Here is a 111,626-nt window from a genome sequence, read left to right as displayed (position 1 = left end):
GTTCAGCAATGGCGGCTATGCCGGGACCACGATCCAGCCGCTGAAATCAGCCGACGTCGCCCATGATGGCCAGATCATCGCCGTCGTCATCGCCGAAAGTTACGAGGCGGCGCGCGAGGCCGCCAATCGCGTCAAGGTCAGCTACACGGCCGTGGCGCCGAGTGCGAGCTTTGAGTCGCCGGGGACCACCACGGCGGCGGCAAAGGGACAGAACGCACAGTTCAAGGAAGACCCGGAGGTCGGCGATTTCGCCAAGGCGTTCGACGCAGCCGAGGTCAAACTCACCGCCTCCTATGACACGCCGACCCAGCACCACAATCCAATGGAGCTGTTTACGACGAGCTGCGCCTGGATGGGCGACAACCTCGTCATCTACGAGGGCAGCCAGTATGTCTACGGCCTGAAGAACGGCGTCGCCGAGCAGCTCGGCATCGACGCCGACAAGGTCCGTGTCGTCAATCCCTATGTCGGCGGGGGCTTTGGTTCGCGCGGCTCGATGACGCCCCGCACCGCCATCATCGCCGGCATTGCCAAACGCCTGAACCGGCCGATCAAGCTGGTGCCGACCCGCGACCAGGGTTTCACCATCGCCACCTACCGGGCCGAGACGCGCCACGAGATCAGGCTTGGTGCGGGCCGGGACGGCAAGCTGGTGGCTTTGAGGCACGACGGCGCGGAGGTTTCGTCGCGTCCGGATGCCTATTGCGTCGGCGGCACGAAGACGACGACGCGGCTCTATGCCTGCCCGAACGTCGCAAGTCTGGTGTCGATCGTGCGCGCTGACCGCAATACGCCCGGCTTCATGCGCTCTCCGCCGGAGGTGCCGTATCTCTTCGCGCTTGAGAGCGCGATGGACGAGCTTGCGGTGAAACTGAACATGGACCCTGTCGAGCTCCGCCGCATCAACGACACCACCGTGGAGCCGATCGGCGGCAAGCCTTATACGTCGCGGTCCTTGATGGCGTGCTTCGACGAGGCCGCCAGGGCGTTCGGCTGGTCGCAGCGTTCGCCGCAGCCGAAATCGATGTCGGACGGCGACTGGCTGATAGGCTATGGCTGTGCCGCCACCTGCTATCCGACGCAGATGGCGCCCTCTGCCGCGCGCGTCCGCCTCCAGCGCGACGGCCGTACCCGGGTCGAGATCGCCGGTCACGAGATCGGCACCGGCGCGTATACCGTCATCGCCCAGACCGCGGCCGAGCGGCTCGGCGTGCCGCTGGAGAAGGTCGCGGTGTTCCTGGGCGACAGCGATCTGCCGCCGGCGCCTGTTGCCGGCGGTTCGAACTCGACTGCCAGCACCTGCTCGGCGGTGATGATGGTGTGCGACCGAATTCGTCAAAGGCTGTTCAAGGCCGTGATGCCGAGCGACAGCCTAGCCGACAAGGCCAAAGAGACCGTCGGCATCAGCCAGGCGCCGAGCACGCAGGCGGCGCAGAGCGATCGTCCACTCGATATCGAAAAGGCCTTCGACGCACTCGGTGTCGGTATCGTCGAGGAATACGGCGAGTGGAAGCCCGAAGGCGCGCCGCTGGATTCATTCACGGCGATGCACAGCGGGCACGCGCGGCTCGTCGGTGGCCATCAGATGAAGGACAAGATCGCGTACGCCTTCGGTGCCGAGTTCGTCGAGATCCGCGTCAACCGCTTTACCCATGAAATCCGCTGCCCCCGGCTGGTCGGAGCGTTCGCGGCGGGCCGCATCATGAATCCGCGCACGGCGCGCAGCCAGCTCATGGGCGGCCTGATCTGGGGCATGTCCTCGGCACTGCTGGAGGCCACCGAGATCGACGAGCGCAATGCGCGTTACGTCAACGACAATCTAGCCGACTATCTCGTGCCAGTGAATGCCGACGTCCCCGGTGTCGAGGTGATCCTGCTTTCCGAGCAGGACGATCACATCAACCCGGCCGGCGTGAAGGGCCTCGGCGAGCTCGCCAATGTCGGCACCAATGCGGCGATCTGCAATGCGATCTATCACGCCACAGGCCAGCGCATCCGCAAGCTGCCCGTGCGGCTGGAAAATATCGAGGCCTGAGGGGGTGGCAACGGCGTCGGCGTTGCGCTAGACCCCTTCCGCCTCAAACGTAAGGTGTCTTATGCAGCGTTTACAGCGCGTGCTCCTCGCCATCATGTCGGCACTCGCGATCACCGTGATCGCCGGCGTGTCCGATTTCGTCTCCACCACGGCCTCGGCCCAGACCGCAGGGAAGACCATGACCACAGCTTCAGGTTTGCAGATTACCGACAGCGTCGTCGGCACCGGCGCTTCGCCGAAGCCCGGCCAGATCTGCGTAATGCACTACACCGGCTGGCTCTACGAGAACGGCCAGAAGGGCAAGAAATTCGACTCGTCGGTCGACCGCAACGAGCCGTTCGAATTCCCGATCGGCAAGGGCCGGGTCATCGCCGGCTGGGACGAGGGTGTTGCCTCCATGAAGGTCGGCGGCAAGCGCACGCTGATCATTCCGCCGCAGCTCGGCTATGGTGCCCGTGGCGCAGGCGGCGTGATCCCGCCGAACGCAACGCTGATGTTCGACGTGGAATTGCTCGGGGTGAAGTAAGCCCGCAAACAAAAAGACCGGCCTCTCGGCCGGTCTTTCACTTTGAGTGCGATGCTCGTTATTCCGTCGCGCGCTTGGCCGAAGCCGCAGCGCGATCGACCGCGTCTTTCGCGGCATCCTTGGCATCGCCCATGGCCTGCTGGCCCTTGCCCTTCACTTCCTGGACCGCACCTTCGCCCTTCATGCGCTCGGAACCGGTGGCTTCACCGATGCCCTGTTTGGCCTTTCCCATTGCCTCGTTTGCGGTGCCCTTGATCTTGTCGGTCGTGCTACCCATGAAATCCTCCTTGCGGTTTGCTCGTCAGGACAACGTTCGACGGTTATGAGGGTTCCGATTTTGGTATGGCTCGATGTCGCGGCTTTGGGTTAGTTTGCCGCGCACGGAACCAACAGAAAGCAAGTCTCATGACCGGTCATGACCATTCGCATTCCCACCATGACCACGATCACGACGATCGCTGGAAACATGACGGCGTGCGCGTCATTCCCGGCAACCAGCTCGATACCAACGTGCCGTCGACGGCGGGCATGGACCGCGCGGCCGCGATCAATTTCGCGCGCGTCGGTGCGCAGAAATTGTGGGCGGGCACGGTCAGCATCAAGCCCGACGCCAAGACCGGCGCGCATCACCATGGCCATCTCGAAAGCGTCATCTACGTCGTGAAAGGCAAGGCGCGGATGCGCTGGGGCGAGAGCCTCCAATTCACCGCAGAGGCCGGCCCCGGCGACTTCATTTTCGTCCCGCCCTACGTGCCCCATCAGGAGATCAACGCCAGCCGGGACGAGGTGCTGGAATGTGTGCTGGTGCGCAGCGACGGCGAGGCGGTGGCGATCAACCTCGACATCGAGCCGGTCGAGAAGCCCGAGACCGTGCTGTGGGTCGATCCCATTCACCGCGATCCGAACGAGAAGAAGTGAGGAACACCTGAAAGCCAGCGGGTTCTGTGCGACAGAACCTCGCAGGCAGGGGTCCAAAAAAGGTCCGGAAGCCGTGTCGGATCGCCGCTTGGCCATCCGTCCTTGGGCAGAACCCCGCCCAAGGAGCTCCGATGCCCAGGATGATTTTCCTCAATCTGCCCGTGACCGACCTCAAGCGCGCCACTGCCTTTTACGAGGCGGTCGGTGCGACCAGGAACCCGCAATTCAGCGACGAAACAGCGAGCTGCATGGTCTTTTCCGAGACTATCTATGCGATGCTGACGACCCACGAGAAATTCCGGCAGTTCACGCCGAAGCCGATCTCGGATGCAAAGACCTCAAACCAGGCGCTGTTCTGCCTGTCCGCCGATAGCCGGACCGAGGTCGACGATATCGTCAGCAGGGCCGCGGCTGCAGGCGGGGTGGCCGATCCCAGCCCGAAGGACGAATACAGCTTCATGTACGGCCGCAGCTTCGAGGATCCGGACGGCCACATGTGGGGCGTGAACTGGATGGACATGGCAGCCTTCCCGGCGCAGTCCGACATGGCGAACGTCTGATCTAGCGCGCGAACATCACAACTGAAGAGGAGCATTCACGATGTCGAAGGTCGTTCCCTGCATGTGGTTCAATGGCGATGCCGAGGAAGCCGCGAAGTTCTACGTCTCGCTCGTGCCGAATTCGGCGATCACGCATGTTCAGCGCAACGTTTCAGATGGCCCGTCCGGCAAGGAAGGCTCCGTGCTCGTCGTCGAATTCTCGGTGGCGGGACAGCCTTTGGTCGCGCTCAACGGCGGCATGAAAATGGAATACACCCATGCGATCTCGCTGATGATCCATTGCGACGATCAGGCCCAGGTCGACAGCGTCTGGAATGCGTTCCTGGCCCATGGCGGCAAGGAAGAGCAGTGCGGCTGGCTCAGGGATCGCTGGGGCGTGGCCTGGCAGGTCGTGCCGAAGGTGATATTCGAACTCCTCTCGAGCCCCGACAAGGCGGCTGCCGCACGCGCGATGCAGGCCATGATGAAGATGGTGAAGCTGGACGTGGAGACCTTGCGCCGCGCGTTCGAGGGCAAGTCGGCAGCGTGATGTGGAAGCCACAGTATCGTAGGGTGGGCAAAGGCGCGGTTGCGCCGTGCCCACCATTTTTTCTCGGCGAGAGAAAGTGGTGGGCACGCTCCGCTTTGCCCACCCTACGAGATTGAGCCCGCCGCTAATAATTGATCCGCAGCCCCACGCCGCCATGGATGGTGTTACCCACTGGCTGCGGGCCGAGCGTGCCGTTGGCGAACAGGTCCACGATCCAGCCCTTCTGCATGCGGAAGCCGAGCCGGCCGCCATATTCGAACCAGCCCTGGTTGCCCATGGTCGGCACCACCACGCCGTCGCCGGTCACGGTGGCGACGATGCCGCTATGGCCAGCGAACGACTGCACCCAGCCGCCATTGATGTTGGCCTCGATATTGCTGCCGTAGAGATGCGTCCACTGGCCGCCGATCTTGACCAGGCTGGTGCGGTCGGTGCCGGTCGCGATGCTGGCATCGAACGGATTGAACGCCACTGCGCTGTCGGTGTAGCCCGAGACGCGCTGCCAGAGCTGCCAGACCTCGATCGAGGCGGCGACCTCGTCGCGGGGCGACACGCGGCTCATCCAGCCGGCGCGGCCGTAGACGGCGTAGTTCGCGGCGTTGGTCGAACTCGTGACGCTCACCGGGCCGAGGCTGGTGTTGTAGCTGCGGGTGTAGCGCGCCTTCTCCCACGGCGTCAGGATCGTGCCGACGTCGAAGAACGGACGCGACGAGCCCCAGTCGGTGAAGTCATAGCGTAGCGCGAATGCGCCGATCGGCGCGCTGGTGATGTTGTAGCCGCCTTCGCTGTATTGCGTGTAGGCGATGCCGGCGAGCAGCGACAGATTGTTGGTCAGCTCCTTGCGGCCGTGGATGCCGGCCGAGAACGAGCCGGCGGAGCCGAACGCGCTGACGCAGTTGCTGCAATTGACCTGCTCGTTGACGCCGAGCAGCACCGTGCCGAGCACTCGGTTGGTGATCATCTGGTTGAAGCGCTGGTTGGCGAGGTCGCCGATCGAGCCGCCGCTGGAATCCGCGCCGGTCGGCGTCGGTGTCGGCGTCGGGCTCGGCGAAGAGGACGGATAAGGGCTCGGCGACGATGACGGGTAGGGGCTGGGCGCGGGCGAGGGGCTGTAGGTTGTCGTTGGAGAGGGTGAATATGTCGGCGAAGGGGAGGGCGTCGGCTCTCCGCACCCGGATTCGCACGTCGCCCCCTGGGCTGCCGCCGGACGGGCATCCAACGCGACAAACGCAAACACGGCGGTCAGCACGCTCGCGACGATGAAGCGCCTGACGTTGAATACCGCCATCTTCAGCGTCCGCACAGCATGCCGTCGTCGTGGACGGCAGGCGTGATGGTCGGCGAGGCGTCCGCATATTGGTTGACCGCGCACAGTCCCGCGCTCGCGGCGCAGGTCGCGGCAAAGGTCCAGGGCGGCGTATTGGTCTTACTGATGGAGACCTTGCCGCCGGTCGAGCTGATGATTGCGGTGTCGCCGGGCTGGGTGAGCTGCACGCACTGTTGGCTCGTCGTGCAGACACTGGCGGCGCCGTCCTGCAGCACGACGACCGAGCGGCCGCGCTGGGACAGGATATCGAGTGTAGTACCGCGCACGCCGATCGTCGCAAGCGGGGTCGTGATCTTGTAGGCGGTCTTCTCGGAATGTCCGGTGACGAAACGGAATGCGCCGGTCGTCATGCGGATCGCAACGTCACGATAGCTGTGCTCGTCGTTGAAGACGGTGCGGTCGAGCTTGAGCGTGGCGCTCGGACCGAGCGACAGATTGGTGCTGTCGGCCATCACGAAGCGCGCTGCGCTGCCGGCGCCGGTACGCACGGTCTCGTCCCGCAGCATGCTGTCGCCAATGCTGATCGGTGTCGTGGTCGCGGCCACGCGAACGACCTCATTCTGGATCACGACGGCTTCCCCGACGCGCGTCTGCGCCTGCGCGCAAGGGGCCACGCACAAGGCGATCGACAACAGCGTGGAGAAAAGCCAGAAACGCAAATTCATTTCGCAACCGATCGATGTGTCCCTGATCGTACCGGATCGCGCGCGCTTGCGATGTGGCGGAATTATCACAAGCAGCGCGAGACCTGCGCTATGCTTAGTGACAGTCGCGGCAGAATGCGTTCAATGAAAACTGCGATGTCTATTATTCTCGGCGGTGACGCAAATTTGCCACGCAAAACATCCCCACAAATGCCGCTCGACTTGCCCGCGGTTCCGAAGGTGTCGCGGAGCGCAGTGATTGCTGTCGCGATTTTCCTGGCCGCGCATCTCGCCCTGCTGATCGGCTTGACGACGCCGGAGAAGTTCGTCTTCGACGAAGTGCACTACGTGCCGGCGGCGCGGCAGATGCTGGCACCGACGATGTCGCAACCGATGCTCAACCCGATGCATCCGCCTTTGGCGAAAGAGCTGATCGCGCTATCGATAGCGACCTTCGGCGACACCGCGCTGGGCTGGCGCTATCCCGCGACATTGTTCGGCGCGCTCGCGATCGTCGCGATCTATCTGTGCGGCCTCGCACTATTCGCCGCGCAAGGGCCTGCGATCGCCGCTGCGCTGATCGCCGGCTGCAATCAGATGCTGTACGTGCAGGCGCGCGTCGCGATGCTCGACATTTTTGCGCTCGGCTTCGGCCTGCTCGCAATTGCCGCCTTCATGCACGGTTTTCGAAAGGATCGTCCTCATGCGTTGTTCGCGGCTGCCGGCAGCCTGTTCGGCTGTGCTGCCGCCTGCAAATGGAGCGGCCTATTTCCACTCGGAATCTGCATCGTCATCGTCGCGGTGATTCGCCTGATGCAGGGCTGGCACACCCTGTTTGCCGACGCGAAGCCGGGGGATTGGTACCGGCCCGACCTCTGGCCCGACTTCAGATTACATCACGTCGTGCTCTGCTTCACCGTCCTGCCCGCGATGACATATCTTGCGGCCTTCGTCCCGCTGTACGGCGTGTCGCTGCCGGATCTGGTCGAGGCGCAACGCCGGATCTTCGCCGACAACACCACCACTGCCATCGCCGGCCACACTTATATGAGCGCGTGGCCGTCATGGCCGCTGCTCGCGCGCCCGGTATGGTTCCTGTTCGACAAGACCGCGGACGGCAATGTCTCCGCGATCGCCTTCCTCGGTAATCCCCTGGTGCTGTGGCCGGCGCTGCTCGCGCTCGCCGTCGTGCTGCGCGACTTCGTCGTTGCGCGCCGCCGGGATGCGTTCCTGATCGCGGTCTTCTATTTCGGGTGCTGGCTCGCCTGGGCGTTGCTGCCGCGCACGCTCGCCTTCATCTATTACTATCTGCCGGCTGCGACCCTGGCGTCGCTCGCGCTGGTCTATGTGCTGCGCCGGGACGGACTGCCACGCTGGCTGCTGTGGGCCTATGTCGGGGTCGCCGCGATCGGCTTTGCCGCCATGCTGCCGATCTCGGCGGCCTTCATCGGCACGTCGATGCAGACTTTCAACCGGCTGATGCTCTTCCAGAGCTGGATATGATATCGCCGCCTGCCGGGGAACGACAGGCGGCGCCTTTATGGGCGATGACCTGGGAATTACTTTGACGCGGTCTGGGTGTCCATGTTCACGACCTGGACGCGGCGGTTGATCGGGTCGGCGCCGTTGGCGGCATCCTTCAGCTTGGTCTTGCCGTAGCCGACGGTGACGAGATCGGTGCCGGTGAGTCCGTAGTTCTGCACCAAATACTTCTTGATGGTGTCAGCCCGCCGCTCGGAGAGCCCCTGATTGTACCCCTCGGTGCCGACCGCATCGGTGTGGCCGGCGACCACGAAAGTCGAGCCCTTCAGCGAGGGATCGGACAGCGCCTTGCCGAGCGCCTGCACCGACGGCACCGACGTCTTGGCAATGTCGGCCGAGTTGTAGTCGAACTGGATCTCCAGATCGATCTTCGGCTTGGTCGCGGCGAGCTCGGCAATCTGCTCGCGCTCGCCCGTCGACAGCGACCGCGTCGAGCGGTTGCGCACCGTGTTCAGAAACGTCGATTCCTTGGCCTGCGCCGCCGGATCGACCTGCGGACCTGCGGACAGCCCGCGGGTCGCCGCCTTCGGCTTCAATGCATCCAGGATCTGGTTGGTCGAGACATTGCCGTCGCCGGCCATAGCCAAGCCGGCCGTCATCGAGAGAAGTGCCGAGAGGGTCATCGCCTTCAGTGCAAAAGACTTATTGAAACTAGTCATTGTCGTATCCTCGTTGTGACGCCTGATGGCTATTTGATGCTGCAAGCATAGGGCAGGTTCAAAACCCCTGGTGTGATCTTGGTCACGGTGGAAACGGGGCCCTCCAGGGCCATGGCAGCGAATTTCAAGCGGTTTCGGGTTCATGGAGGGCCGACCCGCGGTCCACTCCGAGGACCGACGCTGACGCGTGAAGAGAGTGGTCGCACGCTGCCCCGCGAGCGTTCGAGCCGTCGCAGTCCTGTCGTGATCCGCATCACTGAGGACCGCCGCGCCCAAGTGCCACTCGGGGCCCCGGTTCACTCAGGGAAACCTCTGCTGACCGATTGTCGCAAAGCCGTCGCGTGATGGCCTGTCTGCGGACAATTTTTCGGCCAGATGGACGCCTAGGGCGGAGCCTCCGACAAGCGCAACGAAGGGAGCCGAGTTCCAGCCAGTGCCGAGGCCAAGTGATTATCAGTTCTATCGCAGTGGCCCGCCAGATCGGACCGTGTCCCTGAATTCCATGCCCATTTACATCGGGGCCGCGATGATCGCGGTGGCGATCCTGCTGTCGACGCTGATCACGGGGCTGACCTCCCGCTATGTCGGGCTTCAAGCGCCGACCGACGAGAACATGTGGCTGGTCGATCGCCTCACCGGCAACGTCTATCGCTGCCAGGCGGAGGAGCGCGGCAAGGCCTCGTGCGAACCCGATGTCGCCACAGGCAGCGTTGGCGACCGGTCCAAAGCCCCGAAAGCCGGGCGCTGAGCGCTCCGCCTTCGCACCGCAGCAAGAAGATTTTCTTCTCCCCGAAACGTCTTCGCCGGAGAATACGTAATGGGAAGGCCGGTATGACGCCGGTTTCGTTTTACGGAGGAGACCTTTCGATGAAAATATTGCTCACAGCCGCAGCTTTGGTCGCGTTCGCCGTTTCCCCTGCATCCGCCGCGATGATGGCGTGCACCAGCGATAATATGATGAAGTCCGCCGCCATGATGGGCGGCACGGCGGATACGCCAGCCAAGACGGCCATGAACAAGGAAATGGCCATGGCCAACACCGACATGAGCAACGGCAAGATGAAAAGCGCCTGCATGCATTACATGAAGGCGCAGAAGGCCATGTCGATGAAGTAGGCGCGGGTAGCGCACCTTCCGACCGCGCTGTCAGCAGATGGCAGGGCGGTTTTTCCTTGTCCGCTCCTTGATCGGCTTCTTGCCTGGATGCGAATCCCGCTACACTGCATTCCGCAATGTCCCGCGCGCCCAAACCGATTCCACTCACCACGACACAGGCCCGGCAAATCTGGCTTCATGCCCAGCGGCTGGACGAGCGCGCGCCGTTCGGTGACGGCGCGCAAGCCGTCTCCGACGCGGTCGCCCATCTCGGCTATGTGCAGATCGATACCATCAACGTGATCGAGCGCTGCCATCATCACATCCTGTTCAGCCGCATCCCGTCCTACCGCCGCGCCGATCTGCGCCACGCCCAGAGCGTCGACAAGAGCGTGTTTGAATATTGGACGCATGCGCTCTCTTACGTGCCGGCCGGCGACTTCCGCTTCTTCCTGCCGGCGATGCGCGAGCACCGCCGTGAGGGGCACAAATGGTTCGCCTCGGTGAAGCCTGCCGACATGCGCAAGGTGATGCGGCTGGTGCGCGCCGGCCCGCTGACGATCCGCGACATCGAGGACGACGTGCTCACCGAGAAGGAGCATCTGTGGCAAAGCCGAAAACCCTCGAAGCGGGCGTTGCAACTCGCCTTCTATACGGGCGCCGTGACCGTCAGCGAGCGCCAGGGCATGCTCAAGACCTATGAGCTGATGACGCGCCATTTCGGCTGGGACAAGCTGCCGAAGCCGGCGTCGGCAAAGGACATTACGGCCTATCTGCTCGATCGCGCGCTGCGATCGCAAGGTGTCGTGAGCCTCGATTCGGTCTGCCATCTCGACGCGCCGCGCAAGACGGCGGTGGCTGCCCTGATCGCCTCGCGCGTCCGCCGTGGCGAGCTCGTGCCTGTCGCCATCGACGATGCCGGCAAGCAGCAGCACTGGGCACTGCCGGCTGCGCTCGAGCCGGGCGAGCGCGCGCCACCTGATCTCGTTCACATCCTATCGCCGTTCGATCCGCTGATCATCCAGCGCAAGCGCACCAATCTCATCTTCGGCTACAACCATTTGTTCGAGGCCTATGTGCCGAAGGCCAAACGCAAGCTCGGCTATTTCGCGCTGCCCGTGCTGGTCGGCGACGAGATCGTCGCCGCGCTCGATCTGAAGACCGACCGGCAGGCAAAGAAGCTTCTGATGCAGAAATGGACCTGGGTCGGCAAGGGAAAGAAGACCGCGGGGCGCAAGGAGCTCAAGCAAAAGATCGAGGAGGAGCTCGATCGGTTTGAGAAGTTTCAATTGGCGGAGTGAAATGCGCCCTCGTCGGTCTGTAGGGTGGATTAGCGAAGCGTAATCCACCTCTTTCACTTCCGCGGAGACAAACAGTGGTGGGTTACGCTGCGCTAACCCACCGTCCGCACCCTGGCGAGCCGATCAATCCAAACGCCGAACGCAATCCCAACCGCATACGCCAGCAAATTCCATGGCGAGAAGATGCGCCCGAGCAGCAGCGCCCCGGCCGTGGTCAGCCGGAACGCGTCGAGCCAGGGCATGTGCACCAGCCGGGAGAATTCGACCACGACCGCTATCGCGATTGCGATGGCTGCGATCTGCGCCCGTGGCAGCCGCGGCAGCAAAACGCCGACCAGCAGAAACACCATCGTTGCCCATAGCAGCGAGCCGCCGTACTTCACCACGAAGGCCGGCAGGCCGATCGGAAAGCCGTACCAGCGCAGCGAGAGTCCGCAGGCAATAACCGCCAGCGCCAGACCGGCGCGGATCAGCGATGTCCGAAGCGGTGCAATGGGTTTGACCGGTTGTGCCTCGTGCATTGCTTGCTCCATTGACTCTTTCGCGGCGATGCTCAAAACCCCGGATCAGCCCATAAAAGCAACAACCCGGGGGAAGCCATGAGCCAGACCACGACCTATGCCGGTTCGACCGGCGCAGCCAAGTCGGAAATCGAGACCTCGACGATCCGCGCCATTTCCTGGCGACTGATCCCGTTCCTGGTGCTGGCCTACTTCTTCTCCTATCTCGATCGCGTCAATCTCGGTTTCGCCGCGCTGACCATGAATGCCGAGCTGAAATTCACGCCGCTGATCTTCTCCTGGGGCGCAGGCATCTTCTTCATCGGCTATTTCATCTTCGAGGTGCCGAGCAATCTGGCGCTGGAGAAGTTCGGCGCCAGCCGCTGGATCGCCCGCATCATGGTGACCTGGGGCATCATCTCGGCGCTGATGGCGCTCACGAGCGGCGTCACGAGCTTCTACGTGCTGCGCTTCCTGCTCGGCGTCGCCGAGGCCGGCTTCTTCCCCGGCATCATCCTCTATCTCACCTATTGGTATCCGGCCGAATATCGCGCCCGCTTCCTTGCGGCCTTCGCCATCGCCGTGCCGGTCTCTACCTTGATCGGCGCGCCGGTCTCCGGCCTGCTGCTCGGGCTCGACGGCGCGATGGGCCTGAAGGGCTGGCAGTGGCTGTTCATCATCGAGGGCATTCCCTCGGTGGTGCTCGGCATCGTCACCTGGTTCTATCTCACCGACAGGCCGGAGAAGGCGGACTGGCTCTCGGCCGAGCAGAAGGCCTGGCTCAAGACCAAGCTGGATTCCGAGATCGCGGCCAAGCAGGCGGTGAAGCATTTGTCGCTCAGTGAGGCGCTGACCTCACCGAAGGTGATCATGCTCGCCCTGGTCTATTTCGGCTTCGTTGGCGCGCTGTATGGCATGCAGTTCTGGTTGCCGCAGATCGTCAAGGCGTTCGGCCTCACCAACGCCCAGACCGGCTTCGTCACCGCCATCCCGTATCTGTTCGGCACCATCGCGATGATCCTGTGGGCACGGCATTCCGATGCCACGCGCGAGCGCGTGATGCATGTCGGCGCGCCGTTGCTGCTCACCGCCGTCGCTCTCGGCGTCTCCTCCTATCTCACCGACCCCACCCTGACGATGATGGTGCTGACGGTGGCCGCGATCGGCGTGTTCTGCTGCTTCGGGGTGTTCTGGACCTTGCCCACCGCCTGGCTCTCCGGCACGGCGGCGGCCGGTGCCATCGCCTTGATCAACTCGATCGGGAATCTCGCCGGCTTCGGTGGGCCCTATCTGATCGGCTGGGTCAAGGAAGCCACCGGCCAGACCTCGACCGGACTGCTCGTGCTCGCGGTGCTGCCGCTGATCGCCGGCATCCTGGTCTTCATCGGCGGTCACGAAAGCAAGCACGAGTTCGCGGAGCAGGGGCGGCGATAGCCTCGAAATGTCGCCTCCGCGAAAGCCAGGGCCTATTTCCACGCGGCCCTCTGGGGGACCTGCGGCGCGACGCTTTCTTCGAACAGTCCAGGCTTCCGCCAGGGGCAGCCCGCGGAGGTTACCACCTCTTAACGATCACAGATTCCTGATGACTGACGATTATTGACTTTTATCAGTGATTAGTCGACATTCCTCTCATTGCAGCCGAGGGAGTGTCCTCCGATGTTCGTCCGATCCGTTTTGTCCAGCTATTCGAGGCTCTTGGCCGGTGTTTCGCTGGCGCTGATGGCTGCCGCCCTCGCTGGGTGCAATGACACCGTCGCTGAAAAGCCCGAGCCGCCGCGGCCGGTTCTTGTCGCCACCGCCCATTATGATGCCGAAAAGCCCGAGCGCAGCTTCGTTGGCACCATTAGGCCGCGGATCGAGAGCGATCTGGGCTTTCGGGTCGCCGGCAAGGTCGCCAAGCGTCTGGTCGAAGTCGGCCAGACCGTCGAAATCGGCCAGCCGCTCGCGGTCCTCGATGAGGTCGATCTGAAGCTCCAGGCCGAGCAAGCCGTCGCCGAGCAGACCGCTGCGACCGGCGTGCTGGCCCAGGCCGCCGCCGCCGAGCAGCGCGCCAAGGATTTGAAGGCCAAGGGCTGGACCACCGACGCGCAGCTGGATTCGAGCCGCGCCGCCGCCGACGAGGCGCGTGCCCGCCTGAACCGGGCCGAGCGCTCGGTCGAACTGACCAACAATTCCCTTTCCTACGCGACGCTCAACGCCGACGCCCGCGGCGTCGTCACCGCAACGCTGATCGAGCCCGGCCAGGTGGTCGCCGCGGGCCAGGCTTCGATCCGTGTCGCCCGCTTTGCCGAGAAGGAAGCGGTCGTCGCGATCCCTGAGACGCTGGTCGGACGTGCCAAATCGGGCGCCGCCAGCGTCACTCTTTGGTCGGAGCCGGGCAAGAAATATACGGCCAAGCTGCGCGAGATCGCGCCCACCGCGGATCCTGCGACGCGCACCTATCTGGCAAAGTTCTCGCTGCCCGAGGCCGACGACAAGGTCTCGCTCGGCATGACTGCGACGCTGACGCTGTCGGACGCTGCGACCGAGCGCGTTGCGCGGCTGCCGCTGTCGGCACTGTTCAACGAAGGCGGCAAACCGTCCTTCTACGTCGTCGACGACAACGGCGGGGTCACGCTGAAGCCGGTGACGGTGAAGTCCTACGAGAGCAACGACGTCGTCATCACCGGCGGTGTCGACGAGGGCGCCAAGATCGTTGCTCTGGGTGTGCAGAAGCTCGATCCGGGCCAGCGGGTGCGGATCGTGTCGTCACTGTCCTTTTAAGTCTCGTTTACGAGTTGCGTCGTGTGAGGTGAGTTTCGGCCCGAGCGCAAATGCTTTGGCTGAAGCGGCGAAGCGATCCAGAACCTGCCCAGCCCCCTGGATTGCTTCGCTGCCTCGCGACGACGGTTCGAACAGAGTGGCTGTCGTTTTTTGCAACCGGATCATCTTTGGAGAGTGCGATGAAGCGCTTCAATCTTTCGGCCTGGGCCGTCAGCCATCCGACGCTGATCCTGTTCCTGATGCTCATTCTCGGCGTCGCCGGGTTCTTCTCCTATCAGAAGCTCGGCCGCGCCGAGGATCCGTTCTTCACGGTGAAGGTGGTCAACGTCTCCGTGCTGTGGCCGGGCGCGACCGCGCAGGAGATGCAGGCGCAGGTCGCCGATCCCATCGAGAAGAAAATCCAGGAGCTGCCTTACTTCGAGAAGGTGCAGACCTATTCCAAGCCCGGCTTCACTGCGCTCCAGGTCACCTTCCGCGACTCCACGCCGCCGAAGGACGTTCCGTATCTCTTCTATCTGCTGCGCAAGAAGCTGGCCGACGTGCAGGGCCAGTTGCCCGCAGGGATTCTCGGACCCGTGGTCAACGACGAGTTCTCCGACGTCGATTCCATCCTCTACATGATGACCGGCGACGGCGCCGACTACGCCCAGCTCAAGAAGGTCTCGGAGGGTTTCCGTCAGCGCCTCCTGAAGGTGCCGGGCGTGACCAAGGTCGACGTCTACGGCAACCAGGATGAGCGCATCTTCGTCGAATTCAGCCATGCCAAGCTCGCCACCCTCGGCATCACGCCGCAGGCGCTGTTCGATTCGCTCGCCAAGCAGAACAACGTGACGCCGGCCGGCACGGTCGAGACCTCGTCGCAGCGCGTGCCGCTGCGCGTCACCGGTGCGCTCGACGGCGCCAAGGCCGTCGCGGAGACTCCGGTCGAGAGCAACGGCCGCGTGTTCCGTCTCGGCGACATCGCCACCGTCACCCATGGTTACGTCGACCCGCCGAGCTTCATCGTGCGCCAGGAAGGCAAGGCCGCGATCGGCATCGGCGTCGTCACCGCCAAGGGCGCCAACATCCTCGATCTCGGCAAGGAGGTCGAGAAGGCGACGGCTGAATTCATGAAGGCGGTGCCGCAGGGCGTCGACATCAAGCTGATCGCCGACCAGCCCAAGGTGGTCGAGCACGCCGTCAGCGAATTCGTGCACTCCTTCATGGAAGCCCTCGTCATCGTGCTGTTCGTGTCGTTCCTGGCACTCGGCTGGCGCACCGGCATCGTGGTCGCGTTGTCGGTGCCGCTGGTGCTCGGCATCGTCTTCGTCGTCATGAACACCATGTCGCTCGACCTGCACCGCATCACGCTCGGTGCGCTGATCATCGCGCTGGGCCTGTTGGTGGATGACGCCATCATCGCCGTCGAGATGATGGTGGTGAAGATGGAGCAGGGCTGGGACCGCATGCGTGCGGCGTCCTTTGCCTGGGAATCCACTGCGTTTCCGATGCTCACGGGAACGCTGGTCACGGCCGCTGGCTTCCTCCCCATCGGCTTTGCCAATTCCGCGGTCGGCGAATATGCCGGCAGCATCTTCTGGATCGTGGCGATCGCGCTGGTCGCGTCCTGGTTCGTGGCGGTGATCTTCACGCCCTATATCGGCGTCATGCTGCTGCCCAACATCAAGGTGCACCACAATCACGATCCGCACGCGGTCTACGAGACCCGCATGTATCGCGGCCTGCGCGCCATCGTGCAGTGGTGCGTCAACCACCGCATCACGGTGGTGGCCGCGACCGTCGGCGTCTTCATCGCCTCGATCGTCGGCTTCGGCCACGTCCAGCAGCAGTTCTTCCCGCTGTCCGAGCGCCCCGAGCTGTTCCTCCAGCTTCGCCTGCCCGAGGGCACCGCCTTCAACGTCACGGAAAAGGCGGTGAAGAAGGCCGAGACCATGCTCAAGGACGACAAGGACATCGAGACCTACACGGCGTATGTCGGGCAGGGCTCGCCGCGCTTCTGGCTCGGCCTCAATCCGCAGCTTCCGAACGAGGCTTTTGCCGAAATCGTCATCGTCGCAAAGGGCGTCGAGGCGCGCGAGCGCATCAAGGCCAAGCTTGAAAACGCCGTTGCCGACGGCGCGCTCAACGAGGCCCGCGTGCGCGTCGACCGCTTCAATTTCGGTCCCCCCGTTGGCTTCCCCGTGCAGTTTCGCGTCATCGGCCCCGATGCCAACAAGGTGCGCGAGATCGCCTACCAGGTCCGCGACGTCATGCGGCAGAACAAGAGTGTCAAGGATGTCCAGCTCGACTGGAACGAGCAGTCCCCTTACCTCAAGCTCGTCGTCGACCAGGATCGCGCCCGCGCCATGGGGCTGACCCCGCAGGACGTGTCGCAGGCGCTGTCGATGCTGATCTCGGGCTCACAGGTGACGACCGTGCGCGACGGCATCGAGAAGGTCGGCGTGGTCGCGCGCGCCGTCTCGTCCGAACGGCTCGACCTCGGCGCTGTCGGCGATCTCACCATCACCTCGCGTAACGGCGTGGCCGTGCCGCTGCAGCAGATCGCCAAGATCGAGTATGCCCACGAGGAGCCGATCATGTGGCGGCGTAACCGCGACATGGCGATCACCGTGCGTTCCGACGTCGTCGACGGCGTGCAGGCGCCCGACGTCACCGGCCAGATCGCGCCGAAGCTGAAGGCAATCAAGGACAACCTCGAGCCGGCCTACCGCATCGAGGCGGGCGGCGCGTTCGAGGAATCCGCCAAGGGCAACGCCTCGATCTTCATTCTCTTCCCGCTGATGGTCATGGTGATGCTGACGCTGCTGATGTTCCAGCTGCAGAGCTTCTCGCGCCTGATCCTGGTGTTCCTGACCGCACCGCTCGGCATTGTCGGCGCCTCCTTCGGGCTCAACCTCGCCAACGCCCCGTTCGGCTTCGTGGCGCTGCTCGGCCTGATCGCGCTTGCCGGCATGATCATGCGTAACGCGGTCATCCTCGTGGATCAGATCGAGACCGACGTTTCGCATGGCCTGACCCGCCGTGAGGCGATCGTGGAGGCGACTGTCCGCCGGGCCCGTCCGGTGGTGCTGACGGCGCTTGCCGCCATCCTCGCCATGATCCCGCTGTCGCGCTCGGCGTTCTGGGGGCCGATGGCGATCACCATCATGGGCGGATTGTTCGTTGCGACCTTCCTCACGCTGCTGTACCTGCCGGGCCTCTACGCCCTCTGGTTCCGCAAGAGCCTGGACGAGGCGGGCACCCCCGAGCAACCTGCCGCGCCGCAGCATGGGAGCGATGACCAGAACGCAATTCCGCTTGCTGAGGCGGCTGAATAAGTGAAGATGAACTGCTGATTGATGAGTCCTGACAGATGACACTGGTTTCGGAACATATCGAAGGCGACACCCGGGATCGTATTCTCGAGGTGGCCGAGCGGCTGTTCCGCCAGATCGGCTATCTCAAGACCACGGTCGGGGACATCGCCAAGGAGCTCAAGATGAGCCCCGCCAACGTCTATCGCTTCTTCGAATCGAAGAAGGCGATTCATCAGGCGGTGGCCCGCTCACTGATGGGCGAGGTCGAGCTGGAAGCGCAGCGGATCGTGGCGAGGCCCGGTCCGGTAACGCCGCGCTTCCGCGAGCTGCTCACCACCATCAATCGCATGAACACCGAACGCTATGTCGGCGACAATAAGCTGCACGAGATGGTCGAGATCGCGATGCAGGAGGACTGGGACGTCTGCGTCAACCACATGGAGTGTATTGCCGGGGTCATCGGCCAGATGATCGCGCAAGGCGTGGCGTCCGGCGAGTTCGAGGCGCCGGACCTGCAACTGGCCGCGCTCTGCGCCTGCACCGCGATGATGCGTTTTTTCCACCCCCAGATGATCGCCCAGTGCGCCACGAAGCCGGGCCCGACGATCGACCAGATGATCGATTTCGTCATCGCGGGATTGTCCCCGCGCCACTGACGCGGCGACGGATTTCCTCCTATAAGCAGGCCGACGTAGCCCGGATGGAGCAAAGCGCAATCCGGGATGGTTCAGCGTTGTGCTGCGGCCCCGGATTACGCTTCGCTCCATCCGGGCTACAAGGACCAGGAAAACAGCGCGTGACCGACAAAGACCTGCACTTCTACGAGCCCGCCAAGGGCCACGGCCTCAAGCACGATCCCTTCAACGCCATCGTCGCGCCGCGGCCGATCGGCTGGATTTCGTCGCGCGACACCAAGGGCCACGTCAACCTCGCGCCCTACAGCTTCTTCAACGCATTCTGCTATGTGCCTCCGATCATCGGCTTCTCCTCCACCAACTGGAAGGACACGGTCGAGAATATCCAGCAGACCGGCGAGTTCGTCTGGAATCTGGCCACCATGGACCTGGCCAGGCACATGAACGCGACTGCCGCGCACGTCGGCCCTGAGGTCGACGAGTTCGAGGTTGCCGGCCTCACCGCTGTGCCCGGCAGGCTCGTCAACGTGCCGCGCGTCGGCGAGAGTCCCGTCGCCTTCGAGTGCAAGGTGTCCGACATCGTCCGGCTCAAGGGCGCCAACGGCAAGGAAGCCAATGCCTGGCTGACGCTCGGCGAGGTCGTTGCCGTCCACATCGACAAGGCCATGATCAAGGACGGCGTCTACCAGACCGCCGCCGCCCGCCCGATCGTCCGGGCCGGCCGCAGCGGGGATTATTTCGAGATCAAGCCGGAAAACATGTTCGAGATGGTGCGGCCGGATTAGGCGCCTCTCTCTCCATCCCGTCATTCCGGAGCGCGCCGTTAGGCGCGAACCTGGAATCCATTCATGGACCAGCGCTGCCGCACCATGGATTCCGGGCTCGCGCTTCGCGCGCCCGGGAATGACATCCCTCCCGGAACTGCCACCACGCCTCGGCCGTTATGGCCCTTGGGCGGCTGCCCGGCCGCGTCAATTCGCGTCTTTTCGCAGGTGAAGTGTTCACCTCCGCCGGCCACTTTCCGCTAAAATGCCCATCACCGCGCCGATGCATGAGGTCCGCCATGAGCTTCCGCCGCGACACCCTGACCAAGCCGATCTTCTCCTGGGCGCGCGGCGTGCTGCCGGCGATGTCGGACACCGAGCGCGAGGCGCTGGAGGCCGGCGACGTCTGGTGGGACGCCGATCTCTTCACCGGCAACCCTGATTGGTCGAAGCTGCTGAAGATTCCGCAGGCAACGCTGACCGAAGAGGAGCAGGCCTTCCTCAACGGCCCGGTCGATGAGCTCTGCGCCTTGCTCGACGAGTGGAAGATCTTTTGGGAATGGCGCGACCTGCCGCCCGACGTGTGGCACTTCATCAAGCGCGAGAAATTCCTCGGCATGATCATTCCGAAGGAGTTCGGCGGCCTCGGCTTCTCGCCATATGCGCATTCGGAAGTGGTGCGCAAGATCTCGACCCGCTCGATTGCCGCCGCGGTGACGGTGATGGTGCCGAACTCGCTCGGCCCCGGCGAACTCCTGATGCACTTCGGCACCAAGGAGCAGCAGCAGCGCTGGCTGCCGCGTCTTGCCGACGGCCGCGACATTCCCTGCTTCGGCCTCACCAGCCCGGAGGCCGGCTCCGACGCCGCCTCGATGGTCGACACCGGCATCATCTGCAAGGGCACCTTCGAGGGCCAGGAGGTGCTGGGCCTGAAGCTCAACTGGCACAAGCGCTACATCACGCTCGGTCCCGTCGCGACGCTGCTTGGCCTCGCCTTCAAGGCCTATGACCCCGATCATCTCGTCGGCGATCAGGAAGAGCTCGGCATCAGCGTGGCGCTGATCCCGACCAACCTTCCCGGCGTGGAAATCGGCAAACGCCATCTGCCGTCGATGCAGGTGTTCCAGAACGGCCCGAATTGGGGCCGCGACGTTTTCATTCCGCTCGATTACGTCATCGGGGGCCAGGCGCGGCTGGGGCAGGGCTGGAAGATGCTGATGACGGCGCTCGCCGCCGGCCGCGGCATCTCGTTGCCGTCGCTCTCCGCCGCCGGCGCCGCCTATGCCGCGCGCACCACCGGCGCCTATGCCCGCATCCGCGAGCAGTTCGGCATTTCCATCTCCAAGTTCGAGGGCGTCGAGGAGCCGCTCGCGCGCATCGTCGCGACCGCCTATCAGCTCGACGCGGCGCGACGGTTGACCTGCGCCGCGCTGAATGCCGGCATCCATCCCGCCGTCATCTCGGGCATCATGAAGCTGCACGCAACCGAGCGGATGCGCACCGCGGTCGACGACGCCATGGACATCCATGGCGGCAAGGCCGTGATCGACGGTCCGCAAAACTATCTCGGCAATCTCCACCGTGCCGTCCCCGTCGGCATCACCGTCGAGGGCGCCAATATCCTCACCCGTAATCTCATCGTGTTCGGACAGGGCGCCATCCGCGCCCATCCCTATTTGCTCGACGAGATGAATGCGCTTGCCGATGCCGATCGCGAGCGCGGGCTCACCGCCTTCGACAAGGTGTTCTGGAAGCATGTCGGCCACAGCTTCGAGACACTCTTGCGCGCGTTCGGCCGGAGCTGGAGCTTTGGTGTCTTCGCGCTTGCACCCGATGCGGGTGACGCCAGGCCCTTCTATCGTCAGCTCTCGCGCTACTCGGCGGCCTTTGCCCTCTGCGCCGATATGGCGCTGCTGACGCTCGGCGGCGCGCTCAAGCGCAAGGAGATGCTGTCGGCACGCTTCGGCGACATCCTGTCCGAGCTGTATCTGCTCTCTGCCGCGCTCAAACGCTGGCAGGACGAGGGCCGGCAGAAGGAGGATTTTGCCGCGCTCGAATGGTGCATGGCGACGGGCTTTCGGACCATCGAAAACCGGCTTGCTGAGATTCTCGCCAATCTGCCGAACCGCTTCGTCGCAGGCATCCTCAAGTTCGTGGTCCAGCCCTTCGGCGCTCGCGTGCTGGGTCCCTCCGACCGGGTCGTGCATCAATGCGCGAGCCTCGTGCTGGAGCCGTCGGCAGCGCGCGACCGCCTCACGCCCGATCTCGCTTATGTCGATGACGATGGCGGCTTCGCCCGGCTGGAGCGCGCGTTCAACCTGGTCGCGGCCACGGACGCCATCGCCAGGCGCATGCGCGCGGCGCATCTGAGCGACTGGAAGGATGCGGTCGCCAAGGGTGTGATCACGCAGGCCGAGGGCGAGCAGCTGGCCGCGGCCCGCGAAGCGGTGACAAAGGTGATAGAGGTCGACGATTTTGCGCCGGAGGCGCTGTCGCCGATTTACAAGAAAACCGGCGACGTGCATCAGTTCTTCCAAGAACTCGGTGAACAGAGGGCGGCGAGCTGATGGCACGACCGGTTTTCATCGTCGACGGCAGCCGCACGCCGTTTCTGAAGGCGCGCTCGGGGCCGGGGCCGTTCACGCCGGTCGATCTCGCCGTGCAATGCGGCCGGCCGCTGCTGGCGCGCCAGCCGTTTTCGCCTGATACCTTCGACCAGGTCATCCTCGGCTGCGTCAACGTGATCGCTGACGAAATGAACCCGGCCCGCGTCGCAGCACTCCGGCTCGGCATGGGCGAGGACATGGTCGCCTTTACCGTGCAGATCAATTGCGGCTCCGGCATGCAGTCGATCGACACCGCCTATCGCTACATCCGCGAGGGCCATGCCGACATGATCCTCGCCGGCGGCACCGAGGCCCTGAGCCACGCGCCGCTGGTGTGGCCGAATTCCGGCGTGCGCTGGTTTGCCGGGCTCGCCACCGCCAAGGGCGTCGCCGCGAAGCTTGCCGCGGCCTTCAAGCTGCGGCCGCGCTATCTCAAGCCGATCATCGGCCTTGAGCGCGGGCTGACCGATCCCATTACCGACCTGAACATGGGCCAGACCGCCGAAGTCGTCGGCCATCTCTTCGACATCACCCGCGCGCAGTCCGATGCCTATGCCGCCGAGAGCCATCGCCGGCTCGCGCATGCGCAGGCGGAAGGTTTTCTCAAGGGCGAAGTCGAAACCGCGTTCTCCCGCGACGGAAAATTCTTCGACCATGATGATGGCGTGCGTCCGGACTCGACAGCCGAGACGCTCGCGAAACTGAGGCCGGTGTTCGAGCGTCCCTGGGGCCAGGTCACTGCCGGCAATTCCTCGCAGATCACCGACGGCGCGTCCTGGGTGATCCTGGCTTCCGACGACGCGGTCGCCAAGTACAAGCTGACGCCGAAGGCTGTCATCGTCGACAGCAACTGGGCCGCACTTGATCCTGCTATCATGGGTCTTGGTCCTGTGATGTCGGTGACGCCGCTACTGAAGCGCAACGATCTCACCATCCAGGACATCCAGACCTGGGAGCTCAACGAGGCCTTCGCCACCCAAGTGCTCGGCTGTCTCGCCGCCTGGAATGACGACAAATTCTGCCGCGAGATTTTGGGGCTGGACGGCGCCGCCGGCGAGATCGACCGCGAAAAACTCAATGTCGACGGCGGCGCTATCTCGCTTGGGCATCCCGTCGGCACCTCCGGCAATCGCATCGTGCTGCATCTCGTCAACACGATGAAGCGGCTCGGCACGCGGCGTGGCGTTGCCACCGAATGCATCGGCGGCGGGCTCGGCGGTGCCATGCTGATCGAGGCGGTGTGACCATGGATTCCAGGATCATGACTGCGCTCGGCGATCGCATGCTCTCGCTCGGGCCCCAGCCGGCGTCAGACAGTCCCTACAAGAACTTCAAGCTGACGCGCGATGCCGACGGCGTCGCCTGGCTGCTGTTCGACCGTGCCGATGCCAGCGCCAATACGCTGTCCGCCGACGTGATGGAGGAGTTCGACGCCGTGCTCGCGGCGATCGAGACTGAGCGTCCGGCGGGCCTCGTGATGCGCTCCGCAAAGCCGTCCGGCTTCATTGCCGGCGCCGATGTCAACGAATTCCGTGGCGCCGGCGATGCCGGGATGGTGGAGACGCGGATCCGCGCCGCCCATGCGGTGGTCGATCATCTGGAAGCGCTGAAGCTGCCGACGGTTGCGGTCATCCACGGCTTCTGCCTCGGCGGCGGGCTCGAGGTAGCGCTCGCCTGTCAATCGCGCATCGCCGTCGACGGCGCGCGCTTCGGCTTCCCCGAGATGATGCTGGGCTTGCATCCCGGTCTCGGCGGTACCGCGCGTTTCACCGCGCTGGTCAATCCGACCCAGTCGATGGCCTTGATGCTGACCGGCCGCACCATCGATGCCCGCCGCGCCAGATCGCTCGGCCTCGTCGACACGGTGACGCAAGAGCGCCACGTTCGCAATGCGGTCAGGGACGCACTGTTCGGCCGGCTCAAGCGGGCGCGGCCAGGCCTTCTAACGCGTGCGGCGAATTTCGGTCCGGTGCGCGGGCTGCTGGCCAGGCGGATGCGATCGGAGGCGGCGAAGGCCGCGTCCCGCGAACATTATCCTGCGCCTTACGCGCTGATCGATCTCTGGGAGACCCATGGCGGCAGCAAGGCCGCGATGCTCAGGGCAGAGCAGGCCTCGTTCGCCAAGCTGATGGTGACGCCGACCGCGCAGAATTTGATCCGCGTGTTCTTCCTGCGCGAGCAGATGAAGAAAGCGGCCGGGAGCGGCAACACGATCAAGCATGTCCACGTCATCGGCGCTGGCGCCATGGGCGGCGACATCGCGGCCTGGTGCGCCGGGCAGGGGCTGCGCGTCTCGCTCGCCGACATGAAGGCAGAGCCGATTGCGGGCGCGGTCAAGCGCGCCGCCGAACTTTACGGCAAGATCATCCGCAAGCCGACCGAGGTGCGCGAGGCGCTCGATCGCCTGATCCCCGACATGGACGGGGAGGGCGTCCGCAACGCCGATCTCATCATCGAGGCTGTCCCGGAGAAGCTCGAACTCAAGCAGAAGGTCTATGCCGGCCTCGAGCCGCGAATGAAGCAGGGCGCGATTCTCGCGACCAACACCTCGAGCATTCCGCTCCAGGATTTGCGCACCATGCTGGCGCGGCCGGAGCGGCTGGTGGGCCTTCACTTCTTCAATCCGGTGTCGCGGTTGCAACTGGTCGAAGTCGTCAGCCATGACGGTAACGATACGCAGGTGCTGAAGGAGGCACTCGCTTTCGTCGGCGCGATCGATCGGCTGCCGTTATCGGTGAAGAGCTCGCCGGGCTTCCTCGTCAACCGCGCGCTGACGCCCTACATGCTGGAAGCGATGGTGATGCTGGACGAGAAGATCGACCAGCGCCTGATCGACGCCGCCGCGGAGCAGTTCGGCATGCCGATGGGACCGATCGAACTGGCCGACCAGGTCGGGCTCGACATTTGTCTCGACGTCGGCGACATGCTGCGTAGCAAGTTCGGCGATCTGCTGCCGCCGACGCCGGCCTGGCTGCGGGAGAAGGTCGCCAAGGGCGAACTCGGCCGCAAGACCGGCAAGGGTTTTTACGTCTGGCGCGACGGCAAGGCCGAGAAGGCGCCGTTGCCCGAGACCGGTCCGCGCGTCACCGACCAGATGATCGACCGCCTGGTGCTGCCGATGTCCAATGTCTGCGTTGCGGCGCTTCGCGAGGGTATCGTCGATGACGCCGACATGGTCGACGGCGCCATGATCTTCGGCACCGGTTATGCACCGTTCCGTGGCGGTCCGCTGAATTATGCGCGCACGCGTGGCGTCGATCATGTCGTATCCACCTTGCGCGCGCTGGCCGGGAGATTCGGCGAGCGCTTTGCGCCGGATCCGGGCTGGGATAATTTCAAGTGAGCAATCTTCAAGTGAGCAATCTTCAAGTGAGAGCGGCATGAACGAACAAGCCAATGCCGGGCCGGGCGGCGATCTCTGCATCCGTACGCTGGCGATGCCGGCCGACACCAACGCAAACGGCGACATCTTCGGCGGCTGGTTGCTCAGCCAAATGGACGTCGGCGGCGGCGTGTTTGCGTCAAAGGTCGCGAAGTCGCGCACGGTGACCGTCGCCATCGAGGCGATGAATTTCCGCAAGGCGGTCTATGTCGGCGATCTCGTTTCGGTCTATGCCAATCTCGTCCGCGTGGGCCGCACCTCGATGACCGTGCATCTCGAAGCCTGGGCGCTACGGCGCAGGGAGCTCCAGCCGATCCTGGTGACCGACGGCAATTTCACTTACGTCTCGATCGACGAGGACGGCCGTCCGCAAACGATCCAGAGAAACGATCCACCAATCGCGACGTAATCGCGCGCGACTTTGCGTCCCATCTCAAGTGCGGCGCCGCCAAACGCGGCGCGACTGAGTCACGGCGCCGCGGCTTTGCCAAGAACCAGTCATAAAACGGATGAGGTCCCGGCGTACTCGATTCCGTGTCGATCCGGGGTGGAAACGGCGTCAAAATGCCCAGGAACCTTTGGGCAGAACTGCCGTTATTTGCCCGCACTGAGGAATCCACGGACCATGCCGGACAGCTACATCATCGAAGTCGATTCGCAGACCGCAGGTATCGTCGTTCGTTCCCAGGGAGGCTATTGCTTTTTCGCCTCATCCAACCGCTTTAACCGTCTCGAAGGCCAGCTCTTCCGCAACGCCCGCGAAGCCGAGCGCGCCGCGCGCAAGCTGGTTAACGGTGACGTGAAGGAAGCGGCGTAAGCGCAGCTGTCATTCCGGGGCAGGCGTAGCGTGAGCCCGGAATCCATTTTGCCGCAGAGAACGTCGACGAATGGATTCCGGGTCCGCGCCTTTCGGCGCGTCCCGGAATGACACCTTCAATCACAACTTCGTCGCCGCCCGCGAGAGCAGCTTCCAGTCGTCGCCCTGCTTCTGCCAGTTCATCAGGATGTGAAGGTTGGTCGGCACTTTTTTCCCATCGGCCGCCATCTCCTGTTCCGCCACCCAGTGGAAGCGCACGATCGCAGCCGGGCCGACGACCTTGATGGTCGGGTCCTTGTACTCGATCGACAGGAATTTGGACTTGCCGTCGGTGGCGTTGGCGATGAAGGTCGCCTTGTCCTCGACCTTGCCGCTGGAATGGCTGTAGCTCACTTCGTCGGCGCAGAGCGCGCCGAGCGCCTTGGGATCGGCCGCGATCTGGGCGAGACGGAAGGCCTCGACCTTCTTCGCCACGGCTTCCTCGTCCGCCGTGGCCGCCAGCACCGGTGTTGTGAGCGCTGAAACTGCAAGAGTGGAGACGGCAAGAGCTGGGACTGCAAGAGTCGAGAGAGCCAGATCGCGTCGGTTGATTGTCATCGTTTCCTCCTTTTTGATCTTGCATGGAGTGTTGCAGCCGCGCGCGACTTTGTCGAGTGTCGCGTGGTGGTCATGCACGTGCGTCATTGCGCGATTGGCGCTGTATTGATACGGCTTTCGTATTGATGCGTCATATATCGGGAAAGTACGGACATGATCGAGGCTATCGGCAGGGCGTTGCTGTTCGACATCGACGGTACGCTCGCCAACACCGATCCGCTGCACCTGAAGGCCTTCAACCAGGTGCTCGGCCCTCGCGGCCATGTCTTCGATCACGCGCGCTTCTCCAGGGAGCTGCAAGGCTTCGCGAATATAGCGATCGGCGAGCGCTTTCTGCCCGACGAGGCGCCGGAACGGCGTGCCTTGATCCTCGATGAGAAGGAGGAAGTCTTCCGCGAACTCGTCGCCGGGCAGATCGAACCGCTGCCGGGCCTGATGGCGCTGCTCGACAGGGCGGATGCGGCCGGTATTCCCATGGTTGCCGTGACCAACGCCCCGCGACTCAATGCGGAGCTGCTGCTGTCCGGCCTCGGCATCACGCACCGTTTCAAGGCGCTCGTGATCGGCGCCGAGCTGTTGCACGGAAAGCCGCATCCGCTGCCTTATCAGGAAGGGTTGCGCTTTACCGGCGCCAGCGCGATGGCCTCGATCGCGTTCGAGGACTCCCGCACCGGCGTGCAATCGGCCGCGGCGGCCGGCATTCCGACCATCGGCATCCGGACCAGCCTCAGCCATACTGATCTCGTCGCCGCCGGGGCCATCGCTTCCGCCAGCGCCTTCGACGACCCGGACCTGCTCGCGCGCCTCGCCGCTGCGATGGCGTGGTGAAGACCTCGTCCGTTAACCGTGATCGGCGCGCGCATTGACCGAACGCGCGAACCGCCGCACCATGCAGCTTCCTGACTTGAGGCCATCGCCGTGACCGGACTGACCCATCGCCAAGCCGAAATCCTCAACATCGCGCGCGCCTCGGGCCGCGTCATGGTCGAGGAGCTGGCGCGCCGGTTCGAGGTCTCGGCGCAGACCATCCGCAAGGATCTCAACGATCTCTGCGAGCGCCGCTCGCTGACCCGCATCCATGGCGGCGCCATCATCGCCTCCGGCGTGGAAAACCTCGCTTATGAGGCGCGGCGCTTCGTCGCCGCCGACGAGAAGAAGGCGATTGGAGCCGCGGCCGCCTCGCTGATCCCGAACGGCTGCTCGCTCTTCATCAACATCGGCACCACGACCGAGGAGGTGGCGAGCGCGCTGACCTCGCACGAGGACCTCCTCGTCATCACCAACAATCTGAACGTCGCCATGCTGCTCTACCGCCATCCTCGCATTGAGGTGGTGGTCGCCGGCGGCACGGTACGACGCGCCGACGGTGCGGTGGTCGGCTCGACCGCGACGCAGCTGATCGGCCAGTTCAAGGTCGACTACGCCATCATCGGCGCGTCCGCGATCGACGAGGAGGGCGCGCTGCTCGACTTCGACTATCGCGAGGTGCAGGTGGCGCAGGCCATCATCGCCAATGCCCGCAGCGTCATGCTGGTCGCCGATTCAACCAAACTCCGCCGCAGCGCGCCGGTGCGCATCGCCCATATCAGCCAGATCCAGACCTTCGTCACCGACCAGGAATTGCCTGAGCGCCTCGCCACCATCTGCCACGGCAAGGGCATCGAGGTGATGGCGGCGATGCCGAAGGGGGCGGATGTCGATGAGGCTCAGGCCGATGTGCAGGATGCAGCACCTGAATCGGCGCCGGTGGTGCGGCTGAGGTAGGACTATGGGTCGTCCCACGGGTTCAGCAGCCGCACGCCGAATACCGCGAAATCCTTCACTTTGCGTGTGACGAGCATGAGGTTGTTCGCGAGCGCGGTCGCGGCAAAGAAGCCGTCCATGACAGACAATGCGACGCCGCTTCTGCGGCTCTGAGCCATGAGGTCACCCCAGCGTTCCGCCACCGCGTGGTCGATCGGCAGGGTGCGCCCGGCAAAACGCTCCGGCAGATCGTGGGCAAGCCAGGCGGCCAATGCTGCGCGCCGACGGCCGTCCTCCAGCAATGCGATGCCGCGGCGAAGCTCGGCGATCGATGCCACGCTGATGAACGCACGATCCTCGTCGATCGTATCAAGCCATGACAAGACTTTCGGCGAAGGGGCCGGCCTCTGGACCTCCGACAACACGTTGGTGTCGAGCAGTAGATTCACGGCGTCTCGTCGTGCACGCGTTCAAGCTCGAGGTCGGCGCTGCGCAGCGGCGAAGCCAGCAGGAATTCGGCCAAGGTTCCTTTGCGCGCCGTCTTGCGCGCCCATTCCTCGGCGGAAACGATCACCGCATTGGGCTTGCCGTGTCGGGTGATGATTTGCGGGCCGGCTTGGGCACGGTCGATCACCTCGGAGAGCCGGGCCTTGGCGTTGGCAAGCGTCCACGAGTCAGTCGCCGGTGAGTCTGGTGCAGTGCTGTGTTCTGTCATGCAGATAAAGACCAATATGACTATCGTAACTAATAATGGTCGTCGACGACTATTCAAGAGCAATAATGCTGCGCGAATCCCGTCCCGAACTGCCCATTTCCACACCCATATGCCCACTCGAAAGTTCCGCTTTCACTTCCTTTCTCCCCTCTTTCATCTTGCTTTCGTTTTCTGGTGTGATCTAATCAAAAGCGAAAGTAACCGCTCGATTGAACGGGCGGTCGCCGGGGGATGCGTCTGTTGGAGCGGATTTTCGACCTCGCCATTATTGGAGGCGGTGTTAACGGCTGCGGCATCGCGCGCGACGCGGTGGGCCGCGGCAACACGGTTTTCCTGTGCGAAATGAACGATCTGGCGAGCGGGACCTCGTCCTGGTCGACCAAGCTGGTGCATGGCGGCCTGCGCTATCTCGAATATTACGAGTTCCGGCTGGTCCGCGAGGCGCTGATCGAGCGCGAGATTCTCTGGGGGATCGCGCCTCACATCATTCGCCCCCTGCGTTTCGTTTTGCCGCACCATGCGGGCTTAAGGCCAGCCTGGCTGCTGCGCCTCGGCCTCTTCCTCTATGACCACATCGGCGGCCGTCATCTGCTGCCGGCGACGCGCTCGGTCGACCTTGGGCGCGACGAGGTCGGCCGCCCGCTGATCCCGAACCGCTACCGCCGCGCGTTCGAATATTCCGACTGCTTCGTCGACGACGCCCGTCTCGTCGTACTCAACGCGCGCGATGCCGCCGACAAGGGCGCCGAGATCCGTACCCGGACCCGCGCAACCGATATTAAACAGACCGACGGCATCTGGACCGTCAGCATGATCGACACGCTGACCGGCGCGCGCTCGTCGATCCGGGCCCGTGCGCTGGTCAATGCCGGCGGGCCCTGGGTCGAGGATGTGCTCGGCCGCGGCGCCGGCGTCAACGCGAAAGCCAAGGTGCGCCTGGTGCAGGGCTCGCACATCGTCGTAAAGAAACTCTACGACCATGACCGTGCCTACATGTTCCAGAATGCCGACGGCCGCATCATCTTCGTCATTCCCTATCAGGACGATTTCACGCTGATCGGCACCACCGACCGCGACTATGACGGCGATCCCGCCAAGGTGAAGGCGACGGCCGAGGAGATCCAGTATCTCTGCACGGCGGCAAGCGAATATCTGGCCAAGCCTGTCACGCCCGATGACGTGGTCTGGACCTATTCCGGCGTGCGTCCGCTCTATGATGACGGCGCCAGCGAAGCCAAGGCCGCGACGCGCGACTATGTGTTCGAGCTCGACACGCCCGGCGGCGTGCCGCTGCTGTCGATCTATGGCGGCAAGATCACGACCTACCGCCGCCTCGCCGAGGAGGCGCTGGAGCGGCTCGCGCCCTATCTTCGCAGTGCGAAAGCGCGCGAAGGCTGGACCGGCAAATGGCCGCTGCCCGGCGGCGACATGGGCGTGTCCGATGTCGACGGCCTGATCGCCGAGCTTCAGCGCGGCTATCCTTTCCTCAGCCACGAGCATGCGCGGCGCCTCGCACGCGCCTATGGCACGAGGGCGATCAAGCTGCTTGGCGATGCGAAATCGGCGGCCGATCTCGGCCAGGCCTTCGGTGCGACGCTGAGCGAGCGCGAAGTCCGCTATCTCATGGCCAACGAATGGGCCGTCACCGCCGACGACGTCGTCTGGCGCCGTTCCAAGCTCGGCCTGCGACTAAGTGCCGAGGAGATCGCGGCGCTTGATGACTGGATCAGGACCCACGCCGTGCAGCAAAGTCCCCTGCTGGAAGCGGGAGGACGCTCATGACAGTGGCACTCGATCACGTAACCCGGACTGTCGACGGTATCGAGCACATTCGCGACGTCTCGCTGACGCTCGAGAGCGGCACGCTCAACGTGCTGCTCGGGCCGACGCTGTCGGGCAAGACCTCGATCATGCGGCTGCTCGCTGGCCTGGACAAGCCGACATCGGGCAAGCTGCTGGTCAACGGCAAGGACGTCACCGGCGTCGACGTGCGCCAGCGCTCGGTCGCCATGGTCTATCAGCAGTTCATCAACTACCCCTCGCTGTCGGTCTACGAGAACATCGCTTCGCCCTTGCGCGTGCAGGGCAAGCCGCGCGCCGAGATCGAGGCGCGGGTCGCGGAAGCCGCCCGGCTGCTCAGGCTCGAGCCGTTCCTGAAGCGCACGCCGCTCCAGCTTTCCGGCGGCCAGCAGCAGCGAACCGCGATGGCGCGCGCGCTGGTGAAGGGCGCCGACCTCGTGCTGCTCGACGAGCCGCTCGCCAATCTCGACTACAAGCTGCGCGAGGAGCTGCGCACCGAGCTGCCGCGCATCTTCGAGGCGTCCGGTGCGATCTTCGTTTATGCCACCACGGAGCCGACCGAGGCGCTGCTGCTCGGCGGCAACACGGTGTGCATGTGGGAGGGGAAGGCGCTCCAGATCGGCGAGACGCCAAACGTCTACCGGCGGCCGCAGACCTTGCGCGTCGCGCAGGTGTTCTCCGATCCGCCGCTCAATCTCGTCGGCATCGAGAAAAAGAACGGCTCGGTGCAATATGCGGGCGGCATTGCCGCGCCGGCGTCCGGTCTCTATTCCTCGCTCGCGGACGGCGCCTATCGCGTCGGATTTCGTGCCCATCAGCTCGCGCTTGCCAATGGCGAGACCGACCGCCACGCCTTCCATGCCACGGTAACGGTGACCGAGATCACCGGTTCGGAGAGTTTCGTGCATCTGACCCGCGACGGATCGAACTGGGTGGCGGTGTTGCACGGCGTGCACGAGTTCGAGCCCGGGCAGACCATCGATGCCGTGCTTGATCCCAACGACGTTTTCGTGTTCGACGCTGGCGACCGCCTGGTCGCAGCGCCCGGTCCCATAGCGTTTTCAAGCGAAGTGCCGAGCGGTTCGCGTGAAGAAAACGCGTCAAAGAAACAAGCTTGAGGGGGATGCGACATGGCCCGCATTGACCTCGTCGATCTCGCGCACTCCTACGGTGGCAATGATGCGCCGCAGGACAGCTTTGCTCTCAAGCCTGTCACGATGACCTGGCGACAGGGCGGCGCCTACGCGCTGCTCGGGCCGTCCGGCTGCGGCAAGACCACGCTGCTCAACGTCATCTCGGGCATCATCACCCCGTCGCGCGGGAAAATCCTGTTCGACGGCGAGGACATCACACCGCTGTCAACCCAGAAGCGCAACATCGCCCAGGTGTTCCAGTTTCCGGTGATCTACGACACAATGACGGTGGGGCAGAATTTGGCGTTCCCTCTGAAGAACCGCGGTGTACCGAAGGCCGAGATCGACAAGCGCGTCGCCGAGATCGGCCGCCTGCTCGACCTCGATCCCTATCTGAACCGCAAGGCGACGCGGCTCACGGCTGACGCCAAGCAGAAGATCTCGCTCGGTCGCGGCCTGGTCCGCTCGGACGTCGCCGCGGTGCTGTTCGACGAGCCGCTCACCGTGATCGACCCCGAGCTGAAATGGCAGCTCCGCTCCAAGCTGAAGGCGCTGCATCGCGAGCTCGACCTGACGATGATCTACGTCACCCACGACCAGACCGAAGCGCTGACCTTCGCCGACACCGTGGTGGTCATGCATGACGGCCGCGTGGTGCAGAGCGGCACGCCGGCCGAGTTGTTCGACAAGCCGGCGCACACCTTCGTCGGCTATTTCATTGGCTCGCCCGGCATGAACATTTTGCCGGCCGAGGTAAGGGGCCGCGAGGCCAGGATCGGCGGTCACGTCATCGCGCTCAATCGCAGCTACGACAGCCTTCCGCCAAGCGCGAAGATCGAGATCGGCGTCCGTCCGGAATTCGTCGAGGCTGTCGCGCCTGCGCCTGGCCTGCTCAGTGCAAAGATCGAACGCGTCGACGACCTCGGGCGCATCCGTTTCGCGCGTGCGAGGCTCGGCGACGCAAAACTCGCGGCCCGCGCGCCGGCCGGCTTCACCAGCCCGGATGGCACGGCCGGCCTGAAATTCGACCCGTCGCACGTCCACGTCTATGCCGACAGCCTTCTGGTGGAGGGAGCCGCCTGATGGACAAGACCGTCAACCAAAAAGCCTGGTTCCTGGTGCTGCCGGTGTTCCTGGTCGTCGCCTTCTCGGCGGTGCTGCCGTTGATGACGGTGGTGAACTATTCGATGCAGGACACCTTCGGCAACAACCAGTTCTTCTGGAACGGTGTCGGCTGGTTCAAGGAATTGCTCGATCCCTCGACCGATCTCGGCGGCCGCTTCCTGGCTTCGCTCGGGCGCAATCTGTTCTTCTCGCTGGTGATCCTCGCGATCGAGGTGCCGCTCGGCATCGTCGTCGCGCTGTCGATGCCGCGACAGGGGTGGACGGTTGCGGCCTGCCTCGTCATCCTGGCGCTGCCGCTGCTGATCCCGTGGAACGTGGTCGGCACGATCTGGCAGATCTTCGGCCGCCCCGACATCGGCCTGCTCGGTTATGTCCTCAATGCCATTGGCATCGATTATAATTACGTCTCCAACGATATCGACGCCTGGGTCACCGTCATCGTGATGGATGTCTGGCACTGGACCAGCCTGGTCGCGCTGCTGTGCTACGCCGGCCTGAAGTCGATCCCCGAAGCCTATTATCAGGCGGCGCAGATCGATGGCGCCTCCCGCTGGGCGGTGTTCAAGGCGATCCAGCTGCCGAAGATGAATCGTGTGCTGCTGATCGCGGTGCTGCTGCGCTTCATGGACAGTTTCATGATCTACACCGAACCGTTCGTGGTGACGGGTGGTGGGCCCGGCAACTCGACGACCTTCGTGTCGATCGAGCTGGTCAAGATCGCGCTCGGCCAGTTCGATCTCGGCAAGGCCGCCGCGCTGTCGCTGGTCTACAACCTCATCATCCTGATCGTCTGCTGGATCTTCTACACCGTCATGACCAATGCCGGCGCCGACCGGAAATCGCATGAAGGAGCCGTGTGATGCATTCGATCCCCGGCCGTCGTCTCATCATGGCGCTGTTTTTGATCTTCCTGCTGTTGCCGATCTACTGGCTCGTCAACATGAGCTTCAAGACCAACGCCGAGATCGTCTCGACGATGACGCTGTGGCCACACGCGCCGACGCTCCAGCACTACAAGCGCATCTTCACCGACGAGAGCTGGTATTCCGGCTATATCAACTCGCTGGAATATGTCGTCCTCAACACCATCATCTCGATCTCGGTGGCGCTGCCGGCAGCCTACGCGTTTTCGCGCTACCGCTTCCTCGGCGACAAGCATCTGTTCTTCTGGCTGCTGTCGAACCGCATGGCGCCGGCCGCGGTCTATGCGCTGCCGTTCTTCAATCTCTATTCGGCGATCGGCCTGTTCGATACGCCCTGGGCGGTCGCGCTGGCGCACTGCATCTTCAACGTCCCGCTGGCGGTGTGGATCCTGGAAGGCTTCGTCTCCGGCGTGCCGCGCGAGATCGACGAGACCGCCTTCCTCGACGGCTATTCCTTCCCGCGCTTCTTCATCAAGATTCTGGCGCCGTTGATTGCGAGCGGCATCGGCGTTGCCGCCTTCTTCTGCTTCATGTTCTCCTGGGTCGAGCTGCTGCTCGCGCGCACGCTGACCTCGGTGCAGGCCAAGCCGATCGCGGCGATCATGACGCGCACGGTGTCGGCCGCGGGCATGGACTGGGGCCTGCTGGCTGCGGCCGGCGTGCTGACGATCATCCCGGGCGCGCTCGTGATCTGGTTCGTTCGGAACTACATCGCGAGCGGTTTCGCGCTCGGTCGGGTTTAGGGAGGCATCAATGGAAGCTATTGCATGGATGGCCTGGACGCCGCCGACGGCGATCTTCTTTGTGGCGCTCGCCTGTACGCTGGCCGTGATGACCTGGCTCGGGGTGGCCTATCCCGAAGCCGAACGCGTCGGCGTGCTGCGCATCCCGACCACGCGGGGCGACCGTCTGTTCATCTCCCTCATCACGGCAGCGGTCATCCACTTGCTGTGGATCGCCTTCGCCGGCACCGACGCCCTCGCCACGCTGCCGATCGGCGAGGACGGAGTTGAAATTTCGCGCCTTTGGATCGCATCAGGAATTTCGCTGGCCACGGCCGTACTCATTTTCCGCACGGTCTAGCCCGCGAAGGAACGGCCAGATCCGGGACCAACCCGGGCCTGTAAAAAGTTTGTCGCTGCAACGGAGGAATAACATGCGGCAGTTTAGGAGAAGGGAACGTCCATTGACCAAGAATAGCTTTCTGACGATGTCCAGCGTCGCCGCCATGGTCGCGGTGTCGTTGGCCGTCTCGGCGCCGGTGCGCGCCGCCGACGACGCCGCGATCCAGAAGTGGATCGCGGAATTCCAGCCCTCGACGCTGTCGAAAGACGAGCAGAAGAAGGAGCTGGAGTGGTTCGCCAAGGCCGCCGAGCCCTTCAAGGGCATGGAGATCAACGTGGTCTCCGAGACCATCACGACCCACGAATACGAGTCGCAGACGCTGGCCAAGGCGTTCTCCGAGCTCACCGGCATCAAGCTCAAGCACGACATCATCCAGGAAGGTGACGTGGTCGAGAAGCTGCAGACCCAGATGCAGTCCGGCAAGAACGTGTACGACGGCTGGATCAACGATTCGGACCTGATCGGCACGCACTTCCGCTACGGCCAGACCATCGCGCTGTCGGATTACATGACCGGCGAGGGCAAGGACGTCACCGATCCCATGCTCGACGTCAACGACTTCATCGGCAAGTCGTTCGGCACGGCGCCGGACGGCAAGCTCTATCAGCTGCCCGACCAGCAGTTCGCGAACCTCTACTGGTTCCGCTACGACTGGTTCACCAACCCCGACTACAAGGCCAAGTTCAAGGCCAAGTACGGCTACGAGCTCGGCGTGCCGGTGAACTGGTCGGCCTATGAAGACATCGCCGAGTTCTTCACCAACGACATAAAGGAGATCAACGGCGTCAAGGTCTACGGCCATATGGACTATGGCAAGAAGGACCCGTCGCTCGGATGGCGTTTCACCGACGCCTGGCTGTCGATGGCCGGTAACGGCGACAAGGGCATCCCGAACGGTCTGCCCGTCGACGAATGGGGCATCCGCATGGAAGGCTGCCGTCCGGTCGGCTCCTCGGTGGAGCGTGGTGGCGACACCAACGGTCCGGCCGCGGTCTACTCGATCACCAAGTACCTCGAGTGGATGAAGAAGTATGCTCCGCCGCAGGCCCAGGGCATGACCTTCTCCGAATCCGGTCCGGTGCCGGCGCAGGGCAATATCGCCCAGCAGATGTTCTGGTACACCGCCTTCACCGCCGACATGGTGAAGCCGGGCATCGCCGTGATGAACGCGGACGGTACGCCGAAATGGCGTATGGCTCCGTCGCCGCACGGTTCGTACTGGAAGGAAGGCATGAAGCTCGGCTACCAGGACGCGGGCTCGGCGACGCTGCTGAAGTCGACTCCCGCTGACCGCCGCAAGGCGGCCTGGCTCTATCTTCAGTTCATCGTCTCCAAGACGGTCAGCTTGAAGAAGAGCCATGTCGGTCTCACGTTCATTCGTGAATCCGACATCTGGGACAAGTCGTTCACCGAGCGTGCGCCGAAGCTCGGCGGCCTGATCGAGTTCTACCGCTCGCCCGCGCGCGTGCAGTGGACCCCGACCGGCAACAACGTGCCCGACTATCCGAAGCTGGCGCAGCTGTGGTGGCAGAATATCGGCGATGCGTCGTCCGGTACGAAGACGCCGCAAGCCGCGATGGACTCCCTTGCCGCCGCCCAGGACTCCGTCATGGAGCGTCTGGAGAAGTCCGGCGTGCAGGGCGCCTGCGGTCCGAAGCTGCACAAGAAGGAGACGGCCGAGTACTGGTTCGCCAAGGCCCAGAAGGACGGCACGATCGCCCCGCAGCGCAAGCTCGCCAACGAGAAGCCGAAGGGCGAGACGGTCGACTACGACACCCTGATCAAGTCGTGGCCGGCACAGCCCCCGAAGCGCGCTTCGCTGCAGTAAGGCACTTCAACATAACGACGAAAGGCCGGGAGCAATCCCGGCCTCTTTCTTTTTATTGTCGTGGATTTTGCTTCCACAACGTCATTGCGAGCGAAGCGAAGCAATCCAGAGTCTTCCCACGGAGGTAGTCTGGATTGCTTCGTCGCTTCGCTCCTCGCAATGACGGAGGGTGGAGCGACGACGACGCCTTACTCAGCCGGCTCAGCCGCCAGCGTCGGGTAATCCGTGTAGCCCTTGGCGCCGCCGCCGTAGAACGTGTTCTTGTCCCAATCGTTCAGCGTCGCGCCCGCCTTCAGGCGCTCGACCAGATCGGGGTTGGAGATGAAAGGCTTGCCGAAGGCGATGAGATCAGCCGCGTTCGCGTCCAGCACCTTGGCGGCGAGATCGAAATCATAGCCGTTGTTGGCGATGTAGGCGCCGGGGAAGCGCTTGCGCACGCCCGCATAGTCGAACGGCGCGATGTCGCGCGGACCGCCGGTGGCGCCCTCGACGACATGGAGATAGACGAGCTTCAGCGCCGCGAGACCATCGACGATATGGTCGTACAGGGCTTGCGGGTTCGAATCCGAGATGTCGTTGGCAGGCGTCACCGGCGAGATGCGGATGCCGGTACGATCGGCTCCGGCCTCCGCCACGACGGCCCTGGAGACTTCCAGCATCAGTCGCGCGCGGTTCTCGATCGAGCCGCCATAGGCGTCAGTACGCTTGTTGGTGCCGTCCTTGGCGAACTGCTCGAGCAGATAGCCGTTGGCGCCGTGGATCTCGACGCCGTCGAAGCCGGCTTCGAGCGCATTCTTCGTGGCGCGCTTGAAATCGTCGATGATCCCTGGAATTTCGGAGAGTTCGAGCGCACGGGGCTCAGAGACGTCAGCGAAGCCGCCGTTGACGAAGGTCTTGCCCTTGGCGCGGATCGCGCTCGGTGCCACCGGGGCTGCGCCATTGGCCTGAAGGTCGACATGCGAAATGCGGCCGACATGCCAGAGCTGGATGAAGATCTTGCCGCCCCGCTGGTGCACCTGATCGGTGACCTTGCGCCAGCCGGCAACCTGCTCCTTGGAATAGATGCCGGGGGTGTCCTGGTAGCCTTGGCCCTGCTGCGAGACCTGGCTCGCTTCGGTGATCAGAAGCCCCGCAGAAGCACGCTGGGCGTAATAGTCGGCGGCGAGCGCGCCCGGTACGAAGGTGCCGGGAAAGGCGCGGTTGCGCGTCAGCGGCGCCATCACGAAACGGTTCGCCAGCGTGATCGGGCCGAGCTTGTAGGTCTCAAACAATTTGGTCGAACGGCTCATGAGAATGCTTCCAGGCGGTGAGAGATCCGGAACACTTGTGCATCGCGGCAATCAGCGCAAGGGAGGAGCCATACGGAAACTGCAGGCGAGATGCGCAGCGGGGCTACGCAGCATAAAGCATGTGCAATTTCAGCCGCGGCAGCAGATTCGATCTCCCGCCGCGGCCGCCTGAATCATCGGGTATTAGTTCGCGCCGAGGAAATCGCGTTTGCCGACCTCGACGCCGGCGTGGCGCAGAAGGCCGTGGGCGGTGGCGGCGTGGAAATAGAAGTTGGGCAGCGAGAACGCGCTGAGGAATTGCTGGCCCTTCATGGTGATGGATTTGTCGGGACCGGCCGGGAAGGTGACGTCCTTGGTGTCGGCGCCCTCGAACTGCTCGGGCTTGAACGATTTCACATAGTCGATGGTCTTGGCGAGCCGCTGCTTCAATTCGGCAAAGCTAGTCTCGGTGTCTGCTGTGGAGGGCACTTCGCTATGGGTCAGCCGGGCGCAGCCTTTGGCTGCAAAATCGCTGACCAGCTGGATCTGCTTCGAGAGCGGCAGCATGTCCGGAAACAGGCGGGAGCCCAGCAGGACGGCGGGATCGACCTTCTTGGCCGCGCAATGCGCCTCGGCTTTCGTGAGCAGGCCGGTCAGGCTGTTCAGCATTTGCAAATAGGCGGGAACGACGGCGTCGTGGAAGGACATGTGATGCTCGCTATTGTGGTGGGAAATCTCAGGAGAAACCTGAGCCACTCACATGGGAACCTCATGGAAAAATACAATCGCGGGAGCGGCTTGTGCAGTGCGAAAATTCTACCGAGCGGGCTTGTGGTGCTATCGGCGCCCCCGCTGTCATCGTCCGGCTTGACCGGACGATCCAGTACTCCGAGGCAGCTGTGATTGAATCGATAGGCCGCGGCGTACTGGATGCCCCGCTTTCGCGGGGCATCCAGCGATTCTAGTGCTTAGCGGATCGTCCCCGCCGGCTGCGCCTGTGCCGTGCCACCGCGCATTCGGGCCAAAAGCTCGGCGGTCGGCCAGGAATCCGCGGGCAGACCGTATTTGACCTGCATAGCCTTCACCGCGGCGCGGCTCTGCTGGCCCAGCACGCCGTCGACCTTGCCGACATTGAAGCCGGCCTGGACCAGAAGCTGCTGCAATTGCTTGAGCTCGTTGAACGGCAGCTGCGCGACCGGTGTGGACGGCTTTCGCATCGGAGCCGCGCCCGCGATGCGGGTGGCGAGATAGCCTGCGGTGGTCGAATAGATCAGCGAGTTATTCCACTCGGTGTAGGCCGCGAAATTCGGGTACGCCATGAAGGCTGGCCCGAAGCGCCCCATCGGCAGCAGCACGGAGGCCGCAAGATTGTCGTTCGGCAGCGGCCTGCCGTCGGGATAGGTCACGCCGAGCTGCGCCCATTTCGAGCGCGGCAGCTGCACCGTGAGGTCGGTCTGATCCCACGGCAGGTTTTGCGGCACCTTGATCTCTTCCAGCCACGGCTCGCCGCGCCGCCACTTCAATCCGTTGGCGATGTAGTTCGCGGTCGAGCCGATCACGTCGTCCTCGCTGCGGAGGAGATCGCGTCGTCCGTCGCCGTCATAGTCGACGGCATAGTTGACGTAATGCACGGGCAGGAACTGGGTCTGTCCGAGCTCGCCGGCCCAGGAGCCGACCATCTCGTCAGGATGCAAATCGCCGCGGTCGATGATCTTCAGCGCGGCAATGGTCTCGTTCACGAACATCTCCGAGCGGCGGCAATCATAGGCCAGCGACACCAGCGATTTCAGCGTCGGCAGATTGCCCATGTTGACGCCGAAATCGCTCTCCAGTCCCCAGAACGCTGCGATCACCGCCGGCGGCACGCCGTATTCCTTTTCCGCGCGCGCGAATGCGGCCGCATGTTGCTTGATGTGCTGCTGGCCGTTCTGCATGCGATAGGGCGCGGCCATGCGGCCGGCAAATTCGGTGAAGAGCTGGCCGAACACGCGCTGGCCGCGATCGCGATTGACGATGCCCTGGTCGTAGACGAGGTAAGGCGCGGCCGCCGCGATCGTCCGCTGCGACACGCCGGCGGCAACGGCCTGTTGTTTCACGTCGGCCAGAAACCGATCGAAGTTCGCGCCGTTATGGCACGCCGCCGCGCGCGGCGACGGCGCGGTCGCCCTGGGGGCTGCTGGTTTTGCGGGCGCTGGCGCGAACTGGGCGGAGGCGGTTGCAGACAGCGCGACAAGAGTGACGGCCGCGATCGCAAATCGGGTCTGGAGCATGAGGTTTCCGGGGGGAGGGCGCGTGGGGAATCTTGCCAAAGCTTAAGGGAATTGAGCGACTCAAACCATCCTTTCGTCATGGCCGGGCTTGTCCCGGCCATTCACGCTTTCGGCCTTGCGCCGGAGGGAGAACGTGGATGCCCGGGACAAGCCCGGGCATGACGGAAAAGCAATGTTGGTCAATAGCCGCGGCTCCGCGACGCACCTTGAAACCTTGCACGCGGACGGGGGGCATCCCTACCTCATGCTTGCCGGCCTGCAACGCCTCCAGCGGCCACGGCCGGCCTCGGGAGACGGCCATGAACTATCTTCGTACCGCAATGCTGCTTGCAGGCCTCACCGCCCTGTTCATGGGCATCGGCTATCTGATCGGCGGTGCCGGCGGCGCCATGATTGCGCTCGTCATTGCCGCGGCGACCAATCTCTTCACCTACTGGAACTCCGACCGCATGGTGCTGTCCATGTATGGCGCCCATGAGGTCGACCGCAGCAGCGCACCGGAGCTGGTCGGGCTCGTCGCCGAGCTGGCGGGCCGGGCCGGCTTGCCGATGCCGCGCGTGTTCCTGATGGACGAGCCGCAGCCCAACGCGTTTGCCACCGGGCGCAATCCCGAGAATGCCGCGGTTGCGGTCACCACCGGGTTGATGCGCCAGCTCAGCCGCGAGGAGCTCGCCGGCGTGATCGCGCACGAGCTCGCTCATATCAAGCACCACGACACGCTGCTGATGACTGTGACCGCGACCATTGCAGGCGCGATCTCGATGCTGGCGCAGTTCGGCATGTTCTTCGGAGGCAACCGCGACAACAATGGTCCGGGTATCGTCGGCTCGATCCTGATGATGATCCTCGCCCCGATCGGCGCCATGCTGGTGCAGATGGCGATCAGTCGTACGCGCGAATACGCCGCGGACAATCTCGGCGCACGCATCGCGGGTCAGCCGATGTGGCTGGCATCGGCGCTGGTGAAGATCGAAGGCGCTGCGCATCAGGTCCCGAATGTCGAGGCGGAGCGAAATCCCGCCACCGCGCACATGTTCATCATCAATCCGCTGTCGGGCCACGGCGTCGACAATCTGTTCGCCACCCATCCTTCGACGCAGAATCGCATCGCGGCACTTCAGCAGCTCGCAGCCGAGCTCGGTGCGCAGGCCTCGCCGTCGGTCGGCGCCAATGAGAACTATCCGCCGCGGAGCCCATGGGGCCGCTCTTCTTCACGCGGCCCTTGGGGCTGACGCGGAAGCAGCGCGAATTTGCTCGCTTTGTGACCTGTCGCACACAGGGCGGTCCCGGCCGGTGTTAACACCCTGCCGTGACAGTTCCTGCGAAAGGGGATGCGTGGCCGGCCCTCTGCCTGCCACCCTCGAAGATGACCAAAGCTGCAGTACCATTGTTGATTGCCCTGGGCATGCTGATTGGCCTGTCCACGCACACCGTCGTCAATTGCGGGGACGAGGACGAGCCCGACATCTGCTCGGCGGTGATCGGCTTCTCGCCGCTGCGCGGCTCGCTGATCGCTTTCGCCTATGAGGGGCGTGGACGGATCGCGTTGCGCCACGGCGACTGGCGGCGGGCGATCGCGGATTTCGACGAGGCTATCCATCTCAACCCCAACCGCGCCTCGCTCTATCGCGATCGGGCGCTGGCGCGCCGGCAGAACGGCGACCTCGAACTTGCCATCGAGGATTACGACGAGGCGATCGCGCATGACCCCAGGCATGCCGCGCCCTATCACCAGCGCGGTCTCGCGCTCGCGGCCGCCGGCGATCTCGATCGCGCGATCCTGAGCTACAACACCGCGGTCCGCCTCGACCCCTCGGATGCGCAGCCTCGGCTCGACCGCGGCCTCGCCTTCCTCGCCCGGGGCCAGGCGAATGAGGCGCGCGCCGATTTCGAGGCCGCGCTGGCGCTGCCCGCCGGCAAGGACGTCCGCACCCGCGACGCGGCACGCGCAAAGCTCGCCGAACTGGCGAGCGCCGAGCCGACCCGGCTCGTCGCTCCAGGAAAGTGAGCGTCTACTTCGCCTTCTTGGCTTTGGCCTTCTTCGCTTTCTTGGCCGGCTTTTCCTTGGGCGCCTTCTTCTCCACCTTCACGGCGACAGGCGTGCTGGCGGCGATCCGCATCGACCGTGCGTAGCTGTCGGCGACGTTGTCGGCGGACATCTGCAGGCGCTTGGCGGCGGCAATGGCCTGCTCCATGGTGGCCTTGGCCATCATCTTGAAGCGGTCGCCGGTCTCCTTGCCCTTGGCCTTGGCCGCAAGGCCGTTGAATCGGTCCCGCCGCTCCTTGGCGCGGGTCATCAGGCCCGTATGCAGCTGTCTGGCCAGTTGCCGGATCACGACATCCAGGTCGGCTTCCGCCATGTTGTTCTATCCTCTTCGAAAACGGTATCGATGCGGGCGGGACTATGCAGATCGGGCCCCACCTTGGCAATTCCCGGCCACGCGTCATCCGCAGCTTCTGTTGACCAAAACAAAAAAGCCGCGCTGCGCGCGCGGCTCTCTGGCTGGGTTTGGCGCTCTCTGCCTTACTTCAGCGAAGCGACCGGCCCACTTGGTGCTGCCGGATCGGGGTCGAAGCCGAACACGCCGACCAGATATTTATAATAGTCCGGCAACTTCTCCTTGAGCGCCTCGCGCGACTTCGGGTCGTGGAATTCGCTCTTCCCGGCCAGGAAGATGCTGGCGGTTACCGCGAAGAACTCCATGTGATTCTTCAGCGCGTAGGATTCCTTGGGCAGGAGATCCTTGGACTTGGCGTAGGCGTAATAGCCGATCACGCCCTTGTTGGCGTAGCCGTCCGGCAACAGCCGCGCGTGGTAGGCGTGCAGCAGCTCGTGCAGCAGCACGGCTTCCTTTTCGTAACGCATCATGTCCGGCCGCAGCATGATCACGCCAAGGCCGGAATCGACCGCGAGGTCGACGGCGTTCGGATTGCTCCAGCGCTGCTTGTTGGGGTCCCAGACCGTCAGTGTGCGGGGAGCGGTGCGCTGGATGTCAGGCGTGACCCGGCCGTAGCAGGCAGTCGCGGCGCCTTCGTCGAGGCAGGCGAGCTCGCTGGCGATGATCGGGACGGTGCGGAAGAAGCGCAGCACGCGCGGCGAGAGGCCGGCGGCCTCGACCACATCGATCTGGCTCTTCACATTGTCGGTGAGCTTGTCGACATCCTTGCGGTCCGAATTCTCCGACAGGTCGAACATGTAGCCGCGGTAGCTCTGGAAGCCCGGCGGTAGCGCCTGCGCTGCGCCGGCGGACGCATCCAGCGGTCCGGCATGGGACGGATCGGCAAAGAGCGCGCCGACAATGGTCGCGGTCAGCAGCAACGCAATGCGCATGATGAACCCCCTGATGTCACTTCACGCGGCAGAACAAGCCGCCGTTGTTTGCGAAAAGTGAGTGGGGCGAGACTAAGGCAGCGATGTTGAGGCGTGCTTAATCGATGGTTGCAGATCGCGGAAGGGAATTAGTGCCGGATTAACCAAGCGTGGATTGCCCGCGCGCTTCGGCGTAGCATGCGATCCGGGCACCAAGCCCCACACCAGATAGCCGGAAGGGAGGATGCCATGTATGCCGCCATCCGTCAGGCCAAGGCGAAAAGCGGGAGCGCCGAAGAGCTGGCGCGCCGTATCAAGGAAGGCGCTGTTCCGATCATCAGCGACGTCGACGGCTTCCGCGCCTATTACGTCGTCTATGCCGGCGACGACACGGTCACGGCGATATCGATCTTCGACAAGTTCGAGCAGGCGGAGGAGGCGAACAGGCGTGCGATCGCCTGGATCGAGAAGGATCTGGGCTCGCTGCTTGCCGGCGACGCCCGCGCCGCCGCGGGTCCGGTGATCGTGCATACGCTGGCGTAAGTCCTTCGTCATTGCGAGGAGCGAAGCGACGAAGCAATCCAGGCTGTCACTGCGGAGACAGTCTGGATTGCTTTGCTTCGCTCGCAATGACGAGGAGGTAGATGTGCCCCTTCACAACTCCCGCGCATTCGAGAACGCAAAACTCGACACCCGCCGCGTCGTTTCGTCCAGGATCAGCGTGCGCGTGATCGGCGGCTCGGCGCGCTGGGCGCAGTTTTCGCGCTCGCAGAGGCGGCAGTTGACGCCGATCGGCGTGCCCTCCGTTTTCTCCAGATCGATGCCGGCAGCGTAGACGAGGCGCGCGGCGTGACGGATTTCGCAGCCGAGGCCGATGGCGAAGCGCGGCTGCGGCAGCGGGTGCGGCGCGACGGGGCGGCGCACCATTTGTGCGATCGAGAAATAGCGCGTGCCGTCGGGCAGCTCGATCACCTGCTTCAGCAGGCGGTCAGGCGTGTCGAAGGTCGAGTGCACGTTCCACAACGGACAAGTGCCGCCGAATTTCGAGAACGGGAATGTGCCCGATGAAAATCGCTTCGAGACGTTGCCGGCATTGTCGACACGAAGCAGGAAGAACGGGATGCCGCGCGCGTTCGGCCGCTGCAGGGTGGTGAGCCGATGGCAGACCTGCTCGAAGCCGGAATTGAAGCGCTGTGCCAGCAGATGGATGTCGTAGTTCAATGCTTCGGCGGCAGCCAGGAAAGCCGGGTAGGGCATCATCACGGCGGCCGCAAAGTAGTTGCCGAGCGTGATCCGGAACAGGCGGCGCGGTGTGTCGTCGAGCGGGCCGGCGCGGCCGATGATGGTCTCCAGATGCTGCGCGCATTCAACCAGGCCAAGCTGAAAGGCGAGCTGGAACGCGCGGCCGGGCGGGTCGACCAGTTCGGAGATCAGGAGCTGTCGGCGGTGGCGGTCGAAGCGCCTCAGCGTCTCGCGCATCACGTCCACCGGCATGATGCGGGTCTGGATCGAATGCTTTTCGCGCAGCCGCGCCGCGAGCGCCGCATAAAGCTCTTCGGCCGGCACGTTCAGCTCGTCGCGCAAAGTCTCCGCGGCCTGCTCGAGTTCCGGAAAGTAGTTGCGGTTGGCCTCGATCAGCTCGCGGACGCGCTCGACCGGATTGGCCTCATAGCGGGTGCCGACGTCGCGGTCGGCCATTTGTGCCGCGGCCAGCGTCTCGCCCTGGCGGGCCTCGGTATAGGCGGCATAGAGCCGTTGCAGCGCATGGGTGACGCCCGGGCAGAGCTCGGCGAGGTCGCGCAGTTCCTGCTTGGGAACGTCGATCTGGCGGAACAGCGGGTCGGAGAAAATCTCGTTGAGTTCGGCGAAGAAGCGGTCCTCGTCGGCGGTCGCGAGGTCGCGCAGGTCGAGGTCGTAGGTTTCGGCCAGCCGCAGCAGGATCTGGGCGGTCACCGGACGCTGATTACGCTCGATCAGATTGACATAGCTCGGCGAGATCCCGAGCCCCTCGGCGATCTGGGTCTGCGACAGCCCCAATTGCTGCCGGATCCGCCGGAAGCGCGGGCCGACGAAGAGCTTCTTGCTGGAACCGGCGGGCATTCTCAGGTCTCCGGAGGCATCAAGGGCAGGCTTGCTGACCAATTTTATTTACAAGATTTACAAAGTGACATTTATTACAAGTACCGATGTTACATGACATCACCATTCAAATACAAGCCCACTATACGAGCTGAGCTTTCTCGCGTTTAGCTTCTGACACGCATCTCGCAAATGCATTGTCAAGAATGTCGATGGCTGGTGGCCATCGTCAGCGAAAGGATCAGGCACATGAATTACCAGCCCCGCGGCATCAGCACCCTCCAGGCCCCCGCCTCGTATCAGAGCGAGGTCGAGGCGGCCCGGTCGCTCCTGGAGACCCAGCCGACCTGGAACGGGGTGTCGGCCGAGGCCGTCGCCCGCATGCGCCTGCAGAATCGCTTCAAGACCGGCCTGGATATCGCCCGCTACACCGCGGCGCTGATGCGAGCCGACATGGCCGCCTATGACGGCGATCCCACCAAGTACACGCAGTCGCTGGGCTGCTGGCACGGCTTCATCGCCCAGCAGAAGCTGATCTCGGTCAAGAAGCACTTCGGCAAGACCGATCGCACCTATTTGTACCTGTCCGGCTGGATGATCGCGGCGCTGCGCTCCGAGTTCGGCCCGCTGCCCGACCAGTCGATGCACGAGAAGACCTCGGTGCCGGCGCTGATCGAAGAACTCTACACCTTCCTGCGTCAGGCCGACTCACGCGAGCTGAACGATATCTTCCGCAACCTCGATAAGGCCCGCAAGGAAGGCGACAAGGTCAGAGAGAAGGAGTTGATCGAGAAGATCGACAACTTCCAGACCCATGTCGTGCCCGTCATCGCCGACATCGACGCCGGCTTCGGCAATGCGGAGGCGACCTATCTGCTCGCCAAGAAGATGATCGAGGCGGGTGCCTGCGCGCTCCAGATCGAGAACCAGGTCTCGGACGAGAAGCAGTGCGGCCACCAGGACGGCAAGGTCACGGTGCCGCACGAGGTGTTCCTCGCCAAGATCCGGGCCTGCCGCCACGCGTTCCTCGAACTCGGCGTCGAAGACGGCATCGTCGTGACCCGTACCGACTCGCTCGGTGCCGGCCTGACCCAGCAGATTGCGGTCAGCCACAAGCCCGGTGACCTCGGCGACCAGTACAACAGCTTCCTGGATTGCGAGGAAGTGACGGCGGAGAACGCCCGCAATGGCGACGTCATCATCAACCGCAACGGCAAGATGATGCGTCCGAAGCGGCTGCCCTCCAATCTCTATCAGTTCCGCCCGGGCACCGGCGAAGACCGCTGCGTGCTGGACTGCATCACCTCGCTGCAGAACGGCGCCGACCTGCTCTGGATCGAGACCGAGAAGCCGCATATCGAGCAGATCGCCAAGATGGTCGACCGGATCCGCAAGGTGGTTCCGAACGCGAAGCTGGCCTACAACAACTCGCCCTCGTTCAACTGGACCCTCAACTTCCGTTGGCAGGTCTACGATGCGATGAAGGAAGCCGGCCAAGACGTCAGCAAGTACAATCGTGCCGAGCTGATGAAGGTGGAATACGACGATACGCCGCTGGCAAAGGAAGCCGACGAGCGCATCCGCACCTTCCAGGCGGATTCGGCTAAGCGTGCCGGCATCTTCCACCACCTGATCACGTTGCCGACCTACCACACGGCGGCGCTCTCGACCGACAATCTGGCGAAGGAATATTTCGGCGACCAGGGCATGCTCGGCTATGTCAAGAACGTCCAGCGCGCCGAGATCCGTCAGGGTATCGCCTGCGCCAAGCATCAGAACATGGCCGGCTCCGACATCGGCGACGACCACAAGGAATACTTCGCCGGCGAGGCTGCCCTGAAGGCGGGCGGCGCCCACAACACGATGAACCAGTTCGGCTAACGCATCACGCTAATCGACAGGAGACTGACAATGACCAACAGCAATTTCTGGGTGATCGGCGGCGAGTTCGGCTCGATGAACTTCCACAAGCTGGTGGAAGGCTCGGCCCAGGTGCAGGGTCCGTTCAAGACCCGCAAGGAGGCCGAGGACGCCTGGCGCTCGGTCTCGGAAGAGAACCGCCACAAGGCGGGCGTCCGCTTCTCGATCGTGGAAGAGCCGTCGCGGGTCTCGGCGTGAGAATCTGAACTAACATGCCAATCTGAATAAGAAGACGTCCAAGGACGGAGGGTCCCATCCGGCGCAAGCCGGGTGGGACCGTCTGTTTTTGGCACAGGTGAATAGCCTGTGGGCTCCGTAAGTAACTGGAATTGTAGGGCCTTTGCGGACACATTGGTTGCTGATAGGTTAATCCGGCCAAGTGAGGACGAGGCCGCCAATGTCAGAGCCCGAGACCAGCGGGATCCATCCCAGCCAGCCGCGCCCGGTGCGGCTGCGCGATGCACTGTTGCGGGCGCGGATCGAGGCTGCCGACCGGACCGGCGTCGTCGTCGATTTGCGCGATGCCGAGGTGGCACGGCTCGAGATCCTCAACGATTCGCTCGATCCCCTGTTCGCGCAGGTGCCTGACAAGATCGACCTGTTCGACCGCGGTATCAGCCAGGGCGATACGCCCAGGCTCTGGATCGACGTCGTCGCGCACATCGTGATGGGGCGCGACAAGCGGATGTACCGCTTCGTGCAGGACACCCGCTTCGGCCGCATCGTGCTCGCCGAATCGCACGACACCGCTGTCATCGTCGAGGCCGTGACCGATTACGTCGCGCGCCGCATGATCGAGCGCGAGCATGCGATGGTGGTCCCGCCCGAGCCGAAGCCCGAGGTAGCGCAGCCGCGGCGCCGCTCGCGCGTCTGGCCATTCGTGTTCGGATTTGTGCTCGGCGCCGCCGCGCTGTTCGGGCTTGCCGTACTCGCGGCCCTGCGGAGCTGGTGACTCACCCTCCGCCGTCATTCCGGGGCGCGCGAAGCGCGAGCCCGGAATCCATTAATCAGCACGTATTGCGGCCCGATGGATTCCGGGTTCATGCTTCGCATGCCCCGGAATGACAGCGGTCTAAATCAACTTCACATGCTTGATCTGCCCGATCTGAAATCCAGCTCCCAGGCTCCGCACCGTCTGCTCGCAACGCCAGCCGGTGTTGTCCTTCTCGATCGTGAACAGATTGTAGGCCGCAGCCGGGGTGCGCCCGTGCGCGAGCGCGGAGGCCGATGGCACGCCGATTGCGGGAATGTTGCCGTTGGGGCCTTCGAACCACATCGTCGAATGAATGTGGTCGTGCCCGTGCAGGATCAGCTCGACGCCGTGGCGTTTCAAGAGCGTCAGCAGCTCGGCCGAGTCGATCATCCGCTTGTGGCGCGCGCCGGACTTCAGTGGATGATGCACCAGCAGCACGCGAAAGACGTCCTCGGCTGCGAACCGCTCGAGCATCTCTTCGAGCGACGCGAGCTGATCGCGTCCGAGCGCGCCTGTCGCCATCAACGGCAAGGTGGGCACCGCCGTGGACAGGCTGATCAGCGCGAGCGGCCCGCGCCGGCGCAGGCTCGGAAAGCCGATACGGCCATCGTCACCCGCAAGATAGGGCGCGAACGTTTCGCCGAAGCGATGAAGAGTGGCGCGGACATAAGCGTCGTGATTGCCGGGAATCGTGGTGACGCGGTCGGGCGGACCGAGGCCGTCGAGCCAGGCGCGCGCCGGCGCGAATTCCGCCTCCAGCGCCAGATTGACGAGATCGCCTGTGACCGCGATGTGGTCGGGACTTTGCGCCTTCACGTCGGCGACGAGTGCGTCGAGCACCTCGCGGCGCTGGTACTTGTGACGGTTGCGTGTCCAGTTGACGTAGCCGAGCGCGCGCTTGCCGGCGAGCTCGATCAGCCGCGGCTTCGGCAGCGGCGGCAGATGCGGGTCCGACAGATGGGCGAGCGTGAAGGGGGCCATTGGGGCGATTGCCTCGCTATTCGCCCGCTGTAATGGCAAGGTCGCAGGCCAGGTGCAAGCGGGGATCAAGGGGGCCCGATGGCGGAACGTCTGAACAGCGTCCGACGCAGATTCGAGCCGCTGCTGCGGCGAATCTTCCACGCCTATTTCCTGCTGGTCCGCGGCATGACGCTCGGCGTCCGCGCCGTGGTGCTGGATGCCGACACCAGGGTGTTCCTGGTCAGGCACAGCTACGTCACGGGCTGGTATCTGCCCGGCGGCGGCGTCGATCTCGGCGAGACCATGGAGCAGGCGATGCGCCGCGAGCTCAAGGAGGAGGGCGATATCGATCTCACTGGCGATGCCGTGCTGCACGGCATCTTCCTCAACAGCCACGTCTCGCGCCGCGACCACGTCGCGGTCTACGTCGTCAGGCAGTTCAAGCAGGATCGCCTGCCCGCGCCCAACCACGAGATCGCCGAGTGCGGGTTCTTCGCGGTCACCGCGCTGCCCGAGGGGACCACGCCCGGCACGCGGTTGCGGATCGCGGAAGTCCTGCACGACAGGCCGCGGATTGCGACGTGGCGATGATGGCTGCCTGTGCTAGTAAATCGCCGCACCTGCGGTGTCGGCGCATGGACGAGGGATGAAGATTGTCTGAATCGACGAGGTCATGGCCATTTCGGGTCGCCGTGCTGGTGCCCTGCTACAATGAGGAAGCCGCCGTCGCGACGATCGTCGCTGATTTCCGCAAGGCCCTGCCTGCGGCCGAGGTCTACGTGTACGACAACAATTCGACCGATCGCACCGCGGCGGTCGCGCGCGAGGCGGGAGCGATCGTGCGCAGCGAACGGCGCCAGGGCAAAGGTCACGTCGTGCGCCGCATGTTCGCGGACATCGAGGCCGACATCTACGTGCTCGTCGATGGCGATGCGACCTACGACGCGCCGAGCGCGTCGCGCATGATCGACGAGCTCCTCGACGACCATCTGGATATGGTTGTCGGTCTGCGTGTCGATCAATCGCAAGCGGCCTACCGGCGCTGTCATCGCATCGGCAACCGGCTGTTCACCGGTTTCCTGGCATCGACCTTCGGCCACGCCTTCAAGGACAGCCTGTCCGGCTACCGCGTGTTCTCGCGCCGCTTCGTCAAATCCTTCCCGGTCCTGTCCGGTGGCTTCGAGATCGAGACCGAGTTCGCGGTCTATGCGCTGGAATTGTCGCTGCCGGTCGCCGAGGTCGAGACGCCCTATTACGCGCGCCCGGAAGGCTCCTTCTCCAAGCTCGACACCTGGCAGGACGGGTTGCGCATCTTCAACACGATGCTGAAGCTCAACCGGTCGGAGCGGCCGCTGCGCTTCTTTTCGGCGATCGGCATCGTGCTCGCGCTGCTGTCGATCGCTTTCGGGCTGCCCGTCGTGATCACCTTCCTCGAAACCGGCCTCGTCCCGCGCCTGCCCACCGCCGTGCTCTCCATGGGTCTGATGATCATGGCGCTGCTTTCGGCTTCGTCGGGGCTCGTGCTCGACACCGTGACGCGCGGGCGGCGGGAAATAAAGATGCTCGCCTACCTGTCCCAACCGCCGCTCGGGCGGACCTGAAATTGCCTCCCGGGGCCGGGCGCAATCGTATGGACCGCTGCCCTCCAAGGTGATATCCCGCCGACGCGATGAACGATCTCTCCCTCACCATCCGGTCGGAAGCCGCCGGCGATGCTCAGGCGATCGAGCGGCTGCACGAACGCACCTTCGGACCCGGCCGCTTCGTGCTCAGCGCGTACCGAATCCGCGAGCATGTGGATCATGTGCTCGATCTATCCTTCACCGCCCGCGTCGGTACGTTGCTGGTCGGATCCGTACGGCAATTGCCGATTTGCGTCGGCGACACGCCGGCACTGCTGCTCGGGCCCCTGACGGTCGAGCCTCCGTTCCGCAGCCGCGGCGTCGGCCGGCTGCTGCTCGAGCGCGCACTGACGGATGCGAAGGCGCAGGGCCATCGCCTGGTGCTGCTGGTCGGCGACGAGCCCTATTACAGCCGCGTCGGCTTCAAGCAGGTCCCCAAGGGACGCGTCACCATGCCGGGCCCGGTCGATTACAGCCGGCTCCTCGTCATCGAGCTGGTCGAGGGCGCGTTCGAAGGCGTATCGGGACCGGTCGGTCCGGACTGGAGCAAGACGCGCACCTGACGCCATCGCTTCGAAGCTCACATGAAGGTAGAGCAGTGCCGGTCGATCAGCAATATTACCGGGAAGTGGCGTCCGGGAGCACGGCGGAAAAGCTGCTGATCGCCGCGCGCGACCGCATCTACCAGGATTTCATCGCCCGCATGCAGCCGTCTGCCTTGGACGAGATCCTGGATGTCGGCGTATCCGACGTGATCAACGACGGCGCGAACGTGCTGGAGCGAAGCTACCCGCATCAGCACAAGATCACGGCGTGCGGGCTCGGCGAAGGAATCGGGTTCAAGGCGGCTTTTCCGCTTTGCCGTTACGTGCAGATCGAACCGAATACACGGCTGCCGTTCAACGACAATGCGTTCGATGTCGCGACGTCCAATGCCGTGCTCGAGCATGCCGGTAGCCATGAAAATCAGGTGCTCCTGGTCGAGGAGCTTTGCCGCGTCGCGCGGCGGGTGTTCATCACCGTGCCCAACAGGTTCTTTCCGGTCGAGCACCACACCGCCATCCCGCTGGCGCATTATCTCGACGGCACCTTCAGGATCGCCTGCAGGATCGCCGGCAAGTCGGAATGGACCGACGAGCAGAACCTGATCCTGATGACGCGAAAACGGCTGCTGGGGCTCGCCGCCAAGTCCTCCACCCCTAAGTCCGCGGCCGTGGGCTACACCGGTTTGTCGCTCGGCCCGCTATCGTCCAATCTCTATCTTGCATTCCGCTAAAGCAGCGCCGCCTCCGTCGCATCATGATCCCCGATGAAGAAGATCCACACCAGCAAAGCCGTCTTCGCCGTGTTGTTTCTCGCGGTGCTGATCGGCCATTTCTGGACCATGATGCGATGGAATGAGGCGCGCGGCGTCTATGACGACATCTGCTACCTCAGGCAGGCGCATCTGTTCCAGAGGTTCGGGCTGGTGGAGGGCTTCGACACCAACCTCGGCCGCGACGACGATGGCTATCAGAAAGCGAAGCTGAAGGAGATCGGCTACCCGGACTGGAACGATACGACCGCGGCGCCCTGTCACAATCTGATGCCGGCCACGGGGAAGGTCGTCATTCAATATCCGCCGGGTGTCGGCCTCGTGTTGGCGCTGTTTCCGCCAGGTCACCAGGTCGTGCCCATGTACATGCTGGCGACCATTGTCGTGCTCGGCTTTGCGCTGTTTGCGCTTTCTCTCGCGCGCAGCATGCGGTCGGTCCTGATGGCCGGGACGTTCGGCTGCCTTGCGATCTACCTGATGGTCAATCCGGTCAAGGCGAGCTATTCGATGGCCCCGACCGTCGTCGTGTGCGCGCTCGCGGGATGTCTCACGGCGCGATGGCTGGCGGGCCCGCGATCTCAACCGAGGATCTGGCCGCTGGCGCCGATCGGCTTCCTGCTCGGACTGACCGTCGATTTCCGGTTGGCCAATCTCTTCCTGGCGTCCGGCTATGGCCTGTTTCTCCTCGTCGCGTTCCTTGCGGAACGGACGTTGTCCCGGTTCTTGCAGGGGCTCGTGTTCGGCCTCGCGTTGCTGGCCGGCGTGATCCCGACCATCGTCTCTTACGCCGTCAACGCCGGCAGTCCGTTCGCGTCGACCTACGGCAACAACCCCGATGTCAGGCCGCTGGATTTTTCGTTCGCGGTGGTCCGGGACTATCTCGCCGACCCGCTCCAGACCTTGCTGATCGTCATCGGAATTGCAGGCTCGATCTGGCTGTTGCGGCAGGCGAACGGCATTCGCCGTGTCGCGCTGCTCACGTTGGCTAATCTGGCGCTCAACCTCGCCTTCTTCTTCACCTATCCGATCGCGACGCCATACTACACGATCCCCATTTCTCTCCTGACATTGTGGACCCTGCTATTTGCCGTGCTGTTTCGGGAGGTGGCCGAGGCCGCCCCCGAAGTGGCCGCCTCAGCCAGAGCGCGATGAAGTCCGGCTAGCTATCTCGCTTTCAGAACTTGAAGTTCGCAAACGCCCGCACGCCGATGCCGGGCATCAACACCTCGTCCTTGGTGTAGGACACCGAGTTACGGATGTTTTCGTTCAACAGATTGTTGCCGACGAGGCCGAGCAGCATCTCGCGCGCGCCGAATGCATTCGGGTTGAGCTTGGTCTTGTAGCTCACCTCGGCTTTCAACAAATTGTAGCCCGCCGTCGGCGTCTCCGCGATCACGGCGACGTTGTTCTGCGCGAAGGCGTGCAACAGGTTGATGCGGGCAAGCCAGTTGTCGTCGCGCCAGAACACGCCGCCGCCCAGCCGCACCGGCGGAATGCGCGGCACGTTGGTGCCGTCGCTGAAGGTGGCGCGGACCACGTCGAACTGGTTCTCGATGCCCCAGATGCCGCCCTGGAATGCGCCGATGTCGAGCTGCGACTGGAATTCGCCGCCGCGGAAGTTGGCGTCCCGCTGCGAATAGACCGCCTGGTTCACCTCGGCGCCGGGCGCGCCGCACGAGGCAAAGTCCTCGTCGCACATCACGCCAGTGAGACGGCGATAGATGAAGTTGTTGAAGTGCGTGTAGTAGACGGTCGCCTCGAACCGGAACGGCCCCGTCGCCTTGCGCAGGCCGACTTCGACGGACTTCGCGGTCTCGATGCCGAGGTTGGGGTTGCCGATGTCGAAGGTCGCGGTTGCATCATGCGCGCCGCGCGAGAACAGCTCCGCCGCCTTCGGCGCGCGCTCGACATATTGCGCGGTGATGCTGCCGACCAAGCCGCCCGGCAGATCCTGCAACAGGCCGATGCTGCCGCTCTTCGGCGTGAAGGACGGATTGCGCGAGATCGCCGCCTGCGGCGTGCCGTCGGGCAGGAAGTCCGCGGGAAAATCCGGTGTCGTGCCGTGCAGCTCGACATGCTCGATGCGGCCCGCGATCTGCGCCCGCGTCGCGTCCGTGAACTTGAACTCGTTGAAGGCGTAACCGGCAACGCGCGTGCTGTTGTTCGGGTCCCACAGGCCGTTGAACAGCGTGCCCGGATTGTCCGGGCTCGGCGCGCTCAATTCCTGATGGCCGACCTGGAAGCCCAGCGCCGTCGTCACCTCGGCGAAGCGCGCGTTGAACGGCATCAGCTGCACCTCGGTGCGGATCTCCTGCTCCTTGTTGGTGAAAGTCTGCCGCACGCCGTCGCTGTTGGGATTGGCAGGATCGGCAAGCCCGATCTCGTTGTGCCGGTAGTCGGTCGCACCAGCCCAGAAGCGAACGATGTCGATCGCCGCAGCGTCGGGATGGTACTCGCCCTTGACGTTGATCTTGGTCTGGTGACCGTCGATCCGCGTGTTGTGGTCGGCGCCGTCGATGCCGGGGATGTGGTAGAGCGCGTCGTTCTGCGTGATCGCCGCACCGATATAGCCGCCCTGGAAAAAGTAGGAGCCGCCGATCGAGGCGCCGTCCGAGCGCGTCGCCGAATTGGGCTGGCGTCCGTTGACGACGGGCCGGGTCTGGTCGGCGAGGTACGGGTAGCTCGGGATGCTGTAATCGGTGGTGTTGCGGCCGTAGACGTCGGCATGGAGCGCAAAATTGCCGCCGCCGGTGTCGAGCAGCACGCCGCTTTCAACGCCACGGTCGACCGAGCTGAACGCGCTGCGCGTCTCGGCGATGACGCAAGGCGATGTCGCGGCGCTCGCGAGCGGCGCCTTGGCCGGCATGCCGTAAGCCTGGAACGACGGAGCGCAGTTCGGCAGCGTGTCGGGAATCCGGTTGTTGGTGGCGCTGACGACTCCGCCGATCGAGGTCGAGCCGTAGCGCAGCGCAGCCGGCCCGCGCACCACCTCGACCTGGTTGGTCGCGAGCGGATCGATCGGGACGAAGTGATCCTCGCCGAGATCGGAGGCGCCGCCGGCATTGGTGCCGTTCTCGACGATGCCGACGCGGTTGACGTCGAGCCCCCGGATGATCGGCCGGCTGGAAGCGCCCGGCGCGAAGCTCGAGCCGGTGATGCCGGGTTTCGAAAACAGGAGATCGCCGAGCTGGCCGCCGCCCTCGCGGCGAATTTCCTCGTTCGGTACCACCGTGACGGTCGCGAACTGGTTGGTCACGATGGGCAGCACGCCCTGCTGAGATGCGGCGGGCGTAGAGGCTGCCGGCGTGGCGTCCGCCGTGCGTTCCTGGCTGCGCGCCCGCGCGGTTCGCGTAGGGCGGCCCGGGTTGCGGGTCGGCACCACCGCCCTGCGTACGATGGGGCTCGGAGCCGTCACGGTGACGGCGGGGATCTCGGTCGATGACTTATCCTCGGCCAGCGCCGAGGTGGCAGCGCCGAGCAGGAGCAGGCTTGCTCCGCCAAGGCGCCGCGCGCGCCGCAATTTGAATGACATGGTCCTGATTCCAGTCAGGCGCCGTCCGCATGTTGGTCTGCTGATCGGAGGCGGCCTGCCGTCGCTGCGCGACGGAATTCGACTTCAACTGCTCCCGGGCACGCGCCTGAAAGCGGCGAGCCCGAGCGTGATCAAGCGTTGTTGGAAGTCAGGACGCGGGAGGGGCGCGGGGCTGGAATGCCGTGCCGGCCGATTTCAAATGGACGAATTCGGCGTCGGTGGTGCGGTAGAGCAGGTCGATCGCCTGCGGCAGCAACAACACAGGTGGCGCCGCGAACATGACGGTGCCGGCCATCGCGACCAATGCGCAGATCGCACAATTGTCCTCGCCCGGCTGTTCCCTGTCGGGAGCCGACGGCGATTGCCTCTCGACCGCGGCACGGTCGATCGACGCAACGCCGTTGCTGTCGTCGGTCTGCTGAAGCGAGGCCTGGGCGAGGGGAGCGGCCTGGGCGAACCAATGGCTGTGGCCGAACGTCAGCGCGAACTGCACCAGCATCGCGAAGATCGCGAGCCGGGCGCCGTGTCTGATATTCGACCGGAACCACTTCATCTGGAAACGCCACCCCCACATCGCGAGGGATCATCCCCTGATCCCGCGACGTTATAATGTAACATCGCCCGATCGGTCAGCGGATGTCAACCGCAGCCGCACCGACCCGAGTGGGCCGGCTCCTCGATGTGTCGTTCGGGCAACTGAAAGATCTCGGCTGAGGACCTATCGAATGGCTTACGGGAACGGCGATTGATTGACTCAGTGCCAGCGCGAGGAGGCGGCATCAGAGCTTTTTGCTCTGGAGCCAGGTGCGGATAGCCTCGATGTGTTCTGCCTTGCGCTCCAGCGGCAGCCAATGCCCTGCGGGCATGCTCGTTACGGTCAGGTCCGGGCAGGCGGAGCGCATCGGGTCACCTTGGCGATTTCCGGTGATGCTGCAGATCTGATCAAAGTCGCCGTTAACGAACAGCACCGGCTGCGACAGGCGGCCGCCACTGGGTGCCTTGCGCGCATAGGCGATGTCGGCGTCGTCGTTCAGGTACCACGCGCAGGATGGGCGGAAGCCATGAGCCTGGAACGACTGCACCAGCACCTCGAAGTCCGCCGGCGGCCAGAGAGCCGGATCAGGCTCAGTCGGCGGGGCGCGGTGCGCGGCGCCAAAGCGCCCTCCATTGCGCGTGACCATCGCATTCGGCGAAACCTTGCCGATGCCGGCGGGGTTGCCTGGCCGAAAGATCGACGCCAGCGATGCGGCCAGATCTGCATCGAGGTCGGCGACTGCCGCCTCGAAGTGCGTGGTGTAGTAACGGTAGTAATCCCATTGGCCGTCCGGATATTGGTCAACCGGATAAATCGTTCGGTCGACCAGCGGGACGACTGTGCGCAGGGCGTGCCCGTCGGGTTGATACGCCAGCGAGGTCAGCACGACGCCGCGGCTGCGCTTGGGCTGATGCGCGACCAACTGACCAACCACAACACAGCCCCAGTCGTGGCCAACCCAGATCGCAGGCTTGCCGCCGAGGTGATCATGGAGTTCGGCCATGTCTGTCACGATTTCCTCGATGGTATAGGCGTCGTTGGCTGCGGGCGTGGAAGAGCCGCCGTAGCCGCGCAGATCGGGAGCGACGCAGTGCCAACCGTCGGCGGCAAACGCGTCCATCTGAGCGCGCCACATCAAACTGATGCTCGGCCAGCCATGGACGAAGATCATCAACGGTCCGTCGGCCGGCCCGCACTCGATGTAGCGCGTTGTCTGACGAGGCGAGCTGAACGTGCGCTGGTGAAGTGTGTCTGTCATGGTCGAGTAACTCCGCTTCTCATCGAACGCTCGCGCTGTTTGGGTGCTGCGAAGGCTCCGTCGAGAACTGCTCTTGTCCGCGGGGAGCGATGCCTGGACAGGGACACGCCTGCCCAGAGCCGAGGAAGAACCGCCCCCAGATTTCACAACGCGCTACATTCGACCGAGTTCGGGGTCGAAGGCGCTATGGAGCTTCCGGCGAAGAAGTGACGATTGGATTTATCCGACTAACGGGAAGCGAAGGGACGCGCGTAAGCCGCCTAGCGCCCTTCACGGACCCACGTCGCAGCAAACGCGCCGAGCAGCAGCAATAGGCCGATCAGGCCGGCAAAGATCGGCAGCACGCCGACGCCCTTCACGACGCTGGCGTCGCGCATCCGCACGCCCATCCAGCCGTCACCATGGAAGACGCTCGCCGAGCGGACCGGCAGGATGCGCGGCAGCTCGACGCTGGCGCCGTCGACCACGCGCACGGCGTCACCGCCGGTCGCCTGGGTCAGCGGCTTCAACGTCTCGGTGGTGGAGGTGACTTCCGAAAACTCCTTCGGATTGGTCGGGCCGACATTGATCAGCGCCTTCAGCGTGCCGTCGGTGGCTTGCCACAGGCCGAGCTCGCTCGCCGGCAGGCTGGCGCGCCATTCGCCGGGATCGCCGGCTGCAAGCGTCAGGTCGCGCGACACGCCGGACGGCGAGGTCACGCTCACCGGCTGGACGCTGTCCGCCATGGTCTGGCGCACCACCACGAGATTCTTGCCCTGCACCTGCAGGCGCAACGCTTCCTCGTCCAGATCAGGCTGCTTCATCAGCCAGTGCGACATCCGCCGCAATAGATCGAGATGCGGGCCGCCGCCTTCATAGCCGCGCGCCCACAGCCAGATGTGGTCGGAGAGCAGCAGCGCGACGCGGCCCTCGCCGAAGCGCGAGAGAAACAGCAGCGGCTTGCCGTCGACGCCCGTCATGACGGGCGGGTTGACCGCATTGCGGGTCTCGACGGTGCGGAAGAACCGGCTCCAGCGCGGCGGCTCGGAGGCCGAGCCCTCGAGGCCGCGCGTGACGGGATGGCGTTTGCCGACGTCGGACAGATGCGCGTAGAACGGCTTTTCCGTCACCCCGACGGGTTCGGCCGGCAGCACCGAATCCAGCGGCGTGCGCCAGATGCTGGTGTTGGACGCGTAATCGGGGCCGGCCGAGACCAGCACTGCGCCGCCGGAGCGCACGTAGCGTGCGATGTTGTCGAAATAAGCGATCGGCAGCACGCCCTGGCGGGCATAGCGGTCGAAGATGATCAGCTGGAATTCGTTGATCTTCTGCTGGAACAGCTCGCGGGTCGGAAACGCGATCAGCGACAATTCGTTGATCGGCGTGCCGTCCTGCTTCTCCGGCGGCCGCAGAATGGTGAAGTGGACGAGATCGACGCTGGCGTCGGACTTGAGCAGATTGCGCCAGGTGCGCTCGCCGGAATGCGGCTCACCCGAGACCAGCAGCACGCGCAGCTTGTCGCGCACACCGTCGATGGCGACCACGGCGCGGTTGTTCACCGGCGTCAATTCCCGATCGAGAGGCGAGGCCTCGATTTCGACGATGTTCGGCCCGGAATGCTTGATGTCGACCTCGACGCTTGCGGCCTGGCCGCTCGAAAGCGTGCGCTCGTTGATGACCTCGCCGTCTCTGCGGACCGTGACCTTGGCGCGCTCGCCGCTGACGCCCTGGTCGTCGAGGCGGTAGGTGATGGTCTGGGGCTGCCCGACGATGCCGAAGCGCGGCGCGGCGATGACCGCAATACGGCGGTCGCGCTCGTCCTTCTGCCCCGTGATCAGCGCGTGCACCGGCGCCTGGAAGCCGAGCCCGGCGGCGTTGGCCGGAACGTCGTGGACACGGCCGTCGGTGATCAGGAACGCACCGGCGACGCGGTCGACCGGCACGTCCGACAAGGCCGAGGCCAGCGCCCCGAACAGCTTGGTGCCGTCGGTCTCGCCGTCGGCCTGTCCGGCATCGACGACGCGGACCTCGAGCCCCTTGATCTTCTTCAGGCTGTCGACCAGCGCTTCCTGCGCCTGAGCGGCCTCGCGATTGCGATTGCCGAAATTCTGGCTCGGGCTCTTGTCGACGACGATTGCGGCAACCGAGGTGAGGGGATCGCGGTCCTCGCGCGTGAAGGAAGGATTGGCGAGCGCCAGCAGGAACAACGCCAGCGCGGCCACACGCACGGCAGCGCCGCGCGCACGCGCCAGCAGCAGCACCAGCGCGATGACGACGATCGCGGCCAGCGCGAGCCACAGGACGATCGTGGGAACCAGCGGCGTGAATGCGATGCCGTAATTCATATCGATCCTATTGCCCCAGTCGTTCGATCAACGCCGGTGCGTGCACCTGGTCGGCCTTGTAGTTGCCGGTCAGCGTGTACATCACGATGTTGGCGCCGGCGCGGTAGGCGAATTCGCGCTGGCGGGGGTCGCCGCCGGTCACCGGCAGCATGGCCTGTCCGTCGGGCCGCACGGCCCAGGCGCCGGCAAGGTCGTTCGAGGTGATGATGATCGGTGAGACGCCGTCGCCGCCGCGTGCGGGCCGTTGCGCGCTGTCGTCGTCGTCTTCCCGCGGCAAGGTCTCGACCCAGGTCTGGCCGGTGGTGAAGCGGCCGGGGAAGTCGCGCAAGAGAAAGAAGGTCTTGGTCAGCACGTGCTCGCGCGGCACCGGCTCCAGCTCGGGCACGTCGAGCGAGGACAGGATCTCGCGGAGCGTCTGCATGGCGGGGGTCTGCGCGGCGCCGTTCGCGCCGGGCGGCGCTTCGACCGCGTCGCGGGTGTCGAACAGCACGGTGCCGCCCTGCTTCATGTAGGCGTCGATTTTGTTGATGGCGTCCCGCGACGGCTTGGGCGCGCCCGGCACGATCGGCCAATAGATCAGCGGGAAGAAAGCGAGTTCGTCGCGCGCCGGGTCGATGCCGACGGGATCGCCGGCCTCAAGCGCGGTGCGCTGCGCCAGGAATAGCGTCAATCCTGACAGCCCGGCCCTGACGATGGAATCGACGTCGGCATTGCCGGTCACGACATAGGCGAGGCGGGTCTGCGACACCGCCTTCATCGCGAACTCGTCGGACGCGCTGTCCGCGTGCGACGGCGTCGGCACGAGCGAGACGAGGCCTGCGAGAACAAGTCCGAAGACGATCATCGCGGGCGCGGCGCGGCGGCGCAGCAGCGCGGCAAGGCCGCCGCCGAGCACCGCGACGATGATGGCGTCGATCAGGAACAGCGCGAGCGCCGTCGACAGCAGCCAGCCGCGCAGGTCCTGCGGCTCGGCGTTGGTGTAGGTGGCGCGCCGGGCGCGCAGGCTCGCGGTGTTCAGGGCTGCGATACGGTCGGCACTGGCAAGCGTGTTCACGGCGAGCGGTCCTTCTGCCGGACCATAGAAGCCCGGCGGATGATCGGGTGTGGCGCGGTCGCGATAATCCGCGGGCAGCGGCTTGGCGGCAGCCGGCGGCGGGCCGAAGGCGCCGAAGCCGTCGAGGATGTGCAACGGCGCCACCGTCTCGGCGGTCCCTTCAGTGGCAACGCCTGCGCCCGGCTTGGCGGTATAGCCGGACATGTCGACGACGCGGCGCAGGATTTCGACGAAGGTGCCCGACATCGGCAGATCCGACCAACGCATGTCGGCGCTGACGTGGAACAGGCTGACCACGCCCTTGCCGCGATGCTCGCCCGTCACCAGCGGCGTGCCGTCTTCCAGCGACGCCCAGCTCTTGGTGGCGAGCACGGCGTCGGGCTCGGCCAGCACCTGGCGGCTGATGGTGACGTCCTTGGGGACCACGACCCCGGCAAAAGGACCGTCGGCGGCAAAAGAGGCCAGATGTTGCGGCTTTTCCCAGGTCAGGCTGCCGCCGAGCGTCCGGCCGCCCTTGCGCAGCTTGACCGGGACGAGATCGTCCTCGGCCTGCGCCAGCCGCGGACCGGCGAACCGCACCAGCACGCCGCCCTGGTCGATCCAGGCATTGAGACGCTCGCGGATTTCAGGGGCGATGGTGCCGACATCGGCAAGGATGATCATCGGCAGCTTCTGGTCGAGGAACTGCGTGATGCCCTGCTGCGGCGAGCCCTTGTCGGCGAGCCGCACGTCGGCGAACGGCGCCAGCGCGCGTGTGAGATAGAAGGTCGGCGCCAGCAGCGGCTGCGCGGTCTCGCTGGTAGAGCCCGAGACAATGCCGATGGCGCGGCGGCGCCAGCGCTTATCGAGCAGCTGCACCGCGCCTGCGGAGCGCTCACCGGCAATTTCCAGCCGCGTGATGTCGTTGCGCAACTCGACCGGCAGATCGAACGACGCTTCGGTTTCCTTATCCTGCGGGCCGAACGAATAACGCGCTTCGCCGATCGGCGAGGCTTTCTGGTCCAGAGCGCGCACGGTGCCGATTGCGATGCCGCCGTCGGTGCGCAGCACCTTCACCGTCATTTTGGCGGCGGCGTTCTCGGCCGCGACCAGGGCCAGGGGCGACGAGGTGCCGCCTTCGAACACGGTCAGGCTGCGATCGCCGATGGTCTTGCCGAGGCCAGCCACGAATTCCTCGCCGCGACCGGTGTCGACGCTGTCGGAGAGCCAGGCGATCTCGCAGTCGCCGGTCGCTTTCAGGAAGCGATCGATTGCGGTCAGGGTCTCGACGCGCTCGATCGAGTACGGCTTTGGCGTCAGCTGCCGCAACGCGACGCGCGCGGCGCCCACCGGCATCAGGGTGATATCGCGGTTCGGCTCCGACAGCGGCACCAGCGCAATCGCGCGGCGGTCGTTCTCGGCACTGGCGATCAATTCGTCGGCGGCCCTGATCCTGATGTCCCAGTTGGACGCCGCGCTCCAGCCGTCGTCGAACATGATCATCAGCGGCGCCTTGCTGGCGGCCGCGCCTGTTTGCGGATTCCAGATCGGGCCGGCGGCGGCGAAAATGACCAGCGCCGCGGCCAGCAGCCGCAATGCGGTCAGCCACCACGGCGTCCGCGACGGGGTCTCTTCGCGCGGTGCGATGTCGAACAGCAGGCGCGTCGGCGGAAACTCGATCCGGCGCGGCCGCGGCGGCATCACCCGCAACAGCCACCACAGCACCGGCAGGCTGACGAGGCCGATCAGGAGCAGCGGTTCGGTGAAGGCGAGCGGCAGTCCCATCATGCTGCCGGCCCCGCCTTGATCGTCGTGGTGCGGGCGCCCGACTTGCTCACCTGCATGCCGGCATGCAGGAACAGCAGCAGTTCGGCGGCCGAGCGGTCGGTCGCATGCGTCGTGAACAGCCAGTCGAGCTTGTTGGTCTCGGCGCGGATCTGGTCGCGGTGCAGCGCGAGCCGCGCGGTGTAATCCTGCGCCCAGCTCTCGGCGCGGCCGGCGGTGATCACGCCGAACCCTTCTGGCTCGACGAACTCGACGCGGCCGGAATAGGGGAATGATTCCTCGGCGGGATCGACGACCTGCACGAGCGTGCCATGCGCACCGGAGCCGGACAGGCCGCCGAGCGTGGTCCTGATCTCGGAGATCGGCGACCAGAAGTCCGACAGCACGATCGTCTCGGCCAGCGCCGCGGGCACGAAGGACGGCGGCAGGCTCAAGCGGTCGGCATCGTCATGCAGCATCGCCTGCGCCATCTTGTCGATGACGCTGCGGCTCGCGGTCGGTGCCATCAGCCCGGGAATGCCGACGCGTTCGCCGCCGGAGACGAGCAACTCGGCCAGCGCGAAGGCGACGATCAGCGTCCGCTCGAGCTTGGATTCGCGCGCCTGTTTTGAAGCGAAGGCCATCGAGGGCGAGCGGTCGGGCCAGATCCAGACCGTGTGCGAGGCTTCCCATTCGAGCTCGCGGACATAGAGCAGATCGTCGCGCGCCGATCGCCGCCAGTCGACGTTCTGCGACGGCTCGCCGGAGACGAAGCGGCGGTACTGCCAGAAATTTTCGCCGGAGCCGGCGCGACGGCGGCCGTGCAGGCCGTGAATGACGTTGGCGGCGATACGGCGGGCCTCGAGCACCAGGCGCGGCAAGGAAGCTGCGAGCGTGCGGCTTTCGCCATCGGCACGTCGGATCGCGATGATTTCCTTTGCTGCGTGCCCGTTCTCCGCCGCCATCAACCGATCCGTGTCTTCAATTGCCGGATCACGTCCGGAATCGTGCGGCCTTCGGCGCGCGCCTGGAATGTCAGCGCCATGCGGTGCTTCAGCACGGGCTCGGCGAGGTCAAGCACGTCGTCGATCGAAGGCGCGAGGCGTCCGTCGATCAGCGCGCGTGCGCGCACCGCGAGCATCAGCGATTGGCTGGCGCGCGGGCCCGGGCCCCAGGCGATGAATTTGCTGGTGTCGCCGCCGTCCGGACCCGGACGGGCCGCGCGCACCAGCGACAGGATCGCCTCGACCACGGAATCGCCGACCGGCAGGCGCCGGATCAGTCGCTGCGCGGTGATGAGTGCGTCAGGTGTCATCGCGCCCTTCGCCAGCGTCTCGTCAGCGCCGGTGGTTTCGAACAGGATGCGGCGCTCGGCGTCGCGGTCGGGATAGTCGACGTCGATCTCCATCAGGAAACGGTCGAGCTGGGCTTCAGGCAGCGGATAGGTGCCTTCCTGCTCCAGCGGGTTTTGCGTGGCGAGCACGTGGAACGGCTTCGGCAGATCGTGACGCGCGCCGGCAACGGTGATGTGCTGCTCCTGCATCGCCTGCAGCAGCGCCGACTGCGTGCGCGGGCTGGCGCGGTTGATCTCGTCGGCCATCAGCAGTTGCGCGAACACGGGGCCGGAGATGAAGCGGAAGGCACGCTTGCCGGAGGTGCTCTCGTCGAGCACTTCGGCGCCGAGAATGTCCGACGGCATCAGGTCGGGCGTGAACTGGATGCGCTTGGCATCGAGGCCGAGGGTGATGCCGAGCGTCTCGACCAGCTTGGTCTTGGCGAGGCCGGGGACGCCGATCAACAGCGCATGGCCGCCGGAGAGGATCGTGACCAGCGTGTTCTCGATCACGCGATCCTGACCGAAGATGACGGAGCCGATCGCCTCTTTCGCCGCGCGAATCTGGCTCGACACCTGCTCGGCCGAACGGACGATTCCGTCTTCGAGCTTCTCGACACTCTCCGCCATCCGTTAGCTCCTTCAGCCTGCCATGCAGCTCGCTTGCGTCGTCATGTCGTCACGTCCTCAACTCAAGACGTGGGCCCTATGCTAGACTTGCAGGAAGGCCATGTATTCGTTGAATTAACCTATCCCCACCTTATCGGCTTAGGGATATGTAGGGCATCACGAAGTGGCGACCTCCACACCGGATGAATCCGGGGTGGAACCGTGCACCGGCATACAACGTAGACTTACAATTCAGACTTGCACCGATCGTGCCAAATGACAAAGTCAGGGCAAACCATGGCGAACCAAGGGCAGAGCGCCGATCGCGGTCTTGAGGGGCTGACTGCCGCTGCCAAAACTGCTGCCGATGCCGAAGGCGCCAAAAAGGGCCTGCCTCCGGTGCATTTGTGGAATCCGCCGTTCTGCGGCGATCTCGACATGCGAATCGCGTCCGATGGTACTTGGTTCTATTTGGGGACGCCAATCGGCCGTCATGCCTTGGTTCGCCTGTTCTCGACTATCCTCAAGCGCGAAGGCGACAAGCATTTCCTCGTCACTCCGGTGGAGAAGGTCGGCATTCGCGTCGACGACGCGCCGTTCATGGCGGTCGAGATGCAGAAGGACGGCGAGGCCAACCATCGCGTGCTCCGCTTCCGCACCAATGTCGACGACTGGGTCACCTGCGATGCGGCGCACCGGCTGCGCTTCGAGCAGGGCGAGGGCGGCGGACTGACGCCCTATCTGCACGTCCGCGCCGAGCTCTGGGCCAAGGTCACCCGCGCGCTCTATTACGATCTTGTTGACATGGGTGAGGAGCGGATGGTCGATGGCCAGCCGATGTTCGGTGTCGAATCGGCCGGCGAATTCTTTGCCATGGCCGATGCGGAGCAGGTGAGGGCCGCGCTTTGAACAAGCCTATCTCCAGGAACGATCCCGCCGTGATCGGTGCGGCCGATTTCTTCGCCCGCTCCTCCGCGCGGCTCGGCTTCGACGTTCCGCCCGGTCTCTACGATCCCAACATCATTCCTGCCTCGGGCGATCCCGGTACCGACAAGATGCTCGAGATCATCGCGCGCGAGCAGCCGGTGCGGCCGGCGGCGGTCCTGATCGCGGTGGTCGATCATCCCGAGCCGACCATCCTCCTGACGCAGCGGTCGGCGCATCTGAACGACCATGCCGGCCAGATCGCCTTTCCCGGCGGCAAGATCGACGCGACCGACCGCTCGCCGCTCGATGCGGCGCTGCGCGAGGCCGAGGAGGAGGTCGGGCTGTCCAGAGACTTCGTCGAGCCGATCGGCTATCTCGATCTCTACGGCACCGGCTTCGGCTTCCGCATCCTGCCGACGGTTGCCAGGGTGCGCCCAGGTTTTGAGCTGACGATCAACCATTCCGAGGTTGATGATGCGTTCGAAGTGCCGCTATCCTTCCTGATGAACCCGGCCAACCACCAGGTGCACAGCAAGGAATTCCGCGGCATGGAGCGGTCCTATTACGCGATGCCGTTTGCCGAACGCTACATCTGGGGCGCGACGGCCGGCATGCTGCGTGTGCTCTACGAGCGGATCTATTCGTCATGATCCGGCCGATCCTGACCGAGATCGGAATCTTCCTCGTTCCCTTTGCCGTCTATGCGCTGTTCCTGGCCGCCACGCGTTCCGGCCTGTTCGTGCAATCGTCCTGGCCGACCACCATCGTCGCGCGTCTCATGCTGGCGGCGCTCGTGCTGGTGATCGCGGGGCTGATCGGCTTTGCGCATTACTCCGGCGCTGCGCCGGATTCGACCTATGTCCCCGCCCATGTCGAGAACGGCAAGCTCGTGCCGGGCGTGGAAAGATAGGGCCGGCCGATGAGCGCGGTGCCCATGCTCGCCGATGCGCCCTGGCTGATTTCGGGCGGGACCGCGCGCGTCCTGCAATTGCTCAATGCGGATGGCGAGGAGGCGCGGGTTGTCGGCGGCGCCGTGCGCAACGCGCTGCTCGGCCTCGTGCCCGGCGACATCGACATCGCGACCACGGCGCTCCCGCACGAGGTGATGCGGCGCGCCAAGAGCGCCGGCATCAAGGCCGTGCCGACCGGCATCGACCACGGCACGGTCACCCTCGTCATCGACAGCCAGCCTTACGAAGTCACGACGCTGCGCGAGGATACCGAGACGTTCGGCCGCAAGGCCAAGGTTGCGTTCGGCCGCGACTGGGTGAAGGACGCCGAGCGCCGCGACTTCACGATGAACGGGCTCTCGGTCGATGCTGACGGCGTCGTCCACGATTATGTCGGAGGCATCGCGGATGCGGCCGCGCGGCGCGTGCGCTTCATCGGCGATCCCGACCAGCGCATCGCCGAGGATTTCCTGCGCATTCTGCGCTTCTTCCGCATCCACGCCGCCTTCGGTGCCGGCGATCCCGACCGCGACGGCTATCTCGCCTGCATCCGCGGCCGCGCCGGACTTGCCAGCCTCTCGGCCGAGCGGCTGCGCATGGAGACGCTGAAGCTGCTGGTCGCCGGCGGCGCCTCTGCCGCCGCGCTCGCCATGGCGGACGGCGGATTGCTGCAGGCGCTGACCGGCGGCGTCGTCTATACCGGGCCGCTCTCGGCGATGATCGCGATCGAGCGCGAGCTTGGCCTCACCGCAAGCAGCACGCGGCGGCTCGCCGCGCTGACGGTCGCGGTGACCGAAGACGCCAAGCGCGTCGCCACGCGCCTGAGACTCTCCAATGCGGAAACCAAGGCGCTGGATTCGATGGGGCATCGCTGGTGGCGCCTGGCCACCAAGGGGGAAGCCGATGCGCGGCGGCTGCTCTACCGGCTCGGTGCGGAGCGCTATCACGATCGCGTGTTGCTGGGCTGGGCGCGAGCCGGCGGTGACGTCGGCTCGTCTGGATGGCGTGCGCTCGCCGAGCTGCCGCAGCGCTGGATTGCGCCGAAATTTCCGCTTCGCGCCGCCGACTTCATCGCGCGCGGCATGGCGGAAGGACCCGCGCTCGGACATGTCTTGACGCTCGCCGAGGACGCTTGGCTCGCGGCAGATTTTCCCCTAGATGAAGCCGCACTCGCTTCCATCGCCGATCAAGCTGCGGCACGAATCAGCCGCGATGAGAGAACGTGACCATCGTCTCAGGCTTCGCCGACATCTCGATTTTTCAGCTCCTGCTGGTCGCGTTGATGGCGTTGTTTGCTTCGATCATCGGCGGTCTCGCCGGCTACGGCACCGGCGCCTTGATGCCGCTGGTGCTGGTCCCTCTCGTTGGCGCCGAGCCGGTGGTGCCGATCATCGCGATCTCCGCGATCTTCACCAATTCCAGCCGCGCGCTCGCCTATCTCCGCTATGCCGATCGCCGCCGCGCGCTGATCGTGCTGGCCTGCGCGGCACTGACGACCGCGCTCGGCGCCTACGGCTATACGCGGCTGACCAATGCGGGCGCGGCACTCGTGATCGGCTCCATGCTGATCCTGAGCGTGCCGCTGCGCCGTGTGCTCCGCCGCCGCCAGGTCAAGATCGGCGACACCGGTCTTGCGGCAGGCTCGGTCGGCTATGGCGCGCTGGTCGGCGGCACCTCCGGCTCCGGCGTGATCCTGCTGTCGCTGCTGATGGCCGCGGGCCTCGAGGGCGCCGCCGTGATCGCGACCGATGCCATGATCTCGCTCGGCACCGGCCTCATCAAGATCTCGGTGTTTGGACTGGCCGGCGCCGTGACCGCGCAGGTGCTCGCCTTTGCACTTCTGATCGGCGCCATCGCGATTCCCGGCGCGTTCTTGGCCAAGGCCTTTGTCGAGCGGATGCCGGTGCACATCCACACCGCGATCCTCGATGTCGCGGTGATCACGGGCGGGCTGGTGATGATTTCGGCAGCGGCGAGGCAGCTCATCTAACGCCGCCAGGTGTCCCGCTGCGGGTTGGGGTTACGCCGCAGGTCTAGTGTGAGGGACTGCAGTCCAGTTCCTTGATCCTGCCGGCGGCGTCAAACGCCAAAAGTGCACTCATCACACCAGCACTGGTGACGTACGAGATAATGGTGCGGTCGTTCTGCGAGGGATTGAGATCATCCAACGTGCCTGCCGGATATTTTCGGAGGCGATCGACCCAATAGGCACGAAGTGCCTCGCGGCCGGTAATGGTTTGGACACCGGCGCAGCCGCAGTGCACAACGGCATCTTCGGCATATAGCTCCAAGATCGCCTCGATATCGCCCGCGCGATAGGCATCAAGCCAGTCAACCGCAACGGCCATCGGGTCAAAGGACATATTTTTCACTCGCATGCCGTCCAAATCTGCTTCAGGCTCTGGAACTGCCGAGCCTTTTTTGATTTTAATATCCCACCCGGGCACGGCCATATGGCGAACGACATAGAGGACCGGGCCGAGGGCAAGATCGATGTTGGACGCGTCCGCCAGGCAGGGGATACTCAAGCCCATCCGGCTTGTGATCGTCGATCCACAGCCGATCGTTTTGCAGGGACTGAGGTCGGTTCTCGGGACGCAGCCGGACTTCGACGTTGTCGCATCGTCCAGCGATCGGACAAGCTGCCTCGAAGCAATTCGAAAGCTGACACCCGACGTCGCGCTTCTTGCCGACAAGGTGCCGGATCTGACGGCCCCCGAGATCCTCGCGATCGTGAAAGCTGAGAAGCTCTCCACGCGCCTGGTGTTCTTCACCGAGTCCGACACCGACCACGATCTGACGTCCGCCATCGCAGCCGGCGCCTGCAGCGCAATTTCCAAGTATGCCTCTCCCGCCACGATGCTGCGATCGCTGCGGCTGATGACGAAGAGCGGTGTGGCACTGGAGAAGTCCGATCTCTCGGCAGCCGGCAAGGAGGTGGACGGCGACGGCAAAGTCGAAAAGATGCTGGAGCTGTTGACGCAACGGGAACGTCAAATTGCACGGCTGGTGTCGGAAGGACTGTCGAACAAGGAGATCGCGCGCCAGCTCAACGTTTCCGACGGGACGGTCAAAGTCCACTTGTACAATATTTTCCAAAAGCTTGAGATCACCAACAGGACCGTGCTCGCGACCATCGCATTGCTGCAGCGCCCCTCCGGCCTGGCCGCGCTCTCCCTGGCGTTTCTGGCGTTGGCAATTGCGGACGAACTCAAGGCGTCCGAAGCGAACGACATCTTTCCGGATCAGAACGGCGTCGGCCATGCGGACGAGCACGCCGCGTACGAGCCCTGGAAAAAAGGCATTCTCCGGCACCTCATCGCCTGGGAATCCGGCGAGACGCCCACGCTCGCCCAGAGAGACTTGTTCGCCAAGGCCGCCCAAATCACCAACCCGGCGACGGCAATGGAAGCGCTGCGCGCGGCCGAGCAATCCGGAGGCGCGAAAGCCTGGACACACTACGGTCCTGCTGGATCGAGCACGCCCGATCTTTCTGGGCTCTTGCCGCGAGCAGCAAACGACATACAGGTCGGAGTTGACCCGGCCCCGGAACATCAATTCCCGCGGCTACTTTCAAATGCGATGTCGATGCAGGGCGGGTATGGCAACTTCGCTATTCTCGCCGGTGCGTTGATCTACGCACTGCAGGATCCCCATCTCGCCGCGCAGGCGCATGACCTCCGTGAAGCGTCGATCGACAGCATCCTGGCCGTTACTGAAGAGAGTGCGACCACAAAACTGGCCGCGATCACCCATGCTGCCGCCAATCATGACGACAACTCAGCCCCGGGTTTCCTGTCGCACGATGTCCGCCTGTCTTCCGCCGTTGCGACCGCTGGACACGACGACGTCGCGGAAGGCGCTCTGGGCCAAAAGGGCCCGGGCGATGCGAGTGACAACCTCCATAAACCCGTTGGCGCGGACCTTGGTCACGATGCCAGTATCGACTTGGGCGGCAACGTTGAAAAAATTGTTTATCGCTCCCCGATCGATTCCGTGTCTAACGATTCCAAGTCGACCGCTTCCGACACCGTGTTCGATTTCGCATCTGGGTCGAGCAGGATCAATCTTGCGGCTTTCGGAGCGCTTGCTTGGCTGCATATGACGGCGGCAAGCAAGTCTATACCGCCACATACACTCGCCTGGGTCTACGACTCCGCAAGCAACGAAACGATCGTCTATGTGAATGCGACCGATCGTATCCTTGATATCGGCGATCGCGGCTTGCTGGAAATTCATCTGGAGGGAATTGTAGCCGTTGCGGAGGCGGATGTCGTCTCCGAGCCAGATGGCGCGGCTGTCGCGACCACTTTGGAGCAGCTCGAAGCCGCGCTGATACCGGCGACCGCACCCGATGAGGCTGTTTCGAGCAAGGACCATGTCCAGACCAGTATCGAAGGGGGCGAGAGCACGCTCGGGACGGCCGGAGCCTGGGCCCTTCTGGCCAATAACGGCTCGGGTTTCCATTTCGGGCAGACCCGGACCGGCTTGGGAACGCCGTCGAAGTTCGAAACCTCCACGGACCCGTCCGCGGATGCAACGGAAGAGAGCGATGGTGCGTCTGCCGCGTCGGCTCACGGATCATCCATCGAGCTTGCTCATAGTGCCACAGCGCCGGCAGTCGCAAATGTCACGTCGCACAGTGGCCCGACCGACACGGGCACCGGCGTTTCGTCGATTGCACCCAACGAGATCGGCCAACCGAGCGTCGTAACTGCCGACAACGCGGGGCACGGCAACTCGCAGCACGCTTCAGAGCCAGGGTCTGCAAAGGATGCAGCTACCGAATCGACTGAAGCTGGCTCCAAACCGGGCAAGGGCGACGACAATGGCGCCGAGCATCACGCATCGGCTTCGGAAGCTCCGGGAGGGGCAACGCAGAAGGCAGAACCAGCGGGCGCGGAACACGGCAAATCCGGGCACTCAACCGCTGCAAGCCCGCCGGACGGAGCAGAGATCGATCCGGGCGTCGCAACGGCCGCCGGCGCGGGCCACGACAACTCGCAGCACGCATCGGAGCCAGGGTCTGCAAAGGCGGCAGCTACCGAATCAACTGAAGCTGGCTCCAAACAGGGCAATGATGGCGGCCATGGCGGCGATCATCATCACGCTTCGGCTTCTGACGCTGCGCAACCACCAGCGACGACGGCAGAACCAAGCGGCGCGGAACACGGAAAATCCGGGCACTCAGCCGCTGCAAGCCCGCCGGACGGAGCAGAGATCGATCCGGCCGCCGCAACGCCCGCCAGCGCGGGCCACGGCAACTCGCAACACGCTTCGGAGCCAGGATCTGCAAAGGCGGCAAGCACGGGATCGACAGAAGATGGGGGCAAACCGGGCAACGGCACCGGCGATGGCGTCGAGCATCACGCTTCGGCTTCTGAAGCCGCGCAAGCGCCAGCGACGACGGCTGAACCAGGCGGCGCGGAACACGGCAAATCCGGGCACTCAGCCGCTGCAAGCCCGCCGGACGGAGCAGAGATCGATCCGGCCGCCGCAACGCCCGCCAGCGCGGACCACGGCAACTCGCAACACGCTTCGGAGCCAGGGTCTGCAAAGGCGGCAAGCACGGGATCGACAGAAGATGGGGGCAAACCGGGCAACGGCGCCGGCGATGGCGCCGAGCATCACGCTTCGGCTTCGGATGCTGCGGGGACCATGAAGACGGCAGAACCAGCCACCGTGGACCACGGTAACTCGCAGCACGCTGCGCAATCTGCAGCAATCGCATCAGACGACGCACACCCGGCCAAGGCTGCGTTCGAAATCGGCGGCGCAGACCAAGGACCGGTGTTCCGGTTCGATAGCGGACCAACTCCTTCTCCTCTCGTCGCGATAGTTGAGGTTAAAGAGTTCAATGATCCGCTCGATGGGCACGTTCCGCCCAGTCAGGAAGAGAGCCTCGGGTTCAACGCCAAGCTCGTCCCTCATGCACTGAACGGACACGCGGACGATCACGGCAATAACGGCGCGCATCAAGCCATTGTCCCTGCGCATCATGATCTGCTGATTTGAACCGCTGCATCGTCATTGACCGAAAATGGCAACTGTCACCGCAGTACAGGTCTCAGGAACACGACGCCGGATCAGCCTCATTGAGCGGAATTGTTCAGGGTTGCAGCCGTGAGAGCAGACGTTGCCGATCCTGATCGCGACGTCGCTGCTCCATCCGCATCCGTTCGAGTTCGCCTTCCGCCTTGGCTGTGTCCTCGTTCTGGCGCTTCATTTCAATGATCAGCGCCTCCTGCTCTGCGAGCCGGCGTTCTCCTTCGACGACGTCGCGCTCGATCTGCCTCAGCTCATCGTATATCGCCGTCGTGTACATCGCGGTCCTCGCGCGGCCGTGCCGCGAAGCACGCCGCAGAGTAGCTTTCGCCTCTTCCAGAGCCTTATCCGGGCCGCGCGGTGCGGCCATGACCGCAGCGCGACGCGCATGACTTTTAACTCAGCCAGCTTCGTGAACGTTCCGGCTGATGCCATTTTTTCCCGGGCTTTGATCGGTCGCACGAGGGGCGGCGTTGTAATCATTTTGGCGGAAGCGGCTCACCTAACACGCGACTGCCTGGAACGGATCTCGTCACGGCGACAATGCGCTCAGCTCACGGCGGCGCTTCAGCCAAGTTGCAAACAAGTGGTCGGCACAATATCGTCGATCGTCCGCCCCCACGTCTTCCGCCCCCATGTCTGACGTCCAATCTCTTCGGGAGCCAACACTATGAATTTGGTCTCAGTGCCCGGCGGGATTCATCGCCCTCCGGGGAAGGTCGATATCCCGTCTGCCTGGCAGGGAGCTGAGATGAAAGCCAATCCTGATCGATGGTTGATATCGCTTGCGGCCGGCGAGATCGCCGAGCTTGAGGGCGCGGCCGAAACATATCTTGGCAGAGACAAAAAAATCGCCGAGATCACGAAGGAAAGCTTTCCGCTTCCCCACTTCGGCAGGCATCTGGAAGAGCTTAAGACAACGCTCCTGGCTGGCCTTGGCTTCGAAGTCATACGCGGCCTTCCGGTGGCAAAATATAATCAGGAGTTTGCCGCTACGATCTTTTGCGGAGTGGGCGCGCACCTTGGATCGGCGCGGTCTCAGAATGCAGCGGGTCACATTCTCGGTCACGTCCGTGACACCGGCGCCGATGCAAGGGATCCCAACACCCGAATTTATCAAACGTCGGAACGGCAGACATTCCACACGGATTCGGCCGACGTGGTTGGATTGTTATGCATTCGCGAGGCGATGGAGGGAGGGGATTCTCTCCTCGTCAGTACGACGACAATCTACAACGAGATGTTTGACAGACGTCCCGACCTTGCCGCCCTCTTGTTTGATCCGATCGCGACGGACCGGCGAGGCGAGGTGCCGGAGAACGAAAAGCCATATCTTGAAATCCCGGTGCTGAATTGGCATGTGGGGTTCCTGACCGGGTTCTATCAGCGCCAGTATATCGATAGTGCCCAACGCTTTCCCGATGCGCCGAGACTGACGCCGGCTCACGTCGAGGCGCTCGATCTCTTTGACGCGCTCGCAAATGATCCCGCGCTGCATTTCGGCATGCGGCTTCAGCCGGGCGACATGCAGTTCGTTTACAATCATGCCTTGCTGCATGACCGGACCGGATTTCGCGATTGGTCCGAGGCAGGCCAGAAGCGTCATCTATTGCGCCTCTGGCTCAGCATGGAAGGCGACCGGCCGCTGCCCGATTGTTTCAAACAGCGCTATGGCTCGATTGAGATTGGCAACCGTGGTGGCATCATCACCAAAGGTACCAGTTTGAACGCTCCGTTGGATTGACGTTCGAAGCATCCAGCGATGTCCGCTCTTATGCCGATATTGGCAGAGGAGCGGACATCGTTGCTGCGAAGCCTGGCACTAGATCGAGGCAGGCCATCTCGAGGCCACGGTCCGGCGCCATTTTCCTTTGCGCAACCGCGGCAAATGTCGCGATGGGCCAAAAGCGGAAGAATTTAGTTGGACAAAGGTCCGCCTTCTTTGGCCGGCCTCGTCGCGCAGGAGGCCGCTCTATCCGAGTGCTATTCAAGCCCGCCAGAAGGACTTTTTGATTTCCAGAGCGATGTCAGACCAGGACAATCCGACATCATGTAAGTCGTGGTCAGTCCATTGCGCCAATTCGCGGCGCTGCCGAACCCGTTCGCGCCAAATTTGCAGTGTGACAAACGCGCGCTTCACTGCGTCAGAAAGCTGCGAACCGTCGGCCCCCACGGTCTTCGACATCCGGGCACCATACGAGGTCGATCGGCCCCTCCCTTTCACCGTCAGTCCTTTGCTCGGCCAAGCCAGATCGCGACCGCACCGGCGAGCAACACAGCGGCCGAAATGAGCAGCGAGGTATGTGCGCCCGCAATGAACACGTTGTTGTCTCCGACCAGCGAGCCGAATAGGGCAACGCCAAGCACGCTGCCGGTCTGCCGCGTTGCGTTCAAAACGCCCGCGGCGATGCCGGATCGCGACTTCTCGACACTGCCGAGCAGCGTCGAGGTCAAGGACGGCACGAGCAAGCCGAGCCCGCCGCCGAGGATCACAAGCTGAGTGCCGATCGCCCCGTAGCTGGTGCCTGAGGCCATAGGCAGCAGCGCAACGCAGCCCGCGGCAGTAATCGCACAAGCCAGTGCAATGGTTTGCGGCGCGCCGAGGCGCTCGCTGACCGATGCGGCGACGAGGTTGGCGGGCAGCACCATGCCCATCATGGGAACGAAAGCGAGACCCGTTGCGAACGGCGACCAGCCATTGATTTTCTGGAAGTAGAGACTGAGCACGAAGATCAGGCCGTAGAAGGCGATGTTGAAGAGGAGCCCGACCAGAGCGGTCAGCGCAAACACGCGGTGGCGGAACAGCGAGAGTGGCAGCATCGGTTGTGGCGCGCACGCCTCGCGCCATACGAACAGGAGTCCGATCACGGCCGCTGCCACGAAGCCCATGATGACGAGCGGATGGCTCCAGCCGAGCACGCCGCCTTCGATCAGGGCGCCGGCCAGCGTGCCGAGGGTTGCAATCGCCGCGATCTGTCCCGGCAGATCGATCTCGCGCTGCGCGAGCCGCGGCGTCTCCTCGGCATAACGCCAGGCAAGCCAGAGGCCGGCGGCGCCAATCGGCAGGTTGACGAGAAAGATCGCTCGCCAGCCGACCAGCGCGATCAGCGCGCCGCCGACAAACGGCCCCGAAGTCAGTGCGACGCTCGCACCTGCGGCCCAGAAGCCGATCGCGCGGCCGCGCGCCTTCGGATCGGTATAGGCATGATTGAGCAGCGTGAGCGAGTTCGGCACCAGGATCGCTGCTGCCAGGCCCTGCACGGAGCGTGCGGCGATCAGGAATATCGCCGACGGCGCCAGCGCGCAGGCGAGCGAAGCCAACGTGAAGATCGCAAAGCCCGCGATGAATATCCGTTTGGCGCCGACGCGGTCACCGAGCGCACCGGAGGTCAAAATGAAGGCCGCGAATGCGATGGTATAGGCGGTCACCACCCATTGCAGCTCGGCCACGCTACCGCCGAGCGAAGTGCCGATGCTGCTCAGCGCAGTATTGACGATGGTGATATCGAGCTGCACCACGCCAAGGCCGAGGCTCGTGGCAGCAAGTGCCAGCGCCGTCGCGAGAGGCGAACGGGATGACGTGTTGTCGGAGTGGGCTAGTTCCGGCTGTCTTGTATTGAACGAAGTTGTTGGCATTGATCACACTCAGTTGCCTGCGAGAATTTGACGGCCCTGATCAGCCCACTTCGCGATGGTCATTCGATACCAACCGAATACTCGGAGCCGCGGGATGATCTTTCTCCTCGTCGCGGCATTTCTTCACCGGGCCTACTGGCGTCCGGGCAACCTATGTTTCGTGATCGATCCAGTCTCGCGGAAACACTACGGTCTTGACCGAAGTATCCGTGCTTGGCACTGCGTCCTTATCGGCGTACGAGAAGGGCATGGACACGGGACCCAAAATCGCCCAAGTCGCAGCGGTCATCGGCGATCCGGCGCGCGCCAACATGCTGAGCGCGCTGATGGATGGCCGAACGTTGACCGCCTCGGAGCTCGCCTATGTGTCTGGCGTGGCGCCGCAGACAGCGAGTGGCCATCTTGCGAAACTCAGCGACGCGGGATTGCTCGCGCTCGCAAAGCGGGGCCGACGGCGATATTTCCGCCTGGCCTCTCCGCACGTCGCGCGCGTGCTAGAAGGTCTCATGGTCGTGGCGCAGGACGGCCCTGCCCGGCAGCGCAATCTCTGGCGCGGTGGAGAAACGCTCCGGCACGCGCGCACGTGCTATGACCACATGGCAGGCCGCATCGCCGTCGCAATCGCCGACCGGCTGGTCCAACAGTCGTTTATTTTGCTCGACGAGGATGGCGGGCAACTCACCGACGCCGGCCGGTCATTCTTCAATGAGTTGGGCGTCGATCTTGGCCTCGCCTCTAAGCGCCGGGTGTTCTGTCGCCCCTGTCTCGACTGGAGCGAGCGCCGGCCGCATCTGGCCGGGGCAGTCGGCGCCGCCATTCTTGATCACGCTCTCGAGCACGATTGGGTCGAGCACGTCAGGGATAGCCGAGCGCTCGTCGTAACCCCGGTTGGCGTTAGAGAACTCGCCACAACGTTCGGCATTGAGGGCGTACCCCCGACGGACGGTCACGATGGGCGTGTTGGATCACTATCCGGAGGCCGGGTATCAGCTATAACGGTCGAGTCAGCGCCTCCCGGACGGAGGTAGTAGCGCGATTAGCCATTTTAGGCTGTGGTGACCGGAGCTAAGGCAGATGCGCTCCATTGTGGCCGTTCTGCGCCCTGCAGCGATGTCCGCTACCGCGCCATTGTTGGCGAAGAAGCGGACATCACGCGCGCCGGAGCTGTGCGCTCCGATCAAACTAGGACGCGGCCTTAGGCGCGCCTACTCCTCGTCATCGTCCTCGTCTTCGTCGTCGAGCTCTTCCAGTCGATCGAGGACCGCGAGCGGCAGCGTCTCGCGAAACAGATCGCCTTCCGCGCCCATCCAGAGACAGATCACGTCGTCGCCCTTCACGTCCGCGACGGTGAGCGGCTGCCCGCCGGATTTCAGTATGACGATATCGCCGGCTTTTAGTTCCATGGATGGTCCTTTCGGGTTGATTGACGGAGAAGCTAGCAAACCGGCATGACATGCCGATCACGGGCTACTCGGTCAGTGGATGTGTTGCGGTAGCGCGCATCCGCCGGCCGTGCTGCTGAAACGTCGATCAGAGAGCTTTAGGCCGGAGCGATCCCATCACGAGAGGCAATGGCGCCTGTTCGATGGATGGCGCAAGGGCTCTTCCGTCCCGTGCGTCGCGACCATGACACCATGCGCCTGTTTTGCCCGACGGAGCAACCGATTTCGTCGGATCCGCAGTTCGCGTTTTCCGCAAGTCGTTGATTTTGCTGCGGCCGTCTACTGTGCATGGGGTTGTTTTCGATGTTTTTGTTTACGCACCCTGATTGCAGTCAGCCCGGCACCAGTTCTGTCAGCGAGCGGATGATGCGGTCGGGCTTGACGATCGAGCCTTCGGGCAGGCCGTCGCCATGCACGTCGATCCAGATCGAGTAGATGCCGAGACGCTGCGGCGTCACGACTTCCCATTCCAGATTGTCGCCGATCATCCAGGTATCCTCAGCGGTGACGCCAAGCGCGTCCATCGCGTGCAGATAGGCACGCTCCTCGGGCTTGCCGAAGCCGTGTTCGCCCTCGATCTGGATGTGGTGAAAGCGATGCGCCAGCTCGAACCGCTCGACCTTGGCGCGCTGGGTGTCGGCGGCGCCGTTGGTCACCAGCGCGAGCTTGATGCCGAGCGCCTTCAATTTGTCGATCGCATCATGCGCGCCGGGGAAGACGAACATCTCCTCCTCGCGATAGGTGGTGAAGCGGTCGGCGAGACGAATGGCGAGGTCGTCCGGCAAGGCGCGGTGACCAGCGGCTGCGAGCGCGGCAAAACCGCCCTTGACCGTGAGATGGCGGGCCTCGGCGAGCTTCATCCGCCACGAAGCGTCTGCATTGGCCCAGAAATTTTTCGCAAAGGCCAGCACCGTGGCTGCAACCAGTTGCGGCGGCAGCGGCGCCAGCTCCTCGGCGAACTCCGCTGTGATCGTGTTCCAGGCGATCTCGGGCCGCGCATAGGCCGACAGGATGGTGTCGTCCATGTCGATCAGCATGGCGCGCGGCAGCGGCCTCATTGCGGGCTTCATCGTCGTCATGGCCACTTCACCTCCGGCGGCAGCGACGACAGGATCGAATCCACATTGCCGCCGGTCTTGAGCCCGAAAATGGTGCCGCGGTCGTAGAGCAGGTTGAACTCGACATAGCGGCCGCGCCGGATCAATTGCTCCTCGCGATCCTGCGCGGTCCAGCTCGTCGCGAAATTGCGCCGCACGATGTCGGGATAGATCTTCAGGAAGGCGCGGCCGACATCCTGGGTGAAGGCGAGGTCGGCGTCCCAGTCGCCGCTGTCGTGCCAGTCGTAGAAGATGCCGCCGATGCCGCGCGCCTCTTTCCGGTGCGGCAGGTGGAAATACTCGTCGCACCACTTCTTGTACTTGTCGTAATCGGCGATGCCGTTCGGCTGGGTGCAGGCCTGTTTCATTGCGGCGTGGAAGGCGATGCTGTCGGCATCGTCCTGCGTGCGGCGGCGGTCGAGCACCGGCGTGAGATCGGCGCCGCCGCCGAACCAGGCTTTCGTCGTGACGACGAAGCGCGTGTTCATGTGCACCGCCGGCACGTGCGGATTGCGCAGATGCGCAATCAGCGAGATGCCGGAGGCCCAGAACTTCGGGTCGTCCGCCGCGCCCGGAATTTGCGCGCGAAACTCTGGTGCGAATTCGCCGTGCACGGTGGAGCAATGCACGCCGACCTTCTCGAACAGGCGGCCGGACATCATCGACATCACGCCGCCGCCGCCGGCCGCGCCGGTATGATCGGTGCGCTGCCAGGGTGTGCGTTTGAAGCGGCCGGGCTCGCCCGAATAGAGGCTTTGCGGGGCATCGTCCTCCAGCCGCTCGAAGCTCGCGCAGATGTCGTCGCGCAGGGCTTCGAACCAGGCGCGTGCGCGCGTCTTGCGGTCTTCGATCGTAGAAACGTCCATATGCAAATCCCAACGAACCGGCTCGTAGGGTGGGCAAAGGCGCACTTGCGCCGTGCCCACCATTGATCACCGTTTATCTTGAATGGTGGGCACGCTACGCTTTGCCCACCCTACGAATTTCACCCTTGCGGACCGTAATAGGTGCAGCTCTCGTTGCAACTGTCGCGGTGGATGCTGACGCGGGTGAGCTTGCCGATGTGCTGGAGCCGCTCCCAGACGAAGCGCGAGAGGTTTTCCAGCGTCGGTGTGCCCAGCGCCTCGATCTTGTTGAGGTACTTATGATCCAGAATCATGCGCACGTCCTCGATGGCGCGCTGGACCAGGCCGAGATCGACCACCATGCCAGTTTTGGGATCGGGCGTGCCGCGCAGCGTCACCTCGGCGCGAAAGGAGTGGCCGTGGATCTCTTCGCTATCAGCGCCGAATGTCGTTCCCGACAATGAGTGCGCCGCCTCGAAGCGAAACGATTTCGTCAATTCCCACATCTGTTCGAAAACCAATCCTATCTGATACCGAGCGATTTATGCGTCTGCACGCTGAGCCGCCATTGCGGATGATTCAGGCAATAGTCGATTGCGCCCGCGGTGTTTTGGGCGACTTCGGGCCCGTCCATCGGCTGCAGCGAGAAGCGTTCGAAGGCGAGGCCCGCGAAGGCCTCCGGCATGGCGAGCGGCTGCGGATAGACCAGCTTCAGCTCGTGGCCGCGCCGGATCACCAGATCGCTGCCGCCCTTCGGGCTGACGCAGATCCAGTCAAGCCCCTCGGGCGGGGCGATCGTGCCGTTGGTCTCGACGCCGATCTCGAAGCCGCGGGCATGGAGCGCGTCGACCAGCGCCGTATCGACCTGGAGCAGCGGCTCGCCGCCGGTGAGCACCACATAACGGTTATCGGTGGAGGCCGTCCATTGCGCGGCGATGGTGTCTGCGAGTTCCGCGGGCGAGCCATAGCGCCCGCCGAGCGTGCCGTCGGTGCCGACGAAATCGGTGTCGCAGAATTTGCAAATGGCCGCACTGCGGTCCGCCTCGCGCCCGCTCCAGAGGTTGCAACCGGCAAAACGGCAAAACACGGACGCGCGCCCGGCATGGGCGCCTTCGCCTTGCAGCGTCAGGAAGATTTCCTTGACCGCGTAACTCAACCGTCTCTCCTCAACATATCAAACTTGCGGGTTCCGGAGCTGCCGCAGCGCTTCGCCTGCGGCCATCGCCGCGGTCATGGCGACATTGAGCGACCGCAGCCCCGGAGCGATCGGGATCACCAGCCGCGCGTCCGCCGCCTCGACCACCGCCTCGGTGACGCCGGCGCTCTCGCGCCCGAATAGCAGGATGTCCGCCGTCTGGTAACGGAAATCGCGGTAGTCGGTCGCGCCTTTGGTGGTGAACAGCAGCAGGCGGGCGCCTTGCGCCGCGCGCCACTGCTCGAATTTCGACCAGGAGTCGTGCCTGACGATGCTGACCTGATCGAGGTAGTCCATTCCCGCCCGGCGGAAATGCCGGTCGGAGACGGGGAAGCCCGCCGGTTCGATGATGTGGGCGGCCACGCCCAGACAGGCGCAGAGCCTGAGAATCGTGCCGGTGTTCTGGGGGATGTCGGGTTGGAAAAGCGCTATCTGCATGGGCTGTGCATGGGCTGTCTCGGTTCGGTGCGGGCCGGAAATGTCTCAATAAAACATCGCTGGCCGCGGAATTCGTGCATTGCACGCTCCCGCGCCGATAGCGGGCTTGCGCTCGCCCGGCAAGGGTGCCAATAGAACGATTCTGGACTGCTGTTTTCGCCTTGTTTTGGTGGGGGCACGTGAAGTTCTGCCGCCGCGGGGGGCCGCGGGCGCCGGCAGGCTGTTCTGGGGACCTTGGGGGCTCCTGGAGCGGTTCCGCCGGCTGCATAAGAAGAAAGGGTTGGAATCGTGACGACAGCGTCTTCGGCGGACCATCCGACACGCCGTGATTTCTTATTCGTTGCAACGGGGGCAGCTGCAGCAGTAGGGGGCGCAGCCGCGCTCTGGCCCTTTATCTCCCAAATGAATCCTGATGCGTCGACCATCGCCGCCGGTGCGCCGATCGAGGTCGATCTCAGCCCGGTCGCCGAGGGGCAGGACATCAAGGTGTTCTGGCGCGGCAAGCCGATCTATATCAGCCACCGCACCAAGAAGCAGATCGACGAGGCGCGCGCCGTCAACGTGGCGAGCCTGCCCGATCCGCAGTCCGACGAGGCCCGGGTCAAGTCCGGCCATGACCAGTGGCTGGTCGTGATCGGCATCTGCACCCATCTCGGCTGCATCCCGATCGCCCATGAAGGCAATTACGACGGGTTCTTCTGCCCCTGCCATGGTTCGCAGTACGATTCGTCCGGCCGCATCCGCCAGGGGCCCGCGCCCGCGAACCTGCCGGTGCCGCCGTACCAGTTCGTTTCCGACACCAAAATCCAGATCGGCTGAGCTTCGGGCCCTCGTCCGAAGCTTCGCGCCGTCTCGTCGTACTATTTCCTCAGGATCGCATCATGAGCGGACCATCCGACTACCAGCCGAGCAATCCGGCCCTGCAATGGATCGAGCGACGTCTGCCGATCCTCGGCCTCATGCACTCTTCCTTCGTGGTCTATCCCACCCCGCGCAACCTGAACTATTGGTGGACCTTCGGCGCCATCCTCTCCTTCATGCTGGGGATCCAGATCCTGACCGGCGTGATCCTGGCGATGCACTACACACCGCATGCCGACCTCGCCTTCAAGTCGGTCGAGTTGCTCGTCCGTGACGTCAATTACGGCTGGCTGCTGCGCAACATGCATGCCGTCGGCGCCTCGATGTTCTTCGTCGCCGTCTACGTCCACATGCTGCGTGGCCTTTATTACGGCTCCTACAAGGAGCCGCGCGAGGTGCTCTGGATCCTCGGCGTCATCATCTACCTTCTGATGATGGCGACCGGCTTCATGGGCTACGTGCTGCCCTGGGGCCAGATGAGCTTCTGGGGCGCAACCGTCATCACCAATCTGTTCTCGGCCATCCCCTATGTCGGCGAGAGCATCGTGACGCTCTTGTGGGGCGGCTATTCGGTCGGCAACCCGACGCTGAACCGCTTCTTCTCGCTGCACTATCTATTGCCGTTCCTGATCGCGGGCGTCGTCGTGCTCCACGTCTGGGCGCTGCATGTCTCCGGCCAGAACAACCCTGATGGCGTCGAGCCCAAGACGGAGAAGGACGCGGTTCCGTTCACGCCGCATGCGACCATCAAGGACATGTTTGGCGTGTCCTGCTTCATGCTGCTCTACGCCTGGTTCATCTTCTACATGCCGAACTATCTGGGTGACGCCGACAATTACATTCCGGCGAACCCGGGCGTGACGCCGCCGCACATCGTGCCGGAATGGTATTACCTGCCCTTCTACGCGATCCTGCGCTCGATCCCGAACAAGCTCGCGGGCGTGATCGGGATGTTCTCGGCGATCATCATCCTGTGCTTCCTGCCCTGGCTTGATGCTGCCAAGACCAAATCGTCGAAGTACCGTCCGCTGGCCAAGCAGTTCTTCTGGATCTTCGTCGCGGTCTGCATCCTGCTCGGCTATCTCGGCGCGCAGCCGCCGGAAGGCATCTATGTGATCGCCGGCCGGGTCCTGACGTTCTGCTACTTCGCCTACTTCCTGATCGTGCTGCCGCTGCTCTCGCGCATCGAGAAGCCGCGTCCGGTGCCGAACTCGATCTCGGATGCCGTCCTGGCCAAAACCGGGAGCAGGTCGACGCCGATGGTGTCGAGCGCGATCGTGCTTGCGCTGGCGGGCGCGTTGTTTGCGGGCTCAGCCGATAGCGCGCGTGCCTCCGAAGGCAGCGACAAGCCGCCGGGCAACAAATGGTCGTTCGCCGGTCCGTTCGGCAAGTACGACCGCGGCTCATTGCAGCGCGGCCTGAAGGTCTACAAGGAAGTCTGTGCCAACTGCCACGGCCTGTCCTATGTCGCCTTCCGCAACCTCGCGGAAGCCGGCGGTCCCGGCTATTCGGTCGCGCAGGCTGCAGCCTTCGCCTCCGACTACAAGGTCAAGGACGGTCCGAACGACGCCGGCGATATGTTCGAGCGCCCGGGCCGGCCGGCGGATTATTTCCCCTCGCCATTCCCGAACGAGCAGGCCGCGCGTGCGGCGAATGGTGGCGCGGCGCCGCCGGATCTGTCGCTGATCACCAAGGCGCGCTCCTACGGCCGCGGCTTCCCCTGGTTCATCGTCGACTTCTTCACCCAATATCAGGAGCAGGGTCCGGACTACGTCTCGGCGGTGCTTCAGGGGTTTGAGGACAAGGCGCCCGAAGGCGTGAGCATCCCGGAGGGGTCCTACTACAACAAGTATTTCCCGGGCCACGCCATCAAGATGCCGAAGCCGCTCAGCGACGGTCAGGTGACCTATGACGACGGCTCGCCGACCACGGTCGCGCAATACGCTAAGGACGTCACCACGTTCCTGATGTGGACCGCCGAACCGCACATGGAAGCGCGCAAGCGCCTCGGTTTCCAGGTCTTCATCTTCCTGATCATCTTCGCCGGCCTGATGTACTTCACCAAGAAGAAGGTCTGGGCCGACTCGCACTGAGCGGCCTGAGGCGAGAATGAAGAGGCCCCCGCAAGGGGGCTTTTTTGTTGGGCACGAGAGTGTGTTGTCAGGCGCGATTGCCTATCGCCCGCTCAAACGCCAAAATGCCGCCAACCGCTCCCCAAAAACTCGTCGGAGGACATCATGGGAACCGCCATCACCTTCAAGCGCCCGGACGGCAAGGACGCATCGGGCTATCTCGCCAATGCCGCGCGCGGCAACGCGCCGGGCGTGGTGGTCATCCAAGAATGGTGGGGCCTGTCGGACCAGATCAAGGGCCTGTGCGACCGCTTCGCGCTGGCCGGGTTCGATGCGCTCGCGCCCGATCTCTACAGGGGCAAGGTGGTGCCGTATCACGACACGGACGCGGCCGGCAAAGAGATGAACTCGCTCGATTTCATGGACGCCACCACGCAGACGGTGCGCGGCGCCACGCAATATCTGTCGCGCAACGGCGCCAAGGTGGGCCTGACCGGCTTCTGCCTCGGCGGCGCCGTCACCATCATCGGCGCGGTGCATGTGCCGGAGCTCGCCGCCGGCGTGGTGTTCTACGGCATCCCGCCAGAGCAGGCGGCCAAGCCCGCCGACGTCAAGATCCCGCTCCAGGCCCATTTCGCCAACAAGGACGATTGGTGCACGCCGGAACTGGTCAATGGCTTCGAAAAGGCCATGAAGGCCGCCGGCAAGTCGCTGGAGCTGTTCCGCTATGACGCCGAGCACGCCTTCGTCAACGAGCAGCGCCAGGCCGTGCACGACCGCGAAGCCGCCGAGCTGGCCTGGGGCCGGGCGACGGAGTTTTTCCGCAAGCATCTGGGGTAGGTTGGGCGCCAATCGCGCTACAATTTCGGTGTCGTCCCGGCGAAGGCCGGGACCCATAACCACAACACTTTGTGGTCGGGGCGAGCTGCCACTGCGAGTCTTCGCCAAACTCAATTTTGTGGCTATGGGTCCCGGCCTTCGCCCGGACGACGGTGGAGATTGACATCACTGCCGGGCTACGGCGCAGGGGCCTACCCTTGACGCCGTCCCCGCGCCATGATGAGTATCCGTCCATGAGCACCGCCGTCCGCCCATCCCGTCTTTGGTGGCGCACCTCCTGAGAGGTGGCCGGTGCGATTTATTCTCCCAAAATCGTCTGAGGTCGCCCACGCAGTGCGGCGGCCTGATCGTTTGTCCTGTGTGGCGTTCCCTCGACAAGTTTCGTAAGAGGACCCCATGAACAGGACCGTCTTTGCCCTTCCGGCTCGAAGCGACTATGTGACCCGCGCGGGGCTTGCGATCACGCGCGTGGCGGAACAGTTTTCCGGCGGCGCCAACCGGCTCGACGATCTCGTCAACCTGCTCGACCGCCGCCGCGGCGTGGTGCTGTCCTCGGGTACGACCGTGCCCGGCCGCTACGAAAGCTTTGACCTCGGCTTCTCCGATCCGCCGCTCAAGCTCGAGACCACTGGCGTCAATTTCAAGCTGGAAGCGCTGAACGCGCGCGGGGAGGTCCTGATCGCCTTCCTCGCCGACGTCTTGCGCGAACCCTGCGTCGTGATCTCCGAGAAGACGCCCACGCGCCTTGCCGGTCATATCATCCGCGGCGAAGCCCCGATCGACGAAGATCAGCGCACGCGGCGCGCCAGCGTGATGTCGCTGGTGCGCGATCTCGTCGCCGCTTTCTCCGCCAATGACGACGGGGTGCTGGGTCTGTTCGGCGCCTTTGCCTACGACCTCGTGTTCCAGATCGAGGACCTCGTGCAGAAGCGCGCACGCGAGGCCGACCAACGCGACATCGTGCTCTACGTCCCCGACCGGCTGCTCGCCTATGACCGCGCCACCGGCCGCGGCGTCGTGCTCACTTACGATTTCGCGTGGAAGGGCAAGTCCACCGCGGGCCTGCCCCACGAGACCGCCGAGAGCCCCTACCTCAAGACACCGCGCCAGGGTTTTGCCGATCACGCGCCCGGCGAATATCAGGCTACGGTCGAGACCGCGCGCGCTGCCTTTGCACGTGGCGATCTGTTCGAGGCGGTGCCGGGGCAACTCTTTGCCGAGCCCTGCGACCGCTCGCCGGCAGAAGTGTTCCAGCGGCTCTGCGTCATCAACCCGTCGCCTTACGGCGCGCTGATGAATCTCGGCGAGGGCGAATTTCTCGTCTCGGCCTCACCGGAAATGTTCGTGCGCTCGGACGGACGCCGGGTCGAGACCTGCCCGATCTCGGGGACGATCGCGCGCGGTACCGATGCGATCGGCGATGCCGAGCAGATCCGCCAGCTCCTGAACTCCGAGAAGGACGAGTTCGAGCTCAACATGTGCACCGACGTCGACCGCAACGACAAGGCGCGCGTCTGCGTCCCCGGCACGATCAAGGTGCTGGCACGCCGGCAGATCGAGACCTATTCAAAACTCTTCCACACGGTCGACCATGTCGAAGGCATGCTGCGTCCCGGCTTCGATGCGCTCGATGCGTTCCTCACCCATGCCTGGGCCGTCACCGTCACCGGCGCGCCAAAGCTCTGGGCGATGCAGTTCGTCGAGGATCACGAGCGCTCGCCGCGCCGCTGGTATGCCGGCGCGATCGGGGCGGTGAATTTCGACGGCAGCATCAACACCGGCCTCACCATCCGCACCATCCGGATGAAGGAAGGCCTCGCGGAAGTGCGTGTCGGTGCCACCTGTTTGTTCGACTCCGATCCCGCCGCCGAGGACCGCGAATGCCAGGTCAAGGCCGCGGCCCTGTTCCAGGCGCTGCGCGGCGATCCGCCGAAGCCGCTGTCGGCCTTCGCGCCCGATGCCACCGGAAGCGGCAAGCGGGTACTGCTGATCGACCATGACGACAGCTTTGTGCATATGCTGGCCGATTACTTCCGCCAGGTCGGCGCCGACGTCACCGTGGTCCGCCATGTGCATGCGCTCGACATGCTCAAGCAGAAGCGGTGGGATTTGCTCGTGCTGTCGCCCGGCCCCGGTAGGCCCGAGGATTTCGGGATCAAGAAGACCATCGACGCAGCGCTGGAGAACAAGCTGCCGGTGTTCGGGGTCTGCCTCGGCGTCCAGGCGATCGGCGAGTATTTCGGCGGCGAGCTCGGGCAGCTCACGCATCCCGCCCACGGCCGGCCCTCGCGGGTGCAGGTGCGCGGCGGGCGGCTGATGCGCAATCTGCCGAACGAGATCGTGATCGGCCGCTATCACTCGCTTTATGTCGAGCGTGACAGCATGCCGGAGGTGCTATCCGTCACCGCCAGCACCGAGGACGGCGTCGCCATGGCGCTCGAGCACAAGACCCTGCCGGTCGCCGGCGTGCAATTCCATCCGGAATCGCTGATGTCGCTGAGCGGCGAGGTGGGCTTACGAATTGTCGAGAACGCGTTCCGCCTGGATGCGCGCGCTGATTGAGAGGCACCATGACTTTTGACCACGATCTGAAGGCGAGCGTCCGCACCATCCCGGACTACCCGAAACCCGGGATCTTGTTCCGCGACATCACCACGCTGCTCGCGGATGCGCGTGCGTTCCGCCGCGCGGTCGACGAACTCGTCAATCCCTGGGCTGGCAACAAGATCGACAAGGTCGCCGGCATGGAAGCGCGCGGCTTCATCATAGGCGGCGCCGTGGCGCACCAGGTTTCGGCCGGCTTCGTGCCGATCCGGAAAAAAGGCAAGCTGCCGCACACCACCGTGCGGATCGCTTACTCCCTCGAATACGGCATCGACGAGATGGAGATGCATGTCGACGCGATCCAGCCCGGCGAACGCGTGATCCTGGTCGACGACCTCATCGCCACCGGCGGCACCGCGGAAGGCGCGGTGAAGCTGCTGCGTCAGATCGGCGCCAATGTGGTCGCCGCCTGCTTCATCATCGACCTGCCGGACCTCGGCGGCGCCGCCAAGCTGCGCGCGATGGACGTGCCGGTGCGCACGCTGATGACGTTCGAGGGGCACTGAGCCAGGACGCCGAGGAGTATCGCCCGGGTAAATTATCGCCTAGGACCGTTGCAGGATCAGGCTGAGCTCCAGCTCGCGGAAGGCGAGATAGTTCCGCCGGGTCCACTGGTGCAGCTCGGTCGAGGCATCCTTCTCCTGGCGCAGATAGCCGGTGAAGGAGAAGTTCAGCCGGCCGATATAGGTCTTGAGAAAGCCGGGCAGCGCAGGCAGGCGGAATACCCGTCCGGCAGCCATCGCCGCCGGCAGCTCGCCGCGTATGATGTGCTCGTTGTCCACCGTGATCAGGTTAATCCGCGGGATCTGTTCGCGCAGCATCTCGTGGGCGCGGGCCGAGACGCGGTCGGTGTCGGCGACGAACAGGATCATCGGCGCGACGTGGCGGCGCGCCGCCTCTTTCAACAGGCCGATCTCCTCGGTCATCTTGAAGAACTCGTCAAAGGCGTGGAAGCCGAGGTCGATCACCTTGGCAACCCCGTCATCGACGATGACGCGATCCATCAGCTGCATCTTGCCGTAGGTGTCGATCACGTCGGCGGTCTCCGTGATCGTTGGCAGATAGTCGAGCAGCGACGGCTCCTTCAGGTTGACGTCGAAGGCCACGACGTTGCCGTTCTTGAGCAGCAAAAATTCGCTCAAAAGCCGCGCCAGCAGGGTCTTGCCGACCTGCGGGCGGGGCGAGCAAATGATGTAGAGGGGCGTCGCGGGCATCGATAGCTATATCAGTCGAACTCGGCGACCAATCCAGCCGTATCCGCCCGGCTTGCGCAACTATTTTTCGCTGTTGCGGGTCGTGGGCTTGGAGCCGACAATGTCGGTCAGCCGGATCCGGTCGAATTCGCTCCAGACGTTCGCCAGCCAATGCCGGACATAGCCGCGCAGCACGAACGAATAGTTCGCGGCCTCGTCGTTGATACCCTTGTTGGCGACGAATTTCAGGAACGGAACGGAAGACACCTCGACCTGCTCATAGGCCATTTCGTTGAGCTTGGGGATGGTTAGCTCGGTCGCATCCTTGATGCGGTGGAAGTAGGAATTATAGGTCGCCTGGTCCCACTGGAAGAACTGGGTGTCGTTGATGAAGTTCTTCACCAGGAAGTATTTGGCGCCGGTCATGAAGCCCGCGGTCTCGGCGATTTCGTCCAGAGAGGCGATCGAGGGTCCGAGGATGTGGAACACGGCAAAGGTGATCTGGCCGGCCTTGGCGGCATCGAGGAAACCGATGTCGCGCAAGGAGGCGAGCGCCGGCGAGAGCAGGCCGGCGCGGACGTCGATCACGGTGACCGACGGGCTCGTGGCGTTGAGCGTATCGAAGATCTTCATCTGATCCGACGTCGTCGTCATGTCGACGATCTCGGTGATGTCGGGGTGGAAGCGCTTCAGGGTTCCGCGCGGTGACTCTGTGTCGAAGGCGCGCGTCGGCACGTTGTTGGCGGAAAAATAATCGAGCAGGGTGCGCGATACCGTGGTCTTGCCGACCCCGCCCTTGTCCGCGCCCACCACAACCACTGCCGGCTTTGCCATTGCTGTCCCCTAACGCGCGCCCCCGATCGCGAGGTCGCAATCGGACGGGCCCCAAATCGATGTCGCAAAGATGTCCCAAGTCTGCTGTTGGGCGCGAACATGGCAGAAACAAGGGAGAATTCAATTCCGCAGGCCCCAGTTACGGCAATTCCCGAGGTTTTTCCCAATCGCGATCAATCCTTCCGCGCATGGCGTCAAATCGCGCTCAATGGCGGCCCCAAGGACCCATAGGATTTCCCAAGGGATTGCTTACCCGATTGCCTATTGGGTTGCTGCTGGCGGTTCCGGGTGCGGGCACGGGCGGCGGACTGGCCGTGCCGCCTGCGTCGTTCCAGGGACCCTGGCGCAGCGGCGGTGGGGTGTTCTGGCGGTCGGCTTGCGTGTCTGGCTCCTCGCCCTCGTAGGCGGGAGGCGGCAGCGGGCCAGGATCACGGCCGCCGGCGAACTTGACCAGCGCGTCCACCCGGGACTGCACCGAGGGGTGGGTCGCGAATAAATCGGCGAAGCCCTCGCGCGGATTGTCGACGCAGAGCTCCATCACCGCCGAGGTTGCGCCCGGCAGCTCGCCGCGGTTCTCGATCTTGCGCAGGGCCGAGATCATGGCGTCCGGGTTTTTCGTCAGCTCAACGGAGCCCGCGTCCGCGAGATATTCCCGCGAGCGCGATAGCGCGAGCTTCACCACCTGCGACAACAGCCAGGCCACCACGATCAGCACGACCGCGATGATGATCACGATCACCGCGCCGCCGCCCGAACTCTTGCTGTCGCTCGACGACGAGGACGATCGTGAGGACGAGGAGGAGCCCGACGACCACGAGCCGCCAGAGCCGGAGCTCCAGCTGAAATTCGTGAACAGGCGGAAGAAGAGTTCGCCGAAGAACCCGACCACACCCGCGATGATGACGGCGACCACCATGAGCTGCACGTCGCCGTTCTTGATATGGGTCAGCTCGTGACCCAGCACCGCCTCGATCTCCTTGTCGTCCAACGCATTGAGGAGACCGGTGGTGACGGTGATCGAATATTGCCGCGGGTTGAGGCCGGTCGCGAACGCGTTCAGCGCCGGGCTCTCCATGATCTTCAGCTTCGGCATCGTGATGCCGCGCGAGATGCAGAGATTTTCGAGCAGATTATAGAGCCGCGGCTCTTCCTGCCGGGTGACGTCGTGGCCGCCGGTCACCGCATCGATCATCGACTGGTGGAAGAAATAGGCGATCACGATCCAGGCCGCTGCCACGACGGTCGCAACCGGAGCGGCCACTTTCAGGTCATAGAAGGCACGGCTCAGATAATAGACGACGGTCTCGTCGCCGTTGATGACGACTTCAGCGATCAGCGCGCCGGCATAGACCAGCACATAGACCAGCGCGAACAGGCCGGCGAGCAGCAGCATCGAACGAAACTTGTTCGAGGCGATGTGCGTGTAGAGACCATACGCGGCCATGACGCGCCTTCCTCAATGTCCGTCGTTCCGGGGCGCGCCGAAGGCGTGAACCCGGAACCTCGAGATTCCCTGGTGCGCAAGCGCGCACCATGGTTCGTCGCCTTGCGACGCCCAGGAATGACGAAGAAAAACGATGGACATGTCAGGCAATCAGAACTTCACCTGCGGCGTGGCTTCGACCTCGGAGCGGCTGGCACCAAGATCGAAGAAGTCCTTTTTGGTGAAGCCGAACATGCCGGCGAACAGAGCGGCGGGCATCTGCTGGATGCCGGTGTTGTATTCCTGGACCGCGCTGTTGAAGAAGCGGCGGCTGGCCGCGATCTTGTTCTCGAGGTCGGACAGCTCGCTGGCGAGCTGCTGGAAATTGGCGTTGGCCTTGAGGTCGGGATAGGCCTCCGACAGCGCGATCAGCCGGCCGAGCGCGCCCGAGAGCTGGTTCTCGGCCGCGGACACCTGCGCCGGTCCCTGCGCCGACATCGCCGAATTGCGCGCCTTGATGACGTCGTCGAGCGTGCCGCGCTCATGCGAGGCATAGCCCTTCACCGTCTCGACCAGGTTCGGGATCAGATCGTGACGCTGCTTGAGCTGCACGTCGATGTCGGCAAAGGCCTGGCCGACGCGCTGGCCCAGCGCCACCAGCCGGTTGTAGGCGGCGAAGGCAAAGAACACGAGGACGACGATAACGCCGAGGACGATCCAGCCGGTCGACATGGAGAACTCCTGAAGGGGGAAGAAGGCGGGCGCTAGGGTAGACCAAATTGGCCCCGAGCGAGAGCCCGGCGCAGAGGAGAGGTAGGATTTGGTCGGATGAGGAGCTATCCGAGTTCAAGGCGAAAGCGGGTAACGAGGTTAATTTTCCGGACAGGACCGGCGTCTCAGTACTTCGTATCGAGCCTGGGTATGCCCGTGGCTTCGGCCAATCGCGCTGCGACCCTGCCTGCTTCCTGGATAGTTGCTTCCCTGACCGGAATGTCGTGCCGCCTTCCGCTGAGCAGCTCGACATAAACGCCATACGAGGCATGCCCGTCGCTCTCGTATTCGATACGACCGAGCGCGCGGCATTGGTCGAGCGGGCAATCCACGATCGTCTTGCCCCATCGGCCAAACAAACGACGAAGGATCGTCAGCCGCCTTGCGCGAAGATCGATGTGAACGATTGTTCGCTGGGACGCGATGGAGAAGAACATGCACGCCAGCAATAGCCACAGGACGACGCTGCCTCCGGCTACAGCCCCGCCTGAGCTGGCTACAACAACGGCAACGCCGACCAGACCCGCTGGAATCATCCAGATTATTGCCGAGGGCTTCCGCTCGAATACCAAGACTGCTGAGCTATCTCTGGCCATGAGGGACTTCTACCTCAATTTGTGGCTGTGCCCCAGCGCCACCGCCTTGCGTCCGCATAGGCGGCCTTGTCCCGCCGGGGGACCTTGGCGAGTTCGACACCGTCCTCCGTGCAGAGCTTTGCAGCGATCTCGGCCTTGCCGACATCCGGCGGCGCCAGCACGCGCGCGGCGCGGGCTGCGGGCGGCGTGCGGGTCAGCGCCACATAGATGAACCGCTCGTCCTCGAACGGCACCTCGGCGCCCTTGATCTGGCGGTGAGCCTGCGAGCGCGGCAGGCGCTGTGAGAAATGGCACCAGTCGGGCGCCGTCAGCGGACACGGCTTTTCGTGCGGGCAGGGTGCGGCGACATAGGCGCCCGCCGCGATCAGTTGCTGGCGCAAAGCGAGGATGCGGGCGTAGCCGGCGGGCGTGCCGGGCTCGATCACGACCAGCGCGTGGCGCGCTTTCGCCCACATCGCTTCCGCGAGATTGCGTTGATCGCCCTCACTGAGCTCGCCAATGACATAACTCGCGACGACGAGATCGGCTTGCGAGAACTCGGCGAGGTTCGCGCCGGCATCGCCCGGCAGATAGCGGCAGTCCGCCAGACGCGTGCTGTCGCGCGCCAGTTCGAGCGCGAGACGGCTCAGCGTGGCGTTGGCGTCGAGCAGGGTGAAATCCTGCAGCGAGGAGAACGCCTCCGCAGCGGCCCAGCTCGCGGTGCCCGGACCTGCGCCGACGTCGAGCAGCGTTTCCGGAGCGAGGTCAGTTACGATCTCGGTCAGCGCATTCAGACTGGCCGCCACCGCCGCGTAGGTCGCCGGCATGCGCGCGAGCGCATAGGCGAGCGCGTCGGCATCCGACTTGATCGTGCCGGAGCCGCCGCCTGTGCGGTAGGTGGTCGAGATTCTCTGCGATCGCTGCGCTGCGTCGGTGCGCGAGAACCCCTGGAGCTTGCCGTCGAGGGCGGCCTTTAGCTCAGCGGGAAGCGTGGGCGAGATCATCTTAATTCGCCGTCATTCCGGGGCGCGCGTAGCGCGAATCCGGAATCTTGAAATGGTGGCGCGAGATTCCGGGTTCGATGCTGCGCATCGCCCCGGAATGACGGCCAAAAAATCACGCCACGTTCTGGTCGAGAATGTCCACCGCCTCTTGCAGGTTCACCGACACCAGCTGCGAGACGCCGCGTTCGGCCATGGTGACGCCGAACAGGCGGTTCATCCGCGCCATCGTGATCGGGTTGTGCGTGATGATGATGAAGCGCGTGTCGGTCGAGGCGGTCATCTCGTGCAACAGGTTGCAATAGCGCTCGACGTTGTGGTCGTCGAGCGGCGCGTCGACTTCGTCCAGCACGCAGATCGGCGAAGGGTTGGTGAGGAACACCGCGAAGATCAGCGCCATCGCGGTCAGCGCCTGCTCACCGCCGGAGAGCAGCGACAGCGTCTGTGGCTTCTTGCCCGGCGGCTTGGCGATGATTTCGAGGCCCGCTTCGAGAGGATCATCGCTCTCGATCAAATGCAGCGCGGCTTCGCCGCCACCGAACAGCTCGACGAACAGGCGCTTGAAGTGGTTGTTGACGACCTCGAACGACGTCAGCAGCCGCTCGCGCGCCTCCTTGTTGAGGCTCTGGATACCCTGGCGCAGCCGCTTGATGGCCTCGACGAGATCGTCGCGCTCGGTGACCAGACCGTTGTGCTGGGTCTCGACCTCGCGCAGCTCTTCCTCGGCGCGCAAATTGACCGCACCCAGGCGCTCGCGATCGCGGCGCATTTTTTCGAGGTCTTCCTCGATGTCGTGCAGCGGCGGCAACTCCGTGCCGGGTTCGATCTCGGCGAGGCCGGCAACGGCCTGCGGTTCGACTTCCAGCATGTCGCGGATTTCGCGCTCGATGTCCTCGAGCCGGCGACGCGCACCTTCCATGCGCTCCTCGGCGCGGGCGGTGGCCTCGCGGGAGCTTGAGAGTGCCTCGAGCGTCAGCTTCGCGACGCGATCGGTTTCGGCCATCGCGGTTTCCGCGCTGGCGAGCGCATCGGCGGCCATGCGGCGGTCGTTTTCGGCATATTCGATCTCGGTGATCAGCGCGCTACGCTTCTCCGCGAACACGGCCGGCGCGTTCTCGAGATCGCTGCGCTCGATCGAGACTTCGGCGATGCGCGCCTGGATGGTGTCGATGTGGGAGGTCGCGCTCTCCTTTCGGTTCTGCCACTCGGTGCGTTCGGCGAGGATCGCCTGCACGCGGCGGTCGGCCAGCTCGGCTTCGCGCGCCAACGCCTGTGCCTCGGCGCGGACCTGGGCGGCCATGCGGCGATGGCCTTCGATGTCGCTGCGGACGGCGGCGAGACGGGTTTCGGTGTCCTCGCTCGACGGCAGCTCGGAGATCCCGGCTTCGGCGTATTCGTAGGCGGCTTCGGCCTCGGCACGGTCGGCGGCCAGACGGCTGTGCGCTTCCGACAGCGTCGCCTTGCGCGCGGCGTGGCGGCTGATCTCGCGCTCGACCGTGGCATGGCGCTCGCGCGCGACGTTGAGCTCGCGCTGTGCGGCGCGCCAGGCTTCGCGGCTCGCACCTTCGGTGCTGGCGGCCATCTGCAGCTCGGCCTCGGCGTTCTCCAGCGCCTGACGCTTGATCTGCGCGTCGATGCGGGCCTGCTCCAGTTCGTTCTCGATGTCGATGAGGCGGGCGCGCTCGGCGAGCCGCCGTGCTGCGCCGGTCGGCGCGTGGGCGGCTGCGACAAAGCCATCCCAGCGCCAGACGTCGCCTTCGGGCGAGACCAGCCGCTGGCCGGTCTTGAGCTGCGAGACCAGTTCGGCGCCGCGCTCGCGCGGCACCACGCCGATCTGCGCCAGGCGGCGGGTCAGCTCGGCCGGGGCTTGCACGTGGCTGGCGAGCGGCACGACGCCTTCGGGCAGTTCCGGATCGCCGTCGGTGACGCCGGCATTGGTCCAGCGCATCGGCGCGGACGGATCGACCGGGGCGTCGAGATCGTCGCCGAGGGCTGCGCCGATCGCCTTTTCGAATCCCTTGTCGACGGTGATGCCGTCGATGATCGGCGGCCACAGATTCTTGGTCTCGCCGTTGAGGATCTTGGAGATCGTGCGCGCCTCGGTATCGAGCCGCTGCACGCGCTTGTCGGCTTCGACGAGCGGCGAGCGCGAGGATTCCAGCGTCTGCCGCGCGGCGACATGCGCGGCTTCGCTGGCCTGAGCCGCGGCTTCCGAGGCCGCCAGCGTCTGCTCGGCGTTCTCGACGGTCGCGGTCAGCTCGTCGAGATCGCCGAAGCCGCCGGTCGCCTCGGTGAGCTTCTGCTCTTCCGCCGCGACGTTCGAAATCTCCTGATCGAGCCGGGCGAGCTTGTCGCGGTGGGTGCGAACGTTGGCTTCGAGCTGATTGCGCTTGGCGGTGAGGTCGGCGAGCGCGGTGGTGAGCTCGGCGAACTGCTGCTCGGTTTCGGTCAACACCGCCTCGGCTTCGGCGACACGCTCGTCGACGCCGGAGCGCTTCTCGACGCGCGACTTGATCTCTTCCTTCAGCTCGGCATCTTCGGCGTCGAGGCGCTGCAGCGCGACGTCGGCGTCCATGGTCTGCTGCTGGGCACGCGAGATATCGCCTTCGAACTGTGCGAGGCGCCGCTCGAGCTCCGCGACGCGCTCCTTGGCGCGCTCTTCCTCGCGATCGAGCAGCTCGCGGGCGTTGGTGAGGCGCTGCAGCCCGGCTGCCGCGCGCGCTTCCGCATCGCGCAGCGCCGGCATTTCGGCGGCGCGGATCGCCTGGATGCGGGCGGCCTCGGCCTGGTGCTGGGTCCGCTCGGCCATCTCGCGGACCGCGAGATCGTGGGTGTGGCCGGATTCGTTGACGTCGGCATGGGCGCCGATCCAGCGCAGGTGGAACAGGGTTGCTTCGGCCTTGCGGACCTTGGCCGCAACTTCGCGATAGCGCACGGCCTGGCGGGCCTGCTTCTTCAGGCCTTCCATTTGCCCCGCCAGCTGGCCGATCACGTCCTCGACGCGGGTGAGGTTGGTTTCGGCCGCCTTGAGCCGCAGCTCGGCTTCGTGGCGGCGGGCGTGCAGGCCGGCGACGCCGGCGGCGTCTTCCAGCACGCGGCGGCGTTGCTCGGGCTTGGCCTGAATGATCTCGCCGATCTTGCCCTGGTGGACCAGGGCTGGCGAGCGCGCGCCGGTGGCGGCGTCGGCGAACAGAATCTGCACGTCGCGGGCGCGCACGTCGCGGCCGTTGATGCGGTAGACCGAACCTGCCTCGCGCTCGATACGGCGGGAAATTTCCAGAAGCTGGCTGTCGTTCATCGCCGCCGGCGCGGTGCGATCGGAATTGTCGATCGTCATCGTCACTTCGGCGTGGTTGCGCGCGGGACGATTGCCGGAGCCGGCGAAGATCACCGCGTCCATGTCGGCGGCGCGCAACGACTTGTAGGAGGTCTCGCCCATCGCCCAGCGCAGCGCCTCGACGAGATTCGACTTGCCGCAGCCGTTGGGGCCGACCACGCCGGTCAGGCCGGGCTCGATGACGAAGTCGGTGGCCTCAACAAAGGACTTGAAGCCGTGAAGGCGCAGGCGGGTGATTTTCATAAGCACGCATCTCTGTTGGCAGGCGCGAATCCCCCTGCCGGGACAATACCATGGAAGGCAATGTCGCTATCCGGGCGAGTCGCGCGAGGCGCCTCATGCGGCTGGACAATGGCCGCGGTGCGCTGCGAGGGCAACCGGCGAAAGCCGCTTTTCCAAGGGATTTATGCCGGGAAAGATACGGCTATCGAGATGCGAATCAGGGATTGTGCCGTGCGAATCAGCTCTTCAGCAGCGGATTGATCTTCTTGGCGAATTCCTCGAACGAGGTCTCGCCCTTGATCTTCTCGCCGTTGATGAAGAACGTCGGCGTCGAATCGACCTTCAGAACGTCGCTGGCATATTTCTGGTCGGCGGCGATCTTGTCGAGCAGCGCCTGGTCCTTCAGACAGGCCTCGACCTGCTGCTGGGTGAGGCCGGCTTGCTTGCCGATCCGCGTCAGGGTCTCCGTGGTGTTCTTCGCCACCCAGTCGTTCTGCTGGCGGAACAGCATGTCAGTGACCGCAAAGTATTTCGGTGCGTCGCCATTGGCGATGCAGCGTGACAGCATCGAGCCGGCGGCGGCTTTGATGTCGAGCGGGAACTCGCGGAAGATGTAACGGACCTTGCCGGTGTCGATGTATTCCGACTTGATCTTGGGAAACACCTGCTCATTGAAAGCCGCGCAATGCGGGCAGGTCATCGAGGCGTATTCGGTGATGGTGACCGCGGCGTCCTTCGGGCCCAGCGCCATGTCGGGCAGTGACACCGGCTTGGCGACGTCGCCAGCGGCCTGCGCGATAGCTTCCGAGATGAACCGCAGCGGCGAGAACCCGGCGAGCGCGGCAAGCCCGGTCAGCGACAGCATCGAGGTGAAGGCGCGGCGGGTGATGATCAAGGTCGGCTCCCGGATTGGCGTGGTCTCGCCCGAAATTCCCATTCAGACGGCCTGTCGCTAGCTTGAAACGTCGTTTGAGGCAATGGCGAGCGGCAAGGACAGGTCCAGTTTGGCCGCCGAATAAGGCTCAATTTCGCTTGATAGCGGCCCCCAGGCGCGCCAGCGCCGACTTCAATTGTTCATCTTCGATGTCGCCCAGGCGCTCAGCCACCTCGGCCACCGATTTGGCGTCCGGCGGGGCGGGCCGGGTTGGCCGCCGGGCGCGCGATAGTGGAGCCTGGCGGAAGGCCAGCTTGCCGACCGCGCTCCAGCCGAAGAAGCGGTTGACCCGCTGCAGGATCACATCGGCGGAGTGCTGGATCTCCAGCGCCATCGGCCCCTCGACCCGCAGCACCAGCGTGGCCGGCTCCTGCGGCTGACCCTCGACCGGCCGCGGCCATTGCATCTTGAGCGGCTCGGCATGGGCCGCGATCTCCGGTCCGGCAATCTGCGCCCACCGCGTCACCAGCTCGCGCGCGGCAAAACCCTGCTTGGCATAGGCCTCGGCGAAGACGTCGTTGAGCAGGAGCGACAGCGGCTTGGCGCTGATAGGACCGGGTTTGATGGGGCGAAGCTTGGACATGGGACCTTATAGCACTCCGGCGCGTCGGCCACAGGCTCTTCGCCGCGAAGAAAAACGTGGACGCCCGCGACCAGCGTGGGCACGACGTGGAGAGATCGGTGCATTGCCGTTACAGTGCGAACATGAGCCCCAAATCCGCCCTCAGGGCGAAATCGGAACCAGTTCCGCCGCAGACCTCGTCGCGCCCGCTCGCGCTGCTCGATTGGTACGACCGCCACCGCCGCCGCTTACCCTGGCGCGCTGCGCCCGGCGAGGCATCTGACCCTTACCGCGTCTGGCTGTCCGAGATCATGCTGCAGCAGACCACGGTGAAGGCGGTCGGGCCCTATTTCGAAAAATTCGTCGCGCGCTGGCCTGATGTCACCGCGCTCGGACGGGCCTCGCAGGACGACGTGCTGCGGATGTGGGCCGGGCTCGGCTATTATTCTCGCGCCCGTAATCTCCATGCCTGCGCGGTCGCGGTGATGCGCGAGCATGGCGGCACCTTTCCCGACACCGAACTGGGCCTGCGCGCGCTGCCGGGCATCGGGCCCTATACAGCGGCAGCGATCGCGGCGATCGCGTTCGACCGCCGCACCATGCCGGTCGACGGCAATATCGAGCGCGTGGTCTCGCGGCTCTTTGCTGTTGAAGAAGAACTTCCGCAGGCCAAACCGCGGATCCAGCACTTGGCTGCGACGCTGCTCGCCGACTCCCGCGCCGGTGATAGCGCGCAGGCGCTGATGGATCTGGGTGCCTCGATCTGCACGCCGAAAAAGCCAGCCTGCTCGCTATGCCCACTCAACGAGGACTGCACGGCGCGCACGCTGGGAACGCAGGATACGTTTCCGCGCAAGGCGCCGAAGAAGAGCGGCGCGCTACGGCGCGGCGCCGCTTTCGTTGTCACGCGCGGCGACGAGCTTCTCGTCCGCAGCCGTCCCGAAAAGGGTCTGCTCGGCGGCATGACCGAGGTACCGGGATCGGATTGGCTGGCCGAGCAGGACGATGCCAAGGCAAAACAGCAGGCGCCCGAGCTGAAGGGGCTGTCGCGCTGGCAACGCAAGGTCGGCGTGGTCACCCACGTCTTCACGCATTTCCCGCTGGAACTGGTGGTCTACACGGCCAAGGTGGAAGCGCGCACGCGGGCACCGGCAGGCATGCGCTGGGTGCCGATCGCCACGCTCCCCGACGAAGCATTGCCCAACGTCATGCGTAAGGTGATTGCGCATGGATTGGACCCCTAGCAGCCCATCCTGCTGACAACATGCTGGCAGCAGCCCTGCGTTAGCTGTGATCGGCAACGGAGGCTCGCATGATCAAGACCGCGCTCGACAACTTTCCCAGGCCGCCTTGTGCCGAGCTATTGGGGTGGCGTCTGCTCGATGCCCGTCCCGGGGAAGGCTGGATCAAGCTCGCGTTTGACGGCAAGCCGGAGTTCTGCAATCCGGCCGGCTTCATCCAGGGCGGCATGCTCTCGGCCATGCTCGACGACACGATGGGCCCCGCCGTGCTGGTGATGAGCGAAGGCCGGCTCTACACCACCACCATCAGCATGACCGTGAATTTCCTGGCGCCCGCAAAGCCCGGACCGATCATCGGTGAGGCCAAGGTGACGCAGCTCGGCAAGACGATTGCGTTCGTCGAGGCAAAGCTGATGGCGGAAGACGGAACAGTGCTGGCGACGGCAAGCGCGAGCGAGCGGCTGCTCGAAGCGGCGAGGGTGGTGGGCAAATAGTCTAGCCGCGTAGGCGCTACCCCTTCTCCCCTTGCGGGAGAAGCTGGCGCGAAGCGCCGGATGAGGGGTATCTCTCGGCGAGGTCAAGTTGTCAGAGATGCGCTCGCGGAGACAGACCCCTCACCTGAGTGAGTCCGCGTCTACCGGCATCGCTGCCCTCTCTCACAAGGGGCGAGGGCGCATCAACGCGCGTCTCGCTTCGCGCGAATACTCATTTCGTCGCGCGCGCACCCGCGCTCACGATGGGCGGCTTCGCATTCAGCGCTTCCACCTGGAAGCCGGCGACGCGCTTGTAGTTGGCGGCAACATCCTCCAGCTCCTGTTGCGACAGCACGTCGGTGACGACCTTGTAACCATCCGGCGCGCGCTCTTCGACGAGCTGCATCACCTGCTCGGGGCCGTTCTTGCGGTTGAGCAGGACGAGACTGGTGGTTGCAGGCCGCCGCTCGGCCTCATAGGCGAGCAGGGCCGCTTGCGTCGGGCCGTGCGCCAGGATCTCGCGGGTGATGGTGCGGGCATCGAGGATCGCCTGCGAGGCGCCGTTGGATCCGATCGGGTACATCGGATGTGCGGCGTCGCCCATCAGCGTGACGCGGCCGAAAGTCCATTGTGACACCGGATCGCGATCGACCAGCGGATATTCATAGGCGTGCGGGCAGTTCTTGATGAGGCCGGGCACGTCGAGCCAGTCGAACCGCCAGCTCTCGAACCAGGGCAGAAACTCTTCCAGCCGCGCGGTGCGGTTATAGTCTTCGCGCCGCCATTGATAGGTCGGCGGCATGTGGCGCTCGGCAACCCAGTTGATCAGATGGTTGCCCGCGGCGTCCGGTTCCTTCGAGATCGGATAGCAGACGAATTTCAGGATCTCGTGGCCGGCCATGATCATGGTACGGCCGCTGAGGAACGCCTTTGCAGGCGTGACGCCGCGCCAGAGGATGCGGCCGTTCCAGATCGGCGGGCCTTCGTCGGGATAGAGTTTTTCTCGCGCAGCCGAATGGATGCCGTCGGCGGCGATCAGGATCGTGCCGTCGTAAGTCCCCGCGGCCTTGCCGGTGGCCTTGTCGATGAAATCGGCGCGCACGCCGTCTGCGGTTTCGCTCCAGCCGGTCAGATGATGGCTGGTGAGGATGTTGTCGCGGCCGAGCCGCTCGATAGCGGTGTCGAGCAGGAGCTGCTGGAGCGTGCCGCGATGGATCGAGAATTGCGGCCATTTGTAGCCGGCCTCCAGTCCGCGCGGCTCGCTCCAGATCGGCTTGCCGTGCTTGGAGAAATAGGCGAGCTCGCGGGTGCGCACGCCGCTGGCATCGAGCTTGTCCATCAGCCCGAGCTCGATCAGCTCGCGCACCGCATGCGGCAGCACGTTGATGCCGACGCCGAGCGGCCGCAGCTCGGCGACGCTCTCGAACACTTTCACGGGAATGCCGATTCCGTGCAGGCTGAGCGCAAGCGTCAGGCCGCCGATGCCGCCACCGGCGATGAGTACGGTCATGGGAAAGCCCCTCCAACTAGAGGCGTCTTGGCACAGCCGGGCGCCGGTGGGCAACTGCGAAGAGCAAGGGCACTGAGAACGCCGTGCTATGGACCTCGGGGCCGGCAGCCGTTAACTTCCGGCTTTCCCATGAGGTCCGACATGCTCAAGCTCTACTACGCCACCGGCACCTGTGCGCTCGCCACCTACATCACCCTGGAAGAAGCCGGCGCCGACTACGCGGCCGAGCGGCTGAGCTTCAAGACCAACCAGCAGAACAGCGCGGAGTATCTCGCGATCAACCCGAAAGGCCGCGTGCCCGCGCTGGTGACCGATCGTGGCGTCCTGACCGAGACGCCGGCGATGCTGGCCTATCTCGCGCAGACCTTTCCCAAGGCGAAGCTCGCGCCGCTCGACGATCCCTTCGACTTCGCCCAGGTGCAGTCCTTCAACTCCTATCTCTGCTCGACCGTGCACATCAACCATGCCCACAAGATGCGCGGCGCGCGCTGGGCGAGCGAAGAAAGCTCGTTCGCCGACATGAAGGCGATGATTCCGAAGACCATGGGCGCCTGCTTCGGCCTGATCGAGCAGAAGATGTACAAGGGACCCTGGGTGATGGGCGAGCAGTACACGATCTGCGATCCTTATCTCTACACCCTGTCGACCTGGCTCGAAGGCGACAGAGTCGACGTCAACGCAACGCCGAAGATCGCCGATCATTTCAAGCGCATGTCCGATCGCCCCGCCGTGCGCAAGGTGATGGACGCGCAGAAGGCGTAGGGCTCTTGTAGGGTGGGCAAAGGCGCGTAGTGCCGTGCCCACCATCTTTGATCACTTCAACAGAAGTAGTGGGCAAGCTTCCGCCCTCGCTCTTCGAGCTACGGCGGACAAGTCGCTTTGCCCACCCTACGAAGCCTTCCGCTTCTCCAATTCCCGTCCCGTCTCCAGCATCAGCCGCCTGAGCCAGATCGAGCCGGGATCCATCTGTGCGCGGGTCGGGTAGAACATGAACTGCTCGTCGATCCCGGGGTCGAGCGGTGGCGTCACCGTAACGAGGCCGAGCTGCTTGGACAGCGCCGCGATCAGCCGGCGCGGCACGAAGGCGACGAGGTCGGTGCGGGCAGCGACGTGCAGCGCTTCGAGATAACCCGGGACCACGAGAGCGATGTGCCGGTCGATGCCCTTGGTCCGCAGCCAGGTGTCGATCAGGTCCTCGGGCTGGCCGCGGATAATTACTCCGACATGGCGCGCCGCCAGGAACGTCTCGCGCCGTTTCAGCTTCGCAGCCATGGGATGGCCGCGCCGCACTGCCAGCGCGTCCCTGTCGGTGTAGAGCAGCTGGCGATGAAAGCCCTTGAAGGCGTTGCCGATCGAGATTACGAGATCGATGGTGCGGGCGAACTCGGCGTGGAAGATCGCCGGTCCCCGCCACGGCACCACGTCGATCCGGACGTTGGGAGCGGCCTGCGTCACCTTTTCCATCAAGGGCGGCATCAACAGCTCGACCGCGAGGTCCGGCATCATCAGTCGGAATTGCCGCTCGCTGCGCGCCGCATCGAATTCATCCGATACGAACAGCCCGCGCACCTGGTCGAGCGCCTGCGCCAGCGGCGCGCGCAAGGCTTGCGCCCGCGGCGTCAGCTCCATCCGCGTGCCTGTGCGTACCAGGAGCGGATCGCCAAGGATGTCGCGCAGACGCTGGAGCGCATGACTGGCCGCCGGCTGCGACAGCCCGATCCGCAAGGCGGCGCGGCTGACGCTGGCCTCGCGCAGCAGTGCGTCGAGCGCGGTCAGGAGATTGAGGTCGAGCGAATTCAAATTCATGAGGCGAATAGATATCATATCCACTATCGATTTGAAGAATTTAGAGCCGGCGGCGATGATCTCGGTGTTCTCACCGAAGGAGATGCCGCCATGAGCGCGAGCGCCAACAAGAAACTGATGCAGGATATCTTTGCAGCCGCCGCCAGCCCCGATCCGGCTGCGCGCGACCGCGGTTTGTTCACCGAAAGTCTTGCCGATGACGCCAAATGGATCGTGACCGGCCAGTACTCCTGGTCGCCACCTTTTCGGGCAAGCAGGCGATCCTCAACGATCTGCACGCCTATGTGCGGACCCGCCTTGTCGACCGGACGCGGACGGTTGCCCACCGCTTCATCGCCGACGGCGATGTCGTCGTCGTCGAAGCAAAGGGCGACAATGTTACGCCCGAGGGGGTGCGCTACGACAACGATTATTGTCTCGTGTTTCGGCTCGAGGACGGTAAGATCAAGGAGATCCGGGAATATTGCGACTCGGTGCTGACCGAGAAGGCCCTCGGCCCGTTTCCGCAAACGGCCGTGAGGGCCGCGAGCTGAGCGGATCGAGCGGCGTCACGTCCGCCGACCGGTGCCGTCCGCCGCGGTCGGCGAGGGGCGGACGGTCGCACAGGCCGGTAGACTGCAGCGGCATGCATGCCGCTGCGGGCTTCGGGCCAAAACCTTGCTCACCTGCCGATAAAATCAGCAGATGTTGTGCCGTCTGGCGCATGCGCGCGCGAAAAATTTGAAGGTTCAATTAACGAGTGTCGCCCATTGTGTCGCGGTGCAGCGTGGTTCGCGAACAACGCGACCCGCGGCTGCCGGGGTGGCGCGACAAATCGCCGGACTTGTTCGTCCGCCCGAATTCACATGCTTCTGAGTGGACAGTGGGAATGCCGAGTTTTCGTTTGCGGATCAGGGGACGCCTGTACGCTGGTTTCATGGCCTTGGTGGCGGTTGGTCTTGTGATGGCGGTGGTCGCCATCTGGAATTTGCGGTCCGTCCAGGATCAGGTCGCAAAACTCTCCAAATTGTCGGACAGCACGGCGCACATCCTGGAGATATCGACCCATCTTCAGGCCATCCAGCGGGCCAATCTGCGCTACATTTACGATGCCAACGAACCTGCGATGCGGGAGGCTGCCGAGCGAGAGACCGCGGCGACCGGGCTGTTGCAGCTCGGAGCAAAGGGCACCCTCTCGGAGGAGCGGCGGAAGCTCTACAACGATCTGATCGCCGACATCGCCAAAATGAAAAGCCTGCGTGACAGTCTCGGCGACGCCGTCAACGAGGCGCGGACCGGCAAGGCGACTCTGTTGCCAAGTGGCGAAGAGCTGACCGTCAAGATGGCCAAGCTGGTCGATGTGGCCCGCGCCGCCGCCGACGACGACACGGTGTCGCTCGTCGCGGACCTCGAGTCCCGGGTTCTGTTGGTTCGAATCGCGAACTGGCGCTTCCTCGCTCTGCGCGACACCAACGGCCCCACCGCCTTCAGAACCAATGTCGACAGGGCGGTACAGCGGCTGGCAGCCGTCGAAAGGAGCCCGCAGGCGGCGGACCTTCGGTCGTCTCTGACGCCTGTGAAGACCGCGCTCGGTATCTACAAAGCCGCGTTCGAAACGACCTCCGCCGCGATGCTGCGGTCCGACGAGATCTACCACAAGGATCTCGCACCGCTCATCTCCGCGAGCATCGCCAAGCTCAAGGTCACGGAAACCACCTTGAAGGCGGATTACAACGATTCGCGCATGGCGGCCGATGCCGTGATCGACGGCACGACCTCCCTACAGGAGATCGCGGGCGGCCTCGCCGTCCTGTTCGGACTGATCGTCGCCTTCCTGACCGCCCGCAGCATCGTGGGGCCGCTGACCTCGATGACGCGCGCAATGGGGCTGCTTGCCGGGGGCAATCTCGCCGTCGAGATCCCCTCGCGCGGCAAGGCCGACGAGATCGGCGATATGGCCAAGGCGATCGACGTCTTCAAGACCAACATGATCGAGACCGAAAGGCTGCGCCATGAGCAGACCGCAACCGAGGCTCGGCAGGCCGAGGGCCGCAAGGCCGACATGGCCCGGCTCGCCAGTCAGTTCGAGCAGGCGGTGGGCGAGATCGTCGATACCGTATCCTCGGCATCGCAGGAGCTCGAGGGCTCGGCCGGCACCCTGACCGCGACCGCGAGGCGCGCGCAGGATCTCTCCACCGAAGTGCAATCCGCCTCCCAGGAAGCCTCGGCCAATGTGCAGGCGGTCGCCTCCGCGACCGAGGAATTGTCCTCCTCGGTGACGGAGATCGCGCGCCAGGTGCAGGAATCCGCGCGCATCGCGGGCGAAGCCGTCGGTCAGGTGAGCAAGACCAACGCGCGCGTCAGCGAGCTCTCCAAGGCTGCAGCCCGCATCGGCGACGTGGTCGAGCTGATCAGCACCATCGCCGGCCAGACCAACCTTCTGGCGCTGAATGCTACCATCGAGGCGGCGCGCGCGGGTGAAGCCGGCCGCGGCTTTGCCGTGGTCGCCTCGGAGGTCAAGGCGCTCGCGGAGCAGACCGCGAGGGCCACCGGTGAGATCGCCCAGCAGGTCTCGGGCATCCAGGCCGCGACGGAGGAGTCGGTCGGCTCGATCAGGGAAATCAGCGGCACCATCGAGCGGCTGTCGGAGATCTCGTCGACGGTTGCCGCCGCCGTGGAGGAGCAGGGTGCGGCGACGCAGGAGATCTCCCGCAACGTCCAGCAGGCGGCCCAGGGCACGCAGCTTGTGTCGTCCAACATCGGCGACGTGCAGCGCGGCGCTTCCGAGACCGGCTCGGCCTCTTCGCAGGTGCTTTCGGCGGCACGCTCGCTGTCGGCCGACAGCAACCGCTTGAAGCAGGAAGTCGCCAACTTCCTGAACTCGGTCCACGCCGCCTGAGCATGAAAAGCAAAAGGCCACGCGCATGCGCGTGGCCTCGCATTGTGACGTGGTGCGATCAGGCGACTTTCGTCGTCATGTGCTTGAACATGTTGCTGCGGGCCTCGTCGTCCATCTCCGCCTTGAACGTGAACTTGTCCTTCAGCGCGATCGCGCGCGTCGCCGCGGGCCGGGCCGAGATCTCGTCCACCAGCCGCTTCACGTCCGGATATCGCGCGAAGGCGTCGTCGCCAAGCTTGAATGGCACCATCCGCGCCCAACCCCACAGCGCCATGTCGACGATCGAATAGTTGTCGCCGACCATGTAGCGGCGACCTTTGAGGTGACCGTCGAGAATCTTGTAATGGCGATCGGTCTCGAACTGGTAGCGGTTATGCGCGTAGTCGTGGTTCTGGTCTTTCGGCGCAAAATGCTTGAAGTGCACGGCCTGGCCCGAATACGGCCCGACGCCGGTGGCGACGAACATCAGCCATGACAGCATCTCACCGCGAACATTGGCGGCGGGCAGGAATTTGCCGGTCTTCTCGGCCAGATAGAGCAGAATGGCGTTGGAATCGAACACGATGGTGCCGTTGTCATCGATCGCCGGCACCTTGCCGTTCGGATTGATCTTCAGATAGTCCGGCGTGAACTGCTCGCCCTTGCGGGTGTCGATCTTCACCGGCTCGAAGGGCAGGCCGGCCTCTTCGAGATAAAGCGCGACCTTGGTCGGGTTCGGCGAACCGTTAAAATAGAATTTGAGCATCGGGCATCTCCCCTGTGTTTGTTGGCCGAGAGTGGAGGCAGCAACATGTCCGCAAGCGGCCTTGTCTTGCCTGAACCTTGTCGGGGAGGGCAACCGGCGAGTTTGCCGGGCGGTATCTGCGCGCGACGCAGATCAGCCGGCGTAACAAAGGCCGATCGCCGCCGTAATGACCATGGCCGCGCCCACAGCCTCGAGGCGCAGCCCGATCCGCGTGGCGATATGCATGTCGGAGGCCCGCGCCGCGCGCTCCGATCCGCGCGCATAGCCGTGAACGATGACGTCGTGATTGAAACTGTCATGGGCCTCGTTGCTGCTGGCGAGCCCGACACAGACCACGAGCACGCCGAACAAGGCGAGGCCGAAAAATCCCAGCAGCGCAATCAGGAACATCGGAAACATGCCGACCAGAAAGATCGGAAGCAGCGGCACCAGCAGCAATGTCTCGGACTGTCGTCGCATGGCTCGACCGGTCAAGACGGGGCGTAGACAGTCAATCTAGTCCCGGCCGTCGCGTCATTCAAGACGCCGTAGGGTGGGCAAAGGCGCAAAGCGCCGTGCTCACCGAACATCGCGGCGAGAATGGTGGGCACGCTTCGCTTTGCCCACCCTACAACATCACGGGAAGGCTACCCCGCCGCCATGCCGGCGCGGATCTCGGCGCGGAGCTCGTCGATCAGCTTGAGACCCTTCTTGGTCTCGATGTGCCAGAAGGTCCATCCGTTGCAGGCTTGCGCGCCTTGCGCCACCGCGCCCATGCGGTGAATGGAGCCGACCTTGTCGCCGAACATGATGGCGCCGTCGGCGCGGACCAGCGCGCCGAGCTTCTTCTTGGCGTCGAACAGCTTGGTGCCGGGCATGATCATGCCGCGCTCGATCAATTCCGAGAACGCAACCCGCGGCGCTTCGCGCGCCGTCATGAACGGGGCGAGGCTTGCCTCCGGCAACGGCTCGACCGCGGCGATGCGCGCTTGTGCCGCTTTCGCATAGGTCTTGTCGCGCTCGAAGCCGATATAGGAGCGGCCGAGGCGCTTGGCGACCGCGCCGGTGGTACCGGTGCCGTTGAAGGGATCGATCACGAGGTCGCCGGGTTTGGAGGACGACAGCAGCACGCGCGCGAGCAGGCCTTCCGGCTTCTGCGTCGGGTGCACTTTCTTGCCGTCGGCGCCCTTGAGGCGCTCCTCGCCGGTGCAGAGCGGGATCAGCCAGTCGGACCGTGCCTGCACGTCCTCGTTGGCGGCCTTCAGCGCCTCGTAGTTGAACGTGTAGCCCTTGGCCTTCTCGTCGCGCGCGGCCCAGATCATGGTTTCGTGTGCGTTGGTGAAACGGCGGCCGCGGAAATTCGGCATCGGATTGGTCTTGCGCCAGACGATGTCGTTCAGGAGCCAGAAGCCGAGATCCTGCATGACCGCGCCGACGCGGAAGATGTTGTGATAGGAGCCGATCACCCAGATCGTCGCCGACGGCTTCATCGCGCGGCGGGCGGCGAGCAGCCAGGCGCGGGTGAAATCGTCATAGGCGGAGAACGAATCGAACTTGTCCCAGTCGTCGTCGACCGCATCGACATGGGATTCGTCGGGGCGCTTGAGATCGCCCTTGAGCTGAAGATTGTAGGGTGGATCGGCGAACACCAGGTCCACCGAACCAGCCTGAAGCTTCGACATCTCTGCGACGCAATCGCCGAGGACGATGCTGTGCGAAGGAGACTCAAAATTTGTGCGGGGCGCCCTTGCAGACGCCCCGCGACGCGACTCTACCATGACTCAAGAACTCTGACTCAGGCGACGCTGTCGGCGACGCGGGACCAAACAACCGACTGACCGTTACATTGAAGCGGCAAAGTAAAAATCGACTTAACCCGCCGCTTTCGTAAGCAGCCCTCGCATCGCGCCTCGCACGCGGTTCGCTCCGCGTATTCGCCGTGTTTTGCAGTGTATTTCGCGTTTCTTCGCGTTGCGGCTGTGATCGGAGCGCAAAAAGACTCGAAATTCCTCTCGGAAAAAATTGCTCGATGCCCGGAAAAAATTGCTGGCATTGCCATGCTGTCGCACTAGGCAATAATTGCCGAGCGGGATATTGATTAACGCAATGGAAATTTTACGTGCATGGTGCGTTGAGCTTTGCCGCCTTTACGCCCAATTGATGCCAGCCAGGACCGAGGGAAGCCGCCATGCGCTACGATGATTTCCGCCGCAGCGACGACATCGAGGATCGTCGCGACGATGGTGGCGGGGGCGGTGGAGGAGGCGGGTTCGGCCTCCCCATGGGCGGCGGCGGGCTCGGGATCGGCACCATCATCGTGCTCGGCTTGGTCGGCTACGCCTTCGGCATCGATCCGCGCATCCTGATCGGCGGCGCCGAGATCCTCACCGGCGGCGGCCAGGCGCCGTCCTACCAGACCGATCGCCAGTCGTCGTCCAACGCCAAGCGCGGCGCGCCGACCGACGAGATGGGCAGCATGATCTCCGGCATCCTCGGCGAGATCGACGATCGCTGGAGCGAGATCTTCCAGGCCTCGGGCCAGTCCTTTACCGGTCCGAAGGTCGTGCTGTTCCGCAACGTCACCAATGGCGGGCGTTGCGGCCGGGCCGAGTCGGCGATGGGACCGTTCTATTGCCCGCCGGACAAGACCATCTTCCTCGACACCGGTTTCTTCCGCGAGGTCGAGACGCGTTTTCGCGGCTGCTCCGGCAAGTCCGCTTGTAACTTCACCACCGCCTACATCATCGCCCATGAGGCTGGCCATCACATCCAGAACCTGCTCGGCATCATTCCACGCGTGACGCGCCTGCAGCAGCAGGCCGGCAGCAAGGCGGAGTCGAATGCGCTCCAGGTGAAGGTCGAATTGCAGGCCGACTGCCTGTCCGGTGTCTGGGTCAATCGCGAGGCGAAGAAGCGGCCGAACTTCCTGGAGCCGGGCGACATCGACGCCGCACTCACCACGGCGAGCGCGATCGGCGACGACACGCTGCAGCGCCAGTCCACAGGCCGCGTCGTGCCCGATTCCTTCACCCACGGCTCGGCGGCGCAACGCAAACAGTGGTTCATGACCGGCTACCAGCAGGGCACCGTCCAGGCCTGCAACACGTTTGGTGGCGGACAGTAGGCTGACGGTTTCGTGCCGCAGCGCAGCATGTAATGCTGCGCTGCTGAGCCGGGGCCCATAACGCCGGCGCCTCTGAGATTTCACGAGCATGGGTCCCGGCTCTGCGACGCACCGCTGACGCGCTGCATCGCGTCCGGGACACGAGAGGAAGTACAATGACCTCCATCGACGAAACAAAACAATTCGTCCCGCTCAACATCGCAGTGCTCACCGTGTCCGACACGCGCGTGCTCGCGGATGACAAATCCGGCCAGACCTTGGCCGACCGTCTCACCGCGGCCGGCCATCATCTCGCCGCGCGCGAGATCGTCACCGACGACGTCGAGGCGATCCGCACCGTCATCCGCCGCTGGATTGCGGACGCAGGCGTCGACGTCGTCATCACCACCGGCGGCACCGGCTTCACCGGGCGCGACGTCACGCCGGAGGCGATCGAGCCCTTGTTCGAGAAGCGCATGGACGGTTTCTCGATCGCATTCCACATGCTGAGCCACGCCAAGATCGGCACGTCGACGATCCAGAGCCGCGCCACGGCCGGCGTCGCGGGCGCAACCTACATCTTCTGCCTCCCAGGTTCGCCCGGTGCCTGCCGCGACGGCTGGGACGGCATCCTCAAAGCCCAGCTCGATTACCGCACGCGTCCCTGCAATTTCGTCGAGATCATGCCGCGGCTGGACGAGCATCTGCGTCGGCCGAAGGCCCAGGGCGCGACGGTGTAGTGCTTGCTTCCCTTCTCCCCTTGCGGGGGAAGGTGGCGCGAAGCGCCGGATGAGGGGTATCTAGTCGTCCGTGAAGAGCGGCTAAGCGATTGAGCTAGGATCGCATTTGACTTTGTGGACTGTTTTTGGAATGCAGGATTTTGATGCTTGGGGCATCGGAACCTTGCAATTTCATTTTCAGGATTCCGTCGAATCGCCAGTCATGATTCGGTGGTCGCATCGGAGGTGGCGATGCGACCGAAGAAGCATAGGACGACGGGATCGGGCGATCTGTTCCGGGCCAGGCTGGACCAGATCATCAATTTGAAGCACGAGCTGGTTCAGCTCGCCGGCAAGGTCGATTGGGACTGGATC

104 protein-coding genes and 1 pseudogene (1 of these 105 running past the window's edge) are annotated in these 111,626 nt (G+C 64.3%); 59 read left to right on the top strand and 46 right to left on the bottom strand.

Annotation, left to right across the window (positions count from 1 at the left end):
• Both BRA1253DRAFT_RS14155 and BRA1253DRAFT_RS14150 read left to right on the top strand, forming a co-directional pair.
• Positions 1-2,035, top strand: the 3' portion of a protein-coding gene (locus BRA1253DRAFT_RS14155; protein WP_007595217.1) for a xanthine dehydrogenase family protein molybdopterin-binding subunit. 257 nt of this gene lie to the left of the window's left edge; only the last 2,035 of its 2,292 coding nucleotides appear in the window; its start codon lies beyond the left edge, outside the window; it ends in the stop codon at positions 2,033-2,035.
• A gap of 61 nt (positions 2,036-2,096) precedes the next feature.
• Positions 2,097-2,561 (top strand): FKBP-type peptidyl-prolyl cis-trans isomerase, encoded by a 465-nt coding sequence (locus tag BRA1253DRAFT_RS14150; protein WP_007595215.1) that lies wholly within the window; start codon positions 2,097-2,099, stop codon positions 2,559-2,561.
• Positions 2,562-2,619: 58 nt separating this feature from the next.
• Here BRA1253DRAFT_RS14150 and BRA1253DRAFT_RS14145 read toward each other — a convergent pair whose 3' ends face one another.
• Complete coding sequence (locus BRA1253DRAFT_RS14145) at positions 2,620-2,838, bottom strand: CsbD family protein (RefSeq protein WP_007595214.1); 219 nt, start codon at positions 2,836-2,838, stop codon at positions 2,620-2,622.
• Between the two features lie 128 nt (positions 2,839-2,966).
• On the opposite strand from BRA1253DRAFT_RS14145, the gene BRA1253DRAFT_RS14140 reads away from it, so the two are divergent.
• The 3 genes from BRA1253DRAFT_RS14140 to BRA1253DRAFT_RS14130 all read left to right on the top strand — a co-directional run bounded on the left by BRA1253DRAFT_RS14140 (position 2,967) and on the right by BRA1253DRAFT_RS14130 (position 4,568).
• Entirely contained in the window at positions 2,967-3,479 is a 513-nt protein-coding gene (locus tag BRA1253DRAFT_RS14140) for a cupin domain-containing protein (RefSeq protein WP_007595213.1), read from the top strand.
• Between the two features lie 131 nt (positions 3,480-3,610).
• Positions 3,611-4,039, top strand: coding sequence for a VOC family protein (locus tag BRA1253DRAFT_RS14135; protein ID WP_007595212.1), 429 nt, complete (start codon positions 3,611-3,613; stop codon positions 4,037-4,039).
• 40 nt (positions 4,040-4,079) lie between these two features.
• A complete protein-coding gene (locus BRA1253DRAFT_RS14130) occupies positions 4,080-4,568 on the top strand; it encodes a VOC family protein (protein WP_007595211.1) in 489 nt (162 codons plus the stop codon).
• Between the two features lie 124 nt (positions 4,569-4,692).
• On the opposite strand, the gene BRA1253DRAFT_RS14125 is transcribed toward BRA1253DRAFT_RS14130, so the two are convergent.
• Together BRA1253DRAFT_RS14125 and BRA1253DRAFT_RS14120 are read right to left on the bottom strand one after the other, a co-directional pair.
• Complete coding sequence (locus BRA1253DRAFT_RS14125) at positions 4,693-5,856, bottom strand: hypothetical protein (RefSeq protein ID WP_007595210.1); 1,164 nt, start codon at positions 5,854-5,856, stop codon at positions 4,693-4,695.
• Between the two features lie 2 nt (positions 5,857-5,858).
• Positions 5,859-6,560, bottom strand: coding sequence for a FecR domain-containing protein (locus BRA1253DRAFT_RS14120; RefSeq protein WP_007595209.1), 702 nt, complete (start codon positions 6,558-6,560; stop codon positions 5,859-5,861).
• A 51-nt stretch (positions 6,561-6,611) separates the two neighbouring features.
• Between BRA1253DRAFT_RS14120 and BRA1253DRAFT_RS14115 the strand changes: the two genes are divergently transcribed.
• On the top strand, positions 6,612-8,042 hold the full coding sequence (locus BRA1253DRAFT_RS14115) for a phospholipid carrier-dependent glycosyltransferase (RefSeq protein ID WP_035993302.1): 1,431 nt from the start codon (positions 6,612-6,614) through the stop codon (positions 8,040-8,042).
• Positions 8,043-8,098: 56 nt separating this feature from the next.
• On the opposite strand, the gene BRA1253DRAFT_RS14110 is transcribed toward BRA1253DRAFT_RS14115, so the two are convergent.
• Positions 8,099-8,740 (bottom strand): OmpA family protein, encoded by a 642-nt coding sequence (locus tag BRA1253DRAFT_RS14110; protein WP_007595207.1) that lies wholly within the window; start codon positions 8,738-8,740, stop codon positions 8,099-8,101.
• Positions 8,741-9,242: 502 nt separating this feature from the next.
• On the opposite strand from BRA1253DRAFT_RS14110, the gene BRA1253DRAFT_RS14105 reads away from it, so the two are divergent.
• The 3 genes from BRA1253DRAFT_RS14105 (at position 9,243) to BRA1253DRAFT_RS14095 (ending at position 11,136) form a co-directional block, all read left to right on the top strand.
• Positions 9,243-9,488, top strand: a complete 246-nt coding sequence (locus tag BRA1253DRAFT_RS14105; RefSeq protein ID WP_018455000.1) for a hypothetical protein — start codon at positions 9,243-9,245, stop codon at positions 9,486-9,488.
• A 119-nt stretch (positions 9,489-9,607) separates the two neighbouring features.
• Positions 9,608-9,856, top strand: a complete 249-nt coding sequence (locus BRA1253DRAFT_RS14100) for a hypothetical protein (protein WP_007595197.1) — start codon at positions 9,608-9,610, stop codon at positions 9,854-9,856.
• 116 nt (positions 9,857-9,972) lie between these two features.
• A complete protein-coding gene (locus BRA1253DRAFT_RS14095) occupies positions 9,973-11,136 on the top strand; it encodes a winged helix-turn-helix domain-containing protein (protein ID WP_007595195.1) in 1,164 nt (387 codons plus the stop codon).
• A 92-nt stretch (positions 11,137-11,228) separates the two neighbouring features.
• Here the strand turns inward: BRA1253DRAFT_RS14095 and BRA1253DRAFT_RS14090 are convergent, their stop codons facing one another.
• Positions 11,229-11,657, bottom strand: coding sequence for a DUF2809 domain-containing protein (locus BRA1253DRAFT_RS14090; protein WP_007595193.1), 429 nt, complete (start codon positions 11,655-11,657; stop codon positions 11,229-11,231).
• Between the two features lie 78 nt (positions 11,658-11,735).
• Between BRA1253DRAFT_RS14090 and BRA1253DRAFT_RS14085 the strand changes: the two genes are divergently transcribed.
• The 10 genes from BRA1253DRAFT_RS14085 to BRA1253DRAFT_RS14040 all read left to right on the top strand — a co-directional run bounded on the left by BRA1253DRAFT_RS14085 (position 11,736) and on the right by BRA1253DRAFT_RS14040 (position 25,899).
• A complete protein-coding gene (locus BRA1253DRAFT_RS14085) occupies positions 11,736-13,070 on the top strand; it encodes an MFS transporter (RefSeq protein ID WP_007595191.1) in 1,335 nt (444 codons plus the stop codon).
• Between the two features lie 222 nt (positions 13,071-13,292).
• Entirely contained in the window at positions 13,293-14,399 is a 1,107-nt protein-coding gene (locus BRA1253DRAFT_RS14080; RefSeq protein ID WP_007595189.1) for an efflux RND transporter periplasmic adaptor subunit, read from the top strand.
• 179 nt (positions 14,400-14,578) lie between these two features.
• Positions 14,579-17,716 (top strand): efflux RND transporter permease subunit, encoded by a 3,138-nt coding sequence (locus BRA1253DRAFT_RS14075; protein WP_007595187.1) that lies wholly within the window; start codon positions 14,579-14,581, stop codon positions 17,714-17,716.
• Positions 17,717-17,751: 35 nt separating this feature from the next.
• Positions 17,752-18,351 (top strand): TetR/AcrR family transcriptional regulator, encoded by a 600-nt coding sequence (locus BRA1253DRAFT_RS14070; protein ID WP_007595185.1) that lies wholly within the window; start codon positions 17,752-17,754, stop codon positions 18,349-18,351.
• A 140-nt stretch (positions 18,352-18,491) separates the two neighbouring features.
• Entirely contained in the window at positions 18,492-19,115 is a 624-nt protein-coding gene (locus tag BRA1253DRAFT_RS14065) for a flavin reductase family protein (protein ID WP_007595183.1), read from the top strand.
• A 278-nt stretch (positions 19,116-19,393) separates the two neighbouring features.
• On the top strand, positions 19,394-21,661 hold the full coding sequence (locus BRA1253DRAFT_RS14060; RefSeq protein ID WP_007595182.1) for an acyl-CoA dehydrogenase: 2,268 nt from the start codon (positions 19,394-19,396) through the stop codon (positions 21,659-21,661).
• Positions 21,661-22,944, top strand: a complete 1,284-nt coding sequence (locus BRA1253DRAFT_RS14055; protein WP_007595180.1) for an acetyl-CoA C-acetyltransferase — start codon at positions 21,661-21,663, stop codon at positions 22,942-22,944. Before BRA1253DRAFT_RS14060 ends, BRA1253DRAFT_RS14055 begins: the two co-directional genes overlap by 1 nt.
• Before the next feature lie 2 nt (positions 22,945-22,946).
• A complete protein-coding gene (locus BRA1253DRAFT_RS14050) occupies positions 22,947-25,043 on the top strand; it encodes a 3-hydroxyacyl-CoA dehydrogenase NAD-binding domain-containing protein (protein ID WP_007595178.1) in 2,097 nt (698 codons plus the stop codon).
• A gap of 37 nt (positions 25,044-25,080) precedes the next feature.
• Positions 25,081-25,491, top strand: coding sequence for an acyl-CoA thioesterase (locus tag BRA1253DRAFT_RS14045; protein WP_007595177.1), 411 nt, complete (start codon positions 25,081-25,083; stop codon positions 25,489-25,491).
• A gap of 216 nt (positions 25,492-25,707) precedes the next feature.
• Positions 25,708-25,899: a hypothetical protein gene (locus tag BRA1253DRAFT_RS14040; RefSeq protein ID WP_007595173.1), complete on the top strand. Its 192-nt coding sequence runs from the start codon at positions 25,708-25,710 to the stop codon at positions 25,897-25,899.
• 120 nt (positions 25,900-26,019) lie between these two features.
• On the opposite strand, the gene BRA1253DRAFT_RS14035 is transcribed toward BRA1253DRAFT_RS14040, so the two are convergent.
• A complete protein-coding gene (locus BRA1253DRAFT_RS14035) occupies positions 26,020-26,496 on the bottom strand; it encodes a nuclear transport factor 2 family protein (RefSeq protein ID WP_007595170.1) in 477 nt (158 codons plus the stop codon).
• Between the two features lie 153 nt (positions 26,497-26,649).
• Between BRA1253DRAFT_RS14035 and BRA1253DRAFT_RS14030 the strand changes: the two genes are divergently transcribed.
• Together BRA1253DRAFT_RS14030 and BRA1253DRAFT_RS14025 are read left to right on the top strand one after the other, a co-directional pair.
• Positions 26,650-27,324 carry an HAD family phosphatase gene (locus BRA1253DRAFT_RS14030; protein WP_007595168.1) on the top strand — a complete coding sequence of 225 codons (675 nt, stop codon included), beginning with the start codon at positions 26,650-26,652 and terminating at the stop codon, positions 27,322-27,324.
• 90 nt (positions 27,325-27,414) lie between these two features.
• Positions 27,415-28,260 (top strand): DeoR/GlpR family DNA-binding transcription regulator, encoded by an 846-nt coding sequence (locus tag BRA1253DRAFT_RS14025; RefSeq protein WP_007595163.1) that lies wholly within the window; start codon positions 27,415-27,417, stop codon positions 28,258-28,260.
• A gap of 2 nt (positions 28,261-28,262) precedes the next feature.
• Here BRA1253DRAFT_RS14025 and BRA1253DRAFT_RS14020 read toward each other — a convergent pair whose 3' ends face one another.
• Complete coding sequence (locus tag BRA1253DRAFT_RS14020) at positions 28,263-28,688, bottom strand: type II toxin-antitoxin system VapC family toxin (RefSeq protein WP_007595161.1); 426 nt, start codon at positions 28,686-28,688, stop codon at positions 28,263-28,265.
• Positions 28,685-28,954, bottom strand: coding sequence for a type II toxin-antitoxin system Phd/YefM family antitoxin (locus tag BRA1253DRAFT_RS14015; protein ID WP_007595159.1), 270 nt, complete (start codon positions 28,952-28,954; stop codon positions 28,685-28,687). The genes BRA1253DRAFT_RS14020 and BRA1253DRAFT_RS14015 overlap by 4 nt, the downstream gene beginning before the upstream one ends.
• Positions 28,955-29,185: 231 nt before the next feature.
• Between BRA1253DRAFT_RS14015 and glpD the strand changes: the two genes are divergently transcribed.
• The 7 genes from glpD (at position 29,186) to BRA1253DRAFT_RS13980 (ending at position 36,888) form a co-directional block, all read left to right on the top strand.
• Positions 29,186-30,736: a glycerol-3-phosphate dehydrogenase gene (gene glpD / locus BRA1253DRAFT_RS14010; RefSeq protein WP_007595157.1), complete on the top strand. Its 1,551-nt coding sequence runs from the start codon at positions 29,186-29,188 to the stop codon at positions 30,734-30,736.
• Positions 30,733-31,872, top strand: a complete 1,140-nt coding sequence (locus BRA1253DRAFT_RS14005) for an ABC transporter ATP-binding protein (RefSeq protein ID WP_007595155.1) — start codon at positions 30,733-30,735, stop codon at positions 31,870-31,872. The genes glpD and BRA1253DRAFT_RS14005 overlap by 4 nt, the downstream gene beginning before the upstream one ends.
• Positions 31,873-31,884: 12 nt before the next feature.
• Positions 31,885-32,970, top strand: coding sequence for an ABC transporter ATP-binding protein (locus BRA1253DRAFT_RS14000; RefSeq protein WP_007595153.1), 1,086 nt, complete (start codon positions 31,885-31,887; stop codon positions 32,968-32,970).
• Positions 32,970-33,872 carry a carbohydrate ABC transporter permease gene (locus BRA1253DRAFT_RS13995; RefSeq protein WP_007595151.1) on the top strand — a complete coding sequence of 301 codons (903 nt, stop codon included), beginning with the start codon at positions 32,970-32,972 and terminating at the stop codon, positions 33,870-33,872. Before BRA1253DRAFT_RS14000 ends, BRA1253DRAFT_RS13995 begins: the two co-directional genes overlap by 1 nt.
• Positions 33,872-34,678: a carbohydrate ABC transporter permease gene (locus tag BRA1253DRAFT_RS13990; protein ID WP_007595149.1), complete on the top strand. Its 807-nt coding sequence runs from the start codon at positions 33,872-33,874 to the stop codon at positions 34,676-34,678. The genes BRA1253DRAFT_RS13995 and BRA1253DRAFT_RS13990 overlap by 1 nt, the downstream gene beginning before the upstream one ends.
• A 10-nt stretch (positions 34,679-34,688) precedes the next feature.
• A complete protein-coding gene (locus BRA1253DRAFT_RS13985) occupies positions 34,689-35,018 on the top strand; it encodes a DUF2160 domain-containing protein (protein ID WP_007595147.1) in 330 nt (109 codons plus the stop codon).
• Positions 35,019-35,145: 127 nt separating this feature from the next.
• Complete coding sequence (locus tag BRA1253DRAFT_RS13980; protein WP_035993295.1) at positions 35,146-36,888, top strand: ABC transporter substrate-binding protein; 1,743 nt, start codon at positions 35,146-35,148, stop codon at positions 36,886-36,888.
• Between the two features lie 188 nt (positions 36,889-37,076).
• Here BRA1253DRAFT_RS13980 and BRA1253DRAFT_RS13975 read toward each other — a convergent pair whose 3' ends face one another.
• From BRA1253DRAFT_RS13975 to BRA1253DRAFT_RS13965, 3 genes are all read right to left on the bottom strand, one after another.
• Positions 37,077-38,177, bottom strand: a complete 1,101-nt coding sequence (locus BRA1253DRAFT_RS13975; RefSeq protein ID WP_007595144.1) for an alkene reductase — start codon at positions 38,175-38,177, stop codon at positions 37,077-37,079.
• 183 nt (positions 38,178-38,360) lie between these two features.
• Complete coding sequence (locus BRA1253DRAFT_RS13970) at positions 38,361-38,864, bottom strand: DUF1993 family protein (protein WP_007595142.1); 504 nt, start codon at positions 38,862-38,864, stop codon at positions 38,361-38,363.
• A 260-nt stretch (positions 38,865-39,124) separates the two neighbouring features.
• Positions 39,125-40,426 (bottom strand): lytic murein transglycosylase, encoded by a 1,302-nt coding sequence (locus BRA1253DRAFT_RS13965; RefSeq protein WP_007595140.1) that lies wholly within the window; start codon positions 40,424-40,426, stop codon positions 39,125-39,127.
• Between the two features lie 299 nt (positions 40,427-40,725).
• Here BRA1253DRAFT_RS13965 and htpX point away from each other — a divergent pair, with 299 nt between their 5' ends.
• Together htpX and BRA1253DRAFT_RS13955 are read left to right on the top strand one after the other, a co-directional pair.
• Complete coding sequence (htpX, locus tag BRA1253DRAFT_RS13960; RefSeq protein WP_007595138.1) at positions 40,726-41,658, top strand: zinc metalloprotease HtpX; 933 nt, start codon at positions 40,726-40,728, stop codon at positions 41,656-41,658.
• Between the two features lie 134 nt (positions 41,659-41,792).
• A complete protein-coding gene (locus BRA1253DRAFT_RS13955; protein ID WP_007595137.1) occupies positions 41,793-42,434 on the top strand; it encodes a tetratricopeptide repeat protein in 642 nt (213 codons plus the stop codon).
• A gap of 4 nt (positions 42,435-42,438) precedes the next feature.
• Here BRA1253DRAFT_RS13955 and BRA1253DRAFT_RS13950 read toward each other — a convergent pair whose 3' ends face one another.
• Positions 42,439-42,786 (bottom strand): hypothetical protein, encoded by a 348-nt coding sequence (locus BRA1253DRAFT_RS13950; RefSeq protein ID WP_007595135.1) that lies wholly within the window; start codon positions 42,784-42,786, stop codon positions 42,439-42,441.
• A 164-nt stretch (positions 42,787-42,950) separates the two neighbouring features.
• Positions 42,951-43,757 carry a hypothetical protein gene (locus BRA1253DRAFT_RS13945; RefSeq protein WP_007595133.1) on the bottom strand — a complete coding sequence of 269 codons (807 nt, stop codon included), beginning with the start codon at positions 43,755-43,757 and terminating at the stop codon, positions 42,951-42,953.
• Positions 43,758-43,985: 228 nt separating this feature from the next.
• On the opposite strand from BRA1253DRAFT_RS13945, the gene BRA1253DRAFT_RS13940 reads away from it, so the two are divergent.
• A complete protein-coding gene (locus BRA1253DRAFT_RS13940) occupies positions 43,986-44,279 on the top strand; it encodes an antibiotic biosynthesis monooxygenase (protein WP_007595131.1) in 294 nt (97 codons plus the stop codon).
• Between the two features lie 111 nt (positions 44,280-44,390).
• Here BRA1253DRAFT_RS13940 and BRA1253DRAFT_RS13935 read toward each other — a convergent pair whose 3' ends face one another.
• Complete coding sequence (locus BRA1253DRAFT_RS13935) at positions 44,391-45,836, bottom strand: short-chain fatty acyl-CoA regulator family protein (RefSeq protein ID WP_007595129.1); 1,446 nt, start codon at positions 45,834-45,836, stop codon at positions 44,391-44,393.
• 228 nt (positions 45,837-46,064) lie between these two features.
• Between BRA1253DRAFT_RS13935 and BRA1253DRAFT_RS13930 the strand changes: the two genes are divergently transcribed.
• From BRA1253DRAFT_RS13930 to BRA1253DRAFT_RS13920, 3 genes are all read left to right on the top strand, one after another.
• Positions 46,065-47,696, top strand: a complete 1,632-nt coding sequence (locus tag BRA1253DRAFT_RS13930; protein ID WP_007595126.1) for an isocitrate lyase — start codon at positions 46,065-46,067, stop codon at positions 47,694-47,696.
• A 30-nt stretch (positions 47,697-47,726) separates the two neighbouring features.
• Complete coding sequence (locus BRA1253DRAFT_RS13925) at positions 47,727-47,933, top strand: hypothetical protein (protein ID WP_007595122.1); 207 nt, start codon at positions 47,727-47,729, stop codon at positions 47,931-47,933.
• A 199-nt stretch (positions 47,934-48,132) separates the two neighbouring features.
• The gene (locus BRA1253DRAFT_RS13920) at positions 48,133-48,687 is read left to right on the top strand and encodes a hypothetical protein (protein WP_007595119.1); all 555 of its coding nucleotides are present in this window, start codon (positions 48,133-48,135) and stop codon (positions 48,685-48,687) included.
• 120 nt (positions 48,688-48,807) lie between these two features.
• Here the strand turns inward: BRA1253DRAFT_RS13920 and BRA1253DRAFT_RS13915 are convergent, their stop codons facing one another.
• Positions 48,808-49,689: a metallophosphoesterase gene (locus BRA1253DRAFT_RS13915; RefSeq protein WP_007595117.1), complete on the bottom strand. Its 882-nt coding sequence runs from the start codon at positions 49,687-49,689 to the stop codon at positions 48,808-48,810.
• A gap of 78 nt (positions 49,690-49,767) precedes the next feature.
• Here BRA1253DRAFT_RS13915 and BRA1253DRAFT_RS13910 point away from each other — a divergent pair, with 78 nt between their 5' ends.
• From BRA1253DRAFT_RS13910 to BRA1253DRAFT_RS13890, 5 genes are all read left to right on the top strand, one after another.
• The gene (locus BRA1253DRAFT_RS13910) at positions 49,768-50,259 is read left to right on the top strand and encodes an NUDIX domain-containing protein (protein WP_007595115.1); all 492 of its coding nucleotides are present in this window, start codon (positions 49,768-49,770) and stop codon (positions 50,257-50,259) included.
• 62 nt (positions 50,260-50,321) lie between these two features.
• The gene (locus BRA1253DRAFT_RS13905; protein WP_007595103.1) at positions 50,322-51,269 is read left to right on the top strand and encodes a glycosyltransferase family 2 protein; all 948 of its coding nucleotides are present in this window, start codon (positions 50,322-50,324) and stop codon (positions 51,267-51,269) included.
• Positions 51,270-51,337: 68 nt separating this feature from the next.
• Positions 51,338-51,853 (top strand): GNAT family N-acetyltransferase, encoded by a 516-nt coding sequence (locus BRA1253DRAFT_RS13900; RefSeq protein WP_007595102.1) that lies wholly within the window; start codon positions 51,338-51,340, stop codon positions 51,851-51,853.
• Between the two features lie 35 nt (positions 51,854-51,888).
• Positions 51,889-52,566 carry a methyltransferase domain-containing protein gene (locus BRA1253DRAFT_RS13895; protein WP_007595101.1) on the top strand — a complete coding sequence of 226 codons (678 nt, stop codon included), beginning with the start codon at positions 51,889-51,891 and terminating at the stop codon, positions 52,564-52,566.
• Between the two features lie 33 nt (positions 52,567-52,599).
• Entirely contained in the window at positions 52,600-53,757 is a 1,158-nt protein-coding gene (locus BRA1253DRAFT_RS13890; protein ID WP_007595098.1) for a hypothetical protein, read from the top strand.
• Between the two features lie 22 nt (positions 53,758-53,779).
• On the opposite strand, the gene BRA1253DRAFT_RS13885 is transcribed toward BRA1253DRAFT_RS13890, so the two are convergent.
• The 7 genes from BRA1253DRAFT_RS13885 to BRA1253DRAFT_RS13855 all read right to left on the bottom strand — a co-directional run bounded on the left by BRA1253DRAFT_RS13885 (position 53,780) and on the right by BRA1253DRAFT_RS13855 (position 65,014).
• Positions 53,780-56,137, bottom strand: coding sequence for a TonB-dependent receptor (locus BRA1253DRAFT_RS13885; protein WP_007595096.1), 2,358 nt, complete (start codon positions 56,135-56,137; stop codon positions 53,780-53,782).
• Between the two features lie 148 nt (positions 56,138-56,285).
• Positions 56,286-56,690 (bottom strand): DUF2946 domain-containing protein, encoded by a 405-nt coding sequence (locus BRA1253DRAFT_RS13880; protein ID WP_035993287.1) that lies wholly within the window; start codon positions 56,688-56,690, stop codon positions 56,286-56,288.
• Between the two features lie 226 nt (positions 56,691-56,916).
• Positions 56,917-57,930 carry an alpha/beta fold hydrolase gene (locus tag BRA1253DRAFT_RS13875; protein ID WP_007595087.1) on the bottom strand — a complete coding sequence of 338 codons (1,014 nt, stop codon included), beginning with the start codon at positions 57,928-57,930 and terminating at the stop codon, positions 56,917-56,919.
• A 260-nt stretch (positions 57,931-58,190) separates the two neighbouring features.
• A complete protein-coding gene (locus tag BRA1253DRAFT_RS13870) occupies positions 58,191-60,254 on the bottom strand; it encodes a membrane protein (protein WP_007595086.1) in 2,064 nt (687 codons plus the stop codon).
• 7 nt (positions 60,255-60,261) lie between these two features.
• A complete protein-coding gene (locus BRA1253DRAFT_RS13865) occupies positions 60,262-63,075 on the bottom strand; it encodes a DUF4159 domain-containing protein (protein WP_007595085.1) in 2,814 nt (937 codons plus the stop codon).
• Entirely contained in the window at positions 63,072-64,016 is a 945-nt protein-coding gene (locus BRA1253DRAFT_RS13860; protein WP_007595084.1) for a DUF58 domain-containing protein, read from the bottom strand. Before BRA1253DRAFT_RS13860 ends, BRA1253DRAFT_RS13865 begins: the two co-directional genes overlap by 4 nt.
• Entirely contained in the window at positions 64,016-65,014 is a 999-nt protein-coding gene (locus BRA1253DRAFT_RS13855) for a MoxR family ATPase (RefSeq protein ID WP_007595083.1), read from the bottom strand. Before BRA1253DRAFT_RS13855 ends, BRA1253DRAFT_RS13860 begins: the two co-directional genes overlap by 1 nt.
• Before the next feature lie 276 nt (positions 65,015-65,290).
• On the opposite strand from BRA1253DRAFT_RS13855, the gene BRA1253DRAFT_RS13850 reads away from it, so the two are divergent.
• Genes BRA1253DRAFT_RS13850 through BRA1253DRAFT_RS13830 form a run of 5 tightly spaced genes read left to right on the top strand, consistent with a single transcriptional unit; the run spans position 65,291 to position 68,860 of the window.
• Positions 65,291-65,902, top strand: a complete 612-nt coding sequence (locus tag BRA1253DRAFT_RS13850) for a DUF1285 domain-containing protein (protein ID WP_007595082.1) — start codon at positions 65,291-65,293, stop codon at positions 65,900-65,902.
• Positions 65,899-66,570 (top strand): CoA pyrophosphatase, encoded by a 672-nt coding sequence (locus tag BRA1253DRAFT_RS13845; protein ID WP_007595081.1) that lies wholly within the window; start codon positions 65,899-65,901, stop codon positions 66,568-66,570. Before BRA1253DRAFT_RS13850 ends, BRA1253DRAFT_RS13845 begins: the two co-directional genes overlap by 4 nt.
• Entirely contained in the window at positions 66,567-66,830 is a 264-nt protein-coding gene (locus BRA1253DRAFT_RS13840; protein ID WP_007595079.1) for a DUF6111 family protein, read from the top strand. Before BRA1253DRAFT_RS13845 ends, BRA1253DRAFT_RS13840 begins: the two co-directional genes overlap by 4 nt.
• A gap of 9 nt (positions 66,831-66,839) precedes the next feature.
• Positions 66,840-68,096 (top strand): CCA tRNA nucleotidyltransferase, encoded by a 1,257-nt coding sequence (locus BRA1253DRAFT_RS13835; RefSeq protein WP_007595072.1) that lies wholly within the window; start codon positions 66,840-66,842, stop codon positions 68,094-68,096.
• Entirely contained in the window at positions 68,093-68,860 is a 768-nt protein-coding gene (locus BRA1253DRAFT_RS13830; protein WP_007595070.1) for a sulfite exporter TauE/SafE family protein, read from the top strand. The genes BRA1253DRAFT_RS13835 and BRA1253DRAFT_RS13830 overlap by 4 nt, the downstream gene beginning before the upstream one ends.
• A gap of 43 nt (positions 68,861-68,903) precedes the next feature.
• Here the strand turns inward: BRA1253DRAFT_RS13830 and BRA1253DRAFT_RS13825 are convergent, their stop codons facing one another.
• Positions 68,904-69,398: a nuclear transport factor 2 family protein gene (locus tag BRA1253DRAFT_RS13825; RefSeq protein ID WP_245285914.1), complete on the bottom strand. Its 495-nt coding sequence runs from the start codon at positions 69,396-69,398 to the stop codon at positions 68,904-68,906.
• Here BRA1253DRAFT_RS13825 and BRA1253DRAFT_RS13820 point away from each other — a divergent pair.
• Positions 69,364-72,885: a LuxR C-terminal-related transcriptional regulator gene (locus tag BRA1253DRAFT_RS13820; RefSeq protein WP_007595066.1), complete on the top strand. Its 3,522-nt coding sequence runs from the start codon at positions 69,364-69,366 to the stop codon at positions 72,883-72,885. The two genes, BRA1253DRAFT_RS13825 and BRA1253DRAFT_RS13820, sit on opposite strands and share 35 nt — an antisense overlap.
• Positions 72,886-72,979: 94 nt before the next feature.
• On the opposite strand, the gene BRA1253DRAFT_RS13815 is transcribed toward BRA1253DRAFT_RS13820, so the two are convergent.
• Positions 72,980-73,195, bottom strand: coding sequence for a hypothetical protein (locus BRA1253DRAFT_RS13815; protein ID WP_007595064.1), 216 nt, complete (start codon positions 73,193-73,195; stop codon positions 72,980-72,982).
• A gap of 390 nt (positions 73,196-73,585) precedes the next feature.
• Between BRA1253DRAFT_RS13815 and BRA1253DRAFT_RS13810 the strand changes: the two genes are divergently transcribed.
• A complete protein-coding gene (locus BRA1253DRAFT_RS13810; protein WP_007595062.1) occupies positions 73,586-74,659 on the top strand; it encodes a TauD/TfdA family dioxygenase in 1,074 nt (357 codons plus the stop codon).
• 243 nt (positions 74,660-74,902) lie between these two features.
• On the opposite strand, the gene BRA1253DRAFT_RS13805 is transcribed toward BRA1253DRAFT_RS13810, so the two are convergent.
• The gene (locus BRA1253DRAFT_RS13805; protein WP_035993282.1) at positions 74,903-75,100 is read right to left on the bottom strand and encodes a DUF1127 domain-containing protein; all 198 of its coding nucleotides are present in this window, start codon (positions 75,098-75,100) and stop codon (positions 74,903-74,905) included.
• A 41-nt stretch (positions 75,101-75,141) separates the two neighbouring features.
• Positions 75,142-76,551, bottom strand: coding sequence for an MFS transporter (locus BRA1253DRAFT_RS13800; RefSeq protein ID WP_007595059.1), 1,410 nt, complete (start codon positions 76,549-76,551; stop codon positions 75,142-75,144).
• Positions 76,552-76,760: 209 nt separating this feature from the next.
• Here BRA1253DRAFT_RS13800 and BRA1253DRAFT_RS13795 point away from each other — a divergent pair, with 209 nt between their 5' ends.
• The gene (locus tag BRA1253DRAFT_RS13795) at positions 76,761-77,579 is read left to right on the top strand and encodes a helix-turn-helix transcriptional regulator (protein ID WP_245285912.1); all 819 of its coding nucleotides are present in this window, start codon (positions 76,761-76,763) and stop codon (positions 77,577-77,579) included.
• 177 nt (positions 77,580-77,756) lie between these two features.
• Here BRA1253DRAFT_RS13795 and BRA1253DRAFT_RS13790 read toward each other — a convergent pair whose 3' ends face one another.
• The 6 genes from BRA1253DRAFT_RS13790 to BRA1253DRAFT_RS13765 all read right to left on the bottom strand — a co-directional run bounded on the left by BRA1253DRAFT_RS13790 (position 77,757) and on the right by BRA1253DRAFT_RS13765 (position 81,568).
• On the bottom strand, positions 77,757-77,954 hold the full coding sequence (locus BRA1253DRAFT_RS13790; protein ID WP_007595055.1) for a YodC family protein: 198 nt from the start codon (positions 77,952-77,954) through the stop codon (positions 77,757-77,759).
• Between the two features lie 371 nt (positions 77,955-78,325).
• Positions 78,326-79,072, bottom strand: a complete 747-nt coding sequence (locus BRA1253DRAFT_RS13785; RefSeq protein WP_007595054.1) for an HAD family hydrolase — start codon at positions 79,070-79,072, stop codon at positions 78,326-78,328.
• Positions 79,069-79,956 (bottom strand): oxygen-dependent coproporphyrinogen oxidase, encoded by an 888-nt coding sequence (gene hemF, locus BRA1253DRAFT_RS13780; RefSeq protein ID WP_007595052.1) that lies wholly within the window; start codon positions 79,954-79,956, stop codon positions 79,069-79,071. The genes BRA1253DRAFT_RS13785 and hemF overlap by 4 nt, the downstream gene beginning before the upstream one ends.
• 119 nt (positions 79,957-80,075) lie before the next feature.
• The gene (locus tag BRA1253DRAFT_RS13775) at positions 80,076-80,441 is read right to left on the bottom strand and encodes a 6-carboxytetrahydropterin synthase (RefSeq protein ID WP_007595049.1); all 366 of its coding nucleotides are present in this window, start codon (positions 80,439-80,441) and stop codon (positions 80,076-80,078) included.
• Between the two features lie 17 nt (positions 80,442-80,458).
• A complete protein-coding gene (gene queE, locus BRA1253DRAFT_RS13770; RefSeq protein ID WP_007595046.1) occupies positions 80,459-81,091 on the bottom strand; it encodes a 7-carboxy-7-deazaguanine synthase in 633 nt (210 codons plus the stop codon).
• A gap of 18 nt (positions 81,092-81,109) precedes the next feature.
• Positions 81,110-81,568, bottom strand: coding sequence for a tRNA (cytidine(34)-2'-O)-methyltransferase (locus BRA1253DRAFT_RS13765; protein ID WP_007595044.1), 459 nt, complete (start codon positions 81,566-81,568; stop codon positions 81,110-81,112).
• A 288-nt stretch (positions 81,569-81,856) separates the two neighbouring features.
• Between BRA1253DRAFT_RS13765 and petA the strand changes: the two genes are divergently transcribed.
• The 5 genes from petA to BRA1253DRAFT_RS13740 all read left to right on the top strand — a co-directional run bounded on the left by petA (position 81,857) and on the right by BRA1253DRAFT_RS13740 (position 88,451).
• Positions 81,857-82,387 (top strand): ubiquinol-cytochrome c reductase iron-sulfur subunit, encoded by a 531-nt coding sequence (gene petA, locus BRA1253DRAFT_RS13760; RefSeq protein WP_007595042.1) that lies wholly within the window; start codon positions 81,857-81,859, stop codon positions 82,385-82,387.
• A gap of 62 nt (positions 82,388-82,449) precedes the next feature.
• Positions 82,450-84,522 (top strand): cytochrome b/c1, encoded by a 2,073-nt coding sequence (gene fbcH / locus BRA1253DRAFT_RS13755; protein ID WP_007595040.1) that lies wholly within the window; start codon positions 82,450-82,452, stop codon positions 84,520-84,522.
• Positions 84,523-84,666: 144 nt separating this feature from the next.
• Positions 84,667-85,341 carry a dienelactone hydrolase family protein gene (locus tag BRA1253DRAFT_RS13750; RefSeq protein ID WP_007595039.1) on the top strand — a complete coding sequence of 225 codons (675 nt, stop codon included), beginning with the start codon at positions 84,667-84,669 and terminating at the stop codon, positions 85,339-85,341.
• A gap of 396 nt (positions 85,342-85,737) precedes the next feature.
• The gene (locus tag BRA1253DRAFT_RS13745) at positions 85,738-87,903 is read left to right on the top strand and encodes an anthranilate synthase component I (RefSeq protein WP_007595037.1); all 2,166 of its coding nucleotides are present in this window, start codon (positions 85,738-85,740) and stop codon (positions 87,901-87,903) included.
• Positions 87,904-87,911: 8 nt separating this feature from the next.
• On the top strand, positions 87,912-88,451 hold the full coding sequence (locus BRA1253DRAFT_RS13740) for an adenine phosphoribosyltransferase (protein ID WP_007595035.1): 540 nt from the start codon (positions 87,912-87,914) through the stop codon (positions 88,449-88,451).
• Between the two features lie 39 nt (positions 88,452-88,490).
• Here the strand turns inward: BRA1253DRAFT_RS13740 and BRA1253DRAFT_RS13735 are convergent, their stop codons facing one another.
• From BRA1253DRAFT_RS13735 to BRA1253DRAFT_RS13695, 9 genes are all read right to left on the bottom strand, one after another.
• On the bottom strand, positions 88,491-89,159 hold the full coding sequence (locus tag BRA1253DRAFT_RS13735) for a hypothetical protein (protein WP_007595033.1): 669 nt from the start codon (positions 89,157-89,159) through the stop codon (positions 88,491-88,493).
• Between the two features lie 60 nt (positions 89,160-89,219).
• Complete coding sequence (locus BRA1253DRAFT_RS13730; protein WP_007595031.1) at positions 89,220-89,972, bottom strand: hypothetical protein; 753 nt, start codon at positions 89,970-89,972, stop codon at positions 89,220-89,222.
• Positions 89,973-90,177: 205 nt separating this feature from the next.
• Entirely contained in the window at positions 90,178-91,416 is a 1,239-nt protein-coding gene (locus BRA1253DRAFT_RS13725) for a M48 family metallopeptidase (protein ID WP_007595029.1), read from the bottom strand.
• A gap of 150 nt (positions 91,417-91,566) precedes the next feature.
• On the bottom strand, positions 91,567-92,127 hold the full coding sequence (locus tag BRA1253DRAFT_RS13720) for a LemA family protein (RefSeq protein ID WP_007595027.1): 561 nt from the start codon (positions 92,125-92,127) through the stop codon (positions 91,567-91,569).
• A gap of 164 nt (positions 92,128-92,291) precedes the next feature.
• Positions 92,292-92,762 (bottom strand): hypothetical protein, encoded by a 471-nt coding sequence (locus BRA1253DRAFT_RS13715; protein WP_007595025.1) that lies wholly within the window; start codon positions 92,760-92,762, stop codon positions 92,292-92,294.
• A gap of 14 nt (positions 92,763-92,776) precedes the next feature.
• On the bottom strand, positions 92,777-93,745 hold the full coding sequence (locus BRA1253DRAFT_RS13710) for a small ribosomal subunit Rsm22 family protein (protein ID WP_007595023.1): 969 nt from the start codon (positions 93,743-93,745) through the stop codon (positions 92,777-92,779).
• A gap of 112 nt (positions 93,746-93,857) precedes the next feature.
• Complete coding sequence (smc, locus tag BRA1253DRAFT_RS13705; protein ID WP_007595021.1) at positions 93,858-97,322, bottom strand: chromosome segregation protein SMC; 3,465 nt, start codon at positions 97,320-97,322, stop codon at positions 93,858-93,860.
• A 217-nt stretch (positions 97,323-97,539) separates the two neighbouring features.
• Complete coding sequence (locus BRA1253DRAFT_RS13700) at positions 97,540-98,196, bottom strand: DsbA family protein (protein ID WP_035995178.1); 657 nt, start codon at positions 98,194-98,196, stop codon at positions 97,540-97,542.
• Between the two features lie 127 nt (positions 98,197-98,323).
• Positions 98,324-98,818, bottom strand: a complete 495-nt coding sequence (locus tag BRA1253DRAFT_RS13695) for a DUF721 domain-containing protein (protein ID WP_007595017.1) — start codon at positions 98,816-98,818, stop codon at positions 98,324-98,326.
• Between the two features lie 122 nt (positions 98,819-98,940).
• On the opposite strand from BRA1253DRAFT_RS13695, the gene mutY reads away from it, so the two are divergent.
• Positions 98,941-100,041: an A/G-specific adenine glycosylase gene (gene mutY / locus BRA1253DRAFT_RS13690; RefSeq protein ID WP_035993278.1), complete on the top strand. Its 1,101-nt coding sequence runs from the start codon at positions 98,941-98,943 to the stop codon at positions 100,039-100,041.
• Positions 100,042-100,109: 68 nt separating this feature from the next.
• The gene (locus tag BRA1253DRAFT_RS13685) at positions 100,110-100,532 is read left to right on the top strand and encodes a PaaI family thioesterase (protein ID WP_007595007.1); all 423 of its coding nucleotides are present in this window, start codon (positions 100,110-100,112) and stop codon (positions 100,530-100,532) included.
• Positions 100,533-100,743: 211 nt separating this feature from the next.
• On the opposite strand, the gene BRA1253DRAFT_RS13680 is transcribed toward BRA1253DRAFT_RS13685, so the two are convergent.
• Positions 100,744-102,021, bottom strand: coding sequence for a flavin-dependent oxidoreductase (locus tag BRA1253DRAFT_RS13680; RefSeq protein ID WP_007595005.1), 1,278 nt, complete (start codon positions 102,019-102,021; stop codon positions 100,744-100,746).
• A gap of 141 nt (positions 102,022-102,162) precedes the next feature.
• Between BRA1253DRAFT_RS13680 and BRA1253DRAFT_RS13675 the strand changes: the two genes are divergently transcribed.
• Positions 102,163-102,783, top strand: coding sequence for a glutathione S-transferase family protein (locus tag BRA1253DRAFT_RS13675; protein ID WP_007595003.1), 621 nt, complete (start codon positions 102,163-102,165; stop codon positions 102,781-102,783).
• Between the two features lie 126 nt (positions 102,784-102,909).
• On the opposite strand, the gene BRA1253DRAFT_RS13670 is transcribed toward BRA1253DRAFT_RS13675, so the two are convergent.
• Complete coding sequence (locus BRA1253DRAFT_RS13670) at positions 102,910-103,827, bottom strand: LysR family transcriptional regulator (protein ID WP_007595001.1); 918 nt, start codon at positions 103,825-103,827, stop codon at positions 102,910-102,912.
• Between the two features lie 90 nt (positions 103,828-103,917).
• Between BRA1253DRAFT_RS13670 and BRA1253DRAFT_RS13665 the strand changes: the two are divergent.
• A pseudogene (locus tag BRA1253DRAFT_RS13665) lies at positions 103,918-104,360 on the top strand (nuclear transport factor 2 family protein).
• Positions 104,361-104,695: 335 nt separating this feature from the next.
• Positions 104,696-106,705: a methyl-accepting chemotaxis protein gene (locus BRA1253DRAFT_RS13660; protein WP_007594997.1), complete on the top strand. Its 2,010-nt coding sequence runs from the start codon at positions 104,696-104,698 to the stop codon at positions 106,703-106,705.
• Positions 106,706-106,763: 58 nt separating this feature from the next.
• Here BRA1253DRAFT_RS13660 and BRA1253DRAFT_RS13655 read toward each other — a convergent pair whose 3' ends face one another.
• From BRA1253DRAFT_RS13655 to BRA1253DRAFT_RS13645, 3 genes are all read right to left on the bottom strand, one after another.
• Positions 106,764-107,450: a glutathione S-transferase family protein gene (locus BRA1253DRAFT_RS13655; protein ID WP_007594996.1), complete on the bottom strand. Its 687-nt coding sequence runs from the start codon at positions 107,448-107,450 to the stop codon at positions 106,764-106,766.
• Between the two features lie 132 nt (positions 107,451-107,582).
• Entirely contained in the window at positions 107,583-107,909 is a 327-nt protein-coding gene (locus BRA1253DRAFT_RS13650) for a hypothetical protein (protein ID WP_007594994.1), read from the bottom strand.
• Between the two features lie 167 nt (positions 107,910-108,076).
• Positions 108,077-109,207, bottom strand: coding sequence for a site-specific DNA-methyltransferase (locus BRA1253DRAFT_RS13645; protein WP_007594992.1), 1,131 nt, complete (start codon positions 109,205-109,207; stop codon positions 108,077-108,079).
• A 410-nt stretch (positions 109,208-109,617) separates the two neighbouring features.
• Between BRA1253DRAFT_RS13645 and BRA1253DRAFT_RS13640 the strand changes: the two genes are divergently transcribed.
• Together BRA1253DRAFT_RS13640 and moaB are read left to right on the top strand one after the other, a co-directional pair.
• A complete protein-coding gene (locus tag BRA1253DRAFT_RS13640; protein ID WP_007594991.1) occupies positions 109,618-110,553 on the top strand; it encodes a neutral zinc metallopeptidase in 936 nt (311 codons plus the stop codon).
• A 155-nt stretch (positions 110,554-110,708) separates the two neighbouring features.
• Positions 110,709-111,272: a molybdenum cofactor biosynthesis protein B gene (gene moaB, locus BRA1253DRAFT_RS13635; RefSeq protein ID WP_007594989.1), complete on the top strand. Its 564-nt coding sequence runs from the start codon at positions 110,709-110,711 to the stop codon at positions 111,270-111,272.
• The last annotated feature ends 354 nt before the right edge of the window (positions 111,273-111,626 follow it).

This window comes from Bradyrhizobium sp. WSM1253, from assembly GCF_000244935.1.
GTDB lineage: Bacteria > Pseudomonadota > Alphaproteobacteria > Rhizobiales > Xanthobacteraceae > Bradyrhizobium > Bradyrhizobium canariense.
Note: the sequence above shows the minus strand (reverse complement) of the source record. Positions and strands in the feature narration are given on the sequence as shown.

Coding starts and splice junctions, on each gene's coding strand:
- BRA1253DRAFT_RS14075 (WP_007595187.1), top strand. CDS start 14,579: ATGAAGCGCTTCAATCTTTCGGCCTGGGCCGTCAGCCATCCGACGCTG.
- BRA1253DRAFT_RS14130 (WP_007595211.1), top strand. CDS start 4,080: ATGTCGAAGGTCGTTCCCTGCATGTGGTTCAATGGCGATGCCGAGGAA.
- BRA1253DRAFT_RS13995 (WP_007595151.1), top strand. CDS start 32,970: ATGGACAAGACCGTCAACCAAAAAGCCTGGTTCCTGGTGCTGCCGGTG.
- BRA1253DRAFT_RS13740 (WP_007595035.1), top strand. CDS start 87,912: ATGACTTTTGACCACGATCTGAAGGCGAGCGTCCGCACCATCCCGGAC.
- BRA1253DRAFT_RS13675 (WP_007595003.1), top strand. CDS start 102,163: ATGCTCAAGCTCTACTACGCCACCGGCACCTGTGCGCTCGCCACCTAC.
- BRA1253DRAFT_RS13885 (WP_007595096.1), bottom strand. CDS start 56,137: ATGTCATTCAAATTGCGGCGCGCGCGGCGCCTTGGCGGAGCAAGCCTG.
- BRA1253DRAFT_RS13800 (WP_007595059.1), bottom strand. CDS start 76,551: ATGCCAACAACTTCGTTCAATACAAGACAGCCGGAACTAGCCCACTCC.
- BRA1253DRAFT_RS13715 (WP_007595025.1), bottom strand. CDS start 92,762: ATGGCCAGAGATAGCTCAGCAGTCTTGGTATTCGAGCGGAAGCCCTCG.
- BRA1253DRAFT_RS13975 (WP_007595144.1), bottom strand. CDS start 38,177: ATGAGCCGTTCGACCAAATTGTTTGAGACCTACAAGCTCGGCCCGATC.
- BRA1253DRAFT_RS13785 (WP_007595054.1), bottom strand. CDS start 79,072: ATGACGACGATGAAGCCCGCAATGAGGCCGCTGCCGCGCGCCATGCTG.
- BRA1253DRAFT_RS13865 (WP_007595085.1), bottom strand. CDS start 63,075: ATGATGGGACTGCCGCTCGCCTTCACCGAACCGCTGCTCCTGATCGGC.
- BRA1253DRAFT_RS13920 (WP_007595119.1), top strand. CDS start 48,133: ATGTCAGAGCCCGAGACCAGCGGGATCCATCCCAGCCAGCCGCGCCCG.
- BRA1253DRAFT_RS13820 (WP_007595066.1), top strand. CDS start 69,364: ATGTTGGACGCGTCCGCCAGGCAGGGGATACTCAAGCCCATCCGGCTT.
- BRA1253DRAFT_RS13750 (WP_007595039.1), top strand. CDS start 84,667: ATGGGAACCGCCATCACCTTCAAGCGCCCGGACGGCAAGGACGCATCG.
- BRA1253DRAFT_RS13930 (WP_007595126.1), top strand. CDS start 46,065: ATGAATTACCAGCCCCGCGGCATCAGCACCCTCCAGGCCCCCGCCTCG.
- BRA1253DRAFT_RS14060 (WP_007595182.1), top strand. CDS start 19,394: ATGAGCTTCCGCCGCGACACCCTGACCAAGCCGATCTTCTCCTGGGCG.
- BRA1253DRAFT_RS13900 (WP_007595102.1), top strand. CDS start 51,338: ATGAACGATCTCTCCCTCACCATCCGGTCGGAAGCCGCCGGCGATGCT.
- BRA1253DRAFT_RS14120 (WP_007595209.1), bottom strand. CDS start 6,560: ATGAATTTGCGTTTCTGGCTTTTCTCCACGCTGTTGTCGATCGCCTTG.
- BRA1253DRAFT_RS13730 (WP_007595031.1), bottom strand. CDS start 89,972: ATGGCAAAGCCGGCAGTGGTTGTGGTGGGCGCGGACAAGGGCGGGGTC.
- BRA1253DRAFT_RS14115 (WP_035993302.1), top strand. CDS start 6,612: ATGTGGCGGAATTATCACAAGCAGCGCGAGACCTGCGCTATGCTTAGT.
- BRA1253DRAFT_RS13910 (WP_007595115.1), top strand. CDS start 49,768: ATGGCGGAACGTCTGAACAGCGTCCGACGCAGATTCGAGCCGCTGCTG.
- BRA1253DRAFT_RS14045 (WP_007595177.1), top strand. CDS start 25,081: ATGAACGAACAAGCCAATGCCGGGCCGGGCGGCGATCTCTGCATCCGT.
- BRA1253DRAFT_RS13695 (WP_007595017.1), bottom strand. CDS start 98,818: ATGTCCAAGCTTCGCCCCATCAAACCCGGTCCTATCAGCGCCAAGCCG.
- BRA1253DRAFT_RS14040 (WP_007595173.1), top strand. CDS start 25,708: ATGCCGGACAGCTACATCATCGAAGTCGATTCGCAGACCGCAGGTATC.
- mutY (WP_035993278.1), top strand. CDS start 98,941: ATGAGCCCCAAATCCGCCCTCAGGGCGAAATCGGAACCAGTTCCGCCG.
- BRA1253DRAFT_RS14000 (WP_007595153.1), top strand. CDS start 31,885: ATGGCCCGCATTGACCTCGTCGATCTCGCGCACTCCTACGGTGGCAAT.
- BRA1253DRAFT_RS14055 (WP_007595180.1), top strand. CDS start 21,661: ATGGCACGACCGGTTTTCATCGTCGACGGCAGCCGCACGCCGTTTCTG.
- BRA1253DRAFT_RS13945 (WP_007595133.1), bottom strand. CDS start 43,757: ATGCGCATTGCGTTGCTGCTGACCGCGACCATTGTCGGCGCGCTCTTT.
- BRA1253DRAFT_RS13640 (WP_007594991.1), top strand. CDS start 109,618: ATGCGCTACGATGATTTCCGCCGCAGCGACGACATCGAGGATCGTCGC.
- BRA1253DRAFT_RS13890 (WP_007595098.1), top strand. CDS start 52,600: ATGAAGAAGATCCACACCAGCAAAGCCGTCTTCGCCGTGTTGTTTCTC.
- BRA1253DRAFT_RS14080 (WP_007595189.1), top strand. CDS start 13,293: ATGTTCGTCCGATCCGTTTTGTCCAGCTATTCGAGGCTCTTGGCCGGT.
- BRA1253DRAFT_RS14030 (WP_007595168.1), top strand. CDS start 26,650: ATGATCGAGGCTATCGGCAGGGCGTTGCTGTTCGACATCGACGGTACG.
- BRA1253DRAFT_RS13710 (WP_007595023.1), bottom strand. CDS start 93,745: ATGATCTCGCCCACGCTTCCCGCTGAGCTAAAGGCCGCCCTCGACGGC.
- BRA1253DRAFT_RS14110 (WP_007595207.1), bottom strand. CDS start 8,740: ATGACTAGTTTCAATAAGTCTTTTGCACTGAAGGCGATGACCCTCTCG.
- BRA1253DRAFT_RS13810 (WP_007595062.1), top strand. CDS start 73,586: ATGAATTTGGTCTCAGTGCCCGGCGGGATTCATCGCCCTCCGGGGAAG.
- BRA1253DRAFT_RS13745 (WP_007595037.1), top strand. CDS start 85,738: ATGAACAGGACCGTCTTTGCCCTTCCGGCTCGAAGCGACTATGTGACC.
- BRA1253DRAFT_RS13775 (WP_007595049.1), bottom strand. CDS start 80,441: ATGTGGGAATTGACGAAATCGTTTCGCTTCGAGGCGGCGCACTCATTG.
- BRA1253DRAFT_RS13720 (WP_007595027.1), bottom strand. CDS start 92,127: ATGTCGACCGGCTGGATCGTCCTCGGCGTTATCGTCGTCCTCGTGTTC.
- BRA1253DRAFT_RS13860 (WP_007595084.1), bottom strand. CDS start 64,016: ATGGCGGCGGAGAACGGGCACGCAGCAAAGGAAATCATCGCGATCCGA.
- BRA1253DRAFT_RS13935 (WP_007595129.1), bottom strand. CDS start 45,836: ATGCCCGCCGGTTCCAGCAAGAAGCTCTTCGTCGGCCCGCGCTTCCGG.
- BRA1253DRAFT_RS13880 (WP_035993287.1), bottom strand. CDS start 56,690: ATGAAGTGGTTCCGGTCGAATATCAGACACGGCGCCCGGCTCGCGATC.
- BRA1253DRAFT_RS14145 (WP_007595214.1), bottom strand. CDS start 2,838: ATGGGTAGCACGACCGACAAGATCAAGGGCACCGCAAACGAGGCAATG.
- BRA1253DRAFT_RS13685 (WP_007595007.1), top strand. CDS start 100,110: ATGATCAAGACCGCGCTCGACAACTTTCCCAGGCCGCCTTGTGCCGAG.
- BRA1253DRAFT_RS13965 (WP_007595140.1), bottom strand. CDS start 40,426: ATGCTCCAGACCCGATTTGCGATCGCGGCCGTCACTCTTGTCGCGCTG.
- BRA1253DRAFT_RS14005 (WP_007595155.1), top strand. CDS start 30,733: ATGACAGTGGCACTCGATCACGTAACCCGGACTGTCGACGGTATCGAG.
- BRA1253DRAFT_RS13660 (WP_007594997.1), top strand. CDS start 104,696: ATGCCGAGTTTTCGTTTGCGGATCAGGGGACGCCTGTACGCTGGTTTC.
- BRA1253DRAFT_RS13940 (WP_007595131.1), top strand. CDS start 43,986: ATGTATGCCGCCATCCGTCAGGCCAAGGCGAAAAGCGGGAGCGCCGAA.
- fbcH (WP_007595040.1), top strand. CDS start 82,450: ATGAGCGGACCATCCGACTACCAGCCGAGCAATCCGGCCCTGCAATGG.
- BRA1253DRAFT_RS14100 (WP_007595197.1), top strand. CDS start 9,608: ATGAAAATATTGCTCACAGCCGCAGCTTTGGTCGCGTTCGCCGTTTCC.
- BRA1253DRAFT_RS14150 (WP_007595215.1), top strand. CDS start 2,097: ATGCAGCGTTTACAGCGCGTGCTCCTCGCCATCATGTCGGCACTCGCG.
- BRA1253DRAFT_RS13840 (WP_007595079.1), top strand. CDS start 66,567: ATGATCCGGCCGATCCTGACCGAGATCGGAATCTTCCTCGTTCCCTTT.
- BRA1253DRAFT_RS13735 (WP_007595033.1), bottom strand. CDS start 89,159: ATGCCCGCGACGCCCCTCTACATCATTTGCTCGCCCCGCCCGCAGGTC.
- BRA1253DRAFT_RS14090 (WP_007595193.1), bottom strand. CDS start 11,657: ATGCACGAGGCACAACCGGTCAAACCCATTGCACCGCTTCGGACATCG.
- BRA1253DRAFT_RS13875 (WP_007595087.1), bottom strand. CDS start 57,930: ATGACAGACACACTTCACCAGCGCACGTTCAGCTCGCCTCGTCAGACA.
- BRA1253DRAFT_RS13915 (WP_007595117.1), bottom strand. CDS start 49,689: ATGGCCCCCTTCACGCTCGCCCATCTGTCGGACCCGCATCTGCCGCCG.
- moaB (WP_007594989.1), top strand. CDS start 110,709: ATGACCTCCATCGACGAAACAAAACAATTCGTCCCGCTCAACATCGCA.
- BRA1253DRAFT_RS14135 (WP_007595212.1), top strand. CDS start 3,611: ATGCCCAGGATGATTTTCCTCAATCTGCCCGTGACCGACCTCAAGCGC.
- BRA1253DRAFT_RS13835 (WP_007595072.1), top strand. CDS start 66,840: ATGAGCGCGGTGCCCATGCTCGCCGATGCGCCCTGGCTGATTTCGGGC.
- BRA1253DRAFT_RS13650 (WP_007594994.1), bottom strand. CDS start 107,909: ATGCGACGACAGTCCGAGACATTGCTGCTGGTGCCGCTGCTTCCGATC.
- BRA1253DRAFT_RS14070 (WP_007595185.1), top strand. CDS start 17,752: ATGACACTGGTTTCGGAACATATCGAAGGCGACACCCGGGATCGTATT.
- BRA1253DRAFT_RS14050 (WP_007595178.1), top strand. CDS start 22,947: ATGGATTCCAGGATCATGACTGCGCTCGGCGATCGCATGCTCTCGCTC.
- BRA1253DRAFT_RS13855 (WP_007595083.1), bottom strand. CDS start 65,014: ATGGCGGAGAGTGTCGAGAAGCTCGAAGACGGAATCGTCCGTTCGGCC.
- BRA1253DRAFT_RS13655 (WP_007594996.1), bottom strand. CDS start 107,450: ATGCTCAAATTCTATTTTAACGGTTCGCCGAACCCGACCAAGGTCGCG.
- BRA1253DRAFT_RS13980 (WP_035993295.1), top strand. CDS start 35,146: ATGTCCAGCGTCGCCGCCATGGTCGCGGTGTCGTTGGCCGTCTCGGCG.
- hemF (WP_007595052.1), bottom strand. CDS start 79,956: ATGGACGTTTCTACGATCGAAGACCGCAAGACGCGCGCACGCGCCTGG.
- BRA1253DRAFT_RS13955 (WP_007595137.1), top strand. CDS start 41,793: ATGACCAAAGCTGCAGTACCATTGTTGATTGCCCTGGGCATGCTGATT.
- BRA1253DRAFT_RS14105 (WP_018455000.1), top strand. CDS start 9,243: ATGCCCATTTACATCGGGGCCGCGATGATCGCGGTGGCGATCCTGCTG.
- BRA1253DRAFT_RS13670 (WP_007595001.1), bottom strand. CDS start 103,827: ATGAATTTGAATTCGCTCGACCTCAATCTCCTGACCGCGCTCGACGCA.
- BRA1253DRAFT_RS13985 (WP_007595147.1), top strand. CDS start 34,689: ATGGAAGCTATTGCATGGATGGCCTGGACGCCGCCGACGGCGATCTTC.
- BRA1253DRAFT_RS14085 (WP_007595191.1), top strand. CDS start 11,736: ATGAGCCAGACCACGACCTATGCCGGTTCGACCGGCGCAGCCAAGTCG.
- BRA1253DRAFT_RS13990 (WP_007595149.1), top strand. CDS start 33,872: ATGCATTCGATCCCCGGCCGTCGTCTCATCATGGCGCTGTTTTTGATC.
- BRA1253DRAFT_RS13805 (WP_035993282.1), bottom strand. CDS start 75,100: ATGTCGAAGACCGTGGGGGCCGACGGTTCGCAGCTTTCTGACGCAGTG.
- BRA1253DRAFT_RS14095 (WP_007595195.1), top strand. CDS start 9,973: ATGTCCCGCGCGCCCAAACCGATTCCACTCACCACGACACAGGCCCGG.
- glpD (WP_007595157.1), top strand. CDS start 29,186: ATGCGTCTGTTGGAGCGGATTTTCGACCTCGCCATTATTGGAGGCGGT.
- BRA1253DRAFT_RS13645 (WP_007594992.1), bottom strand. CDS start 109,207: ATGGTAGAGTCGCGTCGCGGGGCGTCTGCAAGGGCGCCCCGCACAAAT.
- BRA1253DRAFT_RS13765 (WP_007595044.1), bottom strand. CDS start 81,568: ATGCAGATAGCGCTTTTCCAACCCGACATCCCCCAGAACACCGGCACG.
- BRA1253DRAFT_RS13925 (WP_007595122.1), top strand. CDS start 47,727: ATGACCAACAGCAATTTCTGGGTGATCGGCGGCGAGTTCGGCTCGATG.
- BRA1253DRAFT_RS13790 (WP_007595055.1), bottom strand. CDS start 77,954: ATGGAACTAAAAGCCGGCGATATCGTCATACTGAAATCCGGCGGGCAG.
- htpX (WP_007595138.1), top strand. CDS start 40,726: ATGAACTATCTTCGTACCGCAATGCTGCTTGCAGGCCTCACCGCCCTG.
- BRA1253DRAFT_RS14140 (WP_007595213.1), top strand. CDS start 2,967: ATGACCGGTCATGACCATTCGCATTCCCACCATGACCACGATCACGAC.
- BRA1253DRAFT_RS13870 (WP_007595086.1), bottom strand. CDS start 60,254: ATGAATTACGGCATCGCATTCACGCCGCTGGTTCCCACGATCGTCCTG.
- BRA1253DRAFT_RS14015 (WP_007595159.1), bottom strand. CDS start 28,954: ATGACAGAACACAGCACTGCACCAGACTCACCGGCGACTGACTCGTGG.
- BRA1253DRAFT_RS14125 (WP_007595210.1), bottom strand. CDS start 5,856: ATGGCGGTATTCAACGTCAGGCGCTTCATCGTCGCGAGCGTGCTGACC.
- BRA1253DRAFT_RS13680 (WP_007595005.1), bottom strand. CDS start 102,021: ATGACCGTACTCATCGCCGGTGGCGGCATCGGCGGCCTGACGCTTGCG.
- BRA1253DRAFT_RS13970 (WP_007595142.1), bottom strand. CDS start 38,864: ATGTCCTTCCACGACGCCGTCGTTCCCGCCTATTTGCAAATGCTGAAC.
- BRA1253DRAFT_RS14035 (WP_007595170.1), bottom strand. CDS start 26,496: ATGACAATCAACCGACGCGATCTGGCTCTCTCGACTCTTGCAGTCCCA.
- BRA1253DRAFT_RS13725 (WP_007595029.1), bottom strand. CDS start 91,416: ATGGCCGCGTATGGTCTCTACACGCACATCGCCTCGAACAAGTTTCGT.
- BRA1253DRAFT_RS13815 (WP_007595064.1), bottom strand. CDS start 73,195: ATGTACACGACGGCGATATACGATGAGCTGAGGCAGATCGAGCGCGAC.
- smc (WP_007595021.1), bottom strand. CDS start 97,322: ATGAAAATCACCCGCCTGCGCCTTCACGGCTTCAAGTCCTTTGTTGAG.
- BRA1253DRAFT_RS13950 (WP_007595135.1), bottom strand. CDS start 42,786: ATGGCGGAAGCCGACCTGGATGTCGTGATCCGGCAACTGGCCAGACAG.
- BRA1253DRAFT_RS13850 (WP_007595082.1), top strand. CDS start 65,291: ATGGCGAACCAAGGGCAGAGCGCCGATCGCGGTCTTGAGGGGCTGACT.